This window comes from Polaribacter sp. M10 (assembly GCF_054968445.1).
Window position 1 is genome coordinate 1 of sequence record NZ_JBSSBG010000001.1, and the last position, 115,343, is coordinate 115,343.

A 115,343-nucleotide genomic window follows, 5' to 3' on the forward strand; every position below is an offset into this window, starting at 1 on the left:
TTAACTTATATTTTCTATTTACGTGTTATTAAAAGCATATTCCGTACTTTAATTCTTTTTGTTTGATGAACTTAAAGACCCTTCAGGTTTTCAAAACCTGAAGGGTCTATTTTTTAATAATATTTTAGTTCATCTACTTTTAAAGATTAATATTAAAATCATCTTTATCATTTAAAATCCCCAATTTTTCTATAACTTTTTCTTGATTGTTATTGTCTAAAGTAGCTTCAATCATATCAATTTTATTTTTAGAGATATCAGAAAGCACATCACCCAAACAATGAACAATTACAGAGTTTCCAGAATATTCATAATTATTGGTAACACTTCTTGTTCCCTTTAACCAATTGCTTAACCATATTTTCTATTGCGCATGCTTTTAAATGCAAATTGCAAACTTTAATTCTTTTTTTTTGATGAACTTAAAGACCCTTCTGGTTTTCAAAACCAGAAGGGTCTGTTCTATTAGTAAAATTTATTTTCTTCTTTTTTAAAGAATATTAAAATCATCTTTATCATTTAAAAATCCCAATTGTGTTCTAACCTTTTCTAGATTGTTTTTATCTAAAGTAGCTTCAATCATATCAATTTTATTTTTAGAGATATCAGAAAGCACATCACCCAAACAATCAATAATTACAGAATTTCCAGAATATTCATAATTATTGGCATCAATTCCGGTTCTATTTACACCAATTACATAGCACATATTCTCTATTGCACGTGCTTTTAAAAGCGTATTCCAAGCTTTAATTCTTTTAACGGGCCAATTAGCTACAAAAATTAAAAGATCGTAATTTTCTGTATTTCTAGCCCAAACAGGAAAACGTAAATCGTAACAAATTAAAGGACAAATTTTCCATTCTTTATACACTATAATTAGCTTTTTATTTCCAGAAGTGTATGCTTTATCTTCACCAGCTAAGGTAAAAGAGTGCCTTTTATCATAGGTTTCTATTTTTCCTGAAGGATGCACAAAAATCAAACGATTGTAATAGTTGTTGTCATCTTCAATTACTAAGCTTCCTGTTAAAGCTAAATTATTTTCATGTGCCATTTTTATCATCCAAGAAACTGCATTTCCATTCATTTTTTCAGCAACATTTTTGGGTTCCATAGTAAAACCTGAGGAAAACATTTCTGGCAAAACGACTAGGTCTGTTTCTTTAGGTAGACTTCTAATTTTTTCATCAAAAAAGGCAAGATTTTGAGTGGGATTTTCCCAAACTAAATCTGCTTGAATACCAACAACTCGTAATTCGTTTTTCATCAAAATAAAATTAAAGATTAAAGAGGTATAAATGTAAGTTTTTGTAATTTAGAAAACCAAAAATTAACGATGCAATCTTTTATTTCAGAAACTTTAGATGATATCTTACAAACCACAAAATCATTTGAAAATGTGGTTTTTATACTGCCTTCGCAAAGAGCAAAGATTTTTGTAAAACAAGAGTTTAAAGATAAGATTAGCATCGGTTTTTTACCAGAAATGCTAAATATAGAGCAATTTATTCAGCGAATTTCTGGCGTTCAAAAAGTAGATAGTATTCAACTCTTGTTTCATTTTTATAGTATTTACAAAAGCGTAGAAAAAAATCCGGATTCTTTTGATGTTTTTTCTTCTTGGGCAATAACAGTGTTGCAAGATTTTAATGAAATTGATCAACATTTGGTAAATACCAAAGATATTTTTATCTATTTAAGAGACATAGAACGTTTAAGAAAATGGTCTGTAAAAGGCACTTTTAAAGAAACAGAATTAATTAAAGATCACAATTCGTTTTTAGAAAAACTAAAGAATTATTACGATGCTTTTTATCAATTTTTATTAGATAAAAACATTGGTTATCAAGGGTTAATGTATAAAGAATCCGCTAAAAAAGTTGATGAATATTTAGATGAGAATAGTGATAAAACCTTTTGTTTTATTGGGTTTAATGCTTTAAATAAAGCAGAAGAATTATTATTTCAGAAAACTTTAGAAAGAGGGAATGCCGAAATTTATTGGGATATTGACGAAGCTTTTTACAACTCCAATCATCAAGCAGGTAAGTTTATCAGAAAGTACAAAAAAGAGTGGAAATATTACGAAAAACATCAACTAAAGAGTTTAGGGAATGCTTTTTCTAAACCCAAGAAAATAGAGGTAATTGGTGCAGCTAAAAACACTACGCAAATAAAATATATTGGCGAAATTTTAGAGAATTCTACTGATTTTAAAAATACAGCTTTGGTGTTAGCAGACGAAACTTTGTTGCCTATTACATTAAATTCGTTGCCTAAAAACATCAATGCAATTAATATTACAATGGGTTATCCTTTAAAAGATGTACCCACAACAAGTTTGTTGTTTGCGCTTTTTCAGTTGTATATTTCTCAAGAAAAATTACAAAAAACTTTAATAAATGAGTTTTATTATAAAGATGTAATTCGCTTTTTTAAACATCAATCTATTTATGGTTTGTTTGATCATATAGATGATTTTACCACTCAAATTGCCAAAGAAAATCAGACTTTTATTTCAGAAACTCATATTCGTCAATTTTTAAAAGATTCAAATAAAGAAGTTGAAACAGTTCTTTTAAACTTTTTTAAACCTTTTGATTCAGTAGCTGCTTTTATAGATCATATTTTAGATTTAATTAATCTTTTAAAAGAAGAAGTTAATACACTAGAAAAGGAGTATTTATTCCGTTTTTATACTGCTTTTACACAATTAAAAACATTACAAAACGAGTTTGAATATTTTACAGATTTAAAAACATTAGCTCAGTTTTTTAGACAATTAATGGCTTCTGAAAGTTTGTCTTTTCAAGGAGAACCATTAAAAGGTTTGCAATTAATGGGGATGTTAGAAACACGTGTTTTAGATTTTGAAAACATAATTTTAGCTTCTGCAAACGAAGGTGTTTTGCCTGCCAGTAGTCAGCAAAATTCTTTTATCCCTTTTGATGTAAAAGTAGAATTTGGTTTGCCAACTTATAGAGAAAAAGATGCTATTTTTTCGTATCACTTTTTTAGATTATTACAAAGAGCAAAAAACGTTTTTATTTTATATAACACAGAACATGATGTTTTTGGAAGTGGAGAAAAAAGCCGATTTGTAACTCAATTAGAAATGATGAGAACAGATATTGAGCAGCAATTAGTATCACCCAAAATTGTTTCTCAAAAAACTGAATTAAAAGAAATTGAAAAAAACAATTTAGTTTTTGATCGATTAAAAGAGTTAGCAAAACAAGGTTTTTCTCCATCATCATTAACCAATTATTTGCACAATCCTGTTTCGTTTTATAAACAGAAAATTTTAAGAATAAAAGAGTTAGACAATGTAGAAGAAACAGTTGCTTACAATACTTTAGGAACTGTGGTTCATGAAACTTTAGACGAGCTTTATAAACCATTTATGGGTAAATTTTTAAAGCTTGATGATGTTGTTACCATGGAAAAATCTGCCCAAGATTTAGTGTCAAAACATTTTAAAATCCATTTTAAAAATGGTGATATTTCTACAGGTAAAAACCGCTTAATTTTTGAAGTTGCCAATCGTTTTGTAGTTAATTTTTTGGCATCAGAAAAAAGAGTTTTAAAGGATGATAATAATCAACTAAAAATAATTGCAACAGAAGAAAACTTATCCGCAGAAATAGAAATTGACGGAATTGATTTCCCTATAAAATTGCATGGAAATGTAGATAGAGTGGATGAATTAAATGGAGAAATTAGAATTATTGATTATAAATCTGGAATGGTAAAAGGCACTGAGCTGAAAGTGCTAAATTTTGAGGAATTAAGAGCTAAAGAACAATACAAAGCCATTCAGGTTTTATTGTATGCTTATTTATATACCAAAAGTAAAAAGTTCGATTTTTCTAAAAACTTAAAAGCCGGAATTTATTCTTTTAAAAACTTAAAAGAAGGGTTTTTAGCCATCAATTTTTCATCAAGTAGTAGAAATCCTGATACCAATATTACCCAAGAAAAATTGGACGAATTTATAGGAGAATTAAAAACCTATATTTTAGAAATTTATAATCCTGAAGTTAATTTTATAGAACCAGCTGATTTAAAGTATTAACTTGAGTTTTAAATGATAATTCCTATATTTGGAATATGGAAAACATCAATCCAATTTTAATAGATTTTAGAAAAACTGATAAACAAACGCCTTCAGTAAGAATAATGGCTGTTTTTTTAGTTTTGCTATTTGTGTTAATTCCTTTGGCAGAAATGGTTAATGGTTTGGAATATAACACCATATCTCATCATTCAAAAACAACTTGTTTTGTTGGTGGTTGGTCATCTGGCCCATTATCATTTAAAGAAATAAAATAAACTACTTTCCTTTTAAAATCAATAAAGGTAAACTTGTATGGAACTCTTGTTTAAGAACTGTATTTTTTTCCCAAAGTTTTTTGAAAAAACCACGTTTACGTCTAAATACACATAACATATCTGGGTTATGAGTTTGAAAATGCTCTAAAACTCCTTGAAAAGTAGTTGCGTTTTCAGTAACCGTTAATGTGCTTTGTAATTTTTCTAAATCTTTGTTAATAATTAAATCCTCTTCAGAATAACTAGGAGTTTTTACTAACAATAAATTTAAGGTAATATCAAATTTATTTACAATAAATTCTAATGGTTTTAAAGCAGTTTTGCTTTTTACATTACCAGATTTAAAAGCGATTAAAATGCTTTTAACAGGCTTATAAACGTAATTTTCTGGAACAGCAAGAATGGTAATATCAGTTTGTTTAACTAAACTACCTGCTGTTTTTCCTAAAAATACTTCTTCTTTTATAGAGTTACTTTTAGCACCTACAATAATTAAATCAATTCCCAATTCTTCATCAATTGCTAAAACGCTATCTATAACAGATCCCTTTGCAGAAATTAAGTTAACATCTACATTTTTTTTGTCTACAGATTTAACAATTGCACGTAAATATAAATTTGTTTCACGTTCAATAATTCTATTTACATTAACCATTGTTCCTGCTTTAGATTGGGCACTATAAGCTCTAAAAACAAAAACTTTTGCATTAATTTCAGCAGCAAAGTCAATAGCATATTGTAAAGTTTTTGCTGCGCTTTCTGTAGATCCAATTGGTACTAAAATGTGTTGCATGGTAGATTTAATTTTAGTTGCAAAGTTACTATTTTTTCATAAAGTAAAAGTTGTTCAGGTTCTTTAGATACTTACCTTTGCAAATAAAGAACATTTGTTGGTAAGTGATATTAGTTTTAAACACATTAATAAATTAGCAATTCCTGCCTTAATTGCTGGTATTGCAGAACCTTTATTGTCTATAACAGATACTGCAATAATTGGTAATATTAATGAAAACGCCACAGAAAGTTTAGCTGCTGTTGGTATTGTTGGCGCTTTTATTTCGATGTTAATTTGGGTTTTTGGTCAAATAAGAAGTGCAATATCATCTATTGTATCTCAATATGTTGGAGCCAATAAATTAGATAAAATTAAAACTTTACCAGCCCAAGCTATTGCCATTGTTGTTGGAGGTAGTTTTTTAGTTTTGGCTATTTCTTATCCGTTTGCAAAACAGATTTTTCAGTTTTATAATGCATCAGGAGTCGTTTTAGAATATTGTATTGTTTATTTTAAAATTCGAATTTTTGGTTTTCCATTTTCGTTATTTGTATTTGCAATTTTTGGGGTTTTTAGAGGTTTGCAAAATACTTTTTATCCAATGATAATTGCCATAATTGGTGCTTTACTAAATATTGTATTAGATATTGTTTTAGTTTATGGAGTTGAAGGGATTATACCAGCAATGCATATAGAAGGCGCTGCTTATGCAAGTGTAATTGCACAAATAACCATGGCAATTATAGCTTTATTTCTATTGATAAAAAAAACAGATATATCATTAAAAATTAGCTTTCCATTTCATCCAGAAATACCAAAATTATTGGGGATGATTGGCAATCTTTTTATTAGAACAATTGCGTTAAATACAGCTTTGTATTTTGCAACATCTTATGCAACAGATTATGGAGCAGCTTACATTGCAGCTTATACAATTTGCTTAAATATATGGTTATTAGGTGCTTTTATGGTAGATGGTTATTCTAGCGCAGGTAATATTTTAGCTGGTAAATTACTAGGTGCAAAAGACTATAAAAAGCTAATAGTTTTAAGTAATAAATTAACTAAATATGGGTTGTTTACAGGTGTTGTAATTGCAAGTTTTGGTTTTCTTTTTTACAATGCTATTGGAGCTTTGTTTACCAAAGAGCAATTGGTTTTAGAAAAATTTTATGACGTCTTTTGGATTGTAATAATTACACAACCCATAAATGCGATTACTTTTATTTTTGATGGTATGTTTAAAGGTATGGGGTTTATGAAATACTTAAGAAACGTATTAATTTTATCTACAGGATTTGTGTTTATACCAACCTTATTGTTTTTTGATTGGTTAGATTATAAACTAGTAGCAATTTGGATTGCTTTTACACTTTGGATTTTAGCAAGAGGAATTCCATTAATTGTTAAGTTTAGAAATCAATTTTTGCCTTTGGTCAATACTTAGCAACTCTTTTGTAGACGCTTTTTTATTTACTTATCTTGTACATCTAAAAATCATTTTAAAATGAAATTAAAAAATATATTTATTATTGGCTGTTTTGGAATACTTCTTGCGGCTTGTACAAAAGAAAATAATTTAAAAGATTTTATGACAGATTCTTGGCAAACTACTTATTTAAAAATAGAAATGCCAACTTATCTAAAATCTGATTCTTTAGAAGTTTATGAAGATAAATTTGAGAACAATCCAGAATTAATTGCACAATCTAAATATAATGCAGATGGTACATTTAATGCTTGGTTTATCAATAAAAAAGGAGAAAAAATATCCGATTCTGAAGGCAAATGGAATGTAATAAAAGATTCTCTTTTTGTAGAATTCTATTACAATAAAAAAAATATAAAAGTAAGTTACTTAATCACCAAAACCGAAAATGGTTTTATAGGTAAAAGTAATTATGATTGGGATAATGATGGGGCTTATGACGATTTTCTACTAATGAAAACAAAACGTATTAAAACAGATTAAAATTTGTTCAACTTTAAAAAAATATCGTTAAAAATACGCATCTTTTTATCTATGATTGTATTGGTGATTTTAGCATCAATATTAATTTTAGTGGTTACTGTTTATCAATATGATGAACAAACAAAAGATTATAATATTCAACGTTTTGAACGTAAAGAAGCTACAACACGTTTAACAATAGAATTAGAACTTAACAATAAAACTACGTATCCTGTTAAGACAGATAATCTATCAAAAATATTTCAAGAGCGTATTTATGAAATTTCGTCGATTAATAAATTGAATATTTCAATTTTCGATTTGCATGGTAATTTATTGATTTCATCAAAAACAAATGCTTTTGAACCTACGCAAATAGCACCTTTACCTTATGATATTTTAAATGATTTGGCACAAAACTCGAATCATAAAATATTAATTCCTATAGTAAAAGACGGTATGGGTTATCATACTTCTTACACCTATATAAACGATCCTAAATTTAAACGAATTGGTATTTTAGAACTGCAGTTTACCCAAGATAACTCAGAAGTAGAGCACGAACTTAAAGAGTTTATCTCAAGATTAGGTTTGGTGTATTTGCTGATGTTATTAATTGCAATAGCAATGGCCTATTTTTTATCGAGTTATATTACACGTTCTATAAAAACCATTTCTGATAAAATGCAGCAAACGCGTTTAAACGAACGAAATGAAAAAATTATGCTGAATTCTGCAAGCTCAGAAATTGAAGTTTTGGTAGAAGCTTACAATAGCATGATAGATCAACTAGAAGAAAGTGCTGTAAAACTAGCTAAAAGCGAACGTGAACAGGCTTGGAGAGAAATGGCTAAACAAGTAGCACACGAAATTAAAAACCCGTTAACTCCAATGCGATTAACAGTGCAAAGTTTTGAGCGAAAATTTAATCCAGAGGATGAAAAAATTAAAGAAAAATTGGCAGAATATAGCAAAACTTTAATTCAGCAAATCGATGTTATGAGTTCTATTGCTTCTGCTTTTTCTGATTTTGCTAAAATGCCAACGCAAAAAAGAGAAAAAATAGACGTAATAAGTGTTGTAAAATTAGCGTTAGATATTTTTAACGAAGATTTTATTAAATATACCCCAGAATCAGATGAGCTGTTTGCAAATTTAGATAAAACACAACTTATTAGAATTGTAACCAATTTGGTTAAAAATGCTTTACAAGCAACAGAATTAGAAGAAAATCCGGTTATAGAAGTACAAGTATTTGCAGAAAAAAGAAATGTAAAAATTATAGTTTCTGATAATGGAAAAGGCATACCTAATGAGGTAAAAGATTTAATTTTTGAACCTAAATTTACCACAAAATCTAGTGGAATGGGCTTAGGTTTGCCAATGCTAAAAAATATTATAGAAGCTTATGATGGTGAAATTTCTTTTACATCAAAAGAAGGTATAGGTACAGTGTTTACGGTAGTTTTACCCAAAGAATAGAACATAATCTTTCTTGTTTCTTGTTGATTGTTTTTATCAACAAAACCAAGAATTATAAATTATATAAAAATGAAATTTAATAATATAATCGTAGAAAAAAGTGCTGCTTTAGCACAAATTACCATCAACAGACCAAAAAAATTAAATGCTTTAAATAAAGAAACTATTGAAGAATTGAGCGAGGCTTTTACGCTTTTAGAACAAGAAGCAAATGTTAAAGTAATTATTTTAACAGGTTCTGGAGAAAAAGCTTTTGTTGCTGGAGCAGATATTTCTGAGTTTGCTAATTTTTCGGTAGAAGAAGGACAAACATTGGCGCAAAAAGGCCATGAAATTTTGTTTGATTTGGTAGAGAATTTATCAACTCCTGTTATTGCTGCAGTTAATGGTTTTGCTTTAGGTGGTGGTTTAGAATTGGCAATGTCTTGTCATTTTAGAATTGCATCTAAAAATGCAAAAATGGGATTGCCAGAAGTTTCTTTAGGAGTTATACCTGGTTATGGAGGTACACAGCGTTTACCACAATTAGTGGGTAAAGGTAAAGCTATGGAAATGATAATGACAGCTACTATGATTTCTGCAGACGATGCTAAAAATTATGGTTTGGTAAATTATGTAACTGAGCAAGAAGAGTTGTTGCCTTTGGCAGAAAAGTTGGCAGGTAAAATTATGCGCAATTCGTCTGTTGCCATTGCTACAGCTATAAAAGCTGTAAACTCTGGTTTTAAAGATGGTGTAAATGGATTTGATGTAGAAATAACTGGCTTTGGATATTGCTTTGGTACAGAAGATTTTATAGAAGGTACTACTGCATTTTTAGAAAAAAGAAAACCCGATTTCCCTGGAAATTAAATTTTAAAAAAAGAAAAACGAGCCTTAAAAAAGGCTCGTTTTAGTTTAGATTTTTTTGTAAATCTAAAAGTTAAGATTAAACAATGTTTTTAAATTTTAAAATTATTACTAAAAGTTTTACCATTATTACGTAAAACTACAGTGTATTGACCTTTCATACCTTTGTCTAAACTGTAGATTCTGTTAATAATTCCATTATTTTCTACAGTTTCGGTGTAAATAATTTCATCCTTAAAGTAAATGGAAATTTCTGTAGGCTTCTTATCGAAAGCAATTTTAGAAACCATTAATTTGTTTGCTTTGTTTCTAAATACGGGCTTAAAAATTACTTTTTTGGCAGCTTCGTTAAAAACTACATCATCTCCCTTAATTGTTAAAGATTTAATTACAATTTCAAAATCTTTTTCCAATTCTAAAGTGTAATCCCCATCTTTTAATTTAGAGAAATCGAAAAACTTAACAAGGTTTCCTGCTTTATTTACATTTTCGAAATGAAGAACAACTCCATTACTATCTTTAATTGTTAATTGTTGTCCTTTCTTTGCGTCTTTAAATACTACTTTTGTTTTTGTAGCATCTAATACATTTTTCAATTCTGAATTGTTTGCGTAGTTTACTAATGTTCCCAACATAAAAACTACTACTAGTACTCTTCTTTTAATTGTTTTCATAATATAAATTTTTTAAGATTTATACTGCAAAGTTAGGGTAGAACTAGAGTTTATAAAACAACATAATTGGCATATATGTATTCTATATTATCAACATGAATTATGTTAAATTGATTAAGGGTTAAAATAGAATATATTTGTACTAATTATGCATACTTAGGGATCAATACCAAAAGTTGTGGATAACAAAAAAGCCTTATCAAATTTGATAAGGCTTTTTTTAAGCTCCCCCTCTTGGGCTCGAACCAAGGACCCTCTGATTAACAGTCAGATGCTCTAACCAACTGAGCTAAGGAGGAGTTTGCTTCACTTATTTTGTGATTAGCGAGTGCAAATATATATCTTTTTAGAATATTGCCAAATACTTTTGTAAAAAAAATTAAAAAAAATAATATTTTTTTTATTTCAGAAAATAATATTACTTTTTATCATTTGTTGTATTTTTGTGAGCCGTGATAGCTTATTAAAAAGCATAAATTATAATATGGATAAATTTTCGTTTTTAAACGCAGTACATACAGGTTTTATAGCTGATTTATATGATAAATATTTAGTAAATCCTGATTCAGTAGAACCAAGTTGGAGAAGCTTTTTTCAAGGATATGATTTGGCTAATGAAAATTACTCATTAACTGATCAAGAAGAAGAGCTAGAAGTTCCTGAAGAGGTTCATAAAGAATTTCTAGTAGTAGATTTAATTAATGGATACAGAACTCGTGGTCATTTATTTACAAAAACCAATCCAGTAAGAGAAAGAAGACAGTACCAACCTACTTTAGCTATCGAAAATTTCGGGCTTTCCGAAAACGATTTAGATATTGAATTTTCTGCAGGAGAACTTTTAGGCTTGGGTAAAACATCCTTAGCCAATATTATAGAAAACCTAAAACGTATTTATTGCGATTCTATTGGTGTAGAATATACTTATATGCGTAATCCCGAAAAATTAAAATGGTGGAATGAACGCTTAAGCAAAAATGATAATCACCCAAACTATAGTGTAGAAGCTAAAAAGTATATTTTAGGTAAATTAAATCAAGCTGTAACTTTCGAGAGTTTTTTACAAACAAAATATGTGGGTCAAAAACGTTTTTCTTTAGAAGGTGGTGAAACTTTAATACCTGGTATAGCTGTTATGTTAAGAGATGCAGCAGAAGAATATGGTGTAAAAGAATGTGTTTTAGGTATGGCTCACAGAGGGCGTTTAAATACATTAGTTAACATCTTTAAAAAACCTGTTAGAGAACTTTTTAGCGAATTTGAAGGTAAAGATTTTGAAGACGAAGATATTGATGGTGATGTAAAATACCATTTAGGTTTAACCTTAAGTAAAACCTATAGAGATGGAAATGAAATTAAAATGAATTTAGTGCCAAATCCATCTCACTTAGAAACAGTTGCATCAGTTGCAGAAGGTATTACAAGAGCTAAAATTGATAGAAAATACAATGGAGACTCAAGTAAAATTTTACCGATAATTATTCATGGTGATGCAGCAATTGCTGGTCAAGGAATTGCTTACGAAGTAGTGCAAATGGCAAAATTAAACGGTTATAAAACTGGAGGAACTGTGCATATTGTTGTAAATAATCAAATTGGCTTTACAACGAATTATTTAGATGCACGTTCAAGTACCTATTGTACAGATGTGGGTAAAGTAACCTTATCACCAGTTTTGCATGTAAATGCAGACGATACAGAAGCAGTTTGTCATGCTATGGAAATGGCATTACAATTTAGAATGCGATTTAAATCTGATGTTTTTATCGATTTATTAGGATATCGTAAATATGGTCATAATGAAGGTGATGAACCTCGTTTTACGCAACCTACTTTATATAAAGCAATTGCAAAGCATAAAAATCCGAAAGATATTTATGCATCACAATTAATTGCAGAAGGAAGTATAGATAAAAGTTATTTAACATCAATAACAAAAGAGTTTAAAGAGATGTTAAATACAGAATTCGATAAATCTAAAGAAGATACTACTTCTAAGGTTAAAGAATTTATGGAGTCTACTTGGGAAGGTTTTAAAAGACAAGACAAAGAGGCTATGTTAACTACTTTAGATACTACTTACCCAGAAGAAAGTTTAAAAAATATTGCAAAAGTTGTTTCTACAGTTCCAGAAGGAGTAAATTTTGTAAGAAAAGCAGAAAGAATTTTACAAGGTAGAGCAAAAATGGCATTCGAAACCAATGAATTAGATTGGGGAATGGCAGAAAACTTGGCTTATGGTTCTTTAATGGAAGAAGGATTTAATGTAAGAATTTCTGGACAAGATGTAGAAAGAGGAACTTTTTCTCACAGACATGCTATTTTAAGAGACGAAGTTTCTGAAGAAAGAATTAATTTATTAAACACCAACCCAAATAACAAAGGTAAAATGACGATTTACAATTCGTTATTATCTGAATATGGGGTTTTAGGTTTCGATTATGGTTACGCCTTAGGAAATCCGAATACGCTAACAATTTGGGAAGCGCAGTTTGGAGATTTTTCTAACGGAGCACAAATTATGTTCGACCAATATATTTCTGCTGCAGAAGATAAATGGAAAGTTCAAAACGGAATTGTTGTGTTATTACCTCATGGTTATGAAGGGCAAGGTTCAGAACATTCATCTGCAAGAATAGAACGTTATTTACAATTGTGTGCAGAAGATAACATGACAGTAGCTAACTGTACAACACCTGCAAATTTCTATCATTTATTGCGTCGTCAAATGAAACGCGATTATAGAAAACCATTAATTGTATTTACACCAAAAAGTTTATTGCGTCATCCAAAAGCTGTAAATACAATACAAGAATTGGCAAATGGTGAATTCCAAGAAGTTATAGACGATACTTTAAATACAGATGGAGTTAAAAAAATGGTATTCTGTATGGGTAAATTTTATTATGACTTACTCGCAGAAAGAGAAGAATTGCAAAGAGAAGATGTTGCTTTAATTAGAATAGAGCAATTGTTTCCTTTACACGAAGAGAAAATTCAAAAAATAATAGACAAATATCCAAATGTAACAGAATACATTTGGGCGCAAGAAGAACCAAGAAATATGGGAGCTTGGAGTTATATGTTACAACGTTTCGAGTTAAAGAATTTAAGTGTGCGCTCTCGTAAATATTATGCAGTGCCAGCTGCAGGCTCTAGTACGCGTTTTAAAAAGCGTCATAGAGCAGTAATAGATAGTGTATTTAGTAACGATTAAATGCGTTAAGGATTGAAACGACATCCTTTTTTACGGTCAGTTCGCGTAAAATTTCTTTTTCAGAAATTTTGTATCGAGAACAAAGTAAAAAAGATATAGTGTAAAGCCTGTTAAAACGCCCAAAACAATAAAACGAAAAATTAAATTAAAAAAGCTGATGAAAATCGGCATAAAGTAAAACCAGAACTGATGAGTGTCTTAGAAATGAAAGTTCCTTCTCCAGGAGAATCGATTACAGAAGTAGAAATTGCAACTTGGTTAGTTGAAGATGGAGATTACGTAGAAAAAGATCAACCAATTGCAGAAGTAGATTCTGACAAAGCAACTTTAGAATTGCCTGCAGAAGAAAGTGGAATTATCACTTTACAAGCAGAAGAAGGTGATGCTGTTGCTGTAGGTGCTGTAGTTTGTTTAATAGATACATCTGCTGCAAAACCAGAAGGCGATGCTACAGAAGCTAAAGAAGAAGCACCAAAAGAAGAGAAAAAACCAGAAGTAGCAGCAGCTCCAAAAGCAGCAACTTATGCTACTGGTACAGCTTCTCCTGCAGCTAAAAAAGTATTAGCAGAAAAAGGTATTGATTCATCTGCAGTAAAAGGAACAGGTAAAGATGGAAGAATAACTAAAGAAGATGCAGTAAAAGCAGTACCATCTATGGGTACTCAACCAGCAAATGGTTCTAGAGGTACAGAGCGTAAGAAAATGTCTATGTTACGTAGAAAAGTTGCACAACGTTTGGTAGCTGTAAAAAGCGAAACAGCCATGTTAACTACTTTTAATGAAGTTAATATGCAGCCAATTTTCGATTTACGTTCAGAATATAAAGAGGCTTTTAAAGCGAAACACGGAGTTGGTTTAGGATTCATGTCTTTCTTTACTTTAGCAGTAGTTAGAGCGTTAAAAATGTATCCAGATGTAAACTCTATGATAGATGGAGATTTCCAAATAAAACACGATTTCCAAGATATTTCTATTGCAGTTTCTGGTCCTAAAGGATTAATGGTTCCTGTAATTAGAAACGCAGAAAACTTATCTTTTAGAGGGGTAGAATCAGAAGTAAAACGTTTAGCTTTAAGAGCAAGAGATGGGCAAATTACTATTGATGAAATGACAGGAGGTACATTTACAATCACAAATGGTGGTGTATTTGGTTCTATGTTATCTACACCAATTATCAATCCTCCACAAAGTGGAATTTTAGGAATGCACAACATTGTAAACAGACCAATGGCTGTAAATGGCGGAATTGTAATTCAGCCAATTATGTATGTGGCATTATCTTACGATCATAGAATTATAGATGGTAGAGAATCTGTAGGTTTCTTAGTAGCTGTAAAAGAAGCTCTAGAAAATCCTGTTGAATTGTTAATGGATGGTAATCCTGCAAAAGCATTAGAAATGTAACCCAGTATTTGGGCTCATAAATATGTCAAACTGAGCTTGTCGAAGTTTCTCATAAAATATTAAAATCCTGAGCTTTTGCTTGGGATTTTTTCGTTTTATAAAGTAAGGTATTCAATAAAGTTATATTTTTATTCGAAAATAAAAATTACATGAAAAAAATTGCTCTAATAGTTTTTTTGCTGATGCTCTCTTGTAGTAAATCTACAAATAACTCACAAGCTAAAGATGACGTTAAGAAAAAGGATAAACTATTAGAAAAATACAATCCATCTTCAGATAAAGTTATAATTACAGGAACTACAGATGATATTATAGGTTTTAAATATTTAAATATTAGTACTGAAAATAATATTGAATATTATAAACCTAATGATTTTAAAAAAGAAATAATTGGAGATTCTTTGCATTTAATTTTAAGTTCAATCGATAAACCACTCTTTGCAGAAGTTTCTGCAAGTGGAAAAAATAAAAATTTTTATCGTGGATGGGTGTTTTTAATCCCAGGAGATACTGTAAAAATGAGTATCAAAAAAGGGAAAATGAAATTTAAAGGAAGAAATGCGATTTACAATAATTTTTATGCTGAATTGGATAAAAACACACCTCAATATAATAGAACTCCATATAATGGTAGTTTAATGGATTATAAAAAGAACGCGAAGTCTATTTATAATCAAAGAACAGCTTACTTTTATAAATATATAGGAAAGCATAATATTGAATCAGACTTTTTTTTAAAAACAATAACTACCAATTTAAGGCATAGATATCTTCATAATCTAATGAGTCCTGCAAATGTGAAAGCTAATTTTTTAGAAGGTTGGTTTTACAATGAATCTGATGTTTTGTATTCCTTAATGTATAAAGAACAAGATAAAAACCCTGAAACCATTTTAGATTTAAATAATTATTTTGAATCTATTTCACTTAATGAGTTTAAAAGTCAAGCAGCTTTTAATAATTCTATGTTTTATAGAATGAATCTAAATGCATACATCAGAGATTATTTTTTAAACGCAAACTTAATTCCTTTTTCAAAAGAAAAATTTATCGCCGAAAAAGAATTTATAGAAAAAAATTTTCAAGGTGATATAAAGATTTTTGCTATTAAAGAATTGATTCGTGAGTTTCATGCTAAAGGATTTGGAAAAAGTAAACTTACTATTTCTTTGCTAAGAAATGTTATAAATGATTATGAAAAAGAATTTACTAAACCTTCTTATATTGCGCTTATTGAAAAGGTTAAAGAAGATTTAAATAATTATAAATTCGAGTTAAGCGAGTATGCATTAAATAGTAAGTTTATAAATATTAATGGTGATACCTTAAGCTTAAAAGATGTATTTAATCGTTCAAAAAAAAGAATTAAAGTAGTTGACTTTTGGGCAAGTTGGTGCCCTCCTTGTATAAAGCAAATTAATGAGGGAAAAGCGTTTAAAGATCGTTTAGAGGTTGAAAATAATGTAGAGTGGATTTATATTTCACCTGAAAAAAATTATGAAAAGTGGTTAAAAGCAAATGAAAAATACAAGCACACTTTAAATTTTTATAATTCATTTTTTCTGATAAAAGGGCGTTCATCTCCACTTTCTAAGTATTTTAAAATTAATCATATTCCTAGGTATATTATTTTTGATCAGCAAAATACAATCGTTTTAAATAATGCACCTTCACCTTCAGATACTGAAGTTTTTGAGAGTATTATTGATGAAATTTATAACAATAGAAATCAATAAAACTTTTATGTAAAAAAAATAAAGAAATTAAGAAAAAAACAGTTTTTGCTCATTTTTTTTGTTTGTAGCTATTTCGCGCTTTCCACTATATCTTTTTTTCGTTCCTCAAAAAAGGATGTCGTTTCAATCACGGCTAAACTTGTTTGCAAACTATGGCCTTAATCAATAGAAATTCGATACTTGTTAGCAGTAAACTTTTATCAAATTTTCTTAATTTTATCAGAAATACCACAAATCAAAAATTATGATTACATCAAAAGAAACATTTACACTAACCAGTAACGATTTAGGAGGTCATTTTGATAAAAATCAATCATTCAATGATTGGGGAAATGATGGAGAAAATATTTCACCACAATTAGCTTGGAAAAATGCGCCAGAAGGCACCAAAAGTTTTGCTATTACAATGTTCGATTCTGATGCGCCTACAGGAAGTGGTTGGTGGCATTGGTTAGCTTTTGATATACCTGCAACTGCAAAAGAGTTAGTAACCAATGCTGGTAATATCGATTTAAATTTAGCGCCAAAAGGCACAATACAAAGTGTAAATGATTATGGTACAAAAGGTTATGGAGGTCCTTGTCCTCCAGAAGGTCATGGATGGCATAAATATGAAATTACCATTCACGCTTTAAAAACAGAAACTTTAGCCTTAGATGAAAATACAAATGCAGCAGTTGTTGGGTTTAATTTATGGAATCATACTTTAGCTAAAGCTACGATTGTAGGTTATTATAAAAGAGATTAAAATTTTTATTTTTTATCATTATAAAAAATCCCAAGTAATTATTTTACTCGGGATTTTTTTTAGATTCCATGTTAATATTGAGAACCATCGTGTTTGCCAACTTCAAAACCATGTTTGCCTAAATATTGGTTTCCACTATCAATTGCACCTTCTTCCATAGTTGTTCCCATAGAATCGTTCCATCTATTTAAATATCCAAATAAAGATATAACACCTAATATTTCTACAATTTCTCCTTCGTCCCAATATTTGTAAAGTTCGTTTTTTATCTCAGCATTTACTGCATTTGGCACCATTGAAGCAGCCAAAGAAAAATCTAACGCAGCTCTTTCTGCTTCAGAAAATGCTGGATGAGTTTTGTATTCCCAAATATTATCTAATTGTTCTTGTTCTGCTCCATAACGTTCTGCAGCTCTAATTGCATGTGCTTGGCAATATCTGCAACCAGTGGCATTACTAGAAACCCAAGCAATCATTCTTTTTAAAGCAGAGGTTACGCGTCCATCATTAGCCATTACAGCCATATTTAAATTGATAAATGCTTTAGAAATTGCGGGTCTTCTTTGCATTGTTAAAACTGAATTAGGGCAAAAACCTAACGTTTCATTAAAGAATTCTGCCAGTTTTTTGGTTTCTAAATCGTGTTCTGCTGCTAAAGGTGTTACTAATGCCATATTTTTATTTTCTTATTAAACTGAAATTTCCTGTTTTTTCTATAGATAACCCATTAATATCTATTAATGTTGCTTTAAACTAGTAGGTATTAGAGGGTAGTTTTTTGCCCTCGTAATTTCCATCCCAACCTTGGTTGTTGTCTTTAAATTGATAAATAAGGTTTCCAAATCTATTGTAGATTACAACTTCTGATGTAGTGTAAAAAGTAGTGTCAAATCCAGAGATATTCCAAAAGTCGTTAAAACCATCTTCATTGGGTGTAAAAAACTTTGGATAAGCCAAAACCGAAAACACAAAACGTTCTGTTCCACATCCGCCAATGTCTCTTGTATATAAGGTATGATTTCCTGTGGATAGTTTATCAAAAAAACCATCACTTTTATAGCTTCCAAATTCATCATCAATAGCAAATTCATATGCTCCACTACCTAAATTAGTATTAATTATTTGAATTGAATTATTTGTAGTATCATCAACAATTAAAACATCATCAATTGTTATGGTTGCTTTTTCAGAATCTTTTACAAGAATAGTTTGTTCTAAAGATTCACAACCTGCTTCAGAAATAGCGCTTACAGTATAATTACCAGAAGTAGTAATGTTTAAAGTTGATGAATTTCCTGATAAAAGTTCACCTTCTTTTTTCCAAACATAACTGTAATTTCCAAGCGGATTTGTTGTTTCTAATTCAACAGAACCCACATCAGCACATAAAATATAGGTGGTTTGTAAAATATCAAATTCTGGAATTGTACTATCTACAACAGCAGTAATTTCAGTTCTTGCAGAAGATATACAGCCAGAATTATTGGCTTCTACATAAAAACTTGTAGTTGCATTTAAATTTGGAGTTGTAAAATTATTTCCAATAAATATAGGAGTTGTACTAGTTAAAGATTCGAACCAATAAACATCTCCATCAGAACCTGTTGCAGTTAAATTTGCAGTACCAGAACAAATTAAATCGTTGGTTGTATTTGTAATTGTAGGTTTTTCTAGAACAGTAATAGTAACTGGGATTCTTGGTAAAGTTGTACAGCCATTTACACTTATAGAAGCGTAAAATGTTGTTGTAGTAGAAATATTATTTACCGTAAAATTAGTGCCTCTAGCTAATTCTGATGTTGAGTTGATATCCGAATTTTCGTACCAAACGATTTCTCCTTCACTTGGTGTAGCACTAATGGTAGCGTTTCCAATTTCGCAAATCGAAGCATTTGTAGTACTTGTAATTTGAGGAATATAAATACTAGTAGAAGCAACAATACTTAAAGTTGGGTCAGCAGGAACTCCATATTCTACAATATACCCTTGAGGATAATAATCATCTTCAGGAGGAACTCCACTTATATTGGGTAAATCATTCCATTTTCCTGGAACACCAAGATTAGGATGCGTAATGTGTGCATAATCTTCATTGCCACCAAAATCATTAGGCTCTCCTTCAGCAGTATGCCAATTTGCAAATTCGCCAGCAGGTGAGCTTCCATTTCCAGAACCATTCCAAAAAACAGTTCCAGCTTCTGGCCCTGTAACCCATTTCCAAACGCCTTCTGTTTCTTCGTCAGAACCGCCAATCCAACCAGCTCCAGAGGCTTGTTCACCAGCAAAATCGGCTTCAATTTGGCTAGTTAATGTCGCTAAATACCCTTGTCTACCATAATAAGTTCTATTTTCTGCTGCAGTTTTAGCATCTGTCCAAGTAATACCACTTTCTGATATAAATTCATAAAAATGATCTGTAGAAGGTAAATAATTTGCATCACCAATACTTAAAGAAAAGAATTTTTCGGGGATTATATTGTTAGATGTGGTTGTAAAAACGACATCTTTTACCGCATTTTCGAGATCTGTTAAAAATATTTCTGAGCCAGAAAGGGCAGAGGTTAAAGTTAGTTTTCCTTCGTTAGAATTCCAAGAAGTTGTAATATTTGGATGGTTGCCTTCTAGTGCTAACACATCAAACCCTAATTGATAACCTGTAGATATTTGAATAAAAAAACTTGCTATTGTAGTATCATCTGGATCAGAAATTGTAAAATCCGTAACAATTTTAATGGAGTTACCAGGGCAAAAACTTTGTCTGCCAGATGCTGTTATAGAAGGAGCTAAATCTGTTTGAGAATACGAAAATGAGCTAATCATCAAAAAAAGAAAAGCGATAAAATTATGTTTAATTTCTACAGATTTGTGCATTTTTACGAATATCTAATTTGTGTTTTCTTATTTTTGTATAAAAGCACAATTTAAGACTTCAAAATTAATAAAAATATAAAATATGGCTAAAAATGTAGTAACTACAGTTTGGAAAGAAAATATGCAGTTTGAATCTGATAACCCAAGTGGACACAATTTATTTATAGACGCTGGCGAAGAAAGTGGTGGTAAAGGAGAAGGATTTAGACCTAAAGCATTAATGTTGTCTTCTTTAGCTGGTTGTTCTGGTTTAGACGTGGTTTCTTTATTAAAAAAAATGCACGCAGAAGTTGCCGATTTTAAAATTGAAGTTACTGCTGAATTAACAGACGAACATCCTAAGTTTTATAATAAAGTTAAAGTAGATTATCATTTTACTGATGCTGAATTACAACCAAAAAAAATACAGAAAGCTGTAAATTTATCTGTAACAAAATACTGTGGAGTTATGGAAATGTTCCGTCAATTTGCAGAAGTAGAAATAGAAATTCATTTGCATAAATTAGAGAATAATTAAAAAATTGTTAAAAATAAAGTCGATTTAAATTGCTATGAGATGGACCTTAAAGCCAAAACCAGATAAAGAAAAAGTAGAACATTTAGCCAAAGCTTTAGGGGTAGATGCAACAATTGCAACTATTCTTTGTCAAAGAAATATCCAAACTTTCGAAGAAGCTAAAACGTTTTTTAGACCAAGTTTAGAAGATATTCATGATCCTTTTTTAATGAAAGATATGGATTTGGCAGTACAAAGAATTGAAACTGCAATTGCTAACAATGAAAACATCTTGATTTATGGCGATTATGATGTTGATGGTACAACTGCTGTATCATTAGTATCATCCTATTTAAAAACAATTACACCAAATATTGCTACTTACATTCCAGATAGATATGCAGAAGGTTATGGTGTTTCTTATTTAGGAATCGATTTTGCAGAAGACAATGATTTTTCTCTTATTATAGCATTAGATTGTGGTATAAAAGCAATTGATAAAGTAGCTTATGCCAAAGAAAAAAATATCGATTTTATCATTTGCGATCATCATAAACCAGGTGATAAAATACCAGAAGCAGTTGCAGTTTTAAACGCTAAAAGAGAAGATTGTAATTATCCTTTTGATGAATTGTGTGGCTGTGGAGTTGGTTTTAAGTTAATACAAGCTTTAGGAGTAAAAAGAAATCAAACCATACAAGATTTTGTTCCGTATTTAGATTTAGTGGCTACTGCAATTGCTGCAGATATTGTACCCATGAATGGCGAAAATCGAGTTTTGGCTTACCATGGTTTACAAGTAATTAATCAGAATCCGAGAAATGGAATTAAAGCAATAATTCATCAAATTAAAAAGAAAGAACTCACAATTACTGATGTTGTTTTTGTAATTGCACCCAGAATTAATGCAGCTGGTAGAATGAAACATGGCAATTATGCTGTAGAATTATTAACTGAAATGGATTTTGATACAGCAGTTACTTTTGCTGCAGAAATTGAAATTTTTAATGCAGACCGAAAAGATTTAGATAAGCAAATTACCAATGAAGCTTTAATTCAAATTATTGATAACGAAGAAGAAAATTGTTGTACTTCAGTAGTTTTTCAAGAAGATTGGCACAAAGGTGTTATTGGTATTGTGGCCTCTAGGTTAATAGAAACCTATTACAGACCAACTTTGGTTTTTACCAAAAGTGGAAATAAATTGGCTGCATCTGCAAGATCTGTAAAAGGCTTTGATGTGTATGAAGCCTTGCATCAATGTGAAGAATTTATAGAACAGTTTGGCGGGCATAAATATGCAGCAGGTTTAACTTTATTGCCCGAAAATTATATCAATTTTAAAAATAAATTCGAAGAAGTAGTTTCTAAAACTATCGATAAAAAACTCTTAACACCAGAAATTACTGTGGATGTTGAAATGGAATTATTAGAAATTACACCGAAATTTTTTAGAATAATTCAGCAAATGGCACCTTTTGGACCTCAAAATATGAAACCAGTTTTTAAAACCAGTTGTGTTAGAGATAATGGTTATGGTAAAAAAGTAGGTGCAGATCAGAGCCATTTAAAACTCAATGTTTTTCAAGGCGATAACAAAAAAACATTTAATGCTATCGGTTTTAATTTGGGTGATAAGATGGATTTTGTGCAAAATGATTTTGATATCGTTTACACGTTAGAAGAAAATGAATGGAATGGTTTTAAATCTATTCAATTGGTTTTAAAAGACTTAAAATAATTAAACCGTTTATTTTCCTAAAGGGATAACAATAAGGCCCGCAAATTTTTCAGAAAATCTAATAACTGCTTTGTCTGCTTCAAGCTTCGTTTTGTATTTTCCAACAAGCACTTTCCAATCTGGTTTATCGTAACCTAATTCTGTATAAACTTCTGGAAATTCCAATTTAAACTTGTTTCTTAAACTTCTGGCTTTAGTTTCATTACCATAATAAATTTGAATAATATAGCCATAACCATAGGTTTTATTAAACGATCTTTTTTTAGCAATTAAACTTTTAATTTCTGGGTTGCTATTCGTTTTGTTTTGTGCAGATAAAGTGCTTGAACTTAGAACAAGTAGTAGAAAGAATGCGCTTAAAAAAAAGTTGTTTTTCATATAAAAAATTTCTACAAAAATAACGACTACAAATAGAATATATTGGAAATTCTCGTTATTTAGAATTGATATAAATTAATATTAACACTACTTTCCTTTTTTAAATTTTGGCAATTATGTGCTACTTTTGCCCTAGTCTGAAAAATGGGTTTTTTAGGCTGTTTTATACACGATACTAAAAATAGTTTGTAAATATGAAAAGTGTAGCATTGCACAGTAATCTAACCAAGGTACTTCTTAAGAGTTTTACAATCATTCTGTTTTTTGCATTTAGCATGTCTTCTTATTCTCAAGATATAGATGAAGCACGCCAAAAGGAAGGTAGAAAAATTTTCAAATCTTTATGTGCATCTTGTCATAAGTTAGATAAGAAGTTAATTGGACCAGCTTTGGGTGGAGTAGAAGCTCGAAGAGAACATGATTGGTTAAATAGCTGGATTAAAAATAATGCAGAACTTAGAGCGTCAGGAGATAAAGATGCTATTGCAATTTTCGAAGAGTATAATGGTTCTGTAATGTCTGCTTTTCCTCAATTAACAGATCAACAAATAGATGATATTTTATATTATACTACTGTTGGAGATCCTGTAAAAAAAGTAGTTGGTGATGTTGTTGTTGCAGGAACAGCTTCGTCTGGAGGAGATGCACCAAAATGGATTATTTATCTTTTAGCTGGTGCAATTGTTGTTGCGTTTTTAATGATAGCTAGTTTATTAAAACAAGTTAACGAGTTAAAAGGAAATAGAACTCCAGAAACAACTTCTAATCTTAAAAGAGATTTACATGAACTTTGGGAAGGTTTAAAAAGAAATACTTTTTTACAAGTGCTTTCTACAATCTTTGTTTTGTTAATGGGTGCTTATTTCTTATTCGGAACTTTATTTAAAGTTGGTGTAAATGAAGGTTATATGCCTTTACAGCCAATTGCTTTTTCGCATAAAATTCATGCTGGTGATAATAAGATAGAGTGTCAATATTGTCATTCTTCTGCAAAGCATAGTAAGCATTCAGGTATTCCATCTGTAAATGTTTGTATGAATTGTCATAAAAATATTTCTGAAGTAGCAGAAGGAACTCAAGTTGAATGGGATGGAGTTACTTATGGTAAAGCAGAATTAGATAAAGAAATTGCAAAAGTTTACGATGCTGCAGGTTGGGATGCTGATGCCTTAGAATATACAGGTGTTACCAAGCCAGTAAAATGGATAAGAATTCATAATTTACCAGATTTTGCTTACTTTAACCACTCGCAACACGTTACAGTTGCAGGTTTAGAATGTCAAAAATGTCACGGTCCTGTAGAGGAGTATGATGAAATGCGTCAGTTCTCTCCTTTAACCATGGGTTGGTGTATCGATTGTCATAAAGAAACTAAAGTGGATTTAAAAGGAAATGAATATTATGCTAAAATCCACGATGAGTTAGCAAAAAAATACAATGTAGATCAAGTTACCATATCTCAATTAGGAGGTAAGGAATGTGGTAAATGTCACTATTAATAAAAAGATTCAAATATTAAAAGATTCAAAAAATAGTTTTTAAATTTTTTAATCATTAAATAATAAATAAAGAATGGCTTCAAACAAAAAATACTGGAAAAGTGTTGAGGAACTAAAAGATAGTTCTATTGTTGAAACGCTAAGTAAAAATGAGTTTGTTGAAGAAATTCCAACAGATCAGTTTTTAGGTGATAAAGAAACATTAGAAAATACTTCTACATCTCGTAGAGATTTCTTAAAATATGTTGGCTTTACTACTGCTGCAGCTTCTTTAGCGGCCTGTGAAGGTCCTGTTAGAAAGTCTATACCTTACGTTGTAAGACCTAATGATATTATTGCAGGTGTTGCAGATTGGTATGCAACTTCTATGGCAGATGGTTACGATTTTGCAAATGTTTTAGTGAAAACAAGAGAAGGTCGTCCAATACAAATAATGCCTAATAAAGATGCAAACGGAACAACTAGTGCAAGAGTACAAGCTGCTGTTTTGTCTTTATATGATGAAAAACTTAGATTAAAAGAGCCTACAAAGGCTGGTGAAATTATTTCTTGGTCAGATGCTGATAAAGAAATATCACAAAAATTAAATAGCTTAAAAGAATCTGGCAAGCCTGTTGTTTTATTAACAGGTACAATGGCTAGTCCTTCTACAGATAAAATTATATCAGAATTTATTGCGGCAAATCCAAATGTAAAGCATGTTATTTATGATGCTGTTTCAGAATCTGGTGCTGCAGATGCAATGTTAGCAATGTATGGTAAGCGTGTTTTACCTAATTATCATTTAGACAAAGCTAAAACAATAGTTTCTTTTGGTGCAGATTTCTTAGGAGATTTCCATGGTGGATTCGAAAAAGCATACATGCAAGGTAGAGATCCAAAAACGGGTCATATGTCTTATCATGTTCAGTTCGAAAGCAACATGTCTTTAACTGGTGCAAATTCTGATAAAAGAGTGGTTGTAAAACCTTCTGATCAAGTTTTTGCTTTATTAAATTTATATAGCGCTATTACTGGTAATACAGTTTCTTCTAAGTCAACGCCTGTTGATGCTGAAGTAAAAATGATGGCATCAGAATTAAAGAAAGCAGGTTCTAAAGCAGTTGTTTTAACAGGATTAAATGATAAAAATGCTCAATTAGTTGCTTTTGCAATTAACGAAGCTTTAGAGAGTGAAGTTTTTGATACTTCAAATACAATCAATATACGTCAGGGTAATGATGCAGAAGTTGCTCAATTAGTTGCTGACATGAAAGCTGGTAAAGTTGCAGGATTAATTTCTTATAACGTAGATCCAGTATATACATTGCCAAATTCATCAGACTTTTCTGAAGGATTAAAGAAGTTAGAATTATCTGTTGCATTATCAACAGAAAACAATGCTACTGTAGATGCTACTAATTATGCATTGCCTGCTCCACATTTCTTAGAATCTTGGGGAGATACACAGTTCAATGCTGTTACTTATGGTTTAATGCAACCAACTATTCAGCCTTTATTTAATACACGTCAAGTGCAAGACACGTTGTTAAAATGGTCTGGTAGTTCTGTAAAATATTACGATTATTTAAAAACTTACGCTGCTGAAAATGTTTTAGGAGGTTCTTCTTGGAATACAGCTTTGCATAATGGATTCTTTACAACTGAATTAGCTGAAGAAGAAGCTTTCGAAAGCTCAGTTTCAGTTGTAGATGCTGCTAGTCAATTAGCAAGTTCAGCAAAAAAAGCTACAGGTTTTGAATTAAATTTATACACTAAAACTGGTTTAGGTGATGGTAAACAAGCGAACAATCCTTGGTTACAAGAATTCCCTGATCCAATTACAAGAGCTTCTTGGGATAATTATTTAACTGTTTCTATAGCAGATGCTAAAGAAATAGGTTTCGAGAATCCTGTAAAAGATAATGGAGCTATAGATGGAGATTTTGCCAAAGTAACTGTAAATGGAAAAGAAATTACTGTTCCAGTTATGATTCAACCTGGGCAAGCCAAGGGTTCTGTTGGTTTAGCTTTAGGTTATGGTAAAACTTTTGGTTTAAAAGAAGAAATGCAAGTTGGTGTTAATGCTTATCCTTTATATAAAGATGGTAATAACATTCAATACAATGTTACAATTGAAAAAGTATCTGGTACACATAAATTTGCTTGTACTCAAGTGCAAAAAACAATTGCAGGACGCCATGATATTTTAAAAGTTGCCTCTTTAAAAGAATACAATACTGTTGCTCCTAAAGATCATCATCATGGATGGAACAAACCGTCTATGGTTTCTTATGATCATCAAGAAGTAGAAGCAAATACTATTGATTTATGGGATGAGCATAATAGAGAAGTTGGTCATCACTTTAATTTATCAATAGATTTAACATCATGTACAGGTTGTGGTGCTTGTGTTGTAGCATGTCATGCAGAAAATAATGTACCAGTTGTTGGTAAAAATGAAGTTAGAGTTGGTAGAGATATGCACTGGTTGCGTATTGATAGATATTATTCTTCTGAAGTAGAAACTAGAGAAGAAGCAAAAGAATTAGGATTAAGCAGAGGTAAAATGTACGAAGCATTAGAAACCGAAGCAGAAAATCCTGAGGTTACTTTTCAACCTATGATGTGTCAGCACTGTAATCATGCTCCTTGTGAGACTGTTTGTCCAGTTGCAGCAACATCGCATGGTCGTCAAGGACAAAACCAAATGGCATACAACAGATGTGTAGGTACAAGATATTGTGCAAACAACTGTCCATATAGAGTTCGTAGATTTAACTGGTTTAATTATGCAAATAATAACGAGTTCGATTTTAACATGAACAACGAATATGGTAAAATGGTTTTAAATCCAGATGTTGTAGTTCGTTCTAGAGGAGTTATGGAAAAATGTTCTATGTGTATACAAATGACACAAGCAACAATTTTAAAAGCTAAAAAAGAAGGAAGAGCAGTTAATACAGATGAGTTCGAAACAGCTTGTTCATCTGCGTGTACAACAGGAGCTATGGTTTTTGGTGATGTAAATAACAAAGAAGATCAAGTAGCTGCTTTAGCAGAAGATAAAAGAGCTTACAACGTATTAGATTACTTACAGACAAAACCGAACGTAATCTATCAAGTAAAAATAAAGAATACAAACGAAGCGTAATTTAAAATTAAGATATAAAATATGTCTCATTACGAAGCACCCATAAGGGAACCTTTAGTATTAGGTGATAAAAGTTACCACGATATTACCGAAGACATTGCTAAACCAATAGAAGGTAAAGCAAATAAAAATTGGTATATGGCATTTTATATTTCTTTAGCAGCAATGCTTTGGGGATTTGGATGTATCTTTTATACAGTTGGAACAGGTATTGGAGTTTGGGGATTAAGCAAGAACATTGGATGGGCTTGGGATATCACTAACTTTGTATGGTGGGTAGGTATTGGTCATGCAGGAACATTAATCTCTGCAGTACTTTTATTATTCCGTCAAAAATGGAGAATGGCCATAAACCGTTCTGCAGAAGCAATGACAATTTTTGCCGTTTTTCAAGCAGGGTTGTTTCCAATTATTCACATGGGACGTCCTTGGAATGGATATTGGGTATTACCAATTCCTAACCAGTTTGGATCTTTGTGGGTAAACTTTAACTCGCCTTTATTATGGGATGTATTTGCAATCTCTACTTATTTATCTGTATCGTTAGTTTTCTGGTGGACAGGTTTATTACCAGATTTTGCAATGATTCGTGATAGAGCAGTAAAACCTTTCCAAAAGAAAATATATGCATTATTAAGTTTTGGTTGGTCTGGTAGAGCTAAAGATTGGCAACGTTTCGAAGAAGTATCTTTGGTACTTGCAGGTTTAGCAACTCCATTAGTACTTTCTGTACACACAATTGTATCTATGGACTTTGCTACATCTATTAACCCAGGATGGCACTCAACAATTTTTCCACCTTACTTTGTAGCAGGAGCAATTTTCTCAGGATTTGCAATGGTACAAACCTTATTAGGTATCATGAGAAAGGTGACGAATATGGAAGAGTATATTACACGTTTACACGTAGAATATATGAATATTGTAATTATATTAACTGGAGGTATTGTAGCTGTGGCGTATGCAACTGAGTTTTTTATAGCTTGGTATACAGGTTCTCCTTATGAAAACTACACATATTTATCTGTAGGTGCTGCAACAGGACCTTATGCATGGGCATTTTATTCATTATTATTCTTTAACATTTTAACGCCTCAGTTATTATGGTTTAAGAAAATTAGAAGAAGTTTTATATGGTCTTTCATCATCTCAATATTTATCAATATTGGTATGTGGTTTGAGCGTTTCGATATTATTGCAATTGTATTAAGTAAAGGTCATTTACCATCAACTTGGTGGCGTTTTGAGCCAACTTTTGTAGATGTTGGTATCTTTATAGGAACAATAGGATTTTTCTTTGTATTATTCTTATTATATGCAAGAACATTCCCTGTTATCGCGCAAGCGGAAGTAAAAACAATATTAAAATCTTCTGGTGAGTTTTACAAGAAGAGAAGAGAACAAGGTATACCAACTAAACCAGCTATTAACATAGTGGCTACAGAAGGTACGTCTGATAAAAAAGATAAAGAATAATTATGGAATCATCAAAAGTTATTCACGCATTTTATAATGATGACGAGATTGTATTAGATGCAGTTAAGGCAGTTAAAGCTGATGGTCATCACATAGAAGAAGTATTTTGTCCTTTTCCAGTGCATGGTTTAGACAAAGCTATGGGTTTAGCACCTACAAAATTAGCTATTACTGCTTTCTTTTATGGTATTACTGGTTTGTCTGTTGCTATTTGGATGACAAATTATATGATGATTCAAGATTGGCCACAAGATATTGGTGGTAAACCAAGTTTTTCTTGGGCTGAAAATATGCCAGCATTTGTGCCAATTATGTTTGAATTAACTGTATTTTTTGCAGCCCATTTAATGGTTATTACTTTTTATATGAGAAGTAAAATATGGCCATTTAAAAAAGCAGAAAACCCAGACCCAAGAACTACGGATGATCATTTTTTAATGGAAATACCTGTACATAATAATGTAGATAAATTAACTTCATTATTAGAAAAAACAGGAGCTGTAGAAATTAATGTTGTAGATAAGCACTAATAAATAGATAATGAAGAATTTTAAATTATTTATCGCGTTTATAGTTTTTGCAAGTATTGTAGCTTGTAATAACAAAAGAACACCACAATTAGAATATATGCCAGATATGTATGTATCTGTACCTTATGATGCTAATGGTGCTGAAGGAATAAACAATAAGCCAGTTAATAGCGAGCCAGTTGCGGGTACTATTCCTAGAGGAGGACATCCTGCTTACGATATTCCAGACACTCCAGAAGGTTATGATAAAGCAAAAGCAGAATTAAAGAATCCGTTAGAAGCTTCTGAAGAGAACTTAGCAAAAGGAAAAGAGCTTTACGAAATTTACTGTATTTCTTGTCATGGAAAAAAAGGTGATGGAAATGGATATTTATCGCAAGCAGAAAAATTTGAAGGAATACCTAGTTATAAAGATAGAGACATAAATGCAGGTACTATTTATCATGTTATTATGCATGGTAAAAACCTTATGGGTTCTCATTCATCTCAATTAACTTATAACGAACGTTGGCAGATAATTCATTACGTAGAAAATTTACGCGCTGAATTATAAAATAATTACAAAAAGATAGAATACGAAAGATATGTATCAATTCTCAGGTAAATTAAAAACATTTTCATTAGCCCTAATTGCATTAGGATTAATAGGAATTGTAATAAGTTTTGCTTCTGCTCCATCAACAATAGATGAAGCTAAAGAAATTATTGCACATCAATCTTCACATGGAGATAGTCATGGAAGTGCTCATGATGATGTAAAAAAAGAAGCTCATTCAGAAGATTCAGTAGATAGCCATGCTGTAGAAAATGATCATTCATCAGCACATAAATCTGATGCGCATGCAGAAGAAAGTGCTCATGGAGAAAGTCATGATGATGCACATGCTGAGCATGTTTTTCATCAATTACAAAATAAACCTTGGTCTGCTTTATATGTTGCTTTGTTTTTCTTTTTAGGAATTTCATTACTAGTATTGGCATTTTATGCAGCACAAAGAGTTGCTCAATCAGGTTGGTCTATTGTATTGTTTAGAGTAATGGAAGCCATTACTGCCAATCTTGTTCCAACTTCAATTGTAATGCTAGTTGTGGTTATAGCAGCAGCAATGCACATGAATCATATGTTTCCATGGATGGCTGAAGGTACTTTTGATCCTGAAAGCTCAAACTATGATGCTATAGTTGCTGGTAAATCTTGGTGGATGAATGTTCCTGGTTGGACAATTAGAAGTATTGTTTACTTATTAATATGGAATGCCTATAGATGGTTTATCCGTAAAAATTCTATCAAAGAAGATACAGCGAATGATGGCTATAAAACTTTTAAATTAAACTATAATGTTTCTGTAGGTTTTATTTTCTTATTCATGTTAACAGAATCTATGATGTCTTGGGATTGGATTATGGGCTTAGACCCACACTGGTTCTCTACATTATTTGGATGGTATGTATTAGCAAGTTTATTAGTAAGTGCATTAACTGTAGTTGCATTTGTAACAATTTACTTACGTTCTAAAGGAGCTTTACCAGCTGTTAACGATAGTCATATTCACGATTTGGCAAAATTCATGTTTGGTTTTTCAGTATTTTGGACATACTTATGGTTTGCTCAATTCATGTTAATATGGTATGCAGATATTCCTGAAGAAACTACATATTTCGTTGCAAGATTTAATGAATATAAATTACCATTCTTAGCAATGGTTGTTATGAACTTTGTATTTCCAGTATTACTTTTAATAAATAGTGATTTTAAGAGTATGCCTTGGTTTGTAGTAATTGGTGGAGTTGTTATTTTATTAGGTCACTATATAGATGTATTTGTAATGGTAATGCCAGCAACTGTTGGTGCACAATGGTCTTTTGGAATTCCAGAACTAAGTGCTTTACTATTCTTTTTAGGAATCTTTATATTTACAGTATTTAGTGCATTTGCAAAAGCAAATCCAATACCAAAAGGAAACCCTTACTTAGAAGAAAGTAAACATTTCCATTATTATAATATCGAACACAGAGGAGAAGGTTCAACAAATCATCATTAATAATTAGATTAAACAAATAAGAAAAGATATATGCTAGCTCTATTTTATATTTTTATAGGTGTTGCAATTGGTGTAAGTATTTGGCAAATAACTAGAATTTTAAATTTTAGAAGTGTTATTGCAGACGATAAAGACAATGCAAAGCAAGGTAAATATGCACTTTATTTTATGGTATTTTTATATGCTATAATGATTTATTGCCTTATAGCTTTAAATGTAATAATGTTGCCAGAATCTGCATCTATAGAAGGAGAACATGATGATAGATTATTCAATATTACATTTTGGTTAATTGGTATTGTACAATTTATAATGCAATTTTTAATTTTCTTTTTTACCTTTAAGTACAGAGGAAATAAAAATAACAAAGCAAAATTTTATTCAGATAGTCATAAATTAGAATTAATATGGACAGTTACTCCTGCAGTAGTTTTGGTAGGTTTAATTGGTTATGGTTTATGGCAATGGAATAATGTTATGGATTTATCTGATGAAGATGCCATTGAAATTGAAGTGTATGCACAACAATTTAGATGGGATGCTAGATATGCTGGAGCAGATAATACGTTAGGTAGAGGAAATGTAAATTTCATCAAAGGAATTAATACCATGGGTGTTGATATGAATGATAAAAACTCTTTAGACGATAAACAAGTTACTGAATTGTACTTGCCTAAAGGTAAAAAAGTTCATTTTAAATTCCGTTCTCAAGATGTATTGCATTCAGCTTATATGCCTCACTTTAGAGCTCAAATGAACTGTGTTCCAGGTATGGTTACCGAATTTGGTTTTACACCAAAATACACTACAGAAGAAATGAGACAACAATCGGAAGTTGTAGCTAAAACCAAAGGAATTAACAAAATTAGAGCGGCTAAAGGCGAAGATTTATACGAATTTGATTACTTATTATTATGTAACAAAATTTGTGGAGCATCACATTATAGCATGCAAATGAAAATTACTGTTGTTGAGCAAGAAGAATATGATAAATGGATTGCAGAACAACCAACTTTAGCTTCAGTTATTAAATAATTATTAAATTTAGATACTACAAATAAATAAGATTATGTCAGAACATCATCATAAAGAAACATTTGTAACAAAATATATTTTCTCTCAAGATCATAAAATGATTTCTAAGCAGTTTTTAGTAACTGGTATGTTTATGGGAATCATTGGTGTATTTATGTCTATGTTATTTCGTATGCAAATTGCATGGCCAGAAAAATCCTTCTCTATTATAGAAGCGTTTTTAGGACCTCATCAAACAGATGGAGTAATGAATCCAGATATGTATTTGGCATTGGTTACAATACATGGTACAATTATGGTATTTTTTGTACTTACTGCAGGTTTAAGTGGTACGTTTTCTAATCTTTTAATTCCATTACAAATTGGTGCTAGAGATATGGCATCTGGTTTTTTAAACATGGTTTCTTATTGGTTATTCTTCTTATCGAGTGTGGTAATGGTAATTTCATTGTTCGTAGAAGCTGGTCCAGCATCTGCAGGATGGACAATTTATCCGCCTTTAAGTGCTTTACCACAAGCAATTCCAGGTTCTGGAGCAGGTATGACACTTTGGTTAGTAGCAATGGCAATATTTATTGCATCTTCTTTAATAGGATCTTTAAATTATATAGTAACTATCTTAAATTTAAGAACAAAAGGAATGAAAATGACAAGATTGCCTCTAACAATGTGGGCTTTCTTTATTACAGCAATTATTGGTGTAGTTTCTTTCCCAGTTTTGTTATCTGCAGCTTTATTATTAATGTTTGATAGAAGTTTTGGTACATCCTTTTACTTATCAGATATTTTTATATCAGGAGAAGTTTTACATTATCAAGGAGGATCTCCAGTTTTATATGAACACTTGTTTTGGTTCTTAGGTCACCCAGAAGTATATATTGTATTATTACCTGCATTGGGTATAACATCAGAAATTATATCTACACACTCTAGAAAACCAATTTTTGGATATAGAGCAATGGTAATGTCAATTATGGCAATTGCATTTTTATCTACAATTGTTTGGGGTCACCATATGTTTGTGTCAGGTATGAATCCTTTCTTAGGTTCTGTATTTACATTTACAACTTTATTAATTGCAATTCCTTCTGCAGTAAAAGCATTCAATTATATTACTACACTCTGGAAAGGGAACTTACAGTTAAACCCTGCAATGTTGTTTTCTATTGGTTTAGTATCAACATTTGTTACAGGAGGGTTAACAGGATTAGTTCTTGGTGATTCTGCTTTAGACATTGCAATTCATGATACCTATTTTGTAGTAGCACACTTTCACTTAGTAATGGGTGTATCTGCTATATTTGGTATGTATGCAGGTATTTATCATTGGTTCCCTAAAATGTATGGAAGAATGATGAACAAAACTATGGGGTATTGGCATTTCTGGATTTCTATTATCTGCGCTTATGGTGTATTTTGGCCAATGCATTTTATAGGATTAGCTGGTTTACCAAGAAGATATTATTCTAACACTGCTTTTCCAATGTTCGATGATTTAGCAGACATCAATGTAGTAATTACAATTTTTGCATTAGTTGGAGGAGCTGCACAAATTATATTTTTAGCAAACTTCTTTATCTCTATTTACAGAGGTAAAAAAGCAACACAAAATCCTTGGAATTCTAATACTATAGAGTGGACAACTCCAGTAGAACATATTCACGGTAACTGGCCAGGTAAATTACCAGAAGTACACAGATGGGCTTACGATTATAGTAAAAGAGTAGATCCTAATGATGATGATAGTGATTATTTACATGGTCAAGATTTTGTACTACAAACAACGCCTTTATTAGATGGTGAAGAACCTTCTTAAAAATAAATAATATACATTTAAAAAACCTTTCCAAATTTGGAAAGGTTTTTTGTTTTGTAACCAATGCTACATTTTTTCTGATTCAAATTCTATTATCTTTGTATTTATGAATGAAAACTTAAATCCTGAAAACTCAAATTTATCAAATGAAGACTTGGACGTAGAAAAAAAATTACGCCCACTTTCTTTTGATGATTTTACAGGACAAGATCAGGCTTTAGAAAATTTAAAAATATTTGTTGAGGCTGCCAATCAAAGAGGTGAAGCTCTAGACCATACCTTATTTCATGGTCCTCCAGGTTTAGGTAAAACAACTTTAGCACATATTTTAGCAAATGAATTGCAAGTAGGTATTAAAGTTACTTCTGGTCCTGTTTTAGACAAGCCTGGAGATTTAGCTGGATTGCTTACAAATTTAGATGAAAGAGATGTTCTTTTTATTGATGAAATTCATAGATTAAGTCCCATTGTAGAAGAATATCTATATTCTGCAATGGAAGATTACAAGATTGATATTATGATTGAATCTGGCCCAAATGCCAGAACAGTTCAAATTAATCTAGAACCTTTTACTTTGGTTGGAGCAACAACACGTTCGGGTTTACTTACTGCACCAATGAGAGCTCGTTTTGGAATTAGTAGTCGTTTGCACTATTATTCAACAGAATTGCTAACTACAATTATTCAACGAAGTTCTACTATTTTAGGAGTACCAATTTCTATGGAAGCAGCTATCGAAATTGCAGGTAGAAGTAGAGGAACACCAAGAATTGCAAACGCATTATTAAGAAGAGTTAGAGATTTTGCCCAGATAAAAGGAGATGGCACAATAACCATACAGATTGCAAAATATGCTTTAAAAGCATTAAATGTAGATGCTCATGGTTTAGATGAAATGGATAATAAAATTTTGGAAACTATTATCGATAAATTTAAAGGTGGCCCAGTAGGTATTAGCACAATTGCTACTGCAGTTTCAGAAAACACAGAAACTATAGAAGAAGTTTATGAACCCTTTTTAATTCAGCAAGGATTTATAATGAGAACTCCAAGAGGTAGAGAAGTAACAGAGTTAGCGTATAAACATTTAGGAAGAACTAAAGGAAGAAATCAAGGAGAACTCTTTTAAAAGCTATTAACATTTTGCTTTTGCTAAACAGTAAAAGTAAATAGTAAACAGCGAAGATAAAATGAATATAAAAAAAATTATACCAATTTTAGAATGGTTACCCAACTATAATGCATCACTTTTTAAAGGTGATTTATTAGCGGGTATTACTGTTGGTATTGTTTTAATTCCACAAGGTATTGCATATGCTTTAATTGCAGGTTTACCACCAATTTATGGCTTGTATTGTGCCTTAGTCCCACAAGTTTTGTATGCCATATTTGGTTCTTCTAGGCAAGTTGCAATTGGGCCTGTTGCTATGGATTCTTTAATAGTTGCAACTGGTGTTTCTACTTTAGCTTTGGCAGGTTCAGAAAGTTATATTGCTATTGCCATTTTATTAGCTTTAATGGTGGGTGCCTTACAATTTATTATGGGTATTTTTAGCCTTGGGTTTATTGTAAATTTTCTGTCAAAACCTGTAATTACTGGTTTTACTTCTGCAGTTGCTTTAATTATAGGCTTAAATCAATTTCGAAATTTATTAGGGGTAGACTTTTTACAAAGTGATCAAATTCAATATGTATTAGAAGATATTTGGTTGCAAATATCACACTATAATCATCATACAACAGTTATTGGGATGATTTCTGTGGCTATAATCATCACTTTTAGAAAAATAAATAAGAAAATTCCAAATGCATTAATTGTAGTTATTATCGGAATTTTAATCATGAAGTATTTTGGCGATTCTTTTAATGATGTTGCTATTGTTAAAGAAATTCCTTCTGGTTTGCCCGTTTTTAGTTTTCCAGAATACGATTTAGGTCTGATTAAAGAGTTATTTCCAATAGCCATAACCTTAGTTATGGTAGGTTATTTAGAAACCATTTCAATAGGTAAATCTTTAGAAGCAAAACAAGACGAATATAGAGTAAGACCCAATCAAGAATTAATAGCCTTAGGTTTGGCAAATATGTTTGGTTCTTTGTTTAAAGCTTATCCATCAACATCAAGTTTTTCACGTTCTGCAATAAATCAAGAAAGTGGTGCAAAAACAGGTATGGCAGCTTTAATTTCTGTAATTATGGTAGTTTTAACTTTGCTTTTTTTAACACCATTATTTTATCATTTGCCAAAAACTGTATTAGCTGCAATTATTATTGTTGCTGTTTTTAATTTGATAAATTTTAAAGAAGCCGCATTTTTATGGAGAGCCAATAACCTAGATTTTTGGTTAATGATGTCTACCTTTTTAGCCACGCTTTTATTGGGAATAGAATTCGGAATTATGGTAGGTGTGGGGTTGTCTTTAATTGTATTAATTTATAGAACATCTAGACCTTACACCACAGAACTTGGTAAAGTGCCAGATTCTAATTTTTACAGAAATAAAAACCGTTTTGAAGAAGTAATTATAGAAGATGATATTTTGGTATTTAGATTCGATGCACAAATATTTTATGCCAATTCTAGTTATTTTAGAGATAATCTAGACATAAGAGCAGCCAAAAAAGGAAACGCTTTAAAACTAATAGTTTTAGATGCAGAAAGCATTAATAGAGTAGATAGTACAGGTGTAGAAATGCTTAAAGAGCGTATTAAGTTTTATCAAAAAAAAGGAGTTAAATTTTATTTTGCAGGGGTAAAAGGCCCTGTAAGAGACGATTTGTTTAGAAGCGGAATTTTACAAATCATAGACATAAATCACTTTTTTATGCGAGTTAATCAAGCTGTTAAGTTTTACAAAACTGGCGATAGAAAACATCAAGAAAAATATGCAAAATATATTCATCATGCATATAAATAAACTGATGAATATCATTTAAATAACAAATTAACAAAAGTAATTTTGGTAGTTTATAAAGGTCAAATTAAGAGTATGATAATAGAACAAATTTATACAGGTTGTTTAGCACAAGGCGCTTATTATGTAGAGAGTAATGGCGAAGTTGCTATTATAGATCCATTAAGAGAAGTACAAGATTATATAGACAGAGCAGAAAATAATAAGGCCAAAATAAAATATATTTTCGAAACTCATTTTCATGCAGATTTTGTAAGTGGGCATGTAACATTAGCAGAAAAAACAGGTGCCCAAATTGTTTACGGGCCAACTGCTAAAACTAGTTTCGATGCTTTAATTGCAGAAGATCAACAAGTTTTTAAATTAGGTGATATAACAATTACAGTATTGCATACACCTGGGCACACCATGGAAAGTGCCTGTTTTTTATTGAAAGATGAAAACGGAAAAGATTACGCTCTTTTTAGTGGAGATACTTTGTTTTTGGGTGATGTTGGAAGACCAGATTTAGCACAAAAAGGAGATATTACAGATAAAGATTTGGCAGGTTTTTTATACGATAGTTTAAGAACCAAAGTAATGACATTGGCAGATGATGTAATTGTATATCCTGCTCATGGAGCTGGTTCTGCTTGTGGTAAAAACTTAAGTAAAGAAACTGTGGGTACAATTGGCAATCAAAAAGAAACCAATTATGCACTTAGAGCAAACATGAGTAAAGAGGAATTTATTAAAGAAGTTACAGATGGTTTATTGCCTCCACCAGCTTATTTTCCTTTAAATGTAAAATTGAATAAAGAAGGTTACAAAGATATAGATGATGTTATCAAAACATCTGCAAAACCTTTATCTGTAAAAGATTTTGAACTGGTGGCAAATACAACAGATGCTATTGTTTTAGATGTGCGTCATCAATCAGAATTTATAAAAGGGTTTATTCCGCAATCCATTTTTATTGGTGTAGATGGTGGTTTTGCTCCTTGGGTTGGTGCTTTAATTAAAGATATTAATCAGCCTATTTTATTAGTTTCTCCTGTTGGCAGAGAAGAAGAAGTAATTACGCGTTTGTCTAGAGTTGGGTTTGATAATGTTCTGGGATATTTAGAAGGTAGTTTTGCTTCTTGGCAAAAAGCAGAAAAAGAAATTGATACTTTAACTTCGGTTTCTGCGGATGTTTTAGAAGATAAAATTAAAGAGAATGCTATTGTTTTTGATGTTAGAAAACCTGGTGAATATGATAGCGAACATATAGAAAATGTAAACAATACTCCTTTAGATTTCTTAAATAATCATATTTCAGAATTCCCTAAAAAGGATGATTTTTATGTGCATTGTGCAGGGGGTTATCGCTCAGTAATTGCATCATCAATATTAAAAGCACGTGGTTTTCATAATGTTATTGATGTTGCTGGGGGATATGCAGCCATTAGAAATACAAATATTAAGAGAACTGAAAAAGCGGTTTGTCCATCAACATTAAAGTAAAATAATGAGGCATACTTTTTGTATTATAATTATAGGTTTATTTTTTGCAAATTGTAACTCGCAAGTAGAAATAAAATCGATATCAACTTTGGCCTTAAAAGGGTTACTAAATAAAGATAATATTCAATTAATAGACGTAAGAACTCCGAAAGAAATTAAAAAAGGTTTTATAAAAACCGCAAAATTTGCCAATTATTTTGATGCTGATTTTTATAAAAAAGCAACAAAACAATTAGATAAAACAAAACCAGTTTACTTGTATTGCAGATCTGGAAACAGAAGTGTAAAAGCGGCTAAAATTTTAAAAGAAAAAGGATATCAAGTAATCAATGTTTTGGGCGGATATAATCAATGGAAAATAGAAAATTAATAATTATGAAAGCAGAAATTCAGATAGAAAATTTAAAATGTGGTGGTTGTGCAGCAACTATTAAAAAAGGAATATTAGGTGTAGAAGGTGTAAATGATGTTACTGTTGATGTAGAAAAATCAATAGTTACAATTGCATCAGAAGTAGAAAACTTAGAAGCAATAAGGGTAAAATTAGCCAAATTAGGATATCCAGAAGTTGGCGATAAAAACACAGTTTTACACAAAGCAAAATCTTTTGTAAGTTGTGCAGTTGGTAGAATAGATTCCTAAAAAAAATCAAAATAAAAAAAGAGGGTAAAAACGTTACAAACAAAGGTTTTTATCCTCTTTTTTTATTAATTTAGTTTTATGAGAAAAATTGTATTAGTAGCTTTTTTTATTACAGCTATTGTAAATGCCCAAGAGAAAATACCTTTCATCGATTACGATGAAATTAAACTTCAAATCGAAGAAAGTAACAAAGAAAATAATTACCAAAAAACGGTAGAACTTATTAATAAAATTAATAAGAACGATTCTGTTTATTATCCACTTTTAACTTCTAAATCGTACTATTTATTACAACTTAATAAATTTAACGAAGTTATAGAAGTTGCAGATCAAGGCATTAAAGCAAACCACAAAACGTCTAAATTGTTTTTTTACACCAACAAAGGTGTGGCTTTAACTAATTTAGAAAGATATAAAGAAGCCTTAGAAACCTATAATCAAGGGATAAAAATTTATCCAAAAAATTATTTATTATGGTTTAATAAAGGTGTTGTTTTAGAAACGCAAGGCAAAATAAACGAAGCCTTAGAAGCTTATAAAGAAGCTATAATTTTAAATCCGTTATTTAAAAAAACACACTTACAAGTTGGTAATATTTTTTACAAACAAAAAAGGTTAACCCAAGCATTAATGGCGTTTAACCTTTATATTCTCTTAGAGCCAGATGCAGAAGGTGCTTCTTCTATTTTACAGAATTTAAACAATGTTGTTGTTGCCAAAAACAAGAACGTTAAAAATGAAGATTTACAACTTAAAGATGCAGATGATGCTTTTAATGATATAGATCTGATATTAAATAGCAAAGTAGCTTTAAACGAAAATTACGAAACTGGAAATCCGATAAATATTGCCTTAACCAAACAGAATCATGCTATGATTCAGCAATTGAAAGATTTTAAAGGAAAAGGTGGCTTTTGGGAACAAAAATACCTGCCTTTTTACAATTGGATTTTAAATGAAGATCACTTTAACGATTTTACCTACACAATTTCTTACGCTATAGAAAACGAAGAATTTAAAGAAATTATAGAAAAAAAATCTCAAAATATTATCGATTTTTTTAAGCTTTTTAAAAATAAATGGATCGAAATTATCGCAAAAAATACATTTATCATAGATGGAGAAGCTCAAGAAATGTATTATGAATATGGAGATGGAGAAGTAAATGCATTAGGTAAAAGGCTCAACAATAAACCTGTAGGAACTTGGACGTTTTACGATGGATATGGACAACTATCTACAATTGGACATTATAATGATAAAGGTAATAAAACTGGTAAATGGACCTGGTTTAATCATTTAGGTGATGTAAAAGAAACAGCCGTTTATAAAGATGGTGCTTTAGAGGGGCAAAACACCATGTATTATGATAATGGAAAAATACAAATAGACGCTTATTTTAAGAACAACGATTTAACGGATAAATACGAGTTTTACAACAGCAGTGGAGCTTTAACCCAAAAAAAATATTTTAAAGATGGTTTGTTAGATGGTATGTATCAATCTTATTTTAAAGTTGGCGAAGATTTATTAGAATTTAAAATACCTTACGAAAAAGACTTAATAGAAGGCGAAGCATTAGAGTATTATGCAGATGGAAGTTTGTATGCAAAATCAGACTATATTAACGGAGTTTTAAGCGGCAAAAGAACTATTTATCACTATAACAAAAAGGTTTCTTCTGAGGCAGAATATGTAAATGGGGCTTTAAATGGTAGCTACAAATCGTATCATCCTAATGGGCAAATTTACGAAGATGGACAAAGTGAAAAAGGTGCGTACACTGGTGCTTGGAAAACTTTTTATGCAAATGGTACTTTGCAAAGTGAGTTCGATTATAAGAAAGGAAAATTACACAATGTATTTGTCTATTATGATACTGATGGCAAATTGTATTACGATTATTTATACAATAAAGGAGAAATAATTGCGTACACTTATTATAACAAAGACGGTTCAGTTTTAAGCAAAGGTATTAAAGAAGATGGCCAATTTAATTTTGTTGGATATTCTGCAACAGGAAATATAATTTCCAAAGGACTGTATGATGTTAAAGGAGGTAAAGTAGGCGAGTGGAAATTTTATTCTGATAATGGTGTCTTAAATGCAAAAGCTACTTATGTTGAAGATGTTACTCTTGGCGATTATATTACGTATTATAAAAATGGAAATACAGAAAGTGTAACTCCTTATAAATATGATGTTTTAGATGGTTATTATGCAGCTTATTACAAAAACGAACAACTAAATGTACAAGGTTGGTATAAAAAAGGAAATCAACATGGAGAGTGGAGATACTATTATAAAGATGGTACCATACAATCGATAAATTTTTATAACAGATCTCAATTGCATGGTAATCAAGAATATTATGACCCGTCAGGAAAACTAAATAATATCCTAAAATACGAATATGGTAGATTATTATCAGAAGAATATTTTGATGAAGAAGGCAAATCGATTCAAAAAATCAATTTTCCATCAAAAACAAAAGAAAAGATAATTACAAGTTTTTTTACCAATGGCAAACCACAAACTACTATTACTTATGTAAATGAGGTAAAACACGGAGGTTATACTGGTTATTATTTTAATGGTAATACAAAAGTAACTGGTAATTATGTAAATGGAGAGCAAAACGGACTTTGGACTTGGTTTTACGAATCTGGAGAAGTAGAAAGTAAAACCAATTATTTAAACGGAAAAATGAATGGTAAATCTCAGAACTTCTATAAAAATGGGCAAATAGAATCAGATTATACCTTCGAAAACGGAAATGAAGTTGGTAAAACAGTGCATTATTACAAAGATGGTATTGTAGAAACATCAACAGAATATCAGTTTAACCAAGAACATGGAAGAAAAGAATTTTACGATCCTACAGGTAAATTACAATTGATAAGATTTTACAATTATGGCACATTAATTGGTTACAGTTACCAAGATAAAACTGGTGCAGAATTGCCAATGATTCCTATAAAAAATGAAACAGGTAAAATTAAAGCCTATTACAGCAATGGTAAGCCTTCTAAAATTATGGAATATAAAAATGGAGATTTAGTAAATACCTATAAATCTTACTTTTTTAATGGTAAAATAGAAGATGAGTTAACCTATAGTTACAATGAAATGGAAGGTGTTAGAAAAGAATATTATACAAATGGTAATCTTTACGAAACAATAGAGTATAAAAATGGCGATAGAAATGGCAAGCATACACTTTACTACGAAAACGGAACTAAAAAAGAAGTAAGCACGTACTTAAACAATATAAAACATGGTACTAGTATGTATTATAATGAGTCAGGAAAATTAATAATGAAAAAGAAATACGTTAATGGTACAGTACAAAATGTCGAAAATTTATAGATTACAATTCATTGTTTTTTTATTTGCTGTAAGTACAATTTTTGCTCAATATTCAGAAGAATTTAATACTTATAGTAAATTATATCCAGAAAATTCTAGAGTAAGGTTGTTAAATGAAACGCTAATTACCATAACTTTAGAAGATGATGAAATTGTAATTCTCGAAAAAAATAAAGAAGAAGATTTGTATTTAAACGAATCTGCAACTTACAATTCTAAAAACAGTGTAAGCTCGTCTTTCTTTTTCGAATTAAAAGAAATTAATGCGTCTTCTTATGTTTTCGAAAACGGAAAATATGTAGAATCTAAGGTCGAAAAGTTTACTGAAAAAGACGAACTAAATACTTCATTTTACGATGATTCTAAAACGTTAAGTTTTATTTATCCTAATCTTAAAAAAGGATCAAAATCAGTTTTAGAATACGCTCAAAACATTAAAAACCCTCGTTTTTTAAGTCCTTTTTTCTTTGGCGATTATTTTCCGATCATCAAAAATAAAGTAACCATTATTGCAGATAAAGGCATTGAATTAAGTTTTAAAGAGTTTAATACAACAGGTGTTGATATTAAATTTTCTAAAGAAGAAAAAAGAAAGAAAACCATTTATACTTGGGAACTCGAAAATCAGGATGAATTTGAGTACGAATCTGGTACACCAAGTTATACTACTATTTTGCCACATATTGTACCAATAATTAATTCTTATAAAGTAAAAAAAGAAACAAAAAAAGTATTGGGCCAAGTTTCAGATTTGTACAATTGGTATTATTCTTTGGTAGAAAACGTTAATAAAGAAGTCCCAGATCCAGAATTGGTAAATATTGTAAAGGCTATTACTAAAGATAAAAAAACGAATTTAGAAAAAGTAAAAGCCATTTATTATTGGGCGCAACAAAACATAAAATACATTGCTTTTGAGTATGCTTTGGGTGGTTTTATTCCAAGAGAATCGAATGAAGTTTTTAGAAAAAAATATGGCGATTGTAAAGACAATTCTAGTATCCTTTTTAAAATGTTAGAAATTGCAGGTGTAAAAGGTAATTTAACTTGGATTGGTACAAGAAGCATTCCTTACACGTACCAAGAAGTGCCAACTCCTGTTGTAGATAATCATATGATTTTATCTTACGAAGAAAATGGAAAAACCTATTATTTAGATGCTACAGGTAGGTATATAAAGTTTGGTTTGCCAACGTCTTTTATACAAGGTAAAGAAGCTTTGGTTTCTTATGGTAAAGAGTTTAAAGTTAAAAAAGTACCTGTGGTAGCTGCCAAAGAAAATGCAATTATAGACAGTACTACAATTACGCTAAAAGATGATGTTTTAATAGGGAATTCAATTACCCATATTACAGGTTATCCTAAAATCAATTATTTTAATTCTTTAGAAAACATCAATTCAGAATCTAAATTAAAAACCTTTTATAATGCTAGATTTATTAAAGGGAATAACAAATTTTTAATCAAAAAAATCGAAGAAATTAATAAATACGATTACGATAAAGATTTTATCATTAATTATGATTTTGAAATTAAAAATTACTTTAAAAAATTAGGCGATGAAATTTACATCAACCTAAATTTAAACAAAGATATTTCTGATTTAAAGGCTGATAAAAAAAGAGAATTTGCCATAGAATACGATTTTAAAAGATACCAAAGTTATGTTACTAAATTTAAAATTCCAGAAGGGTATCTTGTAGATTATATACCAGAAAATGTCAGTTTTTCTAACGATTTAATTACTTGTAATATTTCGTATGAGTTAAAAGAAAACGTGGTGTATTATCATCAAAATATAGAACTAAACTTTTTAATTTTAACCAAAGAACAGCAATTAGAATTAAATAAACTGATTAAAAAAGTTGAAAAACAATACAAAGAAATTATAGTTTTAAAGAAACAATAAATTATTATGAAACACATATTTGCACTGCTATTATTCGTTATAACCTTTACCAATTTTGCACAAACAATTCCTTTTTATAAAAGTTACGATTGGGAGCAAAACCCAGCACATAATATTGATAAAAGTAGTGATGAAAATCTAATTGCAGTAAAAGAAAAGATAGTTACAGAGTTCCATTTCGAAGAGCAAGCTTTGGTAGAATATTTTTTAGAACATAAAATTTTATGGTTAAATTCTGATGATGCTATTGAAGAATTTAATAAAATTTATTTGCCATTTTCATCAGATTCAGAATTACAAATTAACAAAGCTAGAGTTATAGATGCAGAAGGTAAAATCATCAATTTAGACGAGTCTAAGATCTTAACTGCACAAGATGAAGAAACAGGCAGACAATACAAATATTTTGCCTTTGAGGGTATTACAAAAGGTAGTTTTATAGAGTACTTGTACGTAGTTAAAAAAGACCCAGCTTATATGGGTAAAAAATTAAGTATTCAAGACGATTATCCTAAAAAGAAAATGGAGTTCGATTTACTGTCGCCAGCCAATTTAACTTTTGCATTTAAAAGTTTTAATGGTTTGCCAAAAGTTGTACAAGACACTTTAGTAAAAGACAGATTTCATTACAAATTGTATGTAAAAGATCTTAAAAAATTAGAAAACGAATCGCTTTCAGCTTACAATGCATCCAAAGGTTTTATTGTGTATAAAATTGATAAAAATTTGGCCAATAATACTGCAGATATTGTTTCTTACAGCAAAGTTTCTCAGAATTTATATGCCTACTATTATCCAAAATACGAAAACAAAACCATTGGTTTAATCAGTAAATTTATTCAAGAATTAGAAATTCCAGAAAATGCTGATGAAGAAACCATTATTAGAAGATTAGAATATTACATTAAAAACAATGTTTATTCTTCTGAAGCGTATAGTGATGAGTTGCAAGATTTAGATATGGTATTAACCAAAAAATTGGCTAACGAAACAGGAACTCTAAAACTTTACATTGCATTATTAAAAACCTTTAATATTAAACATGAGTTGGTTTTAACAAGCAATAGAAATCAAATTAAATTCGATAAAACTTTTGAAGCTAATAATTTTTTAACCGATTTTTTAATCTATTTTCCTAAGTACGATAAATATTTAGAGCCAGCAGCTCAAGAAAAAAGATATGGTTTTCCAACGCCTTTTTTAATGGATAATTATGGTTTATTTATTAAAGAAGTTACCATTGGAGATTATAAATCTGCTGTAGGCGAAATTAAATATATAGCGCCTGTAAAAGCTAGTGAAACTGTAGATACTATGATTGTAGATATTGCTTTTAATCCAGATGATTTAACAGAAAACACAATCCATTTCGATCGTTCTTTTAGTGGTTATTATGCAGGTAACATTCAGCCATTTATGCACCTAATTATTGGTGATGATAGAGATGATTTGGTAGATAGTTTTATAGAAAATATCACCAGTGAAATAACCATCGATAAAAGAGAAATTATCAATGGAGATTCTGAACTTTTTGGCGTAAAACCTTTACAATTTATTGTCGATTTTACATCAGAAGCATTTGTAGAAAAAGCGGGTAGAAAGTATTTGTTTAAGTTAGGTGATATCATTGGTCCGCAAATGCAAATGTATCAAGAGAAAGAGCGAGTATTGCCTTTAGAGCAAGAGTTTCATAGAAGCTATTTTAGAACCATCAACATAAAAATTCCTGAAGGATATAAAATTACCAATTTAGAGGATATTAATATTGATAATTCATATTCAAAAGAGGGTGAAGAGTTATTTTCTTTTAAATCTTTTTATGAAATTCAAGGAGATGTTTTAAAAATTACTGCGGATGAACATTATAGAGAAAATATTATTCCTGTAACTTTATACGAAGCGTACAGAACAGTAATTAATTCGGCTGCAGATTTTAATAAAATAGTTTTATTGTTAGAGCGTAAATAATTGGAATAGTTTTTGTTTCAAAATTTGAAACTAAAACTTATGCTATGGCAAAAAAAGTACTATTACTCTTTATAGTTTTTTGTTCTTTACAATCTTTTGCACAAGAAAAACTAGGAAGACCTTTTTTTACAGGATCAATTAATTTTTCAATTGGTTTAAACGAAAATTATGTATTGTTTCAACCTGATGATGATGAATATCTAATCGATTTTACTGGTATTTTTTTAAGAACTGGTTTTGGTTACGAATTTCAAAAAAGAGTTGGCATCAGCTTAAATGCGGGTTTTGATTATCATAGCAGATATGCAGTAAGTGCCATACCAGCTTATGGTAGTTTAAAATACAATATTACAGAAAGAGAAGATGATGCTTTTTTTGTAGAAATGAGTTATGGTAAAATGTGGAGGCCATCTAACAGGTATCCAGATGGTAATTATTACGGTTTTGGAATAGGTTCTCAATTTGCAGGAGAAAATCGTTGGAATATGATTCTAAAGTTAGATTTTCATAGAAAAGGAATCTATGGTTTTAAAAATAACAGAATAGATAGTTTTTCTTTGGGTATTGGTTTTTCGTTCTTTTAAAGAAACTTAAAGTCCTACAAATAAAAAAACCTCGCAAATAGCGAGGTTTTTCAAGTTTTATATAATTTAGAATAATACTTACTATCCTAAAGTGACTCTTTTAAAAGTAGATACTTCTACATCACCATAAGTAGCAACGTATTGAGCAACATTTTTCTTTTCATCTTTAATAAAAGATTGATCTAAAAGACATTGTTCCATATCTAAAGTAGTGTTATCTGCAATAAATCTTTCCATTTTACCTGGTAAAATTCTATCCCAAATTTTTTCTGGTTTACCTTCAGCAGCTAATTGTGCTTTTGCATCTGCTTCTGCTTGTGCTAAAACTTCATCAGTTAATTGAGACATAGAGATAAATTGAGGTACATTTTTTAAAGTTTTACCTAATCTACCTAACTCAATATTATCTTTTTCTATAACTGCAATTCTAGCTTCTGTTTCAGCAGCTACATAAGCAGGATCGAAATCTTTGTAAGATAAAGTTGTAGCTCCCATAGAAGCAACTTGCATAGCAACATCTTTTGCTAAAACATCAGCATTATCTACAACAGCAGATAAACCAACTAAAGCAGCAATTTTACCAATGTGAGTGTAAGCCCCAACATAAGCAGCTTCTACTTTTTCAAAAGCAGTAATGTCTAACTTTTCACCAATTACACCAGTTTGTTCAACTAATTTATCAGCAACTGTCATACCACCAAAATCTGCAGCTAAGAAATCTTCTTTGCTATCATAATTTAAAGCGATATCTGCAAATTGACCACCTAAAGCAATAAACTTTTCGTTTTTACCAACAAAGTCAGTTTCACAAGCTAAAACAATAGCAACACCTACAGTTTTATCATCGTTAATTCTTGTTACTGCAACACCTTCTGTAGATTCTCTATCAGCTCTTTTTGCAGCAATTTTCTGACCTTTTTTACGTAAAACATCAATTGCTTGATCAAAATTACCACCAGCTTCAACTAATGCCTTTTTACAGTCCATCATTCCAGCCCCAGTAGCTTCTCTTAATTTTTTAACATCAGCAGCACTTACTTTTACTGTTTCCATGTTATTTTTATTTTTAAAGTTAGAATTATTTTGTTTCTTCTGTACTTGTTTCAGCAGCTTCTGCTTTAGCTTCTTCTTGTTTAGGAGCAGCTTTAGCTTCTTTTACTTTTTCTTTATCTGCTTTTCTATCTGATAAACCTTCAGCAACTGCATCAGTTACAAAAGATAAAACTTTATCTATAGATTTAGAAGCATCATCGTTTGCTGGTATTACAAAATCTACCTGTCTTGGGTCTGAGTTTGTATCTACCATTGCAAAAATAGGAATGTTTAATTTTTGAGCTTCTGCAACAGCAATGTGCTCTTTTTTAATGTCAATTACAAATAATGCACCTGGTAAACGAGTCATATCAGAAATAGAACCTAAATTCTTTTCTAATTTTTCTCTTTGACGGTTAATTTGTAATTTTTCTCTTTTAGATAATGCATCAAAAGAACCATCAGTCTTCATTCTATCAATCTGAGCCATTTTCTTAACAGCTTTTCTAATAGTAACAAAGTTAGTTAACATACCACCTGGCCATCTTTCTGTAATGTAAGGCATGTTTACAGCTTTTGCTTTTTCAGCAACGATGTCTTTTGCTTGTTTTTTTGTAGCTACAAATAAAATTTTACGTCCAGAGTTTGCAATCTTTTTTAAAGCTTCTGAAGTTTCTTCTATTTTAGCTGCAGTTTTATACAAATCAATGATGTGTACACCATTTCTTTCTGTATAAATATAAGGAGCCATGTTTGGATTCCACTTTCTTGTTAAGTGTCCAAAGTGTACTCCACTTTCTAATAATTCTTGAATGTTTACGTTTGCCATTTTTAAAATGTGTTTACTTTCTGTTTTTTAAATCAATAATTAAGTAGTCTTTCGAGTCTTAATTATTTAGATACTAAACTGTTTAATATTAAATTGTGTAATAATAACAGTTCTCTGAGAAAATATATTGCAGAATAAATTCTGCAAAAATATTAACGTTTCGAGAATTGGAATTTTTTACGTGCTTTCTTCTGACCGAATTTCTTACGTTCAACCATTCTTGGATCACGAGTTAATAAACCTTCTGGTTTTAAGATAGCTCTGTACTCTTCGTTAATAGAAACTAAAGCTCTTGTAATTGCTAAACGAATTGCTTCTGCTTGTCCTGTAACTCCACCACCATAAACATTAACTTTAATGTCGTAAGACTCTAAGTTTTCTGTTAACATTAAAGGTTGTTGTACTTTATATTGTAAAGTTCCTGTTGTAAAGTAACTCTTGTAATCTTTTTTGTTTACAGTAATGTTACCTTTACCTTCTGAAAGATAAATACGAGCAACAGCTGTTTTTCTTCTACCGATTTTGTGTACTATATCCATTATTTGTAATCGTTAAGGTTAATAGCTCTAGGTTCTTGACCTGCGTGTTTGTGCTCTCCACCTGCATATACATACAAGTTTCTGTATAAAGCGCTACCTAAAGTATTTTTTGGTAACATTCCTTTTACTGCTTTTTCGATTAATCTTGTAGGATCTTTCTCAAACATTTCTGTTGCAGTTAACGATCTTTGTCCTCCTGGGTAACCTGTGTGACGAATGTAAGATTTGTCTCTCCACTTGTTTCCAGTCAAATTAATTTTTTCTGCGTTGATAATTACCACGTTATCTCCACAATCTACGTGAGGAGTAAAGTTTGGCTTGTATTTACCTCTAATTAGCTTTGCTACTTTAGAAGCTAGACGACCCAACGTTTGCCCGTCTGCATCAACTAAAACCCACTCCTTGTTTACGGTAGCTGCGTTTGCTGATACTGTTTTGTAACTTAATGTGTTCATAATTACACTTTTAGTCTTTGTGCTATGTTAATAATATATATTTTCCTTAAAAAAGGAGTGCAAATGTACTTCTTTTTATTGGTTTGACAAATAGTGAGTTAGAATAATTTAAACGCTTTTTGGTAAATTAAGAATAGTGTAAGTAAATCTTTACATATTTATTAAGTTTTTAGTGTTTTTATGTGTTAATTGTTGATAAGTGTTTAAATAGTTATAATTGGTGTTTATGTCATATTTATAAATAGTAATTGTATTTTGAGGTTGTTTTTCTCAAATTCATAATTACTTAACTGAATTATTAACAAAAATTTAAGAAAACAGAAAGTTACTTTTGTGGTTAAATTAAATTAATCTCATTTTTCTGAATGATATTATAGATCAACCAACTGAATGCAACAAAATTACCCTTTATCTATTGTCATACTATTTTTTATTTTATCCCTTAAAATAGGTGCACAAGAAACTTCTGAAAACAAAATTCCTAAAAGAATTTATACCACCAAACCTTTAAAAAAAGTACCAGTAATAGATGGCGATGTTTCTGATGATGCTTGGGATGTTGTGGAGTGGTCTTCAGATTTTACGCAAAAAGAACCAGATGAAGGGAAACCTCCAACACATCAAACTTTATTTAAGGTGATGTATGATAAAAAATATCTTTATGTTGCAATTCGAGCTTTAGATGCTGAGCCAGATTTAATCCAAAGAAGATTAAGTAGAAGAGATGGTTTTCAGGGTGATAGAGTAAATGTAATTATTGATAGTTATCATGATAAAAGAACGGCGTTTGTTTTTACAACAACTGCTGCTGGTGTAAAAGGAGAGGAGTTTGCCTCACAAAATGGAGATAATTGGGATGATAGTTGGAATCCTATTTGGTACACAAATGCTAAAATTGATGATAAAGGTTGGACAGCCGAAATGAAAATTCCTTTTAGTCAACTACGATTTGGTAAAGCAGAAGAGCAAATTTGGGGTTTTAATATCAATAGAACCATTTTTAGATTGCAAGAAAGATCACTTTGGCAAAGAATACCTAATGATCAGGCAGGATTTATTAGTGAAGCTGGTGAGTTGCATGGTTTAAAAAATTTGGTTTCTCAAAAACAATTAGAAATTCAGCCATTTACAGTTTTGCAATACGACAAATATCCAGCAGAAGCTGGAAATCCTTTTAGAACTGGTAAAGATTTTAAGTTTAATGCAGGTTTAGATGCTAAAATCGGAATTACCAACGATTTGACTTTAGATTTAACCGTTAATCCTGATTTTGGCCAAGTAGAAGCAGACCCTGGAGCAATTGCTTTAGATGGTTTTCAAATTTTCTTTAGAGAACAGCGTCCGTTTTTTGTAGAGAATAGTAATATTTTCGATTACGAATTTGCAAACGGAAGTGATAATCTATTTTACAGCAGAAGAATTGGTAGAAATCCACACAGATCTGCAAATCTTTTAAATGGAGAATATGCTAACGAGCCTCAAAATTCTAGAATTTTAGGAGCTGCAAAATTTTCTGGAAAAACCAGAGATGGTTGGTCTATTGGTGTTTTAGAGAGTGTTACAGGAAATGAGTTTGCAGAAATAAGACAGGCAGATGGTGCTACTAGAGAAGAAATTGTTGAGCCTTTAACCAACTATTTTGTAACGCGTGTGCAAAAAGATTTTAATGATAGAAATTCTTTTATTGGCGGAATTTTTACTGCTACAAACAGACATTTAGATAATAACTTTAATGAACTACATAAAGCCGCTTATTCTGGTGGAATCGATTTTCAGCACAACTGGAAAAACAGAGAATATTTTTTAGACGGAAATGTAATTTTTAGTCATGTTTTGGGGAGTAAAGAAGCAATTACAGCAACCCAACAAACTTTGCGTCATAATTTTCAAAGAACAGATGCAAGTCATGTTGCTGTAGATTTTAATAAAACCTCTTTGTCTGGTACTGGTGGACGAATTGAAATGGGGAAAAATGGTGGTGGAAATTGGAGGTATAATGGAGGTGTAATTTGGCGATCTCCAGAATTAGAACTCAATGATGTTGGTTTTTTACGAAGAACTGACGAGATTATTCAGTTTGGTAACTTAAGTCATTTATGGCAAGTACCCACAGAAACTTACAGAAATATAAGAGCAAGATTTGAGCAAGCCACTTATTATGATTTTGCTGGAAATTTAAACAGAGTTCAATTTGAATTGAATGGCGAAGTTAGTTGGATAAACAATTGGTGGACAGAAGCTGGTTATGGAATTAGCACCAATTATTTCGACAATTTTTACTTAAGAGGTGGCCCTCGTTTTAAAAGACCAAATACAGGTTTTTGGTATCTTTTCTTTGGCTCTAATCAGAGTAAATTATTTAGTTTTACTTTAGGATATTCTAATAGGCATACATCAGAAAATGTTGTGAGTAGAGATCGATTTGTAATCCGAACAAATTACCAAGCTACAGATGCATTAAGTATGTCTTTAAACATTGAATATGCTAATTTATACGATAAAACACAGTATGTTACAGAATCGAATTTTAACAACAATTCAAGATATATTTTAGGTAAAATTCAGAATCAAACTTTAAGTACAACTTTACGAATTAACTATAGTTTTACTCCTGATATTTCGCTTCAGTTTTATGGACAACCATTTATTTCTAAAGGAACATTTTCAGATTTAAATCAGGTTATCAATCCTTTAGGGGCAAGTATAAATGATAGAATTTCTGTTTTTGATGACAATCAAATTACTCTTGAAAATGATGAGTATTTAATTGATGAAAATAGAGATGGAGCAATAGATTATTCTTTTGATAATCCTAATTTTTCTTACGTTCAGTTGCAAACCAACTTAGTAGCAAGATGGGAATATATTCCTGGTTCAGAATTGTTTTTAGTTTGGTCTAGAGGTTCTGTGGGCAGTGCTGCAATTTCTGAAGATTTGGTAGATGCTGTTTCAGATCAAGTGTTCCATGCACCCGCAAACGACACTTTTTTAGTGAAATTTACCTATCGTTTTAGAAGGTAAATCACATAATAAGTAAGGTTTATTTTGATAGTTTTATATCCGAAGCTAAAAATTTATCATTTTTAAGATAACCTTTAATTTCTCCATGTCTAATTACTTCGCAAAAACCAGTATTTGTATCATGAGCATCACCAAAATCATCAATTCCAAAACCATCAACAAAATAAGCTTTGTTATTAAAACGAACTGCCAAATCACAGCCATTTCCTTCTAAATTGAATTGACATTGCCCACAAGAAATTTCAGAAATTTGTTTGATTACCTTTTTGTCTTTACAGGCAAATGCAATCATTAAAATTGTAAGTAAAAATATTTTTTTCATCATTTAAAATAGTTGTTGATTTAAATTATTGCTAACAAAAAAACACTCGAACTGATAAACTTTTATATGTAGTTTCTTTCAAATCGAGTGTTTTTTTTATGAAAAATGAATTCTCAAATTTAAATTATTTTCCTCCCCAAGAATCACGCAATCCTACAGTTTTATTAAAAACTAAATGTTCTGCAGTACTATCATCATCAACATTAAAATAACCTAATCGTTGAAACTGAAAACGCTCTCCAATTTCTGCAGTTTGTAAACTTGGTTCTACAAAAGCATTAATTATTTCTAAAGAATTTGGGTTTAAAAACTCCATATAATCTTTGTCTTTATGCGCATCTGGAGCTTCATCTAAAAACAATCTGTCATAAGCTCTTACTTCAGCTTTTATAGCGTGTTTTACAGAAACCCAATGCAAAGTACCTTTTACTTTACGTTTGCTTTCTTCTGTACCACTACCAGATTTTGTTAATGGATCGTAAGTACATTGTATTTCTGTAATATTTCCATTTTCATCTTTAGTACAACTATTAGCCGTAATAAAATAGGCGTTTTTTAAACGTACTTCTTTTCCTAATTTTAGTCGGAAGAATTTTTTATTAGCTTCTTCTCTAAAATCTTCTTTTTCGATATAAATTTCTCTTGAAAACGGAACTTTTCTAGAACCAAATCCGTCTTCATAATCATTATAATTGGCATCTAAAAGTTCTTCTTCACCTTCAGGATAATTGGTAATGACTACTTTAACAGGATCTAAAACCCCCATAACTCTTTTTGCAGTTTTGTTTAAATCTTCACGAATTTTAAACTCTAAAAGTGCAACATCAATTACATTTTCTCGTTTAGAAACTCCAACAGTTTCTACAAAACTTCTAATAGCAGCAGGTGTATACCCACGTCTTCTTAAACCAGAAATGGTTGGCATACGTGGATCATCCCAGCCAGAAACTATATTTTCTTCTACCAGTTTTAGTAACTTACGTTTACTCATTATGGTATAACTTAAGTTTAAACGAGAAAACTCACGTTGTTTTGGCGGAAAAGGTAGGGTTGATGAACTGTATTTATAAACATGATCACGAAACCAATTGTATAATTTTCTGTGAGGTTTAAACTCTAAAGAACACAAAGAGTGTGAAATTTGTTCTATATAATCGCTCTCACCATGTGTCCAGTCGTACATTGGATAAATGCACCAATCGTTACCAGTTCTGTGATGAGATTTGTACATAATTCTGTACATTAAAGGGTCTCGCATTAACATATTATCATCAGCCATATCAATTTTGGCTCTTAATGTATGCTCACCTTCTTTAAATTTTCCATCTTTCATCCCTTGAAATAATTCCAAGTTTTCTTCTACAGATCTGTCTCTAAAAGGGCTGTTTGTACCCACTTGTGTAGGGGTTCCTTTTTGAATTCTCATTTCTTCAGAAGTTTGAGAATCTACATAAGCTTTGCCATCTTTTATCAATAAAATTGCCCAATCATATAACTGCTGAAAGTAATCTGAAGAATAACATTCATTTGCCCAAGAATAGCCCAACCAAGTAATATCGCGCTTAATAGCATCTACATATTCTTGTTCTTCTTTGGCAGGGTTTGTATCATCAAAACGCAAGTTTACTGGCGCATTATATTTTTCTCCTAACCCAAAACTAATTCCTATGGCTTTGGTGTGCCCAATGTGTAAATAACCATTAGGTTCTGGCGGAAAACGAAAACGCAAATCTTCTTTTGGCATTCCGTTTGCCAAATCTTCCTCTATAATATGCTCTAAAAAATTGAGCGATTTGTTTTCTTCAGACATAAAAATTCTTTTAAAAGTGTTTTGTTAGACTGAGTTTCTCGAAGTCTTTTTTAAATAAATTAAGTGGCAAAATTACGCAAAATATTGTTTTGCAATTTACTATCTTGTAACAAAAATATCATTTAAACAACTAATAAGTAAATACAAAATTCAATGAGCGATAAAATAAGAAATTATACCTGCCCAAAATGCAATTCTAAAACCTATAAACTAGGACAAATGCGAGCAACTGGTGGTACTTTGTCTAAAATATTTGATATCCAAAATCAGAAATTTACAAGTGTTACTTGCGAAAGATGTACTTATACCGAGTTTTATAAAACCAAAACCAGTGCCATTAGCAATGTTTTTGACTTTTTCACGAGTTAGTAAATTTAAGTATTGTGTTTTTTTATCGTAATTTTGCATTGTTTAATCCGATAAAATATGCACACTTTTTCATTAAATCATATTGCAATTTCTGTTAAAAATGTTGATGAATCTATCGCTTTTTATCAAAAAGTTTTAGGTTTAAAAGAAATTGAAAATACTGCATCTAATTCTAAAACAAGATGGTTGTTATTAGGTGAAAATAAACAGCTGCATTTAATTCCACGTCCTAATTTAGAAGTTAAAACCAATAAAGCTGTTCATTTTGCTTTGGCAACAGCAGATATAGCATCGTTTGTAGATCATTTAAACAGTTTAAAAATTGAATATTCTGATTGGATTGGAACTGTAGACAAAGATTATATTCGTAAAGACGGAATAAAACAGTTCTATTTTCAAGATCTTGATGGTTATTGGATTGAAATTAATGATGCAGTTTAAAATTTTATACTTGTTTGCTTTATGAAGAATGATAGTAAAAAACCAGATTTAGTTGTTTTTAACGAAGAAAGTCAGCAATATGATGCAGCTTTAAAACCTTATGGAACCTCAGCAAGTTCGCCTGTAATTAAACCATTAAATACAGCAAGTTGGAAAAATGATGGAATTCAAAGAGTAAATAAACAATTCAAATCGAAGTTCGATGAAGTGAAAGCACAATACGAAGAGTTGATGCAGAAATTTCATTACAACGATTTGGTATACAATGCAAAATTTAGTTTCGAGCCCATTTTTGGCGAAAATTATCACTTATACAATAACAAAAACAACGAACCATTTTTATCAATCATAGCTCCAGAACAATGTAGTTTCGAATATTTAGGATCTTTTCGATTAAATACAGATAAAATGTGGGAAAAGATAGAAGAATTATAATCGTATCTACAGAGTTTAAAAAACTTAAAACATTAAATTAATTGGGAATAATAAAAGTAAATAACATAAAACTCTATGCTTTTCATGGTTGTTTAGATGAAGAAGCAAAAATAGGTTCTTGGTACAGGGTAGATGTAGAGGTAAAAGCCGATTTAAAAAAATCATCAAAAACAGATAATTTAATAGATACTGTAGATTATGTACATTTAAATGCTATTGTAAAAAAAGAAATGGCCATTCGTTCTGAGTTGTTAGAGCAAGTTGCACAGCGCATTTTAGATCGTTGTTTTAAAGAAATACCAATGCTTAAAAAAGCAAAAGTAGCTGTAGCCAAAATTAATCCGCCAATTGGTGGTAATGTAGAAGAAGTTGTTATTGTTTTAACCCAAAAAAGATAACAATTTTAATGAATCTAAATCAAGTTACTGTTCCTTCTTTAAATGTTGATAAAGCTATTGATTTTTATCAAAAATTAGGATTAGAATTGATTGTAAAATCACTGCCAAATTATGCAAGATTTGTTTGTTCTGATGGTAATTCTACTTTTTCAATTCATCAAGTTGATCAACTCCCACAAGGAGCAGGAGTTTCTGTCTATTTTGAATGTAATAATTTAGATGATAAAGTAAATACCTTGATAAAAAAAGGTATTCATTTTGATGAATTGCCAAACGATAAAACTTGGTTGTGGAGAGAAGCCAGATTAAAAGATTTAGATAACAACCAAATTATTCTGTTTTTTGCAGGTAAAAACAGAATAAATCCACCTTGGAAAATCAAAAAGTAAAAAATACTTGCAGTAAAAGTAATTTTGCGTAAATTTGCAATCCAAATAGAAAAGGTGTCTTGGCCGAGTGGCTAGGCAATGGTTTGCAAAACCATGTACAGCGGTTCGAATCCGCTAGACACCTCAAAAACGTTTCAAGAAATTGAAACGTTTTTTTATTGGTGTAAAAATTATCATTATAGAATTTTCTTCATCATCAAATTCTAAACAAATTGTTACGAATTCTAATTTGATAAAATTTACCATACTATAATCCGTATTTTTGAGTTGTGCTTACAAATGCTACAACTATGAAAACAAAATACCAACTTTCTTTTCTCGTAATTTTTTTAATGTTTTTCTCTTGTAAAAAAGAAGAAATTAAAACAGACAATATTTATAAATTTAAAGAATACATCAGTTATACAACCTCTGGTGTGGTTTCTACTTCAAGTACAATAGGGGTAAGTTTTGCAAAAGATATTGATGGTTGGCAAGCAGATCAAGAAATTTCTTCGGATGTTATTTCGATAAAACCTTATGTACAAGGAAAAATAAAAACGCTAAATAAACACGCTTTTATTTTTACACCCGATGAAAATTTAGATCCTGATACAGAATATACAGTTACCATCAACTTAAAAGATATTTATAAAAATATTTCTGATGAATTTAAAAAATACACCTTTCAATTTAAAACAATTACGCCAAATTTTAATATTCAAACTCAAGTATTGCAATCTTATTCGTCAGAATATCAATACTTAGAAGGGGTTGTAAAATCTGCGGATATTATCAATCTAAATGATGCAAAACAACTTATTAAAGCATCACAAAAAGGGAATCAAAAAAATATTGTTTGGAACGAGTCTTTTGATAAAGCGAAGGTTTTTGAGTTTAAAATTGATAGCATTCAACGTTTTGAAAATGATAGTAAGTTAGCAATTACTTGGAATGGCAAAGCAATTCAATCTGATAATAAAGGCGAAAATGAAATTGTAATTCCTGGTAAAAATAATTTTAAAGTAATAGATATTAAAATAAAGAAGTTTGCAGAACAGTATATTTCTATTAATTTTTCTGATGCCTTAAAAAAACAACAAAACTTTGATGGTTTGGTAACTTTACAAAATGTTAAAAAACCAAGATTTATAGTTAACGGAAATGAGTTAAAAGTATATTCAGAAAACAAGTTTCAAGGTGATGTTTTGGTTTCTGTTTTTGAAGGAATTCAAAATTCAGAAAACTATAAATTAAAAGAAACATTTACAGAAACCATAACTTTCGAGCAGAAAAAACCACAAATTAGAGCCGTTAGTAATGGAACTATTTTACCAAATTCTAATGATTTAAAATACAATTTCGAAGCCATTAATGTTAGAGAAGTAGACGTTAGAATCATTAAAATATTCGAAGATAATGTATTGCAGTTTTTGCAAGAAAACAACATCAACAATAATGATGAATATGGTATAAAAAGAGTAGGAAGAAGAATTGCAAAGAAAACAATTACTTTAGTTGATGATGAAAAAAATAACACTCAAAAATGGAAAGCGTACAGTATAGATATCTCAAAATTGGTAGCTGTAGAACCAGGAGCAATTTACAGAGTTGAGCTGAGTTTTAATAAAGATCAAGTTTTTTACCATTGTTCAGAAAGTGTAGTTTCTACTGATGATTCTATTGATTTTGAAGATGAATATTATGAAGAATATGATGATTTTAGTGAAATAGAAGATGAAGAAGAAAGAGAAGAAATGTATTGGGATAATAAACTCTACAACTACAAAAATTACAATTATAATTGGAGAGATAGAGAAAATCCTTGTACAGATTCTTACTTTAGAAATAGAGAAATCACTCAAAATTTATTGGCATCAAACTTAGGAATTATTGCAAAAAAAGGAGAAAATGATGAGTACTTTTTTGCTATTACCAATATTTTAGATACCAATCCAATAGCAGGTACAACTGTTAAATTATACAATTATCAACAGCAAGAAATTGCATCAGGAACTACAAATACAGAGGGAATTGTAACCATAAAATCGCCTAAAAATGCAGCTTTTGCAATTGCATCTAAAAACAACAATAAAGGTTATGTAAAATTATTTGATGGTAATTCTTTGTCATTAAGTAAGTTCGATGTTTCTGGAGGTAAAACTCAAAAAGGGTTAAAAGGATATATGTATGGAGAACGTGGTGTTTGGAGACCTGGAGATACCATGTTTTTAACTTTTTTATTGAATGATGCTGATAATAAATTGCCAGAAAATCATCCAGTAAAATTAGAAGTAACTGACCCTAGTGGAAAATTAATCTACAAAAAAGTAAAAGCAGAAAACCTGAATAATTTTTACACATTTAATGTAAAAACAAATCAAGAAGCAAAAACGGGTAACTATTCAGCTAAAATTTCTGTTGGTGGTGCAAAGTTTTATAAAACCTTAAAAGTAGAAACTGTTAAACCAAACCGTTTAAAAATTAAGGTTGATTTTGATGATGATATTCTATCAAGTAAAAAACCAATCAAAGGAACTTTAGATGTAAAATGGTTGCATGGAACGCCTGCAAAAAAACTAAAAGCAGAAGTAAAAGCAAAAGTTTCTGCAACAAATTACAGTTTTAAAAACTACAAAGATTATGTGTTTTCAGATCCTTCAAGAAAATTTTCATCCGAAGAAATGAATGTTTTCGAAGGTAAATTAGATGAAAATGGAATTGCCAAAATTAATAGCGATTTAAAAGTGGGTAAAAACGCTCCAGGAATGTTAAATGTTCAATTTTTGATAAGAGCTTTCGAAAATGGTGGCGATTTTTCTATTGATGCGTTTACTAAAAAATATGCACCTTTCAATTCTTTTGTAGGATTAAAATCTCCAGAAGGCAACAGGTATGGCTCTTTTTATACTGATGAAAACCAAACTTTTTCAGTGGTTTCTGTTGATGAAAATGGAAATCCTGTTCAAAGAGATGAAATTGAAATTGAAGTTTATCAAATTAAATGGCGTTGGTGGTGGAGTTCATCCGAAGATAATTTATCAAGATACACCTCTAGTAGTTACCACAGTAAATACAAAACGCTAAAAATAGCAACAAACTCAAAAGGAAAAGGGAGTTTTAATTTAAAAATTCCAGATAGAGATCGAGGACGATTTTTAATTCGTGTTATTGATAAAAAAAGTGGACATGCAACTGGTAGAACAGCGTATTTTTATAAAAATTGGTGGCAAAATTCTAGTTCTGGTGATAAAGAGGCTGCAAAAATGTTGGTGTTTTCTGCGGATAAAGAAAGTTATCATGTTGGCGAAATTGCTAAAATTACGTTTCCTTCAGGTTCAGAAGGTCGTGCTTTAATCAGTATAGAAAATGGTACAAAAGTATTAGAAATCAAATGGGTAAAAACTGAAAAAGGAACTACTTCTGTAGAAATTCCGATCAACAAAAATATGACGCCAAATGTCTTTGTAAATATTTCTTTATTGCAACCACATCTAGTTACAGAAAACGATTTACCAATTCGTTTGTTTGGGGTAATTCCGATTTTGGTTGAGGATAAAAACACCAAATTAGAACCTAAAATAATTATGCCAGAAGAACTGCAACCAGAAAAAGAATTTACGGTTAAAGTATCTGAAAATAATAACAAATCAATGACCTATACTTTGGCTGTTGTAGAAGAAGGTTTGTTAGATTTAACAAGATTTAAAACGCCAAATGCATATTCAGAATTTTACAAAAGAGAAGCATTAGGTGTAAAAACTTGGGATATTTTTGATGATGTAATTGGTGCATATTCAGGAAGTGTAGATCAAATTTTTGCAATTGGAGGAGATGGAAGTTTAGCAAAAGGAAAAAATCAAAAAGCAAATCGATTTAAACCGGTTGTTAAATTTTTAGGCCCTTTTCATCTGGAAAAAGGCAGTACAAAAACGCATAAAATTACTTTGCCAAATTATATTGGTTCTGTTAGAACAATGGTGGTTGCAGGCAATGTTATTGATGAAGCTTTTGGGAATGCAGAAAAAGCAACACCTGTTAAAAAACCATTAATGGTGTTGGCTACTTTACCAAGAAAATTATCGCCAAAAGAAAAGGTAACATTGCCAGTTTCGGTTTTTGCAATGGATAAAAAAGTGAATAATGTAACAGTACAAGTTAAAACTTCAACTGGAATTTCGGTGTTAGGGAATAACACTCAAAACATCAATTTTGAAAAACCAGATGAAAAAATGCTCTATTTTGAGCTAGATGTTTTAAAAGCAAATGGTATCAATACAGTTGAGGTAATTGCAACTGGAGCAGGAGAAAAATCATCTTACAAAGTAGAATTAGATGTGGTAAATCCTAACCCAATTACATCAAAAGTAATTGATCAGAATATTGAAGGAAATCAAACAAAAACCATCACTTTTAATACGTTTGGAGTAGAAGGATCAAATTCTGTAATGTTAGAGTTGTCTACAATTCCGCCAATCAATTTTTCAGGCAGATTAGCATATTTAATTCGCTATCCTCATGGTTGTGTAGAGCAAACAACATCAAGTGTTTTTCCGCAATTATTTTTAAATGATTTGTTTGATTTAACATCAGAAAAGAAATCAGAAATTCAAAAAAATATCGAAAAAGGTATTACACGTTTAGGGAATTTTCAAAAAGCAAATGGAGGTTTAAGTTATTGGTTGGGCGAAAGCTATGTTAGTGATTGGGGAACAACTTATGCTGGTCATTTTATGTTAGAAGCCGAGAAAAAAGGATTTGTTTTGCCATTAACTTTTAAGAGCAATTTTATAAGATATCAAAAGCAAGCAGCCAGAAATTGGAGACCAAGTTATGGTAATTATTCAAGAGATTTATCGCAAGCATACAGATTATACACGTTAGCTTTGGCTGGTAGCCCAGATTTATCTGCTATGAATCGTTTGCGAGAATTTAAACAAATTTCTAATGATGCAAAATGGAGGTTGGCTGCAACGTATGCTTTGGTTGGCCAAAAAGAAGCAGCTCTAGAAATTATGCAAAAAGCCAATTTAAATTTCTCTGGTTACCAATATTACAATTATGGTTCTGTAACTAGAAATAGAGCTATGGCTTTAGAAACGATGTTGTTAACGAACAATAAAAACACAAAAGATGTTGCAAAATCTATTGCAAAAGAATTGTCTAGTAATCAATGGATGAGCACACAATCTACAGCTTATAGTTTACTTGCTATTGGTAAAATGGTAGTAAAAAATGGGGGTAAAGCAATAGATATTCAATTTACAAAAGATGGAAAAACAGAGAATATAAAAACGTCAAGTTCTATGGTGCAAAGAACGTTAAATGTTAAAAAAGGATTGAATTCCATCACCCTAAAAAACAAAGAGAATAATATTGTTTTTGCAAGAATTATAAATTCTGGGAAGTTGCCTTTAGGTGATGAAATTACCGAAAGCAGAGGTTTAAGTGCATCTGTAATGTACAAAGATTTAAAAGGCAATACTATTGATGTAAAAAACTTAAAACAAGGTCAAGATTTTGTGGCAAAAATTACAGTGAGTAATCCAAAAAACGAAACTGTAAAAGATATTGCTTTAACACAGGTTTTTCCTTCAGGATGGGAAATTGTAAACACACGTTTCACGGATTTTGGAACCACCACAAAAAGCGAAGCAAGGTATACAGATATTAGAGACGATCGTGTTAATTTCTATTTCGATTTAAACAAAGGAAAAAGTAAATCAGAAACAAAAACCTTTACAGTATTATTAAATGCTGCGTATTTGGGGAAATATTATTTACCAGGTATTCAAGTAGAAGCAATGTATGATAATGATTATTTGGTAAGAACCAAAGGAAGTTGGATTCAAGTAATAAAATAAATTAACAATCCTGCAAGGTTTTAAAAACCTTGTAGGTCTAATATTGAACAGTAAAATTTTATTCCAGAAACAAAATCAAATTGAAAAAACAGAAGTCATACAATTATATCTACAAGGTTTTTAACACCTTACAGAAGAAACACAAAAAGAAAACAATTTTTATTGTTATTCTGTTGATTTTCTACGCATTTTGTTTGCCAAATGATTTATTTACCAAACCAACATCAACAGTTATTACAAGTAGTAATGGTCAGTTATTAGGAGCTTTAATTGCTGATGATGGTCAATGGAGATTTCCACATAATGATTCAGTTCCAGAAAAATTTAAAACCTGTTTAATTCAGTTTGAAGACGAACATTTTTACAAACACCTAGGGTTTAATCCTGTTTCTATTTTTAAAGCTTTAAAACAAAATATAAAAGCAGGAAAAGTAAAAAGAGGAGGAAGCACCATTACACAACAAGTCATAAGATTAAGCAGAAATAATAGAGATAGAACCTATTTCGAAAAATTAAAAGAATTGATTTTGGCAACGCGTTTAGAGTTCAAATATTCCAAAGAAAAAATAATTACTTTTTGGGCATCAAATGCGCCTTATGGAGGAAATGTTATAGGTTTAGATGCTGCTTCTTGGCGTTATTTTAATCGTAAATCCTCAGAATTATCGTGGTCAGAAACTGCAACTTTAGCGGTTTTGCCAAATGCACCAAACCTTATTTATCCTGGTAAAAATCAAGATAAATTATTAGCCAAAAGAAACCGATTGTTAAAAAAGTTACTCACAAAAAATGTGATAGATTCTTTAACTTACAACTTATCTATTTTAGAAGATTTACCACAAAAGGCATATGTAATTCCGCAAATGGCTCCGCATTTATTGCAGAAAATTAATAAAGAAAAAAAAGGTGAATTTGTAAAAACTACTATTGATAAAAAACTACAAAATCAAACCAATACAATTGTAAAAAATCATTACAATCAATTGTCTAAAAACGGAATTTACAACATCGCAGTTTTGGTTTTAGATGTAAAAACAAGGCAAGTTTTGAGTTATGTAGGTAATGCACCAACAGATAATAAGCATCAAAAAAGTGTAGATATTATTGATAAACCCAGAAGTACAGGTAGTATTTTAAAGCCTTTTTTGTATGCAGCTATGTTAGATAATGGCGTAATTTTACCCAATACTTTGGTTGCAGATATTCCTACAAATTTTGGAAGTTATCAACCAGAAAATTTCGATAAAAAATATGCAGGAGCCATATCAGCAAAACTAGCTTTGTCTAGATCTTTAAATGTGCCCACTGTTAGAATGTTGCAAAGTTTTGGTTTAGAAAAATTTCATCACTATTTACAGAAACTGGAATTAAGAGATATTAAAAAATCTGCCAATCATTATGGATTAACGTTGGCTTTGGGTGGTGCAGAAAGTAACCTTTGGGATTTATGTAAAAGCTACGCAGCAATGTCATCCACCGTAAATCATTATTCAGAAAATTCTAGTAGATATTTTACAAAAGAATTTAGTGCACCAACTTTTTATGCGGATAAAAACATCGATTTTGGTAGTAAAACATCAGAAAAAATAATTTTTGATGCAGCTTCAATTTACTTAACCTTAGAGAGTTTAAAAGAGGTAAACAGACCAAATGCAGAAGAAAATTGGGAGTTTTTCGATTCATCCAAGCAAATTGCTTGGAAAACAGGTACAAGTTTTGGTTTTAGAGATGCTTGGGCAATTGGTACAACCAAAGATTATGTAGTTGGTGTTTGGGTGGGTAATGCAGATGGAGAAGGTAGGCCTGGTTTAGTAGGGTTGCAAACTGCTGGTCCAATTTTATTTGATGTTTTTGATAAGTTGCCAAATGCCACTTGGTTCGAAAAACCTTTTGATGAAATGACAGAAATTGAAATTTGTACAAAAAGCGGATTTAGAGCAACAGCTATTTGCGAAGAAAAAACGCTAGAATTCGTTCAGAATTCAGGATTAAAAACACAACCTTGTCCTTATCATTTTCAAGTTAATGTTGATGAATCTGTGAGCTATCAAGTAAATACTTCTTGCGAAAAACTAGAAAATATCAAACAAAAATCTTGGTTTGTTTTGCCTCCTTTAATGGAATATTATTATAAGAAGCACAATCCGTTTTATAAACCACTTCCTAAGTTTAGAGAAGATTGTTTGGGTGATGTAAACAACTCCATGAAATTTATTTATCCCACAGAAAAAAGTGCTGTTTTTTTACCCAAAGATTTTAATGGCAAACAAAATGAACTCGTTTTAAAAGTTGCGCATTCTAATAATGATGCCATTTTGTATTGGTATGCAAACAATATTTTTTTAGGTACTACAAAAGAATTGCACAGTTTTGCATTTCAACCCAAAACAGGCGATTTTAATTTTACAGTAATGGACAATTTTGGAAATGAAATTCATCAACAAATTACGGTTAAAGACTAAATCTTTAGAGTTTTCTTAACGTAAAATCATCATTTTTTTAACATCTTTGTAACAATCTAAAAGTTGTAGAATGAAGATCTATCCTATAGAAACCGGTAATTTTAAATTAGATGGTGGTGCAATGTTTGGTGTTGTGCCTAAAACCATTTGGCAAAAAACAAATCCTGCAGACGCAAATAACTTGATAGATATGAGCATGCGTTGTATGCTTATCGAAGATGGTAATCGTTTAATTTTAATAGATACAGGAATTGGTAATAAACAATCGGATAAATTTTTTGGCTATTATTACCTTTTTGGAGATTTTTCTTTAGACACTTCTTTACAACAACTAGGTTTTCACAGAGATGATATTACAGATGTGTTTTTAACACATTTACATTTCGATCATTGTGGAGGTGTCATTGAGCGTACAAAAGACGGTTTGTTAATTCCTGCTTTTAAAAATGCAAAGTTTTGGTCTAATGATAAACATTGGAAATGGGCTACAGAACCTAATCCTAGAGAAAAAGCATCGTTTTTAAAAGAAAACATACAACCAATAAAAGAAAGTGGTCAACTAGATTTTATCCATAGAAATTATAAAGATCAAATTGATTTCGATGTTTTATTTGTAGATGGTCATACAGAAAAACAGATGTTACCCAAAATAGAATATCAGGGTAAAACTTTGGTATTTATGGCAGACTTATTACCTACAGTTGGGCATATTCCTTTGCCTTATGTTATGGGTTACGATACTAGACCTTTGTTAACCATAAAAGAAAAAGCAGCCTTTTTAGATTTGGCAGCAGACAAAGAATTTTACTTGTTTTTAGAGCACGATGCTTACAACGAAATTTGTACAGTTAAGCACACAGAAAAAGGAGTAAGGTTAAACACTACACATAAATTTTCAGAAATTTTTAATTAAGAGAAGTAGTATAGATGAAGAGTATAAAAACATTAGTTTTTAGTGCTGTTGTGGCACTTATTTTTACGGGTTGTAAATCTACACAAGTTGTAACAACACAACCTCAATTAGAAGAAATAATAAATACCCCAGCAAAAAAAACAGAATTATCTGAAAAAGAATTCAATAGGTGGTCTCATTTAGACATTACCAAAGATTCTATTGCTGGTATGAGTCTAGAAAAAGCATATCAGTTTTTAGAAGGCAAAAAGGCAAATCCTGTAATTGTTGCAATTGCAGATTCTGGAGTAGATGTTAATCACGAAGATTTAAAGGATGTTCTTTGGATAAATGCTGATGAAATTGCAGACAATACTAAAGATGATGACAACAATGGTTATGTAGATGATATTTTTGGATGGAATTTTTTAGGAAATGCCAAAGGAGAAATCGTAACAACAGATCAATTAGAAATTACTCGAATTGTAAAAAGAGGTAGGGCTAAATTTGGGGATAAAAAAGCATCAGAAATTGCAGAAAAAGATAAGTTAGCGTATCAAGAGTTTTTAAAATTAAACGAAGAATACAAAGCTACAATTGTTGAAAAAGAGTCAGAAATTCAGCAAATGGAAGGCACTTTAAATAGCTTAAAAAGACTTCAAAAAAACTTTGAAATTGTAAAAAAGTTGGCAAAAACGGATAGTTTAACTTTAGAAATTGTTCAGAATTTAAAACCACCTACTTTAACAGGTGTTATGCAAAAACAAAATGTAGAAAACATTTTAAAACAAGGCCTTAACGAACCTTCTATGCTAGATTATAAAAGTCAGGTAGAAGACTATATTAAAGAGATAAAAAAGGCAATGGCTGGTTACGATTTAGAGATTAATTATCGCCAATCTTTAGGTGATGATTTGTATGATATTACAGATAAATTTTATGGTAACAATAATGTTTTAGGTACTGCAGATGCTGCTAAACACGGAACACATGTTGCAGGAATTGTAGCTGCCAATAGAACTAATAATTTAGGAGCAATTGGTGTAGCAAATCATGTAAAAATTATGGCGGTTAGAATTGTACCAGAAGCAGATGAGCATGATAAAGATGTAGCTCTAGGGATAAGATATGCAGTAGATAATGGTGCAAAAATTATAAATACTAGTTTTGGTAAACGTTTTTCGCCAAACAAAGAATGGGTTTATGACGCTTTAAAATATGCAGCAGAAAACGATGTTTTAATTGTAAATGCAGCTGGTAATGATGGTAAAAATATCGATGTTAGAGAATCTTATCCAACAGACTCTAAAGATATGCTTACAGAATTTACAGACAATGTAATTACAATTGGCGCAAGTAGTTTGCATTATGATGAGAATTTGCCAGCCAGTTTTTCTAATTATGGTAAACTTAATGTTGATGTTTTTGCACCTGGAGTAGATATTTATGCTACAATACCAAACAATAAATACGAAGCTTTAAGCGGAACGTCTATGGCAGCACCATCTACAGCAGGAGTTGCAGCATTAATTCGTGCTTATTATCCAAATTTATCTGCAAAAGAAGTAAAATCAATTTTAATGAATTCTGGAGTAAAAATTAACTTTAAAGTTATTCAACCAGGTTCTAAAACCAAAACAAATCCGAAAGGAAAAAAGGTTTCTTTTTCAGATTTATGTGTTTCTGGTAAAATTATAAACGCTTATAATGCGCTTAAATTGGCGGAATATTTATCAAACAAAAATTAACATTTTTTCGAAACGCTTATTTTAAATAAGTGTTTTTTATTTTCAAATCAAACTAAAATTTTTACAATGAAAAAACTACTCTTACTATCACTTTCAATAACATTGTTAGTGGCTTGTGCGCAAACCAAAGAAGTAAAATATTCCGAAAAAGAGTCTTCTTCGCTTTCTGCAGATAATTGTTATTGGCAACAGAAAGTAGATTATACTATGGATATTGATATGGATGTAAACAACTATCAGTATAAAGGAACACAGAAATTAGTGTACACAAACAACTCTCCAGAAGATTTAGATCGTGTATTTTATCATTTGTATTTTAATGCATTTCAGCCAGGTTCTCAAATGGACGTTCGTTCTTTAAATATTAAAGATCCAAGTGGTAAAATTGGAGCTAGAATTGGTAAATTAAAACCAAATGAAATTGGTTATATTAAAGTAAACTCATTAAAACAAAATGGGGTTGCTGTAAATTACGAAACTGTAGGTACAATTTTAGAAGTAGAATTAAATACACCAATAAAATCTGGAGAAAGTGTAACTTTTGATATGATTTTTGATGCTCAAGTACCTGTTCAAATTAGACGTTCTGGAAGAAATAGTAAAGAAGGTGTTGCGCTTTCTATGAGCCAATGGTATCCTAAAATGGCAGAATACGATTTTCAAGGTTGGCACACTCCACCTTATATTGCTCGCGAATTTCATGGGGTTTGGGGAGATTTTGATGTAACACTTCATATTGATAAAAATTATGTAGTTGGTGGTACAGGATATTTACAAAATCCGCAAGAAGTTGGTTATAATTACGAAGATAAAACCAAGGCATTAAATTTGCCTAAAGGCGATAAACTAACTTGGCATTTTAAAGCACCAAATGTGCACGATTTTATGTGGGCTGCAGATCCAGATTACAAACACGATGTGTTAACTATGGAAAATGGAATCGATTTACACTTTTTATATAAGAAAACTTTAAAAAGCGAATATTTAGAAAATTGGAAAAATCTGCAACCAAAAACAGCAGAATTAATGACTTATTTTTCTGAAAACGTGGGGCAATATCCTTACAAACAATACTCTGTAATTCAAGGTGGAGATGGAGGTATGGAATATGCAATGTCTACTTTAATTACTGGAGAGCGTAAATTTGGTAGTCTTTTTGGTGTAACTGCACACGAAATGGCACATACTTGGTTTCAGTTTTTATTAGCATCTAACGAAAGTTTACATCCATGGATGGATGAAGGTTTTACTTCTTATATTTCAGGAAAAGCATCTTATGAAATTCTTAAAAAAGGCGATAAAAATCCAAGTGCTGGTCCATATAAAGCTTATAATTTTATTGTAAATTCTGGTACAGAAGAAGTGTTAACAACGCACGCAGACAGATATCATACCAACAGAGCTTATAGTATTGCAAGTTATGTAAAAGGTAGTATGTTTTTAAGTCAGTTAGAATATATTATCGGATCAGAAAATACAGCTAAAGGATTAAAAAAATATTTCGATGATTTCAGTTTTAAGCACCCAACACCTAACGATGTAAAACGTTCTATGGAAAAAGTTTCTGGCATTCATTTAGATTGGTATTTAAACGAATGGACACAAACAACACATACTATAGATTATGGTGTAAAATCTGTTGATGGTAAAAAAATTACCTTAGAAAGAATTGGTCAAATGCCAATGCCAATAGACTTAGAAGTAACTTATACAGATGGTAGTAAAGAAAGTTTTAATATTCCATTACGTATGATGAGAGGTGCAAAACCAACAACTGCAACTATTATTGATGATTGGGGTTGGGCTTATCCAACATACTCATTTGAAACATCTAAAACAGTAAAATCTGTAGAGATTGATACTGAAAAACTAATGGCAGATATTAACGATAAAAACAATATTTTTAAAGTAAATTAATCCACTTTATTACATAGAATATTAAAAAAAAGTGAGGTTTTTACCTCACTTTTTTTTAATGAATCAATTCGTTTATTTTTTCGTTTGGGATAAAACCTTTTAAGATTAAAAACACGCCACAGACAATTAAAATAATTCCCATAATTCGTTTTATTTTAAAGATAAGTAATGGTGTCATCTTATTTTTTAGTTGTTTTGCCAAGATTATTTTACCTAAATCTGTAATAAAATAGGCTAAAATAATTACTCCAAAATAACTAAATATTGCATTCTGATTCATATTTAAAGTAGGCCCAATTACTAAAACTGTACCTAGCCAAAAAGCCAAAACACCAATATTTATAAAGTTTAAAAAGTATCCTTTTAAAAATAATTTTAGATAATTGTTTTTTACAATCGGTACTTCTATGGTTGCTGTAGTTTCTAAAGCTTCTTTTTTGTTTTGTTTATCAAAGTAAGTTATTAAACCGTAAATTATTAAAACTAAGCCTCCAATAAAAAATAATCGAGGGTCGTCTTTAATTTTTTCCAGTAAAGATCTACTTCCATAATAAGCAATTAGAATAAAAGTAATATCGCCTAAAATTACACCAAAATCAAAGGCTATTGCAGCTTTAGCACCTTTTAATATGCTGGTTTGTATCAACATAAAAAAAACGGGGCCAATCATAAAAGACATAAAAAAACCAATAAGAATAGCATTTTTAAAATCGTAGAAATCCATAGTATAAAAATACTGTTTTTTAATTGAAGTTAAAAAAAAGAAAGGATGGGTTGCCCATCCTTTACGATTAAATATTAGTTTTCTGATGTTTAAACATCATCAAAATCGATTGATATTTTTGGTGTAGTTGGGTAAGCTTGGCAGGCTAAAATTAAGCCCTCTTCAACCTCACTATCAGTTAAAATAGAGTTTTTAACCATTACCGCTTTTCCTTCAGTAACTTTACACATGCAAGAACTACAAACTCCACCTTGGCAAGAATAAGGAGCATCTAAATCGTTACGCAAACTTGCAGCTAAAATATCGTCTGTTTGTTGCATGGTAAAGGTTGTTTCTTCATCATCTAACAACACAGTAATTTCTGTGGTTCCTTCTTTTACTTCAGAGATAGCATCTTCATCAACAGAAACTGTAAACAATTCAAAATGAATGTTCTCTTTTGGTATTTTGTTGCTTTCTAAAGTATTAGATACTTCTTGAATCATTGCTTCTGGTCCGCATAAAAAAGCAGCATCAAAAGCAATTTCTTTGTACATGTTTTTTACAAAATAATTGGTAACACTTTTGTCTATTCTACCTCTTAATTGGTTTTTTACTTCTTCTCTACTAAAGATGTAATGCAATTTTAATTGATTAGAATAAGTTTCTTTTAAAGCGTTTAATTCATCATAAAAAATAGTGTCTGCAGCAGTTTTATTACCGTAAACTAAAGTAAAATTAGATGTTGGTTCGTTTTCTAAAACTGTTTTTATCATCGATAAAATAGGAGTTATACCAGAGCCTGCAGCAAAACCTATGTAGTTTTTATTGGCTTTTGGTTCTAATAAAAAACGACCTTCTGGAGTAGAAATCTCAATTTCATCGCCAGCTTTTAATTCTGATGTTGCATATGTAGAAAATGTTCCGTTTTCTACGGCTTTAATTGCAACTCTAATTTCATTGCTTTTTGGTGATGAACAAATAGAATATGCTCTTCTAATTTCTTCGCCATTAATTACTTTTTGTAAAGTAATGTATTGACCAGCTTCGAATTTGAAATCGGCTTTTAAATGTTGAGGTATGTTAAATACAACAGAAACCGCATTTGCGGTTTCTTGTTTAACTTCTTGTATGTTTACTTTGTAAAATGTTGCCATTTAAATATGTTTTACACCAAACTATTTGCAATTAAATATTCGGCAATTTGAACTGTGTTTGTAGCTGCACCTTTTCTAAGGTTATCTGCAACAATCCACAAATTTAAGGTATTTTCTTGAGATTCATCTCTTCTAATACGTCCAACAAATACTTCGTCTTTATTATGTGCATTAATTGGCATTGGGTAAACGTTGTTTGCTAAATCATCTTCTACAATTACTCCAGGAGTTTCGCTTAAAATTTGACGAACTTCAGCCAAATCAAAATCATTTTCAAACTGAACGTTTACAGCTTCTGAGTGCCCACCAGCAGTAGGAATACGTACTGCAGTTGCTGTTACAGAAAAAGAATCGTCGCGTAAAATTTTCTTTGGTTCTTTTACCAATTTCATTTCTTCTTTGGTGTAACCATTTTCTAAGAAGATATCGCAATGTGGTAACGCATTTCTTCCAATTTTATGAGGATAAGCCATTTCTCCATCAATACCAGCTTCTTCGTTATCTAATTGTTGTACTGCTTTTACACCTGTGCCAGATACGGATTGATAAGTAGAAATAACTACACGTTTCATGGTGTATTTTTTATGTAAAGGAGCTAATGCCATTACCAATTGAATTGTAGAACAATTTGGATTAGCGATAATTTTATCATCGGCAGTTAAAACATCACCATTAATTTCTGGTACCACTAATTTTTTAGTAGGATCCATTCTCCAAGCAGAAGAATTGTCAATTACTGTTGTACCAACTTCTGCAAATTTAGGAGCCCACTCTAAAGACGTATCTCCACCTGCAGAAAATAAAGCTACATCTGGTTTTAAGGCTACAGCATCTTGTAAAGTAACAATGGTGTATTCTTTACCTTTGTATGATAATTTTTTACCTGCAGATCTTTCTGATGCAACAGGTATTAATTCTGTTACAGGTAAATTACGCTCTTCTAAAACTTTTAACATTACTGTTCCAACCATTCCAGTTGCTCCAACTACAGCTATTTTCATCAGTATTTTATTTAATGATATTATTTATACTGCAAAGATGCTAACAAAATCGAAATTCACCATTCTTTTAATAAATATTTACCAATATATTTCAGGATGTTTAAATTTTAACAAGTTGATATAAATCTTCTATAAATGAAAAACCATCCAATATTAAATTGAATGGTTTAACGTTTATTAGTAGTTAGAAACTAATAGTTGTTTTTAAAAATTTTATCATAAAAAAGCATCTATACCATAATTACCTTTAAACATACCCACAGCAAGAACAGCAGCTACACAAATAATTAAGATGCTTAAAGGAATTACCAAACGATCTACCATAGAAAGTCTTTTAGCTCTATCCTTATCACCAATTAAACCATTATTATCTAAGAACATTGCTAAAGCCCAAGCTAAAACAGGGTTTGTAACCATTGCCATAAAAATACAAACACCAGCAGCTTGTGCACATGCACTTTGCTTTATCATTTGTACACCAGCTTCTATCATTGGCAAAAATACGCCCACCAATAAAGCAATAGATCTTACAGGTGGCCAAACAGCAACATCCATTGGACTACCTAAAATAGCAACAGCCATTACCATTAAACCTAATAGAATTGCACCAGCAGGAATTGGTCTTTTTGCAATGGCAGCAGGAATTAAATACGTACCCCAAGAAGAAGTAATATTACCACCACCAACAGCTGTACCAACCATTTGTCTTATAGAACACATAGTCATGGTATCATCTACATCCATTAAAACTTTTTCAGATTTTTTTGGATAATTCATTTCCTGAAAAATACGGTGTCCTAAAAAGTCTGGAGACCACATAGCCACTGCTAAAATTGCAAAAGGTAAAGAAGCAATAAAATGCTGTGTTTTAGGTAAACCAAGCATCCAACCTTCTTCTGTGCTACCCCACCAATAGGCAGGGTTAAGATTTGGTAAACCCATTTCTGTTGTAAATTGTAAATCGAAACTTGCACCACCAATTAAAGCAATTGCCAAAGCTGTAATGGCACAAGCAGGAATTGCAAGCCAACGTTTATCAATCCTTGCTAAATAACTGTATAAAATAACAGTAATGGCTAAAATGATAAGACCTAAATATCCCATAGAACCTATTTCTATAGTTGATGATGAAAGCCCCATACTCCAATTTTGTATGGTTTTTATTTGACTGAGAGCTCCAGAAAATCCTAAGAAAATTAGTAAACCACCAGCAACACCTTTACTTGTTAAATTTACCAAACGAGAACCTCCTTTAAAAAAACTTAATAACAAGCCAAAAACTCCAATTAAAATTGCCAAAGCTAATGGGTGAGCACCAGCTAAAGCAATACTTGCAATTAAAGGAATCATTGGGCCATGATTACCTGCTAAATTTGCTCTCGGATTAAAAAATCCGGAAGCTAGAATTACAAATAAAAACGCAGGAATAATCATTTCTACTCTAGAAACTTCAATGGCAAATTCTTTACCTAAAGTTATATGATCCCAAGCATTGGTTAAACCTTCTGCCCAAGCCATCATTACAGAAGAATACATAGCAATTATACCTAAAGTACCTGCTAAAGCTGGCACTAAATCTTCCCATTCAAATCTAAAATCTCTACCAGGAAGATTTAATTTAAATCTTCTGGGTTTCATTATTTTTAATTCGTTTTCTAGGTACGCTGTTCTGCTTTCAAATTTTGAAGCAGATTTGTGTTCTTCTTTATATGTTTTCATGGAAATGTAATTCTCTAAATACGAGAAGTTAGATGTTATAAATTAGATTAAAATGAATTTTCGTTTTAATTAATTTTTACTTTTTTAAAATAGTTACTTAAAATTTCTGATGCTAATTCTAGTTCTTCTTTGGTGTTTTCTCTTGCATCTTTTAATTCATATTCCCAACCAAGAGCATCCCATTTATGGATACCTAATTTATGGTAAGGTTGTAGCTCTATTTGTTCTATAGTTTGGTAATCTTTAAAATAATCGCCTAGTTGATGTAGCAACTCTGGTGTATTGGTAATTTCTGGAATTAAAACATAGCGTAACCACATTTTTTTGCCAGAGGCTTCTCTGTGTTTTGCAAAATTGAATGTTGTTTCTTTGTTTCTTTTTCCGGTGATTTTTTGAAAACCTTCTTCTGTCATGTGCTTAATATCTAACATTACTAAGTCTGCATAATTGTCTAGTAATTCTATTGTTGGATGATTAAGCATTCTGCCATTTGTATCTAAATTGGTGTGTATGCCTTCTTCTTTAAGTCTTTTAAACAAGGCAATAAGATTATGAGCCTGTAATAAAGGTTCTCCACCAGAAACAGTAACTCCACCTTTATCCCCAAAATAAGATTTCATTTTTATAGCTCTTTGTACAAGGTCTTCTATATGGTATTCTTGGCCTCCATGGGTATCTATGGTATCTGGATTATGACAGTATTGACATTTTAATTTACAACCTTGTAAAAAAATTACCAATCTTATTCCTGGACCATCATGAGTACCAAAAGACTCGATAGAATGTACGTTTAATATGTTTTCTGAAGTTTTGATAATTGCTAAAATTTAGTGAATAAAAAAGGGATCCTAAGAAAATAAAACGAATACTTTCTTATAGAAATAAATCTATAAATAGGTGGCTTTATTTTTTTTGAATCCCTTAGTATTAATACATAAAAAGTACTACATAGATTCGTGGAAAGAACGCGAAATTACTTCCATTTGTTGTTCTTTTGTTAATCTGATGAAATTAACGGCATATCCAGAAACTCTAATGGTTAGTTGTGGGTGATTTTCTGGGTGCTCCATTGCGTCTAATAAAGTTTCTTTGTCTAGCACGTTTACATTTAAATGTTGTGCTCCGTGTTCAAAATAACCAGTTAAAGTGGCTACTAAATTGTCTATTCTGTCTTCTTGAGTAGCACCTAATGATTTAGGAACAATAGAGAAGGTGTTAGAGATTCCGTCTTGAGAATCTTTATAGTCTATTTTAGCAACAGAGTTTAAAGAAGCTATTGCACCATTTGTATCACGTCCATGCATTGGGTTAGCACCAGGAGCAAAAGGAATACCAGCTGCTCTACCATCTGGAGTTGCCCCAGTTTTTTTACCATACACAACGTTAGAAGTAATGGTTAATACAGACATTGTTGGTTCTGCATCTTTATACACTTTTAACTTTTTTAATTCGTTGTTAAAATCTTGTACTGCATTGTGTGCAAAAACATCAACTCTATCATCGTCGTTTCCGTATTTAGGGAACTCTCCTTCAATTTTAAAGTCTACAGTTAAACCTTCTTCGTTTCGAATTGGTTTTACTTTTGCATATTTAATTGCTGATAAAGAATCTGCTACTATAGATAAACCTGCAATACCATAAGCGATATTAATATCAGGATTTGTATCTATTAACGCCATTTGCGCTTTTTCGTAGTAGTATTTATCGTGCATGTAATGTATAATGTTCATGGCATCATTATAAACTTTTGCAACTGTTTTCATTGCAATTTTAAAGTTTGCCATTACTTTATCAAAATCTAAATACTCGTCTGTTAAAGGTGCAATACCATCAACCATTTGTTTTCCTGTAATTTCGCATTTACCTGCATTTACAGCTAATAATAAAGTTTTAGCTAAATTGGTTCTTGCTCCGAAAAACTGAATTTGTTTTCCTATTTCTTGGTAAGAAACACAACATGCAATTCCATAATCGTCAGAACCTCTTAAGTTTCTCATTAAATCATCATTTTCAAATTGAATAGATGAAGTATCAATAGAAACTTTTGCACAGAATTTTTTAAAGTTTTGTGGTAATAAAGGCGACCATAAAACAGTAATGTTTGGTTCTGGTGATGGGCCTAAGTTGTATAATGTGTGTAAGAAACGAAAAGCTGTTTTTGTAACTTTAGATCTACCATCGTTTAACATACCACCAATTGCTTCTGTTACCCAAGTTGGGTCTCCAGCAAAAATTTCATCATAAGCAGCCATACGTAGATGACGTACCATTCTCAATTTCATTACAAATTGGTCTATATATTCTTGTGCTTCTACTTCTGTAATAACGCCATTTTGTAAATCTCTTTCAATAAAAATATCTAAGAAAGTAGATACGTTACCTAAAGACATTGCTGCTCCATCTTGCTCTTTTACAGCTGCTAAATACGCCATGTACGTCCATTGTACAGCTTCTTGGGCATTTTGTGCAGGTCTGTTTAATTCTAAACCATAATGGTTACCCATTACAATCATGTCTTTTAATGCTTTTATTTGTTCAGAAACTTCTTCTCTTAAACGAATAACAGCATCTGTCATTGGTCCTTGTATTTTAGATAAATCTTGTTTTTTAACTTCGATTAATTTATCAATACCATATAAAGCAATACGTCTATAATCACCAATTACACGTCCACGAGCATAATTATCTGGTAACCCTGTTAAGAAACCTAAAGAACGGAATTTTCTAATTTCTGCAGTGTATGCATCAAATACACCATCATTATGTGTTTTTACATATTTTGTAAAAAGTTCGTTTACATCTTCGCTTGGTTTTAAACCATGTTCTTGTAAAGCTTTTTGTACAACTTTGTAACCTCCAAAAGGTTTCATTGCTCTTTTTAGTAAACCATCAGTTTGTAAACCAACAATTACTTCGTTTTCTTTATCTATATATCCTGCACCAAAGCTAGCTACACCAGAAACAGTTTCTGTATCAACAGAATGTACACCATTATTCTGTCTTTCTTGCTTCATTCCTTCTTTACATACTTCCCACAGTTTTTTTGTTCTTTCGCTTGCGCCAACTAAAAACTGGTCATCACCATAATAAGAAACAATGTTTTTTACAACAAAATCTCTTACATTAATAGAGGTGTTCCAGACACCTTGTTTAAATTCTAAATTTTTTGGTTCTTCTAAAATTAATTCATCTAATTCCATCTCTTTATGTATTTAAATTTTTTATGTATTACTTTTTATTACATCACAAATTTAGAATCTCAATACGTTTTAAAATATGATAAAAGTTAGGTTTTGAATTTTTTTTAAGAAAACGTTGTAGTTTTTTAGTGTTGAAAATCAGATAAATAAAAGCTTTTGATATTAGAGTAATAAGTTTTAAGAAATACCTACATTTGCAAAAATTTTAAGTTTAACCTAATTGGTATAGCATGCAACTGTACAATAAGTTAAGCGCAAAAGAACGCGCTGCATTAATAGATGAGGCTGGTAAAGACCGTCTTACAATTTCTTTTTATCAATATCATAAGATAAAAAATCCACAATTATTTAGAGATAAATTATTCTTAGAATGGAACGCCTTAGACGTTTTGGGTAGAATTTATGTCTCTTACGAAGGTATAAATGCGCAATTGTCTGTGCCTTCAGAAAATTTCTATGCGTTAAAAGATCAATTAGATAGTATTTCTTTTTTAAAGGATATTCGTTTAAATGTTGCTATAGAGCAAGACAATAAATCATTCTTAAAGTTAAAAGTAAAAGTTAGAAATAAAATTGTTGCTGATGGTTTAAATGACGAAACTTTTGATGTTACTGATAAAGGTGTGCATTTAAATGCAAAGGAATTTAATGAAATGTTGGCAAATCCGGATACAGTTTGTGTGGATATGCGTAACCATTACGAAAGTGAAATTGGTCATTTTGATGGTGCTGTAACTCCTGATGTAGATACATTTAGAGATTCTTTAGATATTATTGAAGCTGATTTAAAAGACCACAAAGAAGATAAAAATTTATTGATGTATTGTACTGGCGGAATTCGTTGCGAAAAAGCATCAGCTTATTATAAACACAAAGGGTTTAAAAATGTGTTTCAGTTAGAAGGCGGAATTATAGAATACACACGTCAGGTAAAATCAGAAGGAATTGAAAATAAATTTATTGGTAAAAATTTTGTTTTTGATCATAGAAGAGCAGAGAAAATTTCTGATGATGTAATTGCCAATTGCCATCAATGTGGTAAGCCTTGCGATACACATACAAACTGCGCTAACGAAGCTTGTCATTTACTATTTATTCAGTGTGATGATTGCTCAGAAAAAATGGAAAACACTTGTTCTACAGATTGTCAAGAAATTATCCATTTGTCTTACGAAGAGCAAAAAGAACTACGAAAAGGCAAAGCCAATAGCAATAAGATTTTTAAGAAAGGGCGTTCTGAAGTTCTAAAATTCAAAAAATAAAAGCATGCAAAAAATCGAATTAATGGCGCCTGCAGGAAATTTCGAAAGTTTACAAGCGGCTTTAGATAATGGTTGCGATTCTATTTATTTTGGAGTAGAGCAACTCAATATGAGAGCAAGAGCTTCTATCAACTTTACTTTGGATGATTTAGAAGAGATTGCAAAAAGATGTTCAGAAAAAAACGTAAGAACGTATCTTACCTTAAATACCATTGTTTATGATCACGATTTATCAATTGTAAAAACATTGATAAAAAGAGCTAAAGAAGCAAATATTACTGCTGTAATTGCTATGGATCAGGCTGTAATTTCTATGGCTAGAGAACAGCAAATGGAAGTGCATATATCAACTCAAATTAACATTACAAATATAGAAACTGTAAAGTTTTATGCACTTTTTGCGGATACTATTGTGCTGAGTAGAGAGTTGAGTTTACGTCAAGTAAAAAAGATTACAGAAGCTATAGAAAGAGAGCAAATAAAAGGACCTTCAGGAAGATTGATAGAAATTGAAATTTTTGGTCACGGAGCTTTGTGTATGGCTGTTTCTGGTAAGTGTTATATGAGTTTGCACTCGTCAAATTCATCTGCAAATAGAGGAGCGTGTAAGCAAAATTGCAGAAAAAAATATACAGTTATCGATCAAGAAACGGGTTTTGAAATGGAGTTCGACAATGAATATATTATGTCTCCAAAAGATTTGTGTACCATAGATTTTTTAGATCAAGTTGCAGATGCAGGTATCAAAGTTTTAAAGATAGAAGGTAGAGGTAGAGCACCAGAATATGTTGCCAAAGTAATTAAATGTTACAGAGCTGCCATTGATAGTTTAGCAGCAGGTACTTACGATAAAGAAAAAGTAATTTCTTGGATGCAAGAACTAGAAAAAGTATACAATCGTGGTTTTTGGAATGGATATTATTTAGGTCAGAAATTAGGAGAATGGAGCAAAGATTCTGGTTCTAACGCTACACAAAAGAAAGTGTATTTAGGTAAAGGAGAACATTATTTTGATAAAGCCAAAATTGGTCAGTTTAAAATTGATGCTTACGATGTAACTATTGGTGATACCATTTTAATTACTGGCCCAACAACAGGTGCAAAAGAAATGGAATTAAAGCAAATGTTTGTAAATGATAAACCATCAGAAAAAGCAACCAAAGGCGATGAAGTTACCATGAAATTAGATTTTAGGATTAGAAGATCTGATAAGTTGTATAAAATTGTAAAAACTGAATTTGCTAAAAACTAATGGTTGTAATTACCTTACAAAGAAACAAATGTATTGGTTGTAATTACTGTGTAGAGGTTGCACCAGAACAGTTTCAAATGTCTAAAAAAGATGGGAAATCTGTGTTGTTGCATGCTACAGAAAAGAAAGGTTTTTATACTATTAAATCTTTTGATGAATCTATTTTTGATGCCTCTTTAGAAGCCCAAAAAGCGTGTCCTGTTAAAATAATTCAAGTAAAGCAAGTCTAATAAATATTTACGAAACGTATAAAAAGCCTCAATTATTGAGGTTTTTTTTGATTTGATATCCTCCTGTAGTACGAATTCTAATGAAACAGCAACAAATTCTAAAGTGTAGAAAACTTTAATCCCACTTTAAAATATATTTGTACAGTAATCAAATAAAAGATGTTTAGATAACTTTTATTTTCCTATTTTTTCATTCTTTAAGAATGCGTATATTTACGAATTAGTGAAAATTAGAAGATACTTTTGTATTGGTCTGATAATCAAATTATGAATCTAAATGTTTTTTATTTTTTCTGATTTTTATTTTAAAAAATTGAGAATTAAGAAGATAAAAACAATATAATATATTTACTTACATGGCATGTGGAAGTTGTGGTACAACAGAAAATGGTGTACCTAGAGGTTGTAAAAGTAATGGGAATTGTGGCTCAGGAACTTGTGGAAGTGGTAGCGAAAAACTAGCTGTTTTTGATTGGCTATCGAATATGACTTTACCAAGTGGTCAAGAGCGTTTCAATATTTTTGAAGTCCGTTTTAAAAACGGAAGAAAACATTTTTATAAAAATGTAGATAATATACCCCTAACAATGGGCGATATTATTGCAGTAGAAGGTTCTCCTGGGCACGATATTGGTACAATATCTTTAGCAGGCGAATTGGTAAAAGTGCAAATGAAAAAGCGCAAAATTACTGCAGATCATGAAGATGTAAAGAAAATATACAGAAAAGCCACTCAAAAAGATATTGATATTTGGCAAAAAGCCAGAGGTAGAGAAGAAGAAACCCAAAGAAAAGGAAGAGAAATTTTAGGTAAACTAGGTTTGCAAATGAAACTTTCTGATGTAGAGTTTCAAGGTGATGGAAACAAAGCAACTTTCTACTACACAGCAGATGCAAGAGTAGATTTTAGACAATTAATTAGAGATTTAGCTAGTGCATTTTCTATACGTGTTGAAATGAAACAAGTTGGTGCAAGGCAAGAAGCAGCAAGATTGGGTGGTGTAGGTTCTTGTGGTAGAGAATTATGTTGTTCTACTTGGTTAACAGATTTTAGAAAAGTAACCACATCAGCAGCACGTTACCAACAATTGTCTTTAAATCCGTTAAAATTGGCTGGGCAATGTGGTAAATTAAAATGTTGTTTAAATTTTGAATTAGATACCTATTTAGATGCTTTAAAATCTTTTCCAAAGCAAGATGTTGTTTTAAGAACAGAAAAAGGTGATGCTGTTTTTGTAAAGATGGATATTTTTAAGAAACACCTTTGGTATACGTATAAAGAAGAGCGTTTTAAATGGTTTCGATTAACTTTAGATCAGGTACAAGAAATTATTGAATTAAATAAAAATAATGAAAAATCTATTTCGTTAGAAGAATATGAATCTGATGTAGAAATTCCTGTTAAAGTTGATTTCGAAGATGCTGTTGGGCAAGATAGTTTAACACGTTTCGATGCTCCAAAAGTGAGTAAACGAAGAAGAAACAACAGAAATAATAGAAGAAAAAAACCAGCTGCAGTTGCTGCGAATCAACCAAAAGAAAACACACAAAGGCAACCACAGAAACAACAACAAAAAAGAAGGCCAAAGCAGAATCCTAATCAAAAGCCAAAAGTTGCTAATAAACCAAATCAACCAAAAGCAGAAGGAGCAAAGCCAAACAAACCAAGAAGAAATAATAGAAACAGAAATAAGAATAGACCTAAAAATGGAAACAATTCTCAAGAAAAATAAACCATTTATTTTTTTAATTACACTGTTGTTCTTGTTTTCATGCAGTGATAAAATTGAGTTTATTAAATACAAACCATTGTCTAATGCTTCTTGGCAAGCACATAAAAATATTTCTTTCGAATTTGAAATAAATGATACGATTTTACCTAAAAATCTTTTTATAAATATTAGAAATAACAAAGATTATCCTTACAGTAATTTATACGTAATTACAAATCTTGAGTTCCCCAATGGAGATAAAATTATAGACACCTTACAATACGAAATGGCAGATAATTCTGGCAAATTCTTAGGGCAAGGTTTTACGGATATAAAAGAAAATAAATTATTTTACAAAGAAGAAAAAGTGTTTCCGGTAAAAGGGAAATATGTATTTAACATACATCATGCAATGCGTAAAAATGGGCAAGTAAATGCAATTCCTTTTTTACCAGGTGTACAAGATGTGGGTTTTAGCATAGAAAAAACAGAATAAAATGGCACAAAAACAAACAACAAGTTTTAAAAAATACCTGCTATGGTTTTGGGGTATTCTTTTTTCGATATTATTAATCTTTATACTACTGTTTTATACAGCAGCTTCTGGTGGTTTAGGTACGCTACCCACTTTTGAAGAGTTAGAGAATCCGCAAACCAATTTAGCCACCGAAGTTATTTCTGCAGATGGTGTTACCATTGGTAAATACGCAAAAGAAAACAGAACTCCAGTAAAATTTAAAGACTTACCACAAAATTTGGTAAACGCATTAGTAGCCACAGAAGACGAACGTTTTTACGAGCATTCTGGAATCGATTTTAGAGGTACTGCAAGAGCGGTTTTAAAACCAGGTAGTGGAGGTGCAAGTACAATTACTCAACAGTTAGCAAAAATGCTATTTACGGGTAAGGCCTCAAGAAATATTTTTAAAAGAATTGGGCAGAAAATGAAAGAATGGGTAGTGGCTACCAAGTTAGAAAGTCAATATACCAAAGACGAAATTATTGCCATGTATTTAAATAAATATGATTTTTTAAATCAGGCAGTTGGTATACGTTCTGCTGCAAGAATTTATTTTGGTAAAGAACCTAAAGAATTAGAAATTCACGAATCTGCAATGTTAGTAGGGATGTTAAAAAACTCATCCTATTTTAATCCTTTAAGAAGAGAAGCAAAAGTAAAACAAAGAAGAAATGTTGTATTGCTTCAAATGACTAGAAATGGCATTATAACAGAAAGAGAAAAGCTAGAATTACAGCAATTGCCTTTAGGTATTAATTATACACCAGAAAGCCATGATGAAGGTTATGCAACTTACTTTAGAACGCATTTACAAAAGGTGATGAGAACTTGGGTTAAAAACAATCCAAAACCTAATGGAGAACAATATGATATTTTTAGTGATGGTTTAAAAATCTATGTAACTATCGATTCTAGAATGCAAAAGTATGCAGAAGAAGCAGTTTCAGAACACATGGCTAATTTGCAATCGTACTTTTTTAAAGAACAAAAAAGAAATAAAACTGCACCTTTTTACGATTTAGAAAAAGATCAAATAAACGGAATTTTAAATAGAGCAAAAAAGAATTCTGAACGATATAAAAGGCTAAAAATTGCAGGAAAATCATCCAAAGAAATAGATGAAATTTTCAACAAAAAAACCAAAATGAAAGTTTTTTCTTGGAAAGGAAATATAGACACAATTATGTCTCCAAATGATTCTATTAAATATTACAAATCGTTTTTACGTTCAGGATTGTTATCAATTGAACCACAAACAGGTCATATAAAAGCTTGGGTTGGTGGTATTAATAACAAACATTTTAAATACGATGCTGTTGCACAACAAAAAAGACAAGTTGGTTCTACTTTTAAACCATTTGTTTATGCAACTGCCATTAATCAATTAAGAAAATCTCCTTGTGATGTTTTGCCAAATACGCCATATACAATTCCTGCTGGTAAATATGGAATTCCAGAAGAATGGACTCCAAAAAATTCTAACGATAAATATGGAGGAATGTTAAGTTTAAAAGATGCTTTAGCTACTTCTACAAATGTGGTAACTGCAAATTTAATAGATCAAGTTGCACCAATAAATGTTGTTCGTTTAGCAAATTCTGCAGGTATAGAAACAGAAATTAAACCAAATCCATCAATAGCTTTGGGTGCTGTAGATTTATCTTTATACGAAATGGTAAGTGCATACAGTACGTTTGCCAACAAGGGTTTGCGAGTTAAACCAATGATTATTACAAGAATTGAAGATAAAAATGGAACCGTTTTAAAAGATTTTGTACCTAAAACTGAAGAGGTGTTAAGTGAAGAATCTGCTTATGTAATCTTAAATTTATTGCAAGGTGTTACAGATTCTGGATCAGGAATTCGATTGCGTTCTAAATGGACATCAGGAGGTAAAGCTGTAACAGGTTTTCCATATGAGTTTGATAATGAAATTGCAGGTAAAACTGGTACAACACAAAATCAATCTGATGGTTGGTTTATGGGAATTGTACCTAATTTAGCAACAGGTGTTTGGACTGGTGGTGAAGATAGAGCCACACATTTTGCAGGTATTAGATTAGGTCAAGGAGCTACAATGTCTTTACCAACTTGGGCTCTATTTATGAAAAAATGTTATGCTGATAAAACACTTAATATTAGTCAAGAAGAATTTGAAAAGCCAGAAGATTTATCCATAAATATAGATTGTGATGGAGCTGAAGTAGAAGAAGGTAAAGAAAATACTAAAGTAATTGTAGAAGAAGATACCGATTTTTAAAAGTATTAAAAACCATAACTATTTAATTGTTTTAGATTTTTATTATTTTATACATCCTAAAACCTAAAGTATGATAAACAAAAAAGTAAATAATGTGCAAGAAGCACTTGTTGGCGTAAAAAGCAGAATGACTTTAATGTTGGGTGGTTTTGGTTTGTGTGGTATACCAGAAAATGCAATTGCAGAGTTGGTAAATCTAAATGTTAGAGGGTTAACTTGTATTTCTAATAATGCTGGGGTTGATGATTTTGGCTTGGGCTTATTATTACAAAATAAACAAATAAAAAAAATGATTTCTTCTTACGTTGGCGAAAATGATGAATTCGAACGTCAAATGTTATCAGGAGAATTAGAGGTAGAATTAACGCCACAAGGTACTTTAGCAGAAAAATGTAGAGCAGCACAAGCTGGTTTTCCTGCTTTTTATACACCTGCAGGTTATGGAACTGAAGTTGCAGAAGGTAAAGAAACCAGAGCGTTTAATGGTAAAATGTATGTTTTAGAACCTGCATTTAAAGCCGATTTTGCTTTTGTAAAAGCATGGAAAGGAGATGCTGCTGGTAATTTGGTTTTTAAAGGAACAGCAAGAAATTTTAATCCGAATATGTGTGGTGCAGCTACAATTACAGTTGTAGAAGTAGAAGAATTGGTAGAAGTTGGTGAACTAGATCCGAATACAATTCATGTTCCAGGAATATTTGTACAACGTATTTTTCAGGGTACAGATTACGAAAAAAGAATTGAACAACGAACTGTAAGACAAAAACATTAGTTATGGCTTTAGACAAAAACGGAATCGCTAAGCGAATTGCACAAGAAGTTCAAAATGGATTTTACGTAAATCTAGGTATAGGAATTCCAACTTTAGTAGCAAATTATGTAAGAGAAGATATAGAGGTAGAATTCCAAAGCGAAAATGGAGTTTTAGGCATGGGCCCTTTTCCTTTTGAAGGAGAAGAGGATGCAGATATTATAAATGCAGGGAAACAAACCATAACCACATTGCCAGGTGCAAGTTTTTTTGATTCTGCTACAAGTTTTGCCATGATTCGTGGCAAACACGTAGATTTAACCATTTTAGGAGCAATGGAAGTTGCAGAAAATGGAGATATTGCCAACTGGAAAATTCCTGGAAAAATGGTAAAAGGTATGGGTGGAGCAATGGATTTGGTGGCTTCTGCAGAAAATATTATTGTAGCTATGATGCACACCAACAAAAGAGGAGAATCTAAAATTTTAAAACAATGTTCTTTGCCATTAACAGGCGTAGGTTGTGTAACCAAAATAGTAACCAATTTAGCAGTTTTAGAGGTGAAAAATAAGGCCTTTCATTTGTTAGAAAGAGCACCAGGCGTGTCTGTAGAAGATATAAAAAAAGCTACTGAAGGTACTCTAGTTGTAAATGGAGAAATCCCGGAAATGAATATTTAAAATGGAATTATTTAAAAAAGTATACTGGCTAGTTTATCCAATATTGATTGTTGTTTTTATGTGGATTTTTGATTTGATTTATACAACCGATAACTTAGTTTTAAAAATAGGTGTTTGTAGTGTTGTTGCTTTTATTTTATCTCCAAGAAAAAAACTAATTCTTACCCAAACAGGAAAAAGAAAACAAATTACTTGGCTTTTTTTAAAGAATCCAATTATTATTGATTAAAATCAAAAATCCACATGAAAATAATATCATATAACGTAAACGGAATTAGAGCAGCATTAAAAAAAGGATTTTTAGATTGGTTACAAGCTGCAAGTCCAGATGTAATTTGCATTCAAGAAACCAAAGCGCATAAAGAACAACTAGATTTAACTTTGTTCGAAAATGCAGGTTATCCTTATCACTATTGGTTTTCAGCACAAAAAAAAGGCTATTCATCTGTGGCCATTTTCTGTAAAGAAAAACCAAATCATATCGAATATGGTACAGGAATAGAAACTATGGATTTTGAAGGTAGAAATCTTAGAGTAGATTTTGATGAGGTTTCTATCATGAGTCTGTATTTGCCTTCTGGAACAAACTCTGCAAGGTTAGATTATAAGTTTACTTATATGGATGAATTTCAAGAATACATCAACAATTTAAAACAACAAATCCCGAATTTGGTTATTTGTGGCGACTATAATATTTGTCATGAAGAAATAGATATTCATAATCCAAAAATGAAAGGTGTTTCTGGTTTTTTACCTGAAGAAAGAACTTGGATTGGCAAATTTATCAACAACGGATTTATAGATAGTTTCCGATATTTAAACAAAGATGCTCAACAATATTCTTGGTGGAGCTACAGAGCAAATTCTAGAGCAAATAATAAAGGTTGGCGATTAGATTATGCCATGGTTTCAGAACCTTTAAAAGAAAACATTTCTAGGGCTTATATTTTACCAGAAGCCAAACATTCAGATCATTGTCCTATAGCCTTAGAGCTTGAGTTTTAACATACAAATGTCCGGTTTGCAAAAGCAGCACCTTTACTATTAAATGAAGAAATTTTTCATATTCCTTTTAATTACAAATGCTATATTTTCTCAACAAGAAAAAGATAGTTTATCAACCATAAAAATAGACACCTTAATTGTTGCAAAAGATTCTATTAAAACACCAGTTATTAAAGAATTTTTTACAGATAACGATTTAAAATTAATCGATAGTCTTTTGGTTGATGAAAAATTCAACTCACCATTAATAGATACTTTAGAATATGTTTTAGATGATAAAGACATTAAAGGCGATTTTAATCTTGTTTTAACCACAGATTTAATGAAAAGTCGGTTGGCCGATTTAAACGAAAAAACGCCTTTTAACTTAGCTTTTAATCCTGCTTTAGAAAAAGTAATTAATGGATATTTACGTTACAGAAAAAAATATTATCCAGCTTTAATGGCCAAAGCAAAATATTATTTTCCAATGTTTGAGCAGTATTTAGATCAATATGATATTCCTTTAGAAATGAAATATCTAGCCATTGTAGAATCTGCTTTAAGACCAAAAGCCAGATCTAGAGTTGGGGCTTCTGGTATGTGGCAATTTATGTACGGAACAGGAAAACAGTTCGATTTAAAAGTAAGTTCTTATGTAGATGAAAGATACGATCCTGTAAAATCTACCATTGCTGCATGTAAATATTTAAGTCAATTGTACAAAATTTTTGGTGATTGGGATTTGGCATTAGCAGCCTATAATTCAGGTCCAGGAAATGTGTCTAAAGCCATAAAACGTTCTGGAGGTTTTAAAAATTATTGGAATATAAGACCTTATTTACCAACAGAAACAGCAGGTTATGTACCTGCTTTTTATGCAACAATGTATATTTTCGAATATGCAAACGAACATAATATTTATTCAGAATTGCCTAAGTTTTTTAATTTTCAGACAGATACCATTCAGGTAAAAAGAACCATTTCTTTTGATCAGATTTCAGAAACGATAAATGTTGATGAGCAAGTTTTATCTTTTTTAAATCCGGCGTATAAATTAGATATTATTCCGCATATAAAAGATAGAAATTACGCTGTTAGGCTTCCATCAAATAAAATTATCGACTTTTTAGATAAAGAACAAGAATTGTATACTTTAGCAGATTTAGACGATGCCAAAAGAGAAAAACCTTTACCTAAATATTTTGAAATGGATAAACGTATTCGTTACAAAGTAAAAAGTGGAGATTATTTAGGTAAAATTGCCAATAAATTTGGGGTTAGGGTTAGTAATATTAAACAGTGGAATGGTTTAAAAACCAGTGATTTAAAAATTGGACAAAGACTTTATATTTATCCTAAGAGAATTCGATAAATTAATTACTTTTAGAAAAAAATAACTTTCTGTTTTAAATTAACATAAAATGGAACAATTTTTGGTGGTAAAAGAAAAACTAACCTAAAATATTATAAAATGAATCTCATGAAAAAAATACTATCAATTGTAATCTTTACCATATTGTTAAGCGCTTGTGTTGGAAACGATAAAATGATTTTAAAAGATTCTATTGGTAAAATTAACAAAGTAATGGTTGTTGCCAAAATTAGCGATTGGACAGGAGATGTGGGTACAGAAATAAGAAATTCTTTTGGCGAATTACAAGTAGGTTTACCACAGCCAGAACCAATATTATCAGTATCTCAAGTAGCTCCTAATGGATTTAGCTCAATGATGAAAGCGAGTAGAAATATTCTAATTATTAATGAAGGAGATACAGAAAATTTTACGGTTAAAAATAATGTGTATGCAAAGCCGCAAACTATTATTTATATTCAAGCAAAAGACGATGCAAGTATTATTAAAATTCTACAAGAACGTAAACAAGAAATTAGAAGAATCTTTTTAGACGCTGATATTAGTTTTACAAAAAATATTTTTTACAAAGACAGGTTAGATGATTCTCAGTTTTTAACGCTTAAAAACTTAGGGATTTCTTTAACCATACCAGATAAATTTAATAAAGTAGATGATACTGGAGAGTTTTTATGGCTACGTAACCATTTAACAAGCGGAATTGCAAAATCGGGTAGCAATAATATTTTGGTGTATTCTGTACCTTTAGAAGATAAAGAAACGGTTTCTGATAGTATTGTAGCCATTAGAAATAGAATTGGTAAAAAATATATACCTGGTTCTAAAGAAGGCATGTATATGATTACAGAAAAAGCCTACACACCATTTACTTTTGATGCCCAAATTGATGGTAGAAAAGCTTACGAAACTCGTGGTAAATGGGAGGTAAAAGACGATTTTATGGCTGGTCCATTTTTAAATTATACAATTATTGATGAAAAGAAAAACAGGTTAATTGTTTTTGAAGGATTTACGTATGCACCTTCAGTTAGTAAAAGAGCATTTTTATTTGAGTTAGAAGCTATTGCAAAATCGATGAAGATTCAATAAAAAGTAAATTACAATCCATAAAAAATGCCGCTTTTAGCGGCATTTTTTTTTGGTGATCTATAATTTAATATCCTATTTTTTCTCTTACTCTTTTTAAAACATCGTTGGCTACCAAGGTTGCTTTTTCTGCACCTATAGTTAACGCTTCATCAATTTCATTTTTATTTTCCATAAAATGATGGTAACGTTCTCTAATTGTAGCAAACTTATCAAGAATTAATTCGTACAAAGCTTGTTTTGCGTGTCCATAACCATAATTTCCACCTTCGTAATTTGCTCTCATTTCAGCAATTTGATCATCAGAAGCTAATAATTTATAAAGCGCAAAAACATTATCTGTATCAGGGTCTTTAGGTTCTTCTAAACCTTTGCTATCCGTTTTAATAGACATTACTTGTTTTCTTAGCTTTTTATCCGCTAAAAAAATATTAATAATGTTATTTCTAGATTTACTCATTTTTTCGCCATCAATACCAGGTACTAATTTTGTGTTTTCTTGAATCTTAGCCTCTGGTGCAACTAATGTTTTACCAACAATGTTATTAAAACGATTGGCAACATCTCTAGTCATTTCTAAATGTTGCAATTGATCTTTACCTACAGGTACAATTTCTGCATCATATAATAAAATATCTGCAGCCATTAACATTGGGTAAGTAAATAAACCTGCATTTACATCTGCAAGTCTGTCTGCTTTGTCTTTAAAACCGTGAGCTAAAGTTAATCTTTGATACGGAAAAAAACAGCTTAAATACCACGTTAATTCTGTTACTTGTGGTATATCACTTTGTCTGTAAAATATCGTTTTATTAATATCTAAACCACAAGCAAGCCAAGTAGCAGCAACACTATACGTGTTTTCTCTTAATAAATCTCCATCTTTAATTTGCGTTAAAGAATGCATATCTGCAATAAAAATAAAAGATTCATTTTCTGGACTATTTGCCATTTTTATAGCGGGTAAAATAGCACCTAATAAATTTCCTAAATGCGGTGTTCCTGTACTTTGAACTCCAGTTAAAATTCTTGACATTTACTTATAATTTTAAGATAAAATTAAAAAAGAGTGTTATAAAAACACTTTAAGAGCGCAAAAATAAGGTTTTGATTTATAAAATCAATAAACAAAAGAATATTAGTATTTTTGATGTTTATGAAGTATTTAAAAATACCTTTTCTATTAATTTGGCGCGCATGGTTTTACATTTTAATGGTAATAACAATTTTGTTGATGCTCCCTTTTTTGTTTGCATTAACAGCAAAAGAATCTTACTATCCTACCTTTTGGAAAATGGTTAGAATTTGGTCTAAAGTATTGATTTACGGAATGGGTTTTCGTTTAAAAATACAAAACGATCAAGTAATAGAAAGAGACAAAAGTTATATGTTTTGCCCCAATCATACGTCGTTAATGGATCCGTTTGTGTTGGTGGTTCTCAGCAAAAATCCGATTGTTTTTGTAGGTAAAAAAGAATTTGTAAAGATTCCAATTTTCGGTTTTTTCTACAAAAAAGTTGTTATTATGGTAGATAGAAGCGATGCAAAAAGTAGAAAACAAGTATTTGAATTGGCAAAAAAGAAATTGCAAAATGGTACTAGTATGGCTATTTTTCCTGAAGGATTAGTGCCTACAGAAAACACAGTTTTGGCTTCTTTTAAAAAAGGTGCTTTTAGTTTAGCAATAGAATACAAAATGCCAATTGTACCACAAATTTATTACGATTGTAAACGACTTTTTTCTTGGGATTTTTTTAAAGGCGGTCCTGGTGTTTTTAGAATTCATCAACATAAATTTATTGAAACTAAAAATTTAGAAAAAAAAGATGTAGAAAGTTTAAAAGACCAAACTTTTAATGTAATGTATAACGATTTGATAAATGATAAAAAGTTTATGAAAGACACAAATAGACCTAATAATGAGCGAGAATTTAAATCACTTATATAGCAGTAAAGAAGAGAAATTAAATATAATTTCTCATGGTTTTGGATTGGTTTTAAGTGTTGTAGCTTTTCCTTTTTTGGTGATAAAATCATTTAATTTTGATGATTTTTGGAAACCAACTAGTTTTATCATTTATGGCTTAAGTATGATTGTTTTGTATGCAGCCTCTACTTTTTATCACGCAGCAAAACATCCGAAGAAAAGAAGACGCTTAAATATTTTTGATCATGCAGCTATTTATGTTTTAATTGCTGGTAGTTATTCTCCTTTTTGTTTGGTAGGTTTAGATTCTAAATTAGGTTGGTATATGTTTTTGTTTGTTTGGCTTTTTGCACTTACAGGCATCATTTTAAAACTATTTTTTACGGGTAAATTCGATAAAATTTCAACAGCAATGTATTTGCTTATGGGTTGGCAAGTAATGTTTTTTATAAAACCTTTAATGAGTAGTATTTCTGTCGAAAATTTTCAATATTTAGTGGCTGGTGGAGTGTTTTATTCAGCGGGTGCAATTTTGTATTCTATTAAAAAAATACCCTACAACCATGCCATTTTTCATCTTTTTGTATTGTTAGGAAGTTTTAGTCATTTTTTGGCAATTTATAATTTATAAAACCCAATTTTTAAAAGGATTTTTACTGATACTCGAGTTGTAATATTCGATCTTTCCAGTAACTTCTTTGCCTAACCAATTAGGTTTTTTAAAGGTTTCATTTTCTGAATTTAATTCAATTTCAGCAACAATTAAACCTTCGTTATCACCATAAAATTCGTCAATTTCATAAGTATGATGATCGCTTTTTACTAGAAAACGAGTTTTATCAATAATAGAAGGTTCGCATAACAAAAGTAATTCTTCAGCTTCGTTTTTATCAATTTCTTTTTCCCATTCAAAACGTGTAGTACCAGAAGAATTTGTTTTACCTTTTATGGTTAAAAATGCTTTGTTATCAGCAATTCTAACTCTAACAGTTCTGTTTTTGTCAGAATTTAAGTACCCTTGTTTAATTATTTTTTTTTGATATGCTTCAGATTTGAATTCGTCATTTATCACTAAAAATTTTCTTTCTATTTCTAAACTCATAAAAATTATTTCAATTTTGCACTAATGTAGCTCTTTTTAACGTTAATTTACAATATTTAAATATCTTTGGTAATATAATCAGTTTTATGAAAAAAGTAATTTTTCTTCTTCTTTTATGTATGTATTCTACCGTTTTTTCTCAAATAGATTATAGCGATTCTTGGGAAGATTTTTATTCTTATAATAATGTAAAAGATTTTGTAAAAGTTGATGATATCATCTATGCTTTAGCAGATAATGCCGTTTTTACTTTTAACGAAACAACTTTAGAAATTGAGAAATTTTCATCAATTCAGGGTTTGTCTGGTGAAACAACTTCTGCAATTTATTACAGTGCTACTTACGATAGATTGATTATTGGTTATGAAAATGGTTTAGTAGAGGTTATAGATCAAGATAATAGCATAACCATTTCTTCGGATATTGTGAACTTTAATCAATCTGGTAATAAGAGCATCAACCACATTTCTGAATCTGGTAACATTTTATATTTAGCTACACCTTTTGCTATTGTTGAATATAATATCGAAAAATTAGAATTTGGTGATACTTTTTTTATTGGAAATAGCTCAACATCGTTAGTGATTCATCAAACTCTTGTAGAAAATAATACCATTTACGCAGCAACAGAAGATGGTGTTTTTACTGCGGATGTTAGTAACAATTTATTGATTGATTTTAACAACTGGAATCAAAATTTTGCTGGTCGTGAATTTAGCAATATTTCTTTTTTTAATAATCAAGTCTATGTTTCAGAGGGCAATAAATTATATCAATTCAATAATGGAACTTTAACACAAGTTAGAGACTTTTTTCAGACGATTATTGCATTAAATTCATCAAGCTCACATTTAACGGTTACACTAAACAAAAGTGCAGTAGTTTTAGATACATCTAACAGCCAAACAGCTAATTTTACAACGACTACAGATTTTGATTTTACTTTATCTAATTCATTATTTGTAGATGAAACTATTTATTTAGCCACAGAAGAATTCGGAATTTTAAAAACAACTTCTTCTCAGGCTAATACTTTCGAAGAAATTCATCCAGAAGGACCTTTGTCTAATGATGTGTTTTCGATACAAGTAAAAAATAATGATCTCTGGGTAGTTTATGGGGGGTATGATATAACCTATACACCAACACAATCTAAAAAAGGTTTTAGTCATTTTAACGGAGAAAACTGGATTAATACTCCTTATGACTCTAGTTATCCTGTAACCGATTTAAACTATGTTTCTATAGATCCTAATCACGAAAATAGAGTTTACATCAGTTCTTTTGGAGCTACAAATAATGAGAATTTACTTAATACTGGAGGTTTGTTAGTTGTAGAAAATGATGAGATAAAAACTTTTTACAATCAATTAAATAGTCCTTTAGAAGATATTGAAGCTACAAATCCTAACATAGTAACAGTAAGAGTTAGTGGTTCTGCATTTGACAGTCAAGGTAATTTGTGGGTTTCAAGTATTAGTAGACGCGAAGAGTTAAAAAAGTTATCGCAAAATGGTCAATGGACTAGCTTTGACTTAAGTGATTTAAAAACAGTTCCTTCGCAATTAGGGTTAAGTGAAATTGCTATAAGTAGCAATAATACTATTTGGATGGGTACTAGAAGAAATGGTGTTTATGTATATAATGAAAATGGAAATAGAAAAAGAGCATTAATTGCCACCGAAAATTTAGGAAATTTACCAGATACAGATGTGTTAACTGTAGCTATTGATAAAAGTGGCAGAGTCTGGTTAGGTACAAGAACAGGAATGGTTGTTTTTAGAAACGCATCTACTGTTTTTGATGCTGATGTTTTAAATGCAGAACCAGTTATTATAGAAGAGAATGGATTAGGTGAGCGCTTGTTAGGCGATCAAAGAATTAATACCATTTTTGTAGATGGTGCAGATAACAAATGGTTTGGTACAGATAGTGGAGGTGTTTTGTACACAAATCCTTCTGGGCAAACTACTTTAGCCAATTTCAGTAAAGATAATTCTCCTTTGCCTTCTAACAGAATTCTAAAAATTAGAGTAGATAAAAGTACAGGTAAAGTTTACTTTGCAACAGATAAAGGTATTGTAGCCTACAATAGTAATGTTGCACCTTTTGGAGAAATTTTGGCAGAGGTTTATGCATACCCAAATCCTGCTTTAAAAAACCACGAAACTGTAACTATTGATGGTAGAAATGGTACACATTTACCTCAAGGTACTAATGTTAAAATTTTAGATGTTGCAGGTAATTTAGTTTACGAAACCAATGTTGTAGAAGGGCAAGAATTACAAGGAGGTAAAGTAGTTTGGAACAAGAAAAATTTAGCAGGCCATAAAGTAGCTTCTGGTATTTATATTGTTTTATTATCTAATGATGATGCTACTGAAACAACCACCACAAAAATTGCAATTGTAAATTAATGGCTGTTGTAACCACGAAAGCAATTGTTCTAAGTTCATTAAAATATGGTGATACTAGCTTAATTGTAAAATGTTATACAGAAGAAGATGGTGTAAAAACCTATTTGATTAGAGGTGTGCTTAAACCTAAAAAGAAAGGTATAAAAGCAGCTTATTTTCAACCTCTTACTCAGTTAAAAATAGTTGCCAATCACAATAATAAAAACACTTTAAATTCTATTAAAGATGTACAAGTTATTCATCCTTATAAAACCATACATTCAGATATTGTAAAGCAATCTGTGGTGTTTTTTTTATCAGAAATTTTAACGAGTTCTATACAAGAAGAAGAGCAAAATAAAACCTTATATAGTTATTTAGAAACGGCTTTTATATGGCTAGATATTCATGATAAAATTGCCAATTTTCATTTATTATTTTTATTGAATTTAACTGGTTTTTTAGGATTTTATCCAGACATGTCTCAAAAAGAGAAAATGGGTTTTAATATTTTAGAAGGCAGATTCTCTGATGATATACAAGATAAAAATGTTATTCATAAAAACGATTTTTATCAATTTAAAAAGCTGTTAGGCATAAATTTTGATAGGATAGAAAACGTGTCTTACAGTAAAGATGAAAGACAACTGGTATTGCAAATGATTATAAAGTATTTTAAATTACATTTGGGCAGTTTTAGAGAACCCAAATCTTTACAAGTTTTAGAAACCGTTTTTAGTTTATGATGAAACATTATATTTTTCTTTTTTGTGTATTAATTAGTAGTATTTCTTTGGCTCAAAAAGTTAAAGTTTTAAATAAAGAAACGGGTAAAGTGGTTAAAAATGTTAACGTTTTTAATTTTGATAATACTGTAAGTTTAACTACTGATAATAATGGATTAACAGATCTTTCATCAATCAAAGAAGGCGAAATTATTTATTTTTCTCATTTGTCTTACGCTGTTTTAAAAATTAAGAAATCGAAGTTAAGAGAGCTAAATTTTATCGTAAAGTTGGCTAAAGAATCAGAAGAGTTAGATGAGGTTATAATTTCATCTTTTAAAAAAGAAGAAAAAGCAAAACGTATTGCAGAGCAAATCGCTGTACTGTCTTCTAAAGATATTCAAAAAGTATCGCCCCAAACTTCAGCAGATTTATTGGCTACGATTCCTGGTATAAAAGTGCAAAAATCTCAGTTTGGTGGAGGTAGCCCAGTAATTCGTGGTATGGAATCTAATCGTGTTTTGTTGGTGGTAGATGGTGTTAGAATGAATAACGCAATTTATAGAAAAGGGCATTTGCAAAACTCTATTACTTTATCGCCAAATTTGTTAGATAAAACAGAAGTTGTTTTTGGACCATCGTCTGTAATGTATGGTTCTGATGCTTTAGGTGGAGTTATCCATTATTATACAAAAACACCTAAATTATCCGAAGAAACAAAAGTTAATAGTCAATTATTTTCTAGGTATTCTTCTGTAAATCAAGAAATAACTACCAATGTTTCTGCAGAAGTTAGTTTTAGCAATTGGGCTTCTTTTACAAGTGTCTCTTATTCTGATTTTGGCAATTTAAAAACAGGAACAAATAGAAATCACGGTTTTTCAGACTGGGGAAAAGTATTCTATTTTTCAGAAAATATAAATGGAAATTATGAAGAAAACCCGACCTTAAATACAGATCCAAATAGATTAAAAAACACAGGATACAATCAAACAGATGTTTTGCAAAAATTCTTTGTACCATTATCTAAAAACACCGATTTAAAAGTTAATTTACAATATTCTACATCATCAGATATCCAAAGATTTGACAGATTAACTGAGCTTACAGATGCAACAGATTCTTCTTCGCTAAAGTTTGCAGAATGGTATTATGGACCTCAAGATAGGTTGTTAATTTCATCGCAACTTTTAATCAACCCAAATAAAAATTGGTTAGAAAGTGGAGCAATTACAGCTGCATATCAAAATATAAAAGAAAGTAGAATTCAAAGGAAATTTGGAAGTTTAGAGCGATCTTATAGAGAAGAAACTGTAAATGTATTTAGTGTAAATGGAGATTTTTCTGTACCAATTGATGTAAAAAAAACAAGAATTCTTTCTTACGGTTTTGAAGTTGCAAACAACGATTTGACCTCTAATTCTTTTGGTAAAACTTTAAATATAGTAGATGGACAAATTAATGGTTTTTCTAATGATTTTAAAGTACAATCTCGTTACGCAGATGGTGGAAGCAATTACTTAAGTTCTGCTGTTTATATTGGGTATAGACAAGATGTAAATAGTAAATCTACCTTAAATTCTGGTATTCGTTATACTAACACACACTTAAATGCAAAATGGATAGACGAAACATTTTTAGATTTACCAACTACAACAGTAAGTACTCATAATTCTGCTGTTACTGCAACTTTGGGCTATGCTTATAAACCCAATATAAATTGGCAAATAAATGGAGTTTTATCTTCCGGTTTTCGCTCTCCTAATATAGATGATGTTGCAAGAGTTCGCGAAAAATCTGGTAATGTAACCATTCCTAATTTTGATGTAAAACCAGAATATGCATACAGTTCAGAAATTAGTGTTCAGAAATATTTTAATAATAGAAAGTTTAGATTAGGAGCAAATCTATATTACACTTTACTAGACAATTACATTCAAAGAGATTATGTTTTTAACGCTGATGGTAGTATAAAACAAGTAGAGTTTGATGGTGAATTTGGTAATGCAGTAAATAATCAAAATAAAGGAAACGCATATATTTTAGGGTACACTGTGAACTATTTGGGTAAAATTTCTGACCTTATCAATACATCTGGTTTTATAACTTACACTAAAGGTAGAACTTACGATACTGAAGAACCAATGTCTTCAATTCCGCCCTTATTTGGTCAGTTTCAGCTAAATTATAGAAAAAATAAAATTGCTTTTGGTGCAGAATTTAGATTTAACAGCAAAAAAGATATCGAAGATTTTAACTTTACAGAAGGAATAGATAATCACGATTTAACTCCTATTGTAGATGCCAATGCTACAAATGATGAAGATATTTATTATGGTGCACCAAGTTGGATGACCTTTGGCTTAAATGGAAGTTATGATGTAAATAATAACATTTCTGTACAAGCAAGATTAGACAATCTCTTTGATGAACATTATATAGAATTTGCTTCTGGAGTTTCTTCTCCTGGTAGAAATTTATCGGTTTCTTTTACGGCAAATTTTTAAAAGATTACTTTTTTCGTTTTCCTTCATCAGTAAAGTTATCACTTAAAGCACGTTCTGTTTTTATAATTGATACTAAGATCGATAACATTACCAAAACCATTGGCTCCCAAGAAATTTCTTTGGCAGAAAACTGCGCAAGTACTAAACCTCCTAAAAGAGATATACCTGAATAAAAAAGTAGGGTTTTGTTAAAATTAGTATTTGCAAAATCCCAAATTTCTTGGTTTTGCATTGCTTTAAAAGTTCTGTAGCCATAAAAGTTGTTGATTTTCTTTGGTGGAAATTTCCAAAAAATAACACTTAATAAGAATAACAAACCATTAGTGGTTAAAACATATATAAAAGGACTCATTTTCTTTCTTTTTTCTTTTAATTATTTCTTAGGTCTTAATAAACCTTCTTGTGTTAACGAAGCTATCAATTTACCATCTCTTGTAAAAATATTTGCTTTACACAAGCCTCTTGCACCATAGGCATTTGGTGATTCTGCAGACAATAGCATCCAATCATTAAAATCAAAATCTCTAAAAAACCACATAGAATGATCTAAACTCGCAGTCATGGTATTCCCAAAATTGTAATCTTTTGCATTCGGATTAAAAGCAGCATTTAACACATTATAATCAGAAATATAGGTCAAAATTTGATGTTTCATTTGGATGTTCATTTCTGGAAGATCTCCCTTTAATTTAAACCAAACTTCTTCTTTTGGAGGCCTGTTTTTAGGTTCTAAAGGATTTGGGACAACCAAAGGTTTAAATGCAATTGGCCTTTCTATTTCTAAAAATGCTTTTATACTTTTTGGTAAAAAATCGCCAAACTTAACAGCCATATCATCCCAACTTAATAGTTCTTCGGGTTGCTTAATATTCGTTTTCATGGCAACTTGATGTTCAAATCCTTCTTCTTTTTTATGAAAAGAAGCAGCCAGAATAAATATGGTTTTACCATTCTGACTTGCAGTAACTCTTCTTGTAGAAAAACTACCACCATTTCTAACCTCAGAAACATCGTATTCTATAGGAATTGTTAAATCTCCAGATTCTAAAAAATACGAATGTAAAGAATGTAAAAAACGATTTTCTGGAATTGTTCTATACGCAGCATGTACAGCTTGCGCCAGCACTTGACCACCAAATACAATTGCACTTCCAATGGTTACACTTTCTCCTAAAAACTTGTTTTTTGTGACTTCTTTTAAAGATAAAAGAGAGATGAGTTCTTTACTATTCTTCATTAAAATTTATGATTTAAATGGAAATTTTTGACGAAAAGATGTAGGTTGTACATATTGCAAAAATAACTTTAAAATTTTATTTGTGATACTTTTTTTATGACGAAGATACATGGTTAAATCTTGTGGAACTGCGCCTACAGAACTTTTTATTTCGCTTGCTGTTCTTCCAAAATTAACGGTTTTTAATTTTTTTTCAATGGCAATTTCTACATAATCATATAGCATTCTTTGATAAATGGCATATTTTTTATTCAGTTTGTAATCAATTCCTACAAAATGAGCGTCCAAAGATTTTTGGTTGATGACACCAGACATAAATCCTACAATTTTATCATTTATGCTGTAGGTTTTTAAGATGTAATTGCTGCCTAGTTTTTCTTTAAAATCTTTGTACGTTTCTAAATTAAAATTGGCCAGATTAAAATCTGCACCAGAACTCACCTTTTTATATAAAGCTGTCATTTTGGGTAATTTTTCATCAATATTATCTAAGGTAACATCTTCTATTAACAGACTTTTACTCAATACCAAAGCTCTTTTTGCTTTTACTCGGAATTTTGTTTTCATAGCCATTAAATAATCATCAAAAGTTGCCCAGTTTTTAGGTAATTTTAATTTCATATTTGGCTCTACAGAAAAAGGATGATAATTGTACGCTTTTAATTCGTCTGTAATCAATAAAGATTCGTTTACAAAATCTTTCATTAAAAAGGCATCGATTTTTGTTTTAAGGTCTTTTTTTAAGTTTAAAAAGTAATTTATACTTTCTGCCAGTTCTTTAAGAATTGCATTTTTATCTTCGTCTTTTTTGATAAAAACGCCATGTTCTCCGCTCACAAAAATGTTTCCACAGATTAACAATTTTAAAGGTTTGTTATCTGGAATTATATGCAGTTTTTTACCAATAGTTCTTAAAAATTCTAAATCATTTTTAATGGAATTTACATTAAAATCAACAATTTTTAAATTGGCAATTGCAGTTGGTTTTCTATTCTTATCAATCAGAACAATATAAGCAAAGCCAATTTCTGGATGATTTTTTTCTAATGATTTTAAATAATTAGGATGAAAATAAAAATTATTATTACAAGCTAAATCTTCCCAAATTTCAGCAGGAATTGCATCAACAGAATCAAAAATTAACGATGTATTTGTGTTAGTATTGCAAATCAAACAACTATAAAGGTTTTAGGATTAAATGCATATAAATTATGCGTATTTCTTATTTAAAAAAAGATAAAGATGCTAAAAAAATATGGTTTACTAAAAGTTACCTTATAATTGTCGTTTTTTTCTTTTTATACTTTCTAAAACATTAAAAATGTTTTTAAATGTTATGTTTTTTTTAACAAAATATTAAATAGTTGCACATGCAACTAAGAAGTTGATTTATTTACTTTTGCACAGTGAAAACAAAAGATTTAGATATAGATTTTGAAAATTCTATTGGGCCTTGGCTGGGTAGAACAGGTAAACTGGTAGATTATTTTGTTCAAGAATCTTTTAATGCTAAAGGTTTAGATTTAACCAAAGAACAAATGATAGTTTTAAAAAAATTAACATTTCGAGATGGTTTAAATCAAAATGAATTGGCTTACTTAACCTTAAGAGACAAGTCTTCTTTAACCCGTTTATTGTCTAAAATGGAAAAGAAGAATTATATTTTTAGAGAGCAAAGTAAAGAAGATAAACGCATTAAAAACGTGTATTTAACCAAGTTTGGTAAAGAGATTTATGAAAAAACCAAACCTGTTATTCAGAACTTAATATCTACAATGGAACAAAACATTTCACAAGAAGAAAAGCAACAAATCATTAAAATTTTTAAACAAATACAAACTAATTTTAACTCTAAAATAGAGCACATTTAACTAACCATATATGAGAAAAATAATACTTGCTGTACTAGGAGTTGCTGCCATTGTAGGGGCAATTTTTTTAGGTAATTATCTAATAGATATAAATCAGAAACCAAAACCAAAATTTAAAAAACAAATTAAAACAGTTTTTGTAGAAAAGGTACAGAACACAGAAATACCAATCATTTTATCTGCAAGTGGTAATTTAACTGCCAAAAATAAAATTGAAATATATTCAGAAGTTTCTGGGGTTTTAAAACCATCAAAAAAATTGTTTAAAGCAGGTTCTCAATATTACAGAGGCGAAACTTTATTGAGCTTAAATAACGATGAGTTTTACGCGAGTTTGCAATCTCAGAAAAGTAATTTATACAATTTAATTACGGCAATTTTACCGGATTTAAGATTAGATTATCCTTCAGAATTTACAAAATGGGAAACCTATTTACAAGGTTTTGATATGAACAAATCAACGCCAAAAATGCCTGAATTTTCTACAGATAAAGAAAGATATTTTATTTCTGGTAGAGGCATTTTAACAGCCTACTACAATGTAAAGAATTTAGAAGTTCGTTTGTCCAAATATCAAATCAAAGCGCCTTTTTCGGGTATTTTAACAGAAGCCTTAGTGAGTCCTGGTTCTTTGGTAAGAGTGGGGCAAAAATTAGGAGAATTTATAGATCCAAGCATTTACGAAATGGAAGTGTCTATCAATTCTGAATATGCAGATTTATTAAAAGTGGGTAATGATGTTGCGCTTTCTAATTTAGAAAAAACAAAAAATTATACAGGTAAAGTGGTTCGTGTAAATGGTAAAGTAGATCAGGTATCGCAAACCGTAAAAGCATTCATCGATGTTAAACACAAAGATTTAAAAGAAGGAATGTATTTAGAAGCCAATTTGGTTGCTAAATCAGAATCGGATGCTATAGAAATTCCTAGAAAGTTATTGGTAGATAATACTGCAGTGTATACAGTTAAGAATGATAGTGTTTTAACGCTTTCAAAAATCAATCCTGTTTATTTTAGTGATGAAACTGTGGTTATAAAAGGACTTAAAAATAACGCAAACTTAGTTACGCAAACTTTACCAGGTGCTTTTAATGGTATGATTGTAAAAACAAACAAAGAGTAATTATATGAAAAAAATAATTACATATTTTATAAAATATCCTGTAGCCGTAAATGTAGTGATTATTGCATTTGTAATCTTTGGTGCAGTAGGTATTATTAGCATGAAATCTTCATTCTTTCCACTCGTAGATTCAGAACTAATTAATATTTCATTGGCGTATCCAGGAGCCTCTCCCACAGAAATGGAAGAAGGTGTTGTGCTTAAAATTGAAGACAATTTAAAAGGAATTGTAGGTGTAGAACGAGTAACTTCTGTGTCTAGAGAAAATTCGGCTACTGTAAGTATAGAAGTAGAAAAAGGCAAAAATATAGATGTTGTTTTATCTGATGTAAAAAATGCTGTAGATCGTGTTCCATCTTTTCCTTCTGGTATGGAGCCAGCTGTTATTGCTAAAGTAGAAAGTATTAGGCCTACCATTAGTTTTACAGTTAGCGGAGAAAACCTTTCTTTAAAAGCAATTAAACAGTATGCTAGAGATGTAGAAAATGATATTAGAGGTATAGAAGGTATATCACAAGTTGTACTTTCTGGTTTTCCTGATGAAGAAATAGAAATTGCAGTTAGAGAAAATGATTTACGTGCCTACAATATGTCTTTTGCAGAAGTAGCTAGTGCCGTTACAAATTCTAATATTTTAATAACAGGTGGTAATATTAAAACCATAGAAGAAGACTATTTAATTAGAGCAAGCAATCGTTCTTATTATGGTTTAGAACTTCAAAATTTAATTGTTAGAACAGAAACTTCAGGTAATATTATTCGTTTAAAAGATATTGCAGAAGTTAGAGATACTTGGTCAGAAACTCCAGACAGATTGTATTATAATGGCAATTTGGCTATAGATATAACTGTAAGTAATACCAATAGCGAAGATTTAATTTCTTCTGCAGATAAAATTAAAGATTACATTCATAAATACAATCAACAAAACCAAAATGTACAATTAAGTGTTACTAGCGATAGAAGTTTAACCTTAAAAGGAAGAACACAATTGTTAGTAGAAAATGGAGTTGTAGGTATTCTATTAGTTTTATTCTTTTTAGCACTCTTTTTAAATTTACGTTTAGCAATTTGGGTGGCATTTGGTTTGCCAGTTGCATTTTTGGGGATGTTCATTTTCGCAGCTCAATTCGATGTTACTATTAACGTTTTATCTCTTTTTGGGATGATTATCGTAATTGGTATTTTAGTTGATGATGGAATTGTAATTGGAGAAAACATCTATCATCATTATTACGATTTAGGGAAATCTAAAATAAAAGCAGCTATAGACGGAACAATGGAAGTAATTCCGCCAATTGTTTCTGCAATTTTAACCACTATTATTGCATTTTCTACCTTCTTTTTTGTGGATGGTAGAATAGGTAGCTTTTTTGGCGAAGTTGCTACAATAGTGTTGTTAACGCTAACAGTTTCTTTGGTAGAAGCCTTAATTATTTTACCTGCACACATTGCACATTCTAAAGCTTTAGACAGAAAAAGATTAGAAAATGGTAAAAAGAAAAAGAGCAATAAGCTAGATGATTTCTTTAATAAAGTTAACAGAGCTGCAGATCGTTTTTTAACAAAAATTAGAGATAGCTACTATATGCCTTTTTTAAGGTTCAGTTTACAAAACAAAATTTTTGCCTTCGGTATTCCAGTCGCACTGTTAATTTTTAGCATTTTGGCTATGAACGCAGGCATCATAAAACAATCATTTTTTCCAAGAGTTGCTAGTGATCAGGTAAAGATAACTTTAGCAATGCCAGAAGGTACTAACGAAAAAATTACAGATTCTATCATTTCAGCTATAGAAGAAAAAGTTTGGTTGGTTAATAAAGAGTATTCTGCCAAACAATCTGGAGATTTAGAGGTTGTAGAAAATGTAATTAAAAGAGTTGGTCCTGGTAGTGCAAATGCTTCTTTAAGTGTAAATCTTTTGCCAGGTGAAGCTAGAGACTTTTCATCACCAGAAATTACAAATGCTATTAGCGATAAAGTTGGTAAAGTATATGGTGTAGAAAGTTTAGTTTTTGGTTCTGGAGGTAATTTTGGTGGTAGCCCAGTTGCAGTTTCTTTATTAGGTAATAATATAGACGAACTTAAAGCGGTTAAAGAAGAATTAAAAACGGTACTAGAAAATAATGTGCTTTTAAAAGATGTTTCTGATAACGATCCTGCAGGAATTAAAGAAGTAAAAATCCAATTAAAAGACAATGCGTATTTGTTAGGTTTAAACCTGCAATCTGTAATGGCGCAAGTGCGTTATGGTTTCTTCGGATTACAGGCACAGCGTTTTCAAAGAGGGCAAGACGAAATTAAAATTTGGGTTCGTTACGATAAAAAAGACAGATCTTCTATTAAAAATTTAGATGATATGCGAATCATAACTCCAACAGGAACAAGAATTCCGTTTTCAGAAATTGCAAATTATACCATTGCAAGAGGAGATATTGCCATTAACCACTTAGATGGTAAAAGAGAAATTCAAGTTACTGCAGATTTAAAAGATTTAGAAACAAGTGCTACTGAGATTTTAGATGATATAAAAGCGAATGTAATGCCAGAAATTTTATCTAAATATCACACAGTAACACCACTTTACGAAGGGCAAAATAGAGAAGCTAAAAAAACTACAGATTCTGTATATATTGTTGGCCCCATAATTTTATTATTAATCTACATTGTAATTGCATTTACATTCCGTTCTTACAGTCAGCCAATTTTATTAATAATTATGATTCCTTTTAGTATGATTGGAGTTATTTGGGGGCATTATTTTCACAATTTTTCAATAGGTATTTTATCGTTTTTAGGAATTATAGCCTTAGTAGGTATTATGGTAAATGATGGCTTAGTTTTAATAGGTAAATTCAACAGTTATTTAAAAGAAGGTATGAAATTCGATGATGCACTTGTTGCAGCTGGTCAATCTCGTTTTAGAGCAATTTTCTTAACTTCTTTAACTACAATTGCAGGTTTAGCACCTTTAATGTTAGAAAAAAGTAGACAAGCACAATTTTTAATACCAATGGCAATCTCTATTTCTTACGGAATTGCAATTGCTACAGTGTTAACTTTGGTGATGTTACCATTATTATTATCCGTTTCTAATTCTGTAAAAGTGGGTATTAAATGGTTAAAAACAGGAGATAAAATAACCAAAGAAGAAGTAGAAAGAGCAATTATAGAATCAAAATTTGATGAAAATGAAGATCATTAAAAACACAATATTAGCGGTCGTTTTTTTATCGACTTTACAAGTGGTTTCTCAAGAAATTTTAACAAAAAAAGAAGCGCTTGCTATTACTTTAGAAAATAATTTTGGAGTTAAAATTGCCAATAATAATTTAGAAGTAGCTAAAAATAATACTAGCATTTACAACACTGGTTTTTTGCCAACAGTTTCAGTTTCTTCTGGAGCAAATTATAGGTCAGACAATCAGGAAATTACACGTCAAGACGGATCGTCAACAAGTATAGATGGCGCAGTAACAAAATCGTATAATGCAGCTTTAAGTCTAAATTACACCATTTTTGATGGTTTAGGCAGAAAATACAATTATCAACAATTAAAAGAAACCTATAATTTAACTGAATATCAGGCAAGAGAAACAATAGAAAACACCTATTTACAATTGTTTACAGCTTATTTTCAAATTGCTAGATTATCAGAAAACAAAAATAATTTATCAGAAGCTTTATCCATTTCTAAAAAACGTTTGCAACGCGCAAAATATCAATACGATTATGGGCAAACTACAAAATTAGAAATGCTAAATGCAGAAGTAGATGTAAATAACGATAGCATTACTTTAATATCTGCCAAGCAACAATTAAATAATGCAAAACGTAGTTTAAACATAATTTTAGGAGTAGAAAAAGCGGTAAATTATAAAGTAGAAACCGAGGTTCAATTTGTAGAAATGATGAATTTTGAAGAGCTACAATCTAAAACTTTGGCAAACAATTCTTTATTAAAACAAAACGAGCAAAATATTGCAATAAGCGAGTTTAATATAAAAATAAACAAAGCAAATTATTTACCATCTTTAGGTTTAAATACCTCTTATGGATGGAATAAAAGTGAAAACCCTGCAACCTCTTTTTTAGCAGGTTCTGTTTCTACAGGATTAAATGCAGGTTTAAGTTTATCTTGGAATTTGTTTGATGGTGGATCTACCAAAACAAACATTGCCAACGCAAAAATAGCTTTAGAAAATCAGCAAATACTGCTAGAACAACAAAAAGTTACCATAGAAAATAACTTAAAAAACACTTGGGAAAATTATAATAACCAGCTTTTTATTATTGGTGCTCAAGAAAAAAATGTAGAGACTACAGAAAATAATTTCGAAAGAACAGAAGAGCGATATAAATTAGGGCAAGTAACTTCTATAGAATTTAGACAAGCTCAAATTAATTTAATTAACGCAAAAACAGCTTTAAATAACGCAAAATTCGATGCTAAATTAATAGAATTGCAACTGTTGCAATTGAGTGGAGAAATTTTAAATGTAGATTTTTAGATAAACTGATTTATATCATATTTTACAATTGCAATTCGCATTATTTTTGTGGTAGTAATTTGTATAAGATGAGTTTAAGTAGATTACCCCTAGTTTCATGGATTAATGGAACAATCATGATTGGAGTTTTTGCATTAGTCGTTATAGGACTAGTAGTTGCTGTTATTCTTTTAATGAACAGTGGTAAGAAAACTCAAGAGTAGGTTTTGTATTTGTTGATTATGAAAATCCGAGTTTTTAACTCGGATTTTCTATTTCTATTTCTTAAATTTATAGAATCGTAGAAACCTTGTAAATGTCAGAAATAACAAACAAATTAAATGCAAATTTTGGTTACCTCTTAGAAGATGAACTCATTTCAGAAATTCAGAAAGTAGGTGTTCTTAAATCTTTTAAAAAGAACCAAACAATTATAGAAATAGACGATTATATTAAGTCTATGCCTTTGCTTTTAAATGGTGCCATAAAAATTTTAAGAGAAGACCAAAAAGGAGACGAATTGGTGCTCTATTATTTAGAAAAAGGTGATACTTGTGCTATGACATTGTCTTGTTGCTTAGGCCAGACCAAAAGTAAAATAAGAGCCATTACAGAAACTGATGTTGAGTTAATTATGGTGCCCAAAGAAAAAATGGGAGCTTGGCTGGGTGTTTATAAATCTTGGCAATCTTTTATTTTACAAAGTTACCATAACAGAATGGACGAACTTTTAGAAGCTGTAGATACTATTGCTTTTTTAAAAATGGACGAACGTTTGTTTCGTTATTTAAAAGACAAAGCCATGGTAACCCATAATGATGTTGTTTTTACTACACATCAAGAAATTTCGCAAGATCTGCATACTTCTAGAGTTGTAATTTCTAGATTGCTTAAAAAATTAGAAAACGAACAAAAAATTCAGTTGTTTAGAAATAGTATAAAAGTTTTAGAACTGTAACATAAGTTACAGATATAGCACCAAATTTATCTTAATTTTATTAGCAAAATGTAAGAAACATGAAACCCATTACTTTGCTACTAATTTTTGTTTTTTTTATAGGTTGTAAACATTCTGATAAGCCTTTAACTGCCCTAGAAAAAACAGTTTCAGAGACAAAGAATCTTCAACAAGAACATCCAGGAAAAAAACTAATGGAAACAAGTTGCTATTCTTGTCATAGTCTTACTGCTCCAGAAAATAGTAGAATTGCTCCACCAATGATTGCTATTAAAAATAGATACATTTCTAAAAATACAACTAAAGAAGAGTTTGTAAATGATATGCAAAATTGGATGAAAAATCCTACCAACAAAAATGCTAAAATGCATGGAGCTGTAAAAAGATTTGGATTGATGCCAAAACTAGGATATCCTGAAGAAACCGTTCAAAAAATTTCTGAATATATCTATGATTTTGATATTGAAAAACCAAAGTGGTTTGATGAGCATCACAAAAATAAACATCCAAAAGGCAAAAAAAATACTATAAATTATAAAGAAAGAGGATTACAATATGCTCTTTCTACCAAAGCTGTTTTGGGAAAAAACTTAATGGGTAAAATTCAAAAAAATGGAACATTAGCCGCTTTAGAATTTTGTAATATTAAAGCTTATCCGTTAACAGATAGCATGTCTGTAGTACATAAAGCTGCAATAAAAAGAGTATCTGACAAACCTAGAAATCAAAAAAATATAGCCTCTAATATTGAAAAAGGATACATCAATATTTTTAAAGAAAATGTAAAAACGAATACTAAATCAGACCCAATTTTGGTAGTTTCAGATCAAAAAGTAAAGTTTTATTATCCTATTATCACTAACAGAATGTGTTTGCAATGCCATGGAAATACAAGTTCGGATATTGAGGTTAGTACATTAGATAAAATTAAAAATTTATATCCAGAAGATTTGGCAACAGGTTATCAAGAAAATCAAGTTAGAGGTATTTGGAGCATCACTTTTGATAAATAACAGAAATTATGAAAAAATTTTTAGAGATAATTAATAAAGAGAAACCAGTTTTGGTAGATTTTTTTGCAGAATGGTGTGGACCTTGTAAAATGATGTCGCCAATTTTAAAAGAAGTAAAAGATGCTTTAGGCGATAAAGTTTCAATCATAAAAATTGATGTGGATAAAAACCAAGCTTTGGCAGCAAAATATCAAGTTAGAGGTGTGCCTACTTTAGTTTTATACAAATCTGGCAAACAAGCCTGGAGGCAATCTGGAGTGGTACCTAAAAACGATCTTATTTCTATTATAAATAATTTTGGTTGATTATATTATAATAGTATGTTGGTTGATTGATAAGCATCTGATTCATTTCAGGTGCTTTGTTTATTTTAGGCAGTCTAAACTATAAAAACCACCACAATTCACGGTTCTTTTTTTAGAAAATTGGGTAATTAAATAGGCTGTAGTTATTAGGTTTCTCAATTCGCATAAATCTACAGAAAGTTCAGAATAATCGTACAAACGTTTGTTGTCTTGGTATAAAACATGCAATCTTTTTTCAGCGCGTTTTAAACGTTCATTAGAACGTACAATTCCTACATAATTGGTCATAATAGTTTTTACTTCATTTCTATCGTGAGCAATTAGTATTTTTTCCATATTCTTTTTAACACCATTGTCATTCCACTGAGGAACTTTCTTAGGTAATTTTGCTTTTTTATACTTTTTAGAAATGGTAAGAAAAGCATTATGTGCATAAACTAATCCTTCTAATAATGAGTTAGAAGCTAGTCTGTTACCTCCATGTAAACCTGTTCTTGTAACCTCGCCACAAGCGTATAATTTTTTAATAGAAGTTTTTGCTTTTTTGTTCACATTTACGCCTCCGCAAATATAATGCGCAGCTGGTACAACAGGTATGTAATCTGTACTAATATCAATATTAAGAGAAGCACATTTTTCGGTAATATTAGGAAAATGTTCTTTAAACTTAACCATATCTAATTGTGTACAATCTAAATAAACATGAGGTTTCCCACTCATTTTTAATTCATTGTCTATAGCTCTTGCAACAATATCTCTAGAGGCTAATTCTTCTCTTTCATCGTATTTATGCATAAAGAAATTACCATGATAATCTCTTAATTTAGCACCAAAACCTCTAACAGCTTCAGAAATTAAAAAAGCAGGATATTCTCCAGGATTAAACAATGCAGTTGGATGAAACTGAATAAATTCCATATCAGAAATTTCTGCTTTGGCTCTGTAAGCAATTCCTATTCCATCTCCTGTAGCTACAGTTGGGTTTGTCGTGGTTTCATAAACTTGGCCATTTCCACCAGAAGCAAGCAACGTAAATTTACTAACAATTGTTTTTACGCGCTCTTTTTTTTCATCTAAAACATAAGCACCATAACAAGAAATTTTACCATTTCTTTTGGTTTTTTTTTGTTGTACTTGATGTTCAGTAATTAAATCTATGGCATAATGATGGGTAAGAAAATCGATGTTAGGTAATGCATTTACTTGTGCTAATAACGCACGTTCAATTTCTGCACCAGTGATATCTGTATGATGTAAAATTCGGTTTTGAGAATGCCCTCCTTCACGACCTAAATCGTAATAACCATTTTCATTTTTATCGAATTGTGTACCCCACTCAATTAACTCTTTAAGTCTTTTAGGAGCGTTTTCAACAACCATTCTAACAACATCTTCATCGCACAAACCATCACCAGCAATTAAAGTGTCTTGTACATGTTGTTCAAAACTATCTACATCTTTATTAAAAACGGTTGCAATACCACCTTGTGCATATTTGGTATTCGACTCACTTTGAGAATCTTTAGTAACAATAATTACTCTAGAATCTTTGTGTTCTGTTGCAATTTTTAAGGCAAAAGTTAATCCAGAAACTCCAGAGCCAATTACTAAAAAATCGCATGTAATTATTTTTTCGTCACTAACCATGTTGCTTTTTATTTAGATAATTCTAACATTCTGTTAATGGGTACAATTGCTTTTTTTGCTAATTCACTCTCAACTTCTATGTTAGGTAATTCGTGTTTTAAACATAAATACAATTTTTTCATTGTATTCATTTTCATGTAGGCACATTCGCTACAAGCGCAAGTATTATCTTCTTTTGCTGGTGCAGGAATAATCGTTTTATCTGGATTTTCTTGCATCATTTCAAATAAAATACCAGCTTCTGTTGCCACTATAAATTTATTTTTTTCACTGTTTTTTACGTGATTTAATAAACCTGAAGTAGAGCCAATGTATTTAGCAACTTTTAGCAAGTGTGCTTCAGACTCTGGATGCGCAATTATTTCTGCATCTGGATGCTCTTTGTATAAGTCTATCAACTTTTCCATAGAAAACGCTTCATGTACCATACAAGCTCCATCCCAAAGTAACATATCTCTTCCTGTTTCTTTGTTTAAATAATCGCCTAAATTTCTATCTGGCGCAAAAATAATGGGTTGATCTTCAGGAAAAGAATCAATTATTTTTTTGGCATTAGAAGAAGTACAAACAATATCGCTTAGCGCTTTAATTTCTGCAGAGCAATTAATATAAGTAACTACTTTATGATCTGGATGTTTTGCTTTAAAAGCAGAAAATTCTTCTGGCGGACAAGAATCTGCCAAAGAACAACCTGCTAATAAATCTGGTAATAAAACCTTTTTTGTAGGATTTAAAATTTTTGCAGTTTCTGCCATAAAATGAACACCTGCAAAAACAATAACATCTGCATCAGTTTTAGCTGCTTTTTGTGCTAACGCCAAACTATCTCCAACAAAATCTGCAATTTCTTGTATTTCATCAATTTGATAATAATGCGCTAGAATAACTGCATTTTTTTCTTTTTTTAGCTTTAAAATCTCCTCAACATAATCAATATTAGGGGTTTCTATATCTAAAAAACCTTTCTCATTAAGATTTCTTTTTGCAGTTGCTAAGGTTTCCATAAAAATGTATATTTTTAACTAGACTACAAATATAAACTCTATTTTGGAGCTAGTGAAACTATTTATATTATTCTATAAATTTATAACGATAAAATAAGAAATGTTGAATTTATCTGAGGATTTTTGGGGGAAAAAGTATAAAACAAATAAAATCGGTTGGGATTTAGGTGAAATTTCTCCGCCTTTAAAATCTTATTTTGATCAATTAACAAACAAAGCACTTAAAATATTAATTCCTGGTGCTGGAAATTCTTATGAAGCCGAATATCTTTTTAACAACGGATTTAAAAATGTTTATGTAATAGATATTGCAAAACAACCTTTAGAAAACTTAAAAAAAAGAGTTCCTAATTTTCCAGAAACTCAATTAATTCATGCCAATTTTTTTGATTTAGAAGACACTTTCGATTTGATTATCGAACAGACTTTTTTCTGTGCCATAAATCCTGATTTAAGACAAAAATATGCCTCTAAAATGCATAGTTTATTGAACAAAAACGGGAAATTAGTCGGGTTGCTTTTCGATGCAAAACTTAACAAAGATCATCCACCTTTTGGTGGAAATAAAGAAGAGTATTTAACTTATTTTAAAAAGTATTTTTCTATAGATATTTTAGAAAAATGTTATAATTCTTATCCAAATAGAAACAAAATGGAGCTTTTTGTTAAGTTTACCAAAAAGTAGCATTTTTTGTAATTTATGTTACATATAGCCAATGTCTATTTTGTATTTTTATAGTTCAAAATCTGGATATGGAAGACATGTTATTTTACGATAGAATGCAGTTTGCATTTACAATCACATTTCACTATTTATTTCCGCAATTAACAATGGGTTTATCATTGATGATTGTATACTTTAAATGGAAATTTTTAAGAACAGAAATTGAAAAATACAATGATGCCGCAAAATTTTGGATGAAAATTTTTGCACTTAATTTTGCAATGGGTGTAGTAACAGGTATTCCTATGGAATTTCAATTTGGAACCAATTGGGCAAAATTTTCTGAACTTACAGGAGGTATTATAGGTCAAACTTTAGCCATGGAAGGCATGTTTTCTTTCTTTTTAGAATCGTCCTTTTTAGGACTTTTTCTTTTTGGTGAAAAGTTACTAGGTCATAAACTCCATTTTTTAACTGGTTTTCTGGTTTTTTTAGGTTCTTGGGCAAGTGGTTATTTAATTATTGCCACACATTCTTGGATGCAATATCCTGTAGGATATGAAATTTTAGAAAACGGAAAATTCGTGTTAAACAATTTTAGTGCATTATTTTCTAATCCTTGGTTATTGCCTTCTTTTTTACACAACCAAGCAGCTTCTATTGTAACATCGTCTTTTGTAGTGGCAGCAATTGGTGCTTTTTATTTATTGAATAATAAACATCACGAATTTGGAAAATTATTTGTAAAAACAGGAGTTGTTTTTGGGTTGATTTCTAGTTTATTGGTAGCTTTTCCAACAGGAGATTTAGTAGCAAAAAATGTGGTTAAATATCAACCCGCAACTTTTGCAGCTATGGAAGGAATTTTTGAAACGGAAGAAGGAGGTTCTGAAATTGTGTTGATAGGTCAGCCAAATATGTTAGAAAAAAAATTAGATAACAAAATTGCTGTACCTAACATTTTAAGCTTTTTAACCTACCAAGATTGGAATGCAGAAATTAAAGGGTTAAATGAGTTTGATGAAAGCGTGCATCCAACAAATGTACCTGGTTTGTATTATTCGTATCACATAATGGTTGGGTTAGGTACCATTTTTATAGGTTTAATGTTATTAGCAGCAGTGCAGCTTTACAGAAGAAAACTATACAAAACAAAATGGATTTTATGGGCATTAATGTTTATGTTTCCGTTTACATATATTGCCAATACTACAGGTTGGTACACAGCAGAATTGGGCAGACAACCTTGGTTGGTGTATAATTTATTAAAAACTGCTGATGGAGCATCACCAACAGTTTCATCAGGAAATACATTATTTACTTTATTAGGTTTTATTGGTTTATACCTTCTTTTAGGAATGTTATTTTTAATGTTAGCAGGAAAAATTATTAACAAAGGTCCAGAACCAGAAACACACTAAGAACTATGGAAATATTTTGGTATATCGTTTTAATGACAATGTTAGCTGTTTATGTAATTTTAGATGGCTACGATTTTGGAGCAGGAATTATTCATTTATTTTTTGCTAAAAAAGAAAAAGATAAAAAAGCAATTACAAACGCAATTGGTCCTTTTTGGGATGCTAATGAAGTTTGGTTAATTGCCTCAGGTGGAGTTTTATTCTTTGCGTTTCCTACTTTGTATGCTTCTTCTTTTAGTGGTTTTTATTTGCCATTAATGATGATTTTATGGTTGCTTATTTTTAGAGCAATTGGCTTAGAATTAAGAGGACAACTACACAACAAAATGTGGGAATCTATTTGGGATAAAGCATTTGGAATTTCAAGTTTATTATTGGCTTTATTTTTTGGAGTTGCTTTAGGAAATGTAGTAAGAGGTGTAAATTTAGGAAATGTGGTAGATGGTGTTTCTACTCAAGAAGCACATTATTTCTTTTTGCCACTTTGGAATCCCACTTTTAGTCCGCAAGCAGAACAATTAGGAATTATAGATTGGTTTACATTATTATTAGGCGTTATTGGTGTTGTTGCATTAACCATTCATGGTGCCAATTGGATTATTTTTAAAACCAATTCAGATATCAACGAAAAACTAAAAAAAGTAGTTTTCAACTTAAATATTGTGTTATTAGGTTTGGTGATTATTTCACTATTTATTTGGCATATTATAGATCCAGAACCGTTTCGAAATTTTATAGATAAACCTTGGTTAATTATTTTTCCGATAATTTGTTTTGTAGGATTGTTTGGTCTCTTCAAAGTAAAATCATTTAAAAAACACGGAATTGGATTTTTGTTTAGTTCGTTGTTTTTATTTGGCGGATTAACATCAACAGTAGCGTCAATTTTTCCAAAAGTATTGCCATCAACAAATAACATCAATCCAGATTTAACGTTGTACAATGTTGCTGCAGATAATTACGGATTATCTGTTGGTGTATATTGGTTTGCAATTGCAGTAGTTTTAGTTGCAGCTTATATGGTAATTCAATACCGAGTTTTTAAAGGTAAAATGGATGATGTTGGTTATGGCGAACATTAAAAAACTGAATTATGACA

At 30.6% G+C, this 115,343-nt stretch carries 93 protein-coding genes and 2 tRNA genes (1 of these 95 running past the window's edge); 69 read left to right on the forward strand and 26 right to left on the reverse strand.

What is annotated here, in order from left to right:
* Positions 1-490: 490 nt before the first annotated feature.
* A complete protein-coding gene (locus ACWYN7_RS00005) occupies positions 491-1,270 on the reverse strand; it encodes an amidohydrolase (protein ID WP_462857794.1) in 780 nt (259 codons plus the stop codon).
* A gap of 69 nt (positions 1,271-1,339) precedes the next feature.
* Here ACWYN7_RS00005 and ACWYN7_RS00010 point away from each other — a divergent pair, with 69 nt between their 5' ends.
* Complete coding sequence (locus ACWYN7_RS00010) at positions 1,340-4,078, forward strand: PD-(D/E)XK nuclease family protein (RefSeq protein WP_462857795.1); 2,739 nt, start codon at positions 1,340-1,342, stop codon at positions 4,076-4,078.
* A 35-nt stretch (positions 4,079-4,113) separates the two neighbouring features.
* Positions 4,114-4,335: a hypothetical protein gene (locus tag ACWYN7_RS00015; protein ID WP_462857796.1), complete on the forward strand. Its 222-nt coding sequence runs from the start codon at positions 4,114-4,116 to the stop codon at positions 4,333-4,335.
* A gap of 1 nt (position 4,336) precedes the next feature.
* Here the strand turns inward: ACWYN7_RS00015 and ACWYN7_RS00020 are convergent, their stop codons facing one another.
* Complete coding sequence (locus ACWYN7_RS00020; protein WP_462857797.1) at positions 4,337-5,128, reverse strand: universal stress protein; 792 nt, start codon at positions 5,126-5,128, stop codon at positions 4,337-4,339.
* A 97-nt stretch (positions 5,129-5,225) separates the two neighbouring features.
* On the opposite strand from ACWYN7_RS00020, the gene ACWYN7_RS00025 reads away from it, so the two are divergent.
* From ACWYN7_RS00025 to ACWYN7_RS00040, 4 genes are all read left to right on the forward strand, one after another.
* A complete protein-coding gene (locus ACWYN7_RS00025; protein WP_462857798.1) occupies positions 5,226-6,557 on the forward strand; it encodes an MATE family efflux transporter in 1,332 nt (443 codons plus the stop codon).
* A gap of 60 nt (positions 6,558-6,617) precedes the next feature.
* Complete coding sequence (locus tag ACWYN7_RS00030; RefSeq protein ID WP_462857799.1) at positions 6,618-7,082, forward strand: hypothetical protein; 465 nt, start codon at positions 6,618-6,620, stop codon at positions 7,080-7,082.
* Positions 7,083-7,133: 51 nt separating this feature from the next.
* The gene (locus tag ACWYN7_RS00035; protein WP_462858291.1) at positions 7,134-8,543 is read left to right on the forward strand and encodes a sensor histidine kinase; all 1,410 of its coding nucleotides are present in this window, start codon (positions 7,134-7,136) and stop codon (positions 8,541-8,543) included.
* Between the two features lie 69 nt (positions 8,544-8,612).
* The gene (locus ACWYN7_RS00040; protein ID WP_462857800.1) at positions 8,613-9,395 is read left to right on the forward strand and encodes an enoyl-CoA hydratase/isomerase family protein; all 783 of its coding nucleotides are present in this window, start codon (positions 8,613-8,615) and stop codon (positions 9,393-9,395) included.
* A gap of 89 nt (positions 9,396-9,484) precedes the next feature.
* On the opposite strand, the gene ACWYN7_RS00045 is transcribed toward ACWYN7_RS00040, so the two are convergent.
* Both ACWYN7_RS00045 and ACWYN7_RS00050 read right to left on the reverse strand, forming a co-directional pair.
* On the reverse strand, positions 9,485-10,066 hold the full coding sequence (locus ACWYN7_RS00045) for a hypothetical protein (RefSeq protein ID WP_462857801.1): 582 nt from the start codon (positions 10,064-10,066) through the stop codon (positions 9,485-9,487).
* Positions 10,067-10,291: 225 nt separating this feature from the next.
* Positions 10,292-10,365: transfer RNA gene (locus ACWYN7_RS00050), tRNA-Asn, on the reverse strand.
* A gap of 185 nt (positions 10,366-10,550) precedes the next feature.
* Between ACWYN7_RS00050 and ACWYN7_RS00055 the strand changes: the two genes are divergently transcribed.
* From ACWYN7_RS00055 to ACWYN7_RS00070, 4 genes are all read left to right on the forward strand, one after another.
* Complete coding sequence (locus ACWYN7_RS00055; protein WP_462857802.1) at positions 10,551-13,283, forward strand: 2-oxoglutarate dehydrogenase E1 component; 2,733 nt, start codon at positions 10,551-10,553, stop codon at positions 13,281-13,283.
* Between the two features lie 189 nt (positions 13,284-13,472).
* Positions 13,473-14,687, forward strand: a complete 1,215-nt coding sequence (gene odhB, locus ACWYN7_RS00060) for a 2-oxoglutarate dehydrogenase complex dihydrolipoyllysine-residue succinyltransferase (protein WP_462857803.1) — start codon at positions 13,473-13,475, stop codon at positions 14,685-14,687.
* 149 nt (positions 14,688-14,836) lie between these two features.
* On the forward strand, positions 14,837-16,423 hold the full coding sequence (locus ACWYN7_RS00065; RefSeq protein WP_462857804.1) for a TlpA family protein disulfide reductase: 1,587 nt from the start codon (positions 14,837-14,839) through the stop codon (positions 16,421-16,423).
* Between the two features lie 244 nt (positions 16,424-16,667).
* A complete protein-coding gene (locus ACWYN7_RS00070) occupies positions 16,668-17,171 on the forward strand; it encodes a YbhB/YbcL family Raf kinase inhibitor-like protein (protein WP_462857805.1) in 504 nt (167 codons plus the stop codon).
* 71 nt (positions 17,172-17,242) lie between these two features.
* Here ACWYN7_RS00070 and ACWYN7_RS00075 read toward each other — a convergent pair whose 3' ends face one another.
* Complete coding sequence (locus tag ACWYN7_RS00075) at positions 17,243-17,845, reverse strand: carboxymuconolactone decarboxylase family protein (RefSeq protein WP_462857806.1); 603 nt, start codon at positions 17,843-17,845, stop codon at positions 17,243-17,245.
* A 79-nt stretch (positions 17,846-17,924) separates the two neighbouring features.
* Positions 17,925-20,042, reverse strand: coding sequence for an Ig-like domain-containing protein (locus ACWYN7_RS00080; RefSeq protein ID WP_462857807.1), 2,118 nt, complete (start codon positions 20,040-20,042; stop codon positions 17,925-17,927).
* Positions 20,043-20,124: 82 nt separating this feature from the next.
* Between ACWYN7_RS00080 and ACWYN7_RS00085 the strand changes: the two genes are divergently transcribed.
* Together ACWYN7_RS00085 and recJ are read left to right on the forward strand one after the other, a co-directional pair.
* The gene (locus tag ACWYN7_RS00085; protein ID WP_462857808.1) at positions 20,125-20,559 is read left to right on the forward strand and encodes an OsmC family protein; all 435 of its coding nucleotides are present in this window, start codon (positions 20,125-20,127) and stop codon (positions 20,557-20,559) included.
* Positions 20,560-20,593: 34 nt separating this feature from the next.
* Positions 20,594-22,279: a single-stranded-DNA-specific exonuclease RecJ gene (gene recJ / locus ACWYN7_RS00090; protein WP_462857809.1), complete on the forward strand. Its 1,686-nt coding sequence runs from the start codon at positions 20,594-20,596 to the stop codon at positions 22,277-22,279.
* 9 nt (positions 22,280-22,288) lie between these two features.
* On the opposite strand, the gene ACWYN7_RS00095 is transcribed toward recJ, so the two are convergent.
* Positions 22,289-22,657: an SPOR domain-containing protein gene (locus ACWYN7_RS00095; RefSeq protein WP_462857810.1), complete on the reverse strand. Its 369-nt coding sequence runs from the start codon at positions 22,655-22,657 to the stop codon at positions 22,289-22,291.
* Between the two features lie 194 nt (positions 22,658-22,851).
* Here ACWYN7_RS00095 and ACWYN7_RS00100 point away from each other — a divergent pair, with 194 nt between their 5' ends.
* The 17 genes from ACWYN7_RS00100 (at position 22,852) to ACWYN7_RS00180 (ending at position 47,060) form a co-directional block, all read left to right on the forward strand.
* Positions 22,852-24,156 carry a c-type cytochrome gene (locus tag ACWYN7_RS00100; RefSeq protein ID WP_462857811.1) on the forward strand — a complete coding sequence of 435 codons (1,305 nt, stop codon included), beginning with the start codon at positions 22,852-22,854 and terminating at the stop codon, positions 24,154-24,156.
* Positions 24,157-24,229: 73 nt separating this feature from the next.
* Positions 24,230-27,289: a TAT-variant-translocated molybdopterin oxidoreductase gene (locus tag ACWYN7_RS00105; RefSeq protein ID WP_462857812.1), complete on the forward strand. Its 3,060-nt coding sequence runs from the start codon at positions 24,230-24,232 to the stop codon at positions 27,287-27,289.
* A gap of 21 nt (positions 27,290-27,310) precedes the next feature.
* Positions 27,311-28,765, forward strand: a complete 1,455-nt coding sequence (gene nrfD / locus ACWYN7_RS00110) for an NrfD/PsrC family molybdoenzyme membrane anchor subunit (protein ID WP_462857813.1) — start codon at positions 27,311-27,313, stop codon at positions 28,763-28,765.
* 2 nt (positions 28,766-28,767) lie between these two features.
* Positions 28,768-29,295: a DUF3341 domain-containing protein gene (locus ACWYN7_RS00115; RefSeq protein WP_462857814.1), complete on the forward strand. Its 528-nt coding sequence runs from the start codon at positions 28,768-28,770 to the stop codon at positions 29,293-29,295.
* A 10-nt stretch (positions 29,296-29,305) separates the two neighbouring features.
* A complete protein-coding gene (locus tag ACWYN7_RS00120; RefSeq protein ID WP_462857815.1) occupies positions 29,306-29,848 on the forward strand; it encodes a c-type cytochrome in 543 nt (180 codons plus the stop codon).
* Between the two features lie 31 nt (positions 29,849-29,879).
* Entirely contained in the window at positions 29,880-31,337 is a 1,458-nt protein-coding gene (locus tag ACWYN7_RS00125) for a quinol:cytochrome C oxidoreductase (protein ID WP_462857816.1), read from the forward strand.
* A gap of 30 nt (positions 31,338-31,367) precedes the next feature.
* Positions 31,368-32,372 carry a cytochrome c oxidase subunit II gene (locus tag ACWYN7_RS00130; protein ID WP_462857817.1) on the forward strand — a complete coding sequence of 335 codons (1,005 nt, stop codon included), beginning with the start codon at positions 31,368-31,370 and terminating at the stop codon, positions 32,370-32,372.
* 34 nt (positions 32,373-32,406) lie between these two features.
* Complete coding sequence (locus ACWYN7_RS00135; protein ID WP_462857818.1) at positions 32,407-34,188, forward strand: cytochrome c oxidase subunit I; 1,782 nt, start codon at positions 32,407-32,409, stop codon at positions 34,186-34,188.
* Positions 34,189-34,294: 106 nt separating this feature from the next.
* A complete protein-coding gene (ruvB, locus tag ACWYN7_RS00140) occupies positions 34,295-35,317 on the forward strand; it encodes a Holliday junction branch migration DNA helicase RuvB (protein WP_462857819.1) in 1,023 nt (340 codons plus the stop codon).
* Positions 35,318-35,378: 61 nt separating this feature from the next.
* Positions 35,379-37,106: a SulP family inorganic anion transporter gene (locus ACWYN7_RS00145; RefSeq protein ID WP_462857820.1), complete on the forward strand. Its 1,728-nt coding sequence runs from the start codon at positions 35,379-35,381 to the stop codon at positions 37,104-37,106.
* Positions 37,107-37,178: 72 nt separating this feature from the next.
* A complete protein-coding gene (locus ACWYN7_RS00150) occupies positions 37,179-38,588 on the forward strand; it encodes an MBL fold metallo-hydrolase (RefSeq protein WP_462857821.1) in 1,410 nt (469 codons plus the stop codon).
* Between the two features lie 4 nt (positions 38,589-38,592).
* A complete protein-coding gene (locus ACWYN7_RS00155) occupies positions 38,593-38,958 on the forward strand; it encodes a rhodanese-like domain-containing protein (RefSeq protein WP_462857822.1) in 366 nt (121 codons plus the stop codon).
* Complete coding sequence (locus ACWYN7_RS00160) at positions 38,940-39,230, forward strand: heavy-metal-associated domain-containing protein (RefSeq protein WP_462857823.1); 291 nt, start codon at positions 38,940-38,942, stop codon at positions 39,228-39,230. The genes ACWYN7_RS00155 and ACWYN7_RS00160 overlap by 19 nt, the downstream gene beginning before the upstream one ends.
* Before the next feature lie 78 nt (positions 39,231-39,308).
* Complete coding sequence (locus tag ACWYN7_RS00165) at positions 39,309-42,599, forward strand: tetratricopeptide repeat protein (RefSeq protein ID WP_462857824.1); 3,291 nt, start codon at positions 39,309-39,311, stop codon at positions 42,597-42,599.
* Entirely contained in the window at positions 42,583-44,508 is a 1,926-nt protein-coding gene (locus ACWYN7_RS00170; RefSeq protein ID WP_462857825.1) for a DUF3857 domain-containing protein, read from the forward strand. The genes ACWYN7_RS00165 and ACWYN7_RS00170 overlap by 17 nt, the downstream gene beginning before the upstream one ends.
* A 6-nt stretch (positions 44,509-44,514) precedes the next feature.
* Positions 44,515-46,476, forward strand: a complete 1,962-nt coding sequence (locus ACWYN7_RS00175; protein ID WP_462857826.1) for a DUF3857 domain-containing protein — start codon at positions 44,515-44,517, stop codon at positions 46,474-46,476.
* 44 nt (positions 46,477-46,520) lie between these two features.
* Positions 46,521-47,060: a hypothetical protein gene (locus ACWYN7_RS00180; protein WP_462857827.1), complete on the forward strand. Its 540-nt coding sequence runs from the start codon at positions 46,521-46,523 to the stop codon at positions 47,058-47,060.
* Positions 47,061-47,141: 81 nt separating this feature from the next.
* Here ACWYN7_RS00180 and tsf read toward each other — a convergent pair whose 3' ends face one another.
* From tsf to rplM, 4 genes are all read right to left on the reverse strand, one after another.
* A complete protein-coding gene (gene tsf / locus ACWYN7_RS00185; RefSeq protein ID WP_462857828.1) occupies positions 47,142-48,113 on the reverse strand; it encodes a translation elongation factor Ts in 972 nt (323 codons plus the stop codon).
* Positions 48,114-48,138: 25 nt separating this feature from the next.
* Positions 48,139-48,921: a 30S ribosomal protein S2 gene (gene rpsB, locus ACWYN7_RS00190; RefSeq protein ID WP_462857829.1), complete on the reverse strand. Its 783-nt coding sequence runs from the start codon at positions 48,919-48,921 to the stop codon at positions 48,139-48,141.
* A 152-nt stretch (positions 48,922-49,073) separates the two neighbouring features.
* Positions 49,074-49,460 carry a 30S ribosomal protein S9 gene (gene rpsI / locus ACWYN7_RS00195; protein ID WP_462857830.1) on the reverse strand — a complete coding sequence of 129 codons (387 nt, stop codon included), beginning with the start codon at positions 49,458-49,460 and terminating at the stop codon, positions 49,074-49,076.
* On the reverse strand, positions 49,460-49,915 hold the full coding sequence (rplM, locus tag ACWYN7_RS00200; protein ID WP_462857831.1) for a 50S ribosomal protein L13: 456 nt from the start codon (positions 49,913-49,915) through the stop codon (positions 49,460-49,462). The genes rpsI and rplM overlap by 1 nt, the downstream gene beginning before the upstream one ends.
* A gap of 390 nt (positions 49,916-50,305) precedes the next feature.
* Between rplM and ACWYN7_RS00205 the strand changes: the two genes are divergently transcribed.
* On the forward strand, positions 50,306-52,936 hold the full coding sequence (locus ACWYN7_RS00205; protein WP_462857832.1) for a DUF5916 domain-containing protein: 2,631 nt from the start codon (positions 50,306-50,308) through the stop codon (positions 52,934-52,936).
* A gap of 19 nt (positions 52,937-52,955) precedes the next feature.
* On the opposite strand, the gene ACWYN7_RS00210 is transcribed toward ACWYN7_RS00205, so the two are convergent.
* Together ACWYN7_RS00210 and ACWYN7_RS00215 are read right to left on the reverse strand one after the other, a co-directional pair.
* Positions 52,956-53,258 carry a DUF6370 family protein gene (locus tag ACWYN7_RS00210; RefSeq protein ID WP_462857833.1) on the reverse strand — a complete coding sequence of 101 codons (303 nt, stop codon included), beginning with the start codon at positions 53,256-53,258 and terminating at the stop codon, positions 52,956-52,958.
* 124 nt (positions 53,259-53,382) lie between these two features.
* On the reverse strand, positions 53,383-55,068 hold the full coding sequence (locus tag ACWYN7_RS00215) for a glutamine--tRNA ligase/YqeY domain fusion protein (protein WP_462857834.1): 1,686 nt from the start codon (positions 55,066-55,068) through the stop codon (positions 53,383-53,385).
* A 153-nt stretch (positions 55,069-55,221) separates the two neighbouring features.
* Between ACWYN7_RS00215 and ACWYN7_RS00220 the strand changes: the two genes are divergently transcribed.
* The 11 genes from ACWYN7_RS00220 (at position 55,222) to ACWYN7_RS00270 (ending at position 69,962) form a co-directional block, all read left to right on the forward strand.
* Complete coding sequence (locus ACWYN7_RS00220; RefSeq protein ID WP_068362205.1) at positions 55,222-55,437, forward strand: zinc ribbon domain-containing protein; 216 nt, start codon at positions 55,222-55,224, stop codon at positions 55,435-55,437.
* Positions 55,438-55,494: 57 nt separating this feature from the next.
* Positions 55,495-55,878 carry a VOC family protein gene (locus tag ACWYN7_RS00225; protein WP_462857835.1) on the forward strand — a complete coding sequence of 128 codons (384 nt, stop codon included), beginning with the start codon at positions 55,495-55,497 and terminating at the stop codon, positions 55,876-55,878.
* 21 nt (positions 55,879-55,899) lie between these two features.
* A complete protein-coding gene (locus ACWYN7_RS00230) occupies positions 55,900-56,313 on the forward strand; it encodes a DUF2452 domain-containing protein (protein WP_462857836.1) in 414 nt (137 codons plus the stop codon).
* Between the two features lie 41 nt (positions 56,314-56,354).
* Positions 56,355-56,711, forward strand: coding sequence for a dihydroneopterin aldolase (gene folB / locus ACWYN7_RS00235; protein ID WP_462857837.1), 357 nt, complete (start codon positions 56,355-56,357; stop codon positions 56,709-56,711).
* A gap of 8 nt (positions 56,712-56,719) precedes the next feature.
* Positions 56,720-57,100: a VOC family protein gene (locus ACWYN7_RS00240; RefSeq protein WP_462857838.1), complete on the forward strand. Its 381-nt coding sequence runs from the start codon at positions 56,720-56,722 to the stop codon at positions 57,098-57,100.
* 53 nt (positions 57,101-57,153) lie between these two features.
* A tRNA-Cys gene (locus ACWYN7_RS00245) sits at positions 57,154-57,224 on the forward strand.
* 166 nt (positions 57,225-57,390) lie between these two features.
* Complete coding sequence (locus tag ACWYN7_RS00250) at positions 57,391-62,943, forward strand: MG2 domain-containing protein (RefSeq protein ID WP_462857839.1); 5,553 nt, start codon at positions 57,391-57,393, stop codon at positions 62,941-62,943.
* Between the two features lie 74 nt (positions 62,944-63,017).
* Positions 63,018-65,405 (forward strand): penicillin-binding protein 1C, encoded by a 2,388-nt coding sequence (gene pbpC / locus ACWYN7_RS00255; protein WP_462858292.1) that lies wholly within the window; start codon positions 63,018-63,020, stop codon positions 65,403-65,405.
* A gap of 70 nt (positions 65,406-65,475) precedes the next feature.
* Positions 65,476-66,318, forward strand: a complete 843-nt coding sequence (locus ACWYN7_RS00260) for an MBL fold metallo-hydrolase (protein ID WP_462857840.1) — start codon at positions 65,476-65,478, stop codon at positions 66,316-66,318.
* A gap of 14 nt (positions 66,319-66,332) precedes the next feature.
* Positions 66,333-68,045, forward strand: a complete 1,713-nt coding sequence (locus ACWYN7_RS00265; protein ID WP_462857841.1) for a S8 family peptidase — start codon at positions 66,333-66,335, stop codon at positions 68,043-68,045.
* Between the two features lie 66 nt (positions 68,046-68,111).
* Positions 68,112-69,962, forward strand: coding sequence for a M1 family metallopeptidase (locus tag ACWYN7_RS00270; RefSeq protein ID WP_462857842.1), 1,851 nt, complete (start codon positions 68,112-68,114; stop codon positions 69,960-69,962).
* 55 nt (positions 69,963-70,017) lie between these two features.
* On the opposite strand, the gene ACWYN7_RS00275 is transcribed toward ACWYN7_RS00270, so the two are convergent.
* The 6 genes from ACWYN7_RS00275 to pflB form a co-directional block, all read right to left on the reverse strand.
* Positions 70,018-70,686, reverse strand: a complete 669-nt coding sequence (locus ACWYN7_RS00275) for a LysE family translocator (RefSeq protein ID WP_462857843.1) — start codon at positions 70,684-70,686, stop codon at positions 70,018-70,020.
* A gap of 89 nt (positions 70,687-70,775) precedes the next feature.
* Positions 70,776-71,822 carry a 2Fe-2S iron-sulfur cluster-binding protein gene (locus ACWYN7_RS00280; protein WP_462857844.1) on the reverse strand — a complete coding sequence of 349 codons (1,047 nt, stop codon included), beginning with the start codon at positions 71,820-71,822 and terminating at the stop codon, positions 70,776-70,778.
* 11 nt (positions 71,823-71,833) lie between these two features.
* Positions 71,834-72,823 carry an aspartate-semialdehyde dehydrogenase gene (locus ACWYN7_RS00285; RefSeq protein ID WP_462857845.1) on the reverse strand — a complete coding sequence of 330 codons (990 nt, stop codon included), beginning with the start codon at positions 72,821-72,823 and terminating at the stop codon, positions 71,834-71,836.
* Between the two features lie 216 nt (positions 72,824-73,039).
* Positions 73,040-74,542: a DUF3360 family protein gene (locus tag ACWYN7_RS00290; protein WP_462857846.1), complete on the reverse strand. Its 1,503-nt coding sequence runs from the start codon at positions 74,540-74,542 to the stop codon at positions 73,040-73,042.
* Positions 74,543-74,607: 65 nt separating this feature from the next.
* A complete protein-coding gene (gene pflA / locus ACWYN7_RS00295; RefSeq protein WP_462858293.1) occupies positions 74,608-75,369 on the reverse strand; it encodes a pyruvate formate-lyase-activating protein in 762 nt (253 codons plus the stop codon).
* A 117-nt stretch (positions 75,370-75,486) separates the two neighbouring features.
* On the reverse strand, positions 75,487-77,742 hold the full coding sequence (pflB, locus tag ACWYN7_RS00300) for a formate C-acetyltransferase (protein WP_462857847.1): 2,256 nt from the start codon (positions 77,740-77,742) through the stop codon (positions 75,487-75,489).
* A gap of 230 nt (positions 77,743-77,972) precedes the next feature.
* Here pflB and trhO point away from each other — a divergent pair, with 230 nt between their 5' ends.
* The 12 genes from trhO to ACWYN7_RS00360 all read left to right on the forward strand — a co-directional run bounded on the left by trhO (position 77,973) and on the right by ACWYN7_RS00360 (position 89,857).
* Complete coding sequence (gene trhO / locus ACWYN7_RS00305) at positions 77,973-79,004, forward strand: oxygen-dependent tRNA uridine(34) hydroxylase TrhO (RefSeq protein WP_462857848.1); 1,032 nt, start codon at positions 77,973-77,975, stop codon at positions 79,002-79,004.
* A 4-nt stretch (positions 79,005-79,008) separates the two neighbouring features.
* On the forward strand, positions 79,009-80,256 hold the full coding sequence (locus ACWYN7_RS00310) for a peptidase U32 family protein (RefSeq protein ID WP_462857849.1): 1,248 nt from the start codon (positions 79,009-79,011) through the stop codon (positions 80,254-80,256).
* Complete coding sequence (locus ACWYN7_RS00315) at positions 80,256-80,486, forward strand: ferredoxin (protein WP_462857850.1); 231 nt, start codon at positions 80,256-80,258, stop codon at positions 80,484-80,486. The genes ACWYN7_RS00310 and ACWYN7_RS00315 overlap by 1 nt, the downstream gene beginning before the upstream one ends.
* Positions 80,487-80,842: 356 nt before the next feature.
* The gene (locus ACWYN7_RS00320; protein ID WP_462857851.1) at positions 80,843-82,219 is read left to right on the forward strand and encodes a PSP1 domain-containing protein; all 1,377 of its coding nucleotides are present in this window, start codon (positions 80,843-80,845) and stop codon (positions 82,217-82,219) included.
* Complete coding sequence (locus tag ACWYN7_RS00325) at positions 82,194-82,694, forward strand: gliding motility lipoprotein GldH (protein ID WP_462857852.1); 501 nt, start codon at positions 82,194-82,196, stop codon at positions 82,692-82,694. The genes ACWYN7_RS00320 and ACWYN7_RS00325 overlap by 26 nt, the downstream gene beginning before the upstream one ends.
* Before the next feature lies 1 nt (position 82,695).
* Positions 82,696-84,978, forward strand: a complete 2,283-nt coding sequence (locus tag ACWYN7_RS00330) for a transglycosylase domain-containing protein (RefSeq protein WP_462857853.1) — start codon at positions 82,696-82,698, stop codon at positions 84,976-84,978.
* Positions 84,979-85,048: 70 nt separating this feature from the next.
* Entirely contained in the window at positions 85,049-85,750 is a 702-nt protein-coding gene (locus tag ACWYN7_RS00335) for a CoA transferase subunit A (RefSeq protein WP_462857854.1), read from the forward strand.
* 2 nt (positions 85,751-85,752) lie between these two features.
* Positions 85,753-86,409: a CoA transferase subunit B gene (locus tag ACWYN7_RS00340; protein ID WP_462857855.1), complete on the forward strand. Its 657-nt coding sequence runs from the start codon at positions 85,753-85,755 to the stop codon at positions 86,407-86,409.
* A 1-nt stretch (position 86,410) separates the two neighbouring features.
* Positions 86,411-86,638 (forward strand): hypothetical protein, encoded by a 228-nt coding sequence (locus ACWYN7_RS00345; protein ID WP_462857856.1) that lies wholly within the window; start codon positions 86,411-86,413, stop codon positions 86,636-86,638.
* Positions 86,639-86,652: 14 nt separating this feature from the next.
* Complete coding sequence (locus tag ACWYN7_RS00350; RefSeq protein ID WP_462857857.1) at positions 86,653-87,414, forward strand: exodeoxyribonuclease III; 762 nt, start codon at positions 86,653-86,655, stop codon at positions 87,412-87,414.
* A gap of 43 nt (positions 87,415-87,457) precedes the next feature.
* Positions 87,458-88,768: a lytic transglycosylase domain-containing protein gene (locus ACWYN7_RS00355; RefSeq protein ID WP_462857858.1), complete on the forward strand. Its 1,311-nt coding sequence runs from the start codon at positions 87,458-87,460 to the stop codon at positions 88,766-88,768.
* A gap of 108 nt (positions 88,769-88,876) precedes the next feature.
* On the forward strand, positions 88,877-89,857 hold the full coding sequence (locus ACWYN7_RS00360; RefSeq protein WP_462857859.1) for a DUF4837 family protein: 981 nt from the start codon (positions 88,877-88,879) through the stop codon (positions 89,855-89,857).
* A gap of 64 nt (positions 89,858-89,921) precedes the next feature.
* Here the strand turns inward: ACWYN7_RS00360 and trpS are convergent, their stop codons facing one another.
* Complete coding sequence (trpS, locus tag ACWYN7_RS00365) at positions 89,922-90,890, reverse strand: tryptophan--tRNA ligase (RefSeq protein WP_459486530.1); 969 nt, start codon at positions 90,888-90,890, stop codon at positions 89,922-89,924.
* 198 nt (positions 90,891-91,088) lie between these two features.
* Here trpS and ACWYN7_RS00370 point away from each other — a divergent pair, with 198 nt between their 5' ends.
* Together ACWYN7_RS00370 and trhA are read left to right on the forward strand one after the other, a co-directional pair.
* Positions 91,089-91,802, forward strand: coding sequence for a lysophospholipid acyltransferase family protein (locus tag ACWYN7_RS00370; RefSeq protein WP_462857860.1), 714 nt, complete (start codon positions 91,089-91,091; stop codon positions 91,800-91,802).
* Positions 91,774-92,412, forward strand: coding sequence for a PAQR family membrane homeostasis protein TrhA (trhA, locus tag ACWYN7_RS00375; RefSeq protein ID WP_462857861.1), 639 nt, complete (start codon positions 91,774-91,776; stop codon positions 92,410-92,412). Before ACWYN7_RS00370 ends, trhA begins: the two co-directional genes overlap by 29 nt.
* Here trhA and ACWYN7_RS00380 read toward each other — a convergent pair.
* On the reverse strand, positions 92,407-92,883 hold the full coding sequence (locus tag ACWYN7_RS00380) for a CYTH domain-containing protein (RefSeq protein WP_462857862.1): 477 nt from the start codon (positions 92,881-92,883) through the stop codon (positions 92,407-92,409). The two genes, trhA and ACWYN7_RS00380, sit on opposite strands and share 6 nt — an antisense overlap.
* A gap of 86 nt (positions 92,884-92,969) precedes the next feature.
* On the opposite strand from ACWYN7_RS00380, the gene porZ reads away from it, so the two are divergent.
* Genes porZ through ACWYN7_RS00395 form a run of 3 tightly spaced genes read left to right on the forward strand, consistent with a single transcriptional unit; the run spans position 92,970 to position 98,511 of the window.
* Positions 92,970-95,300, forward strand: a complete 2,331-nt coding sequence (porZ, locus tag ACWYN7_RS00385; protein ID WP_462857863.1) for a type IX secretion system anionic LPS delivery protein PorZ — start codon at positions 92,970-92,972, stop codon at positions 95,298-95,300.
* Positions 95,300-96,025 carry a DNA repair protein RecO gene (gene recO, locus ACWYN7_RS00390; protein WP_462857864.1) on the forward strand — a complete coding sequence of 242 codons (726 nt, stop codon included), beginning with the start codon at positions 95,300-95,302 and terminating at the stop codon, positions 96,023-96,025. Before porZ ends, recO begins: the two co-directional genes overlap by 1 nt.
* Complete coding sequence (locus ACWYN7_RS00395) at positions 96,022-98,511, forward strand: TonB-dependent receptor (RefSeq protein ID WP_462857865.1); 2,490 nt, start codon at positions 96,022-96,024, stop codon at positions 98,509-98,511. The genes recO and ACWYN7_RS00395 overlap by 4 nt, the downstream gene beginning before the upstream one ends.
* A gap of 4 nt (positions 98,512-98,515) precedes the next feature.
* On the opposite strand, the gene ACWYN7_RS00400 is transcribed toward ACWYN7_RS00395, so the two are convergent.
* From ACWYN7_RS00400 to ACWYN7_RS00410, 3 genes are read right to left on the reverse strand one after another with little or no spacing between them, the layout of a single operon-like run.
* A complete protein-coding gene (locus tag ACWYN7_RS00400) occupies positions 98,516-98,863 on the reverse strand; it encodes an SdpI family protein (protein WP_462857866.1) in 348 nt (115 codons plus the stop codon).
* Positions 98,864-98,884: 21 nt separating this feature from the next.
* A complete protein-coding gene (locus ACWYN7_RS00405; protein WP_462857867.1) occupies positions 98,885-99,748 on the reverse strand; it encodes an acyl-CoA thioesterase in 864 nt (287 codons plus the stop codon).
* A gap of 6 nt (positions 99,749-99,754) precedes the next feature.
* The gene (locus ACWYN7_RS00410; protein WP_462857868.1) at positions 99,755-100,921 is read right to left on the reverse strand and encodes a GNAT family N-acetyltransferase; all 1,167 of its coding nucleotides are present in this window, start codon (positions 100,919-100,921) and stop codon (positions 99,755-99,757) included.
* A 233-nt stretch (positions 100,922-101,154) separates the two neighbouring features.
* Between ACWYN7_RS00410 and ACWYN7_RS00415 the strand changes: the two genes are divergently transcribed.
* The 7 genes from ACWYN7_RS00415 (at position 101,155) to trxA (ending at position 109,508) form a co-directional block, all read left to right on the forward strand.
* On the forward strand, positions 101,155-101,619 hold the full coding sequence (locus ACWYN7_RS00415) for a MarR family winged helix-turn-helix transcriptional regulator (protein ID WP_462857869.1): 465 nt from the start codon (positions 101,155-101,157) through the stop codon (positions 101,617-101,619).
* A 10-nt stretch (positions 101,620-101,629) separates the two neighbouring features.
* The gene (locus ACWYN7_RS00420; protein WP_462857870.1) at positions 101,630-102,742 is read left to right on the forward strand and encodes an efflux RND transporter periplasmic adaptor subunit; all 1,113 of its coding nucleotides are present in this window, start codon (positions 101,630-101,632) and stop codon (positions 102,740-102,742) included.
* 4 nt (positions 102,743-102,746) lie between these two features.
* Positions 102,747-105,947 carry an efflux RND transporter permease subunit gene (locus ACWYN7_RS00425; RefSeq protein WP_462857871.1) on the forward strand — a complete coding sequence of 1,067 codons (3,201 nt, stop codon included), beginning with the start codon at positions 102,747-102,749 and terminating at the stop codon, positions 105,945-105,947.
* On the forward strand, positions 105,934-107,253 hold the full coding sequence (locus ACWYN7_RS00430) for a TolC family protein (RefSeq protein WP_462857872.1): 1,320 nt from the start codon (positions 105,934-105,936) through the stop codon (positions 107,251-107,253). Before ACWYN7_RS00425 ends, ACWYN7_RS00430 begins: the two co-directional genes overlap by 14 nt.
* 295 nt (positions 107,254-107,548) lie before the next feature.
* Positions 107,549-108,190, forward strand: a complete 642-nt coding sequence (locus ACWYN7_RS00435) for a Crp/Fnr family transcriptional regulator (protein ID WP_462857873.1) — start codon at positions 107,549-107,551, stop codon at positions 108,188-108,190.
* A gap of 59 nt (positions 108,191-108,249) precedes the next feature.
* Positions 108,250-109,203, forward strand: a complete 954-nt coding sequence (locus ACWYN7_RS00440; protein WP_462857874.1) for a c-type heme family protein — start codon at positions 108,250-108,252, stop codon at positions 109,201-109,203.
* 8 nt (positions 109,204-109,211) lie between these two features.
* The gene (trxA, locus tag ACWYN7_RS00445) at positions 109,212-109,508 is read left to right on the forward strand and encodes a thioredoxin (protein WP_462857875.1); all 297 of its coding nucleotides are present in this window, start codon (positions 109,212-109,214) and stop codon (positions 109,506-109,508) included.
* A 60-nt stretch (positions 109,509-109,568) separates the two neighbouring features.
* On the opposite strand, the gene nadB is transcribed toward trxA, so the two are convergent.
* Positions 109,569-111,155 (reverse strand): L-aspartate oxidase, encoded by a 1,587-nt coding sequence (nadB, locus tag ACWYN7_RS00450; RefSeq protein ID WP_462857876.1) that lies wholly within the window; start codon positions 111,153-111,155, stop codon positions 109,569-109,571.
* Positions 111,156-111,163: 8 nt separating this feature from the next.
* Positions 111,164-112,159: a quinolinate synthase NadA gene (gene nadA / locus ACWYN7_RS00455; RefSeq protein ID WP_462857877.1), complete on the reverse strand. Its 996-nt coding sequence runs from the start codon at positions 112,157-112,159 to the stop codon at positions 111,164-111,166.
* Between the two features lie 103 nt (positions 112,160-112,262).
* Between nadA and ACWYN7_RS00460 the strand changes: the two genes are divergently transcribed.
* The 4 genes from ACWYN7_RS00460 to ACWYN7_RS00475 form a co-directional block, all read left to right on the forward strand.
* Entirely contained in the window at positions 112,263-112,844 is a 582-nt protein-coding gene (locus tag ACWYN7_RS00460; protein WP_462857878.1) for a methyltransferase domain-containing protein, read from the forward strand.
* 68 nt (positions 112,845-112,912) lie between these two features.
* On the forward strand, positions 112,913-114,244 hold the full coding sequence (locus ACWYN7_RS00465) for a cytochrome ubiquinol oxidase subunit I (protein ID WP_462857879.1): 1,332 nt from the start codon (positions 112,913-112,915) through the stop codon (positions 114,242-114,244).
* 5 nt (positions 114,245-114,249) lie between these two features.
* Positions 114,250-115,326 (forward strand): cytochrome d ubiquinol oxidase subunit II, encoded by a 1,077-nt coding sequence (gene cydB / locus ACWYN7_RS00470; RefSeq protein ID WP_462857880.1) that lies wholly within the window; start codon positions 114,250-114,252, stop codon positions 115,324-115,326.
* 11 nt (positions 115,327-115,337) lie between these two features.
* On the forward strand, positions 115,338-115,343 hold the 5' end (the start) of the coding sequence (locus tag ACWYN7_RS00475) for a hypothetical protein (protein WP_462857881.1). It continues 303 nt past the right edge of the window; only the first 6 of its 309 coding nucleotides appear in the window; its start codon is at positions 115,338-115,340; the stop codon falls past the right edge of the window.

Coding starts and splice junctions, on each gene's coding strand:
- ACWYN7_RS00380 (WP_462857862.1), bottom strand. CDS start 92,883: ATGAGTTTAGAAATAGAAAGAAAATTTTTAGTGATAAATGACGAATTC.
- ACWYN7_RS00165 (WP_462857824.1), top strand. CDS start 39,309: ATGAGAAAAATTGTATTAGTAGCTTTTTTTATTACAGCTATTGTAAAT.
- ACWYN7_RS00085 (WP_462857808.1), top strand. CDS start 20,125: ATGGCTAAAAATGTAGTAACTACAGTTTGGAAAGAAAATATGCAGTTT.
- ACWYN7_RS00045 (WP_462857801.1), bottom strand. CDS start 10,066: ATGAAAACAATTAAAAGAAGAGTACTAGTAGTAGTTTTTATGTTGGGA.
- ACWYN7_RS00225 (WP_462857835.1), top strand. CDS start 55,495: ATGCACACTTTTTCATTAAATCATATTGCAATTTCTGTTAAAAATGTT.
- ACWYN7_RS00430 (WP_462857872.1), top strand. CDS start 105,934: ATGAAGATCATTAAAAACACAATATTAGCGGTCGTTTTTTTATCGACT.
- ruvB (WP_462857819.1), top strand. CDS start 34,295: ATGAATGAAAACTTAAATCCTGAAAACTCAAATTTATCAAATGAAGAC.
- ACWYN7_RS00290 (WP_462857846.1), bottom strand. CDS start 74,542: ATGAAAACATATAAAGAAGAACACAAATCTGCTTCAAAATTTGAAAGC.
- odhB (WP_462857803.1), top strand. CDS start 13,473: ATGAGTGTCTTAGAAATGAAAGTTCCTTCTCCAGGAGAATCGATTACA.
- ACWYN7_RS00220 (WP_068362205.1), top strand. CDS start 55,222: ATGAGCGATAAAATAAGAAATTATACCTGCCCAAAATGCAATTCTAAA.
- ACWYN7_RS00215 (WP_462857834.1), bottom strand. CDS start 55,068: ATGTCTGAAGAAAACAAATCGCTCAATTTTTTAGAGCATATTATAGAG.
- ACWYN7_RS00280 (WP_462857844.1), bottom strand. CDS start 71,822: ATGGCAACATTTTACAAAGTAAACATACAAGAAGTTAAACAAGAAACC.
- ACWYN7_RS00370 (WP_462857860.1), top strand. CDS start 91,089: ATGCTCCCTTTTTTGTTTGCATTAACAGCAAAAGAATCTTACTATCCT.
- ACWYN7_RS00080 (WP_462857807.1), bottom strand. CDS start 20,042: ATGCACAAATCTGTAGAAATTAAACATAATTTTATCGCTTTTCTTTTT.
- ACWYN7_RS00035 (WP_462858291.1), top strand. CDS start 7,134: ATGATTGTATTGGTGATTTTAGCATCAATATTAATTTTAGTGGTTACT.
- ACWYN7_RS00120 (WP_462857815.1), top strand. CDS start 29,306: ATGAAGAATTTTAAATTATTTATCGCGTTTATAGTTTTTGCAAGTATT.
- recJ (WP_462857809.1), top strand. CDS start 20,594: ATGAGATGGACCTTAAAGCCAAAACCAGATAAAGAAAAAGTAGAACAT.
- ACWYN7_RS00180 (WP_462857827.1), top strand. CDS start 46,521: ATGGCAAAAAAAGTACTATTACTCTTTATAGTTTTTTGTTCTTTACAA.
- ACWYN7_RS00275 (WP_462857843.1), bottom strand. CDS start 70,686: ATGGATTTCTACGATTTTAAAAATGCTATTCTTATTGGTTTTTTTATG.
- ACWYN7_RS00010 (WP_462857795.1), top strand. CDS start 1,340: ATGCAATCTTTTATTTCAGAAACTTTAGATGATATCTTACAAACCACA.
- ACWYN7_RS00070 (WP_462857805.1), top strand. CDS start 16,668: ATGATTACATCAAAAGAAACATTTACACTAACCAGTAACGATTTAGGA.
- ACWYN7_RS00240 (WP_462857838.1), top strand. CDS start 56,720: ATGAATCTAAATCAAGTTACTGTTCCTTCTTTAAATGTTGATAAAGCT.
- ACWYN7_RS00330 (WP_462857853.1), top strand. CDS start 82,696: ATGGCACAAAAACAAACAACAAGTTTTAAAAAATACCTGCTATGGTTT.
- ACWYN7_RS00335 (WP_462857854.1), top strand. CDS start 85,049: ATGATAAACAAAAAAGTAAATAATGTGCAAGAAGCACTTGTTGGCGTA.
- ACWYN7_RS00435 (WP_462857873.1), top strand. CDS start 107,549: ATGTCAGAAATAACAAACAAATTAAATGCAAATTTTGGTTACCTCTTA.
- ACWYN7_RS00145 (WP_462857820.1), top strand. CDS start 35,379: ATGAATATAAAAAAAATTATACCAATTTTAGAATGGTTACCCAACTAT.
- ACWYN7_RS00395 (WP_462857865.1), top strand. CDS start 96,022: ATGATGAAACATTATATTTTTCTTTTTTGTGTATTAATTAGTAGTATT.
- ACWYN7_RS00020 (WP_462857797.1), bottom strand. CDS start 5,128: ATGCAACACATTTTAGTACCAATTGGATCTACAGAAAGCGCAGCAAAA.
- ACWYN7_RS00340 (WP_462857855.1), top strand. CDS start 85,753: ATGGCTTTAGACAAAAACGGAATCGCTAAGCGAATTGCACAAGAAGTT.
- rpsB (WP_462857829.1), bottom strand. CDS start 48,921: ATGGCAAACGTAAACATTCAAGAATTATTAGAAAGTGGAGTACACTTT.
- nadB (WP_462857876.1), bottom strand. CDS start 111,155: ATGGTTAGTGACGAAAAAATAATTACATGCGATTTTTTAGTAATTGGC.
- trpS (WP_459486530.1), bottom strand. CDS start 90,890: ATGTCAAGAATTTTAACTGGAGTTCAAAGTACAGGAACACCGCATTTA.
- ACWYN7_RS00465 (WP_462857879.1), top strand. CDS start 112,913: ATGGAAGACATGTTATTTTACGATAGAATGCAGTTTGCATTTACAATC.
- ACWYN7_RS00360 (WP_462857859.1), top strand. CDS start 88,877: ATGAAAAAAATACTATCAATTGTAATCTTTACCATATTGTTAAGCGCT.
- ACWYN7_RS00250 (WP_462857839.1), top strand. CDS start 57,391: ATGAAAACAAAATACCAACTTTCTTTTCTCGTAATTTTTTTAATGTTT.
- ACWYN7_RS00205 (WP_462857832.1), top strand. CDS start 50,306: ATGCAACAAAATTACCCTTTATCTATTGTCATACTATTTTTTATTTTA.
- ACWYN7_RS00125 (WP_462857816.1), top strand. CDS start 29,880: ATGTATCAATTCTCAGGTAAATTAAAAACATTTTCATTAGCCCTAATT.
- ACWYN7_RS00210 (WP_462857833.1), bottom strand. CDS start 53,258: ATGAAAAAAATATTTTTACTTACAATTTTAATGATTGCATTTGCCTGT.
- ACWYN7_RS00040 (WP_462857800.1), top strand. CDS start 8,613: ATGAAATTTAATAATATAATCGTAGAAAAAAGTGCTGCTTTAGCACAA.
- ACWYN7_RS00160 (WP_462857823.1), top strand. CDS start 38,940: ATGGAAAATAGAAAATTAATAATTATGAAAGCAGAAATTCAGATAGAA.
- ACWYN7_RS00425 (WP_462857871.1), top strand. CDS start 102,747: ATGAAAAAAATAATTACATATTTTATAAAATATCCTGTAGCCGTAAAT.
- ACWYN7_RS00400 (WP_462857866.1), bottom strand. CDS start 98,863: ATGAGTCCTTTTATATATGTTTTAACCACTAATGGTTTGTTATTCTTA.
- ACWYN7_RS00285 (WP_462857845.1), bottom strand. CDS start 72,823: ATGAAAATAGCTGTAGTTGGAGCAACTGGAATGGTTGGAACAGTAATG.
- ACWYN7_RS00130 (WP_462857817.1), top strand. CDS start 31,368: ATGCTAGCTCTATTTTATATTTTTATAGGTGTTGCAATTGGTGTAAGT.
- ACWYN7_RS00315 (WP_462857850.1), top strand. CDS start 80,256: ATGGTTGTAATTACCTTACAAAGAAACAAATGTATTGGTTGTAATTAC.
- ACWYN7_RS00355 (WP_462857858.1), top strand. CDS start 87,458: ATGAAGAAATTTTTCATATTCCTTTTAATTACAAATGCTATATTTTCT.
- ACWYN7_RS00015 (WP_462857796.1), top strand. CDS start 4,114: ATGGAAAACATCAATCCAATTTTAATAGATTTTAGAAAAACTGATAAA.
- recO (WP_462857864.1), top strand. CDS start 95,300: ATGGCTGTTGTAACCACGAAAGCAATTGTTCTAAGTTCATTAAAATAT.
- ACWYN7_RS00055 (WP_462857802.1), top strand. CDS start 10,551: ATGGATAAATTTTCGTTTTTAAACGCAGTACATACAGGTTTTATAGCT.
- trxA (WP_462857875.1), top strand. CDS start 109,212: ATGAAAAAATTTTTAGAGATAATTAATAAAGAGAAACCAGTTTTGGTA.
- ACWYN7_RS00135 (WP_462857818.1), top strand. CDS start 32,407: ATGTCAGAACATCATCATAAAGAAACATTTGTAACAAAATATATTTTC.
- ACWYN7_RS00230 (WP_462857836.1), top strand. CDS start 55,900: ATGAAGAATGATAGTAAAAAACCAGATTTAGTTGTTTTTAACGAAGAA.
- rpsI (WP_462857830.1), bottom strand. CDS start 49,460: ATGGATATAGTACACAAAATCGGTAGAAGAAAAACAGCTGTTGCTCGT.
- ACWYN7_RS00345 (WP_462857856.1), top strand. CDS start 86,411: ATGGAATTATTTAAAAAAGTATACTGGCTAGTTTATCCAATATTGATT.
- ACWYN7_RS00005 (WP_462857794.1), bottom strand. CDS start 1,270: ATGAAAAACGAATTACGAGTTGTTGGTATTCAAGCAGATTTAGTTTGG.
- ACWYN7_RS00065 (WP_462857804.1), top strand. CDS start 14,837: ATGAAAAAAATTGCTCTAATAGTTTTTTTGCTGATGCTCTCTTGTAGT.
- trhO (WP_462857848.1), top strand. CDS start 77,973: ATGCAACTGTACAATAAGTTAAGCGCAAAAGAACGCGCTGCATTAATA.
- nrfD (WP_462857813.1), top strand. CDS start 27,311: ATGTCTCATTACGAAGCACCCATAAGGGAACCTTTAGTATTAGGTGAT.
- ACWYN7_RS00265 (WP_462857841.1), top strand. CDS start 66,333: ATGAAGAGTATAAAAACATTAGTTTTTAGTGCTGTTGTGGCACTTATT.
- ACWYN7_RS00170 (WP_462857825.1), top strand. CDS start 42,583: ATGTCGAAAATTTATAGATTACAATTCATTGTTTTTTTATTTGCTGTA.
- ACWYN7_RS00350 (WP_462857857.1), top strand. CDS start 86,653: ATGAAAATAATATCATATAACGTAAACGGAATTAGAGCAGCATTAAAA.
- ACWYN7_RS00325 (WP_462857852.1), top strand. CDS start 82,194: ATGGAAACAATTCTCAAGAAAAATAAACCATTTATTTTTTTAATTACA.
- ACWYN7_RS00260 (WP_462857840.1), top strand. CDS start 65,476: ATGAAGATCTATCCTATAGAAACCGGTAATTTTAAATTAGATGGTGGT.
- ACWYN7_RS00150 (WP_462857821.1), top strand. CDS start 37,179: ATGATAATAGAACAAATTTATACAGGTTGTTTAGCACAAGGCGCTTAT.
- ACWYN7_RS00175 (WP_462857826.1), top strand. CDS start 44,515: ATGAAACACATATTTGCACTGCTATTATTCGTTATAACCTTTACCAAT.
- ACWYN7_RS00420 (WP_462857870.1), top strand. CDS start 101,630: ATGAGAAAAATAATACTTGCTGTACTAGGAGTTGCTGCCATTGTAGGG.
- ACWYN7_RS00440 (WP_462857874.1), top strand. CDS start 108,250: ATGAAACCCATTACTTTGCTACTAATTTTTGTTTTTTTTATAGGTTGT.
- ACWYN7_RS00075 (WP_462857806.1), bottom strand. CDS start 17,845: ATGGCATTAGTAACACCTTTAGCAGCAGAACACGATTTAGAAACCAAA.
- ACWYN7_RS00320 (WP_462857851.1), top strand. CDS start 80,843: ATGGCATGTGGAAGTTGTGGTACAACAGAAAATGGTGTACCTAGAGGT.
- ACWYN7_RS00310 (WP_462857849.1), top strand. CDS start 79,009: ATGCAAAAAATCGAATTAATGGCGCCTGCAGGAAATTTCGAAAGTTTA.
- ACWYN7_RS00030 (WP_462857799.1), top strand. CDS start 6,618: ATGAAATTAAAAAATATATTTATTATTGGCTGTTTTGGAATACTTCTT.
- ACWYN7_RS00405 (WP_462857867.1), bottom strand. CDS start 99,748: ATGAAGAATAGTAAAGAACTCATCTCTCTTTTATCTTTAAAAGAAGTC.
- cydB (WP_462857880.1), top strand. CDS start 114,250: ATGGAAATATTTTGGTATATCGTTTTAATGACAATGTTAGCTGTTTAT.
- tsf (WP_462857828.1), bottom strand. CDS start 48,113: ATGGAAACAGTAAAAGTAAGTGCTGCTGATGTTAAAAAATTAAGAGAA.
- ACWYN7_RS00115 (WP_462857814.1), top strand. CDS start 28,768: ATGGAATCATCAAAAGTTATTCACGCATTTTATAATGATGACGAGATT.
- pflB (WP_462857847.1), bottom strand. CDS start 77,742: ATGGAATTAGATGAATTAATTTTAGAAGAACCAAAAAATTTAGAATTT.
- porZ (WP_462857863.1), top strand. CDS start 92,970: ATGAAAAAAGTAATTTTTCTTCTTCTTTTATGTATGTATTCTACCGTT.
- nadA (WP_462857877.1), bottom strand. CDS start 112,159: ATGGAAACCTTAGCAACTGCAAAAAGAAATCTTAATGAGAAAGGTTTT.
- rplM (WP_462857831.1), bottom strand. CDS start 49,915: ATGAACACATTAAGTTACAAAACAGTATCAGCAAACGCAGCTACCGTA.
- ACWYN7_RS00105 (WP_462857812.1), top strand. CDS start 24,230: ATGGCTTCAAACAAAAAATACTGGAAAAGTGTTGAGGAACTAAAAGAT.
- ACWYN7_RS00155 (WP_462857822.1), top strand. CDS start 38,593: ATGAGGCATACTTTTTGTATTATAATTATAGGTTTATTTTTTGCAAAT.
- ACWYN7_RS00100 (WP_462857811.1), top strand. CDS start 22,852: ATGAAAAGTGTAGCATTGCACAGTAATCTAACCAAGGTACTTCTTAAG.
- trhA (WP_462857861.1), top strand. CDS start 91,774: ATGAGCGAGAATTTAAATCACTTATATAGCAGTAAAGAAGAGAAATTA.
- ACWYN7_RS00095 (WP_462857810.1), bottom strand. CDS start 22,657: ATGAAAAACAACTTTTTTTTAAGCGCATTCTTTCTACTACTTGTTCTA.
- ACWYN7_RS00270 (WP_462857842.1), top strand. CDS start 68,112: ATGAAAAAACTACTCTTACTATCACTTTCAATAACATTGTTAGTGGCT.